This window comes from Kineosphaera limosa NBRC 100340, from assembly GCF_000298215.1.
Classification (GTDB): domain Bacteria; phylum Actinomycetota; class Actinomycetes; order Actinomycetales; family Dermatophilaceae; genus Kineosphaera; species Kineosphaera limosa.
This window is the reverse complement of record NZ_BAHD01000024.1, coordinates 1-87,774: the sequence shown is the minus strand read 5'-3', so window position 1 is coordinate 87,774 and position 87,774 is coordinate 1. Positions and strand designations below refer to the sequence as shown.

General features: G+C 70.5%; 74 protein-coding genes, 1 tRNA gene and 1 pseudogene. 37 read left to right on the top strand and 39 right to left on the bottom strand.

Annotated features, from left to right (window positions below; translation table 11 throughout):
• Nucleotides 1-1,179, bottom strand: a 1,179-nt coding sequence (locus KILIM_RS22215; protein ID WP_006592196.1) for a PucR family transcriptional regulator ligand-binding domain-containing protein, incomplete at its 3' end; no start/stop codon positions are given.
• A gap of 237 nt (nt 1,180-1,416) precedes the next feature.
• On the opposite strand from KILIM_RS22215, the gene KILIM_RS08225 reads away from it, so the two are divergent.
• Nucleotides 1,417-2,646, top strand: a complete 1,230-nt coding sequence (locus KILIM_RS08225; RefSeq protein ID WP_006592195.1) for a CaiB/BaiF CoA transferase family protein — start codon at nt 1,417-1,419, stop codon at nt 2,644-2,646.
• Nucleotides 2,647-2,682: 36 nt separating this feature from the next.
• Nucleotides 2,683-3,882 carry an acyl-CoA dehydrogenase family protein gene (locus tag KILIM_RS08220; protein WP_006592194.1) on the top strand — a complete coding sequence of 400 codons (1,200 nt, stop codon included), beginning with the start codon at nt 2,683-2,685 and terminating at the stop codon, nt 3,880-3,882.
• A gap of 18 nt (nt 3,883-3,900) precedes the next feature.
• Here KILIM_RS08220 and KILIM_RS08215 read toward each other — a convergent pair whose 3' ends face one another.
• On the bottom strand, nt 3,901-5,052 hold the full coding sequence (locus tag KILIM_RS08215; protein ID WP_006592193.1) for an acyl-CoA dehydrogenase family protein: 1,152 nt from the start codon (nt 5,050-5,052) through the stop codon (nt 3,901-3,903).
• Nucleotides 5,053-5,178: 126 nt separating this feature from the next.
• On the opposite strand from KILIM_RS08215, the gene KILIM_RS08210 reads away from it, so the two are divergent.
• The 4 genes from KILIM_RS08210 to KILIM_RS08195 are packed head-to-tail and all read left to right on the top strand — an operon-like array spanning nt 5,179 to nt 8,406.
• Entirely contained in the window at nt 5,179-5,580 is a 402-nt protein-coding gene (locus tag KILIM_RS08210; protein ID WP_040562690.1) for a TOBE domain-containing protein, read from the top strand.
• A 17-nt stretch (nt 5,581-5,597) separates the two neighbouring features.
• Nucleotides 5,598-6,419: a molybdate ABC transporter substrate-binding protein gene (gene modA, locus KILIM_RS08205; protein ID WP_006592191.1), complete on the top strand. Its 822-nt coding sequence runs from the start codon at nt 5,598-5,600 to the stop codon at nt 6,417-6,419.
• Between the two features lie 53 nt (nt 6,420-6,472).
• Nucleotides 6,473-7,279 carry an ABC transporter permease gene (locus KILIM_RS08200; RefSeq protein ID WP_006592190.1) on the top strand — a complete coding sequence of 269 codons (807 nt, stop codon included), beginning with the start codon at nt 6,473-6,475 and terminating at the stop codon, nt 7,277-7,279.
• A complete protein-coding gene (locus tag KILIM_RS08195; protein WP_006592189.1) occupies nt 7,276-8,406 on the top strand; it encodes a sulfate/molybdate ABC transporter ATP-binding protein in 1,131 nt (376 codons plus the stop codon). The genes KILIM_RS08200 and KILIM_RS08195 overlap by 4 nt, the downstream gene beginning before the upstream one ends.
• Before the next feature lie 32 nt (nt 8,407-8,438).
• Here KILIM_RS08195 and KILIM_RS08190 read toward each other — a convergent pair whose 3' ends face one another.
• The 3 genes from KILIM_RS08190 to selA all read right to left on the bottom strand — a co-directional run bounded on the left by KILIM_RS08190 (nt 8,439) and on the right by selA (nt 12,168).
• Nucleotides 8,439-8,651, bottom strand: coding sequence for a TOBE domain-containing protein (locus tag KILIM_RS08190; RefSeq protein ID WP_006592188.1), 213 nt, complete (start codon nt 8,649-8,651; stop codon nt 8,439-8,441).
• Nucleotides 8,652-8,899: 248 nt separating this feature from the next.
• The gene (locus tag KILIM_RS08185) at nt 8,900-10,699 is read right to left on the bottom strand and encodes a selenocysteine-specific translation elongation factor (protein WP_006592187.1); all 1,800 of its coding nucleotides are present in this window, start codon (nt 10,697-10,699) and stop codon (nt 8,900-8,902) included.
• A gap of 2 nt (nt 10,700-10,701) precedes the next feature.
• Complete coding sequence (selA, locus tag KILIM_RS08180) at nt 10,702-12,168, bottom strand: L-seryl-tRNA(Sec) selenium transferase (protein ID WP_006592186.1); 1,467 nt, start codon at nt 12,166-12,168, stop codon at nt 10,702-10,704.
• Between the two features lie 270 nt (nt 12,169-12,438).
• Between selA and KILIM_RS08175 the strand changes: the two genes are divergently transcribed.
• Nucleotides 12,439-13,545: a hypothetical protein gene (locus KILIM_RS08175; protein ID WP_006592185.1), complete on the top strand. Its 1,107-nt coding sequence runs from the start codon at nt 12,439-12,441 to the stop codon at nt 13,543-13,545.
• A gap of 76 nt (nt 13,546-13,621) precedes the next feature.
• On the opposite strand, the gene KILIM_RS08170 is transcribed toward KILIM_RS08175, so the two are convergent.
• Nucleotides 13,622-13,717 (bottom strand) — tRNA-Sec (locus KILIM_RS08170).
• A 55-nt stretch (nt 13,718-13,772) separates the two neighbouring features.
• Here KILIM_RS08170 and selD point away from each other — a divergent pair.
• Together selD and KILIM_RS08160 are read left to right on the top strand one after the other, a co-directional pair.
• Nucleotides 13,773-14,804 carry a selenide, water dikinase SelD gene (gene selD, locus KILIM_RS08165; protein ID WP_373280989.1) on the top strand — a complete coding sequence of 344 codons (1,032 nt, stop codon included), beginning with the start codon at nt 13,773-13,775 and terminating at the stop codon, nt 14,802-14,804.
• Nucleotides 14,805-14,863: 59 nt separating this feature from the next.
• Complete coding sequence (locus KILIM_RS08160) at nt 14,864-15,856, top strand: asparaginase (RefSeq protein ID WP_006592183.1); 993 nt, start codon at nt 14,864-14,866, stop codon at nt 15,854-15,856.
• Nucleotides 15,857-15,924: 68 nt separating this feature from the next.
• Here KILIM_RS08160 and KILIM_RS08155 read toward each other — a convergent pair whose 3' ends face one another.
• From KILIM_RS08155 to fdnG, 4 genes are read right to left on the bottom strand one after another with little or no spacing between them, the layout of a single operon-like run.
• Nucleotides 15,925-17,235, bottom strand: a complete 1,311-nt coding sequence (locus KILIM_RS08155; protein WP_157551587.1) for an L-lactate MFS transporter — start codon at nt 17,233-17,235, stop codon at nt 15,925-15,927.
• A complete protein-coding gene (nrfD, locus tag KILIM_RS08150; RefSeq protein WP_217997075.1) occupies nt 17,189-18,391 on the bottom strand; it encodes an NrfD/PsrC family molybdoenzyme membrane anchor subunit in 1,203 nt (400 codons plus the stop codon). Before nrfD ends, KILIM_RS08155 begins: the two co-directional genes overlap by 47 nt.
• On the bottom strand, nt 18,388-19,599 hold the full coding sequence (locus tag KILIM_RS08145) for a 4Fe-4S dicluster domain-containing protein (RefSeq protein ID WP_006592180.1): 1,212 nt from the start codon (nt 19,597-19,599) through the stop codon (nt 18,388-18,390). Before KILIM_RS08145 ends, nrfD begins: the two co-directional genes overlap by 4 nt.
• On the bottom strand, nt 19,596-22,841 hold the full coding sequence (fdnG, locus tag KILIM_RS08140; protein ID WP_006592179.1) for a formate dehydrogenase-N subunit alpha: 3,246 nt from the start codon (nt 22,839-22,841) through the stop codon (nt 19,596-19,598). Before fdnG ends, KILIM_RS08145 begins: the two co-directional genes overlap by 4 nt.
• Nucleotides 22,842-23,004: 163 nt before the next feature.
• Between fdnG and KILIM_RS25350 the strand changes: the two genes are divergently transcribed.
• Both KILIM_RS25350 and KILIM_RS08125 read left to right on the top strand, forming a co-directional pair.
• Nucleotides 23,005-25,143, top strand: coding sequence for a DUF6421 family protein (locus KILIM_RS25350; RefSeq protein WP_006592178.1), 2,139 nt, complete (start codon nt 23,005-23,007; stop codon nt 25,141-25,143).
• Nucleotides 25,144-25,257: 114 nt separating this feature from the next.
• Nucleotides 25,258-26,310, top strand: coding sequence for a threonine aldolase family protein (locus KILIM_RS08125; protein ID WP_051988701.1), 1,053 nt, complete (start codon nt 25,258-25,260; stop codon nt 26,308-26,310).
• Between the two features lie 28 nt (nt 26,311-26,338).
• On the opposite strand, the gene KILIM_RS08120 is transcribed toward KILIM_RS08125, so the two are convergent.
• From KILIM_RS08120 to KILIM_RS08085, 8 genes are all read right to left on the bottom strand, one after another.
• Nucleotides 26,339-27,751, bottom strand: a complete 1,413-nt coding sequence (locus tag KILIM_RS08120) for a DUF3422 family protein (protein ID WP_040562657.1) — start codon at nt 27,749-27,751, stop codon at nt 26,339-26,341.
• A gap of 84 nt (nt 27,752-27,835) precedes the next feature.
• Nucleotides 27,836-28,639, bottom strand: a complete 804-nt coding sequence (locus KILIM_RS08115; RefSeq protein ID WP_006592175.1) for an SGNH/GDSL hydrolase family protein — start codon at nt 28,637-28,639, stop codon at nt 27,836-27,838.
• A complete protein-coding gene (locus KILIM_RS08110) occupies nt 28,636-29,328 on the bottom strand; it encodes a uracil-DNA glycosylase (RefSeq protein WP_040562654.1) in 693 nt (230 codons plus the stop codon). The genes KILIM_RS08115 and KILIM_RS08110 overlap by 4 nt, the downstream gene beginning before the upstream one ends.
• A gap of 218 nt (nt 29,329-29,546) precedes the next feature.
• A complete protein-coding gene (locus tag KILIM_RS08105) occupies nt 29,547-29,936 on the bottom strand; it encodes a hypothetical protein (RefSeq protein WP_006592173.1) in 390 nt (129 codons plus the stop codon).
• 91 nt (nt 29,937-30,027) lie between these two features.
• Nucleotides 30,028-31,479, bottom strand: coding sequence for an allantoinase AllB (gene allB / locus KILIM_RS08100; RefSeq protein WP_006592172.1), 1,452 nt, complete (start codon nt 31,477-31,479; stop codon nt 30,028-30,030).
• Between the two features lie 143 nt (nt 31,480-31,622).
• Entirely contained in the window at nt 31,623-33,401 is a 1,779-nt protein-coding gene (gene gcl / locus KILIM_RS08095) for a glyoxylate carboligase (RefSeq protein ID WP_006592171.1), read from the bottom strand.
• Between the two features lie 10 nt (nt 33,402-33,411).
• Complete coding sequence (locus tag KILIM_RS08090) at nt 33,412-34,308, bottom strand: 2-hydroxy-3-oxopropionate reductase (RefSeq protein WP_006592170.1); 897 nt, start codon at nt 34,306-34,308, stop codon at nt 33,412-33,414.
• 45 nt (nt 34,309-34,353) lie between these two features.
• Nucleotides 34,354-35,160, bottom strand: a complete 807-nt coding sequence (locus KILIM_RS08085) for a hydroxypyruvate isomerase family protein (protein WP_006592169.1) — start codon at nt 35,158-35,160, stop codon at nt 34,354-34,356.
• A 229-nt stretch (nt 35,161-35,389) separates the two neighbouring features.
• Between KILIM_RS08085 and KILIM_RS08080 the strand changes: the two genes are divergently transcribed.
• The 3 genes from KILIM_RS08080 (at nt 35,390) to KILIM_RS08070 (ending at nt 38,471) form a co-directional block, all read left to right on the top strand.
• Complete coding sequence (locus KILIM_RS08080) at nt 35,390-36,187, top strand: IclR family transcriptional regulator (RefSeq protein ID WP_006592168.1); 798 nt, start codon at nt 35,390-35,392, stop codon at nt 36,185-36,187.
• 154 nt (nt 36,188-36,341) lie between these two features.
• On the top strand, nt 36,342-37,637 hold the full coding sequence (locus KILIM_RS08075; RefSeq protein ID WP_006592167.1) for a DUF6986 family protein: 1,296 nt from the start codon (nt 36,342-36,344) through the stop codon (nt 37,635-37,637).
• 9 nt (nt 37,638-37,646) lie between these two features.
• Nucleotides 37,647-38,471, top strand: coding sequence for a bifunctional allantoicase/(S)-ureidoglycine aminohydrolase (locus KILIM_RS08070; protein ID WP_006592166.1), 825 nt, complete (start codon nt 37,647-37,649; stop codon nt 38,469-38,471).
• A gap of 78 nt (nt 38,472-38,549) precedes the next feature.
• Here KILIM_RS08070 and aceE read toward each other — a convergent pair whose 3' ends face one another.
• The 5 genes from aceE to uraD form a co-directional block, all read right to left on the bottom strand.
• Complete coding sequence (gene aceE / locus KILIM_RS08065; protein WP_006592165.1) at nt 38,550-41,261, bottom strand: pyruvate dehydrogenase (acetyl-transferring), homodimeric type; 2,712 nt, start codon at nt 41,259-41,261, stop codon at nt 38,550-38,552.
• Between the two features lie 130 nt (nt 41,262-41,391).
• Nucleotides 41,392-42,927 carry a nucleobase:cation symporter-2 family protein gene (locus KILIM_RS08060; RefSeq protein ID WP_006592164.1) on the bottom strand — a complete coding sequence of 512 codons (1,536 nt, stop codon included), beginning with the start codon at nt 42,925-42,927 and terminating at the stop codon, nt 41,392-41,394.
• A gap of 32 nt (nt 42,928-42,959) precedes the next feature.
• Entirely contained in the window at nt 42,960-43,844 is an 885-nt protein-coding gene (pucL, locus tag KILIM_RS08055) for a factor-independent urate hydroxylase (protein WP_006592163.1), read from the bottom strand.
• 89 nt (nt 43,845-43,933) lie between these two features.
• A complete protein-coding gene (gene uraH, locus KILIM_RS08050) occupies nt 43,934-44,269 on the bottom strand; it encodes a hydroxyisourate hydrolase (RefSeq protein WP_006592162.1) in 336 nt (111 codons plus the stop codon).
• A complete protein-coding gene (gene uraD / locus KILIM_RS08045; protein ID WP_006592161.1) occupies nt 44,266-44,769 on the bottom strand; it encodes a 2-oxo-4-hydroxy-4-carboxy-5-ureidoimidazoline decarboxylase in 504 nt (167 codons plus the stop codon). The genes uraH and uraD overlap by 4 nt, the downstream gene beginning before the upstream one ends.
• Before the next feature lie 349 nt (nt 44,770-45,118).
• Here uraD and KILIM_RS08040 point away from each other — a divergent pair, with 349 nt between their 5' ends.
• Together KILIM_RS08040 and groL are read left to right on the top strand one after the other, a co-directional pair.
• A complete protein-coding gene (locus KILIM_RS08040) occupies nt 45,119-45,409 on the top strand; it encodes a DUF3263 domain-containing protein (RefSeq protein WP_006592160.1) in 291 nt (96 codons plus the stop codon).
• Between the two features lie 308 nt (nt 45,410-45,717).
• Complete coding sequence (gene groL / locus KILIM_RS08035) at nt 45,718-47,358, top strand: chaperonin GroEL (RefSeq protein WP_006592159.1); 1,641 nt, start codon at nt 45,718-45,720, stop codon at nt 47,356-47,358.
• A 321-nt stretch (nt 47,359-47,679) separates the two neighbouring features.
• Here the strand turns inward: groL and KILIM_RS08030 are convergent, their stop codons facing one another.
• Both KILIM_RS08030 and KILIM_RS08025 read right to left on the bottom strand, forming a co-directional pair.
• Nucleotides 47,680-48,696, bottom strand: coding sequence for a class I mannose-6-phosphate isomerase (locus KILIM_RS08030; RefSeq protein WP_006592158.1), 1,017 nt, complete (start codon nt 48,694-48,696; stop codon nt 47,680-47,682).
• A 33-nt stretch (nt 48,697-48,729) separates the two neighbouring features.
• Nucleotides 48,730-50,136: a sugar porter family MFS transporter gene (locus KILIM_RS08025; RefSeq protein ID WP_006592157.1), complete on the bottom strand. Its 1,407-nt coding sequence runs from the start codon at nt 50,134-50,136 to the stop codon at nt 48,730-48,732.
• A 148-nt stretch (nt 50,137-50,284) separates the two neighbouring features.
• Here KILIM_RS08025 and KILIM_RS08020 point away from each other — a divergent pair, with 148 nt between their 5' ends.
• Nucleotides 50,285-51,421, top strand: coding sequence for a LacI family DNA-binding transcriptional regulator (locus tag KILIM_RS08020; protein ID WP_006592156.1), 1,137 nt, complete (start codon nt 50,285-50,287; stop codon nt 51,419-51,421).
• Nucleotides 51,418-52,437, top strand: a complete 1,020-nt coding sequence (locus KILIM_RS08015; RefSeq protein WP_051988699.1) for a DUF4432 family protein — start codon at nt 51,418-51,420, stop codon at nt 52,435-52,437. The genes KILIM_RS08020 and KILIM_RS08015 overlap by 4 nt, the downstream gene beginning before the upstream one ends.
• Nucleotides 52,438-52,783: 346 nt before the next feature.
• Here KILIM_RS08015 and KILIM_RS08010 read toward each other — a convergent pair whose 3' ends face one another.
• From KILIM_RS08010 to KILIM_RS08000, 3 genes are read right to left on the bottom strand one after another with little or no spacing between them, the layout of a single operon-like run.
• Nucleotides 52,784-53,653, bottom strand: coding sequence for an ABC transporter ATP-binding protein (locus KILIM_RS08010; protein WP_006592154.1), 870 nt, complete (start codon nt 53,651-53,653; stop codon nt 52,784-52,786).
• Complete coding sequence (locus KILIM_RS08005) at nt 53,650-54,711, bottom strand: FecCD family ABC transporter permease (protein WP_006592153.1); 1,062 nt, start codon at nt 54,709-54,711, stop codon at nt 53,650-53,652. Before KILIM_RS08005 ends, KILIM_RS08010 begins: the two co-directional genes overlap by 4 nt.
• Nucleotides 54,708-55,715 (bottom strand): iron chelate uptake ABC transporter family permease subunit, encoded by a 1,008-nt coding sequence (locus KILIM_RS08000; protein WP_051988698.1) that lies wholly within the window; start codon nt 55,713-55,715, stop codon nt 54,708-54,710. Before KILIM_RS08000 ends, KILIM_RS08005 begins: the two co-directional genes overlap by 4 nt.
• A gap of 25 nt (nt 55,716-55,740) precedes the next feature.
• Here KILIM_RS08000 and KILIM_RS07995 point away from each other — a divergent pair, with 25 nt between their 5' ends.
• From KILIM_RS07995 to KILIM_RS07980, 5 genes and pseudogenes are all read left to right on the top strand, one after another.
• Nucleotides 55,741-56,817, top strand: coding sequence for an ABC transporter substrate-binding protein (locus KILIM_RS07995; RefSeq protein WP_006592151.1), 1,077 nt, complete (start codon nt 55,741-55,743; stop codon nt 56,815-56,817).
• A 144-nt stretch (nt 56,818-56,961) separates the two neighbouring features.
• Nucleotides 56,962-58,173, top strand: coding sequence for an ATP-binding protein (locus KILIM_RS07990; protein WP_040562649.1), 1,212 nt, complete (start codon nt 56,962-56,964; stop codon nt 58,171-58,173).
• 89 nt (nt 58,174-58,262) lie between these two features.
• Nucleotides 58,263-59,264 (top strand): annotated as a pseudogene (locus KILIM_RS07985) (agmatine deiminase family protein); the annotation flags it as partial.
• A complete protein-coding gene (locus KILIM_RS25435; RefSeq protein WP_373280988.1) occupies nt 59,246-59,404 on the top strand; it encodes an agmatine deiminase family protein in 159 nt (52 codons plus the stop codon). The pseudogene KILIM_RS07985 and the gene KILIM_RS25435, both read left to right, overlap by 19 nt.
• Before the next feature lie 17 nt (nt 59,405-59,421).
• Entirely contained in the window at nt 59,422-59,790 is a 369-nt protein-coding gene (locus tag KILIM_RS07980; RefSeq protein ID WP_040562647.1) for a hypothetical protein, read from the top strand.
• Here the strand turns inward: KILIM_RS07980 and KILIM_RS07975 are convergent.
• A complete protein-coding gene (locus tag KILIM_RS07975; protein ID WP_006592147.1) occupies nt 59,783-60,739 on the bottom strand; it encodes an alpha/beta hydrolase in 957 nt (318 codons plus the stop codon). The two genes, KILIM_RS07980 and KILIM_RS07975, sit on opposite strands and share 8 nt — an antisense overlap.
• Before the next feature lie 132 nt (nt 60,740-60,871).
• Nucleotides 60,872-61,315, bottom strand: a complete 444-nt coding sequence (locus KILIM_RS07970; RefSeq protein ID WP_006592146.1) for a MerR family transcriptional regulator — start codon at nt 61,313-61,315, stop codon at nt 60,872-60,874.
• A 69-nt stretch (nt 61,316-61,384) separates the two neighbouring features.
• Here KILIM_RS07970 and KILIM_RS07965 point away from each other — a divergent pair, with 69 nt between their 5' ends.
• Complete coding sequence (locus KILIM_RS07965; protein ID WP_006592145.1) at nt 61,385-61,945, top strand: sugar O-acetyltransferase; 561 nt, start codon at nt 61,385-61,387, stop codon at nt 61,943-61,945.
• A 256-nt stretch (nt 61,946-62,201) separates the two neighbouring features.
• Nucleotides 62,202-63,473 carry an ATP-binding protein gene (locus tag KILIM_RS07960; RefSeq protein WP_006592144.1) on the top strand — a complete coding sequence of 424 codons (1,272 nt, stop codon included), beginning with the start codon at nt 62,202-62,204 and terminating at the stop codon, nt 63,471-63,473.
• Between the two features lie 17 nt (nt 63,474-63,490).
• Here KILIM_RS07960 and KILIM_RS07955 read toward each other — a convergent pair whose 3' ends face one another.
• From KILIM_RS07955 to KILIM_RS07920, 8 genes are all read right to left on the bottom strand, one after another.
• A complete protein-coding gene (locus tag KILIM_RS07955; protein WP_006592143.1) occupies nt 63,491-63,823 on the bottom strand; it encodes a 2TM domain-containing protein in 333 nt (110 codons plus the stop codon).
• Between the two features lie 130 nt (nt 63,824-63,953).
• Nucleotides 63,954-64,889: a DUF3349 domain-containing protein gene (locus KILIM_RS24615; protein WP_051988696.1), complete on the bottom strand. Its 936-nt coding sequence runs from the start codon at nt 64,887-64,889 to the stop codon at nt 63,954-63,956.
• A 140-nt stretch (nt 64,890-65,029) separates the two neighbouring features.
• Nucleotides 65,030-65,308, bottom strand: coding sequence for a hypothetical protein (locus KILIM_RS07945; protein WP_006592141.1), 279 nt, complete (start codon nt 65,306-65,308; stop codon nt 65,030-65,032).
• Between the two features lie 9 nt (nt 65,309-65,317).
• The gene (locus KILIM_RS07940) at nt 65,318-66,565 is read right to left on the bottom strand and encodes an inorganic phosphate transporter (RefSeq protein ID WP_040562646.1); all 1,248 of its coding nucleotides are present in this window, start codon (nt 66,563-66,565) and stop codon (nt 65,318-65,320) included.
• Nucleotides 66,566-66,738: 173 nt separating this feature from the next.
• Nucleotides 66,739-68,226, bottom strand: coding sequence for a S1C family serine protease (locus KILIM_RS22210; protein ID WP_006592139.1), 1,488 nt, complete (start codon nt 68,224-68,226; stop codon nt 66,739-66,741).
• Nucleotides 68,227-68,314: 88 nt separating this feature from the next.
• Entirely contained in the window at nt 68,315-69,937 is a 1,623-nt protein-coding gene (locus KILIM_RS07930) for a sensor histidine kinase (RefSeq protein ID WP_006592138.1), read from the bottom strand.
• Nucleotides 69,934-70,644, bottom strand: a complete 711-nt coding sequence (locus KILIM_RS07925; protein WP_006592137.1) for a response regulator transcription factor — start codon at nt 70,642-70,644, stop codon at nt 69,934-69,936. Before KILIM_RS07925 ends, KILIM_RS07930 begins: the two co-directional genes overlap by 4 nt.
• A 96-nt stretch (nt 70,645-70,740) precedes the next feature.
• The gene (locus tag KILIM_RS07920; protein WP_006592136.1) at nt 70,741-71,478 is read right to left on the bottom strand and encodes a hypothetical protein; all 738 of its coding nucleotides are present in this window, start codon (nt 71,476-71,478) and stop codon (nt 70,741-70,743) included.
• A gap of 113 nt (nt 71,479-71,591) precedes the next feature.
• Here KILIM_RS07920 and KILIM_RS07915 point away from each other — a divergent pair, with 113 nt between their 5' ends.
• From KILIM_RS07915 to KILIM_RS22200, 7 genes are all read left to right on the top strand, one after another.
• Nucleotides 71,592-71,777: a hypothetical protein gene (locus KILIM_RS07915; RefSeq protein ID WP_006592135.1), complete on the top strand. Its 186-nt coding sequence runs from the start codon at nt 71,592-71,594 to the stop codon at nt 71,775-71,777.
• Between the two features lie 143 nt (nt 71,778-71,920).
• Nucleotides 71,921-73,018 carry a hypothetical protein gene (locus KILIM_RS07910; protein ID WP_006592134.1) on the top strand — a complete coding sequence of 366 codons (1,098 nt, stop codon included), beginning with the start codon at nt 71,921-71,923 and terminating at the stop codon, nt 73,016-73,018.
• A 175-nt stretch (nt 73,019-73,193) separates the two neighbouring features.
• Entirely contained in the window at nt 73,194-74,549 is a 1,356-nt protein-coding gene (locus KILIM_RS22205) for a vWA domain-containing protein (protein WP_006592133.1), read from the top strand.
• Between the two features lie 186 nt (nt 74,550-74,735).
• Nucleotides 74,736-76,256 carry a M28 family metallopeptidase gene (locus KILIM_RS07900; RefSeq protein ID WP_006592132.1) on the top strand — a complete coding sequence of 507 codons (1,521 nt, stop codon included), beginning with the start codon at nt 74,736-74,738 and terminating at the stop codon, nt 76,254-76,256.
• 157 nt (nt 76,257-76,413) lie between these two features.
• Complete coding sequence (locus tag KILIM_RS07895; protein WP_006592131.1) at nt 76,414-78,138, top strand: carbon starvation CstA family protein; 1,725 nt, start codon at nt 76,414-76,416, stop codon at nt 78,136-78,138.
• Nucleotides 78,135-78,401, top strand: coding sequence for a cory-CC-star protein (locus tag KILIM_RS07890; protein ID WP_006592130.1), 267 nt, complete (start codon nt 78,135-78,137; stop codon nt 78,399-78,401). Before KILIM_RS07895 ends, KILIM_RS07890 begins: the two co-directional genes overlap by 4 nt.
• Complete coding sequence (locus KILIM_RS22200; RefSeq protein WP_006592129.1) at nt 78,398-79,666, top strand: ArsA family ATPase; 1,269 nt, start codon at nt 78,398-78,400, stop codon at nt 79,664-79,666. The genes KILIM_RS07890 and KILIM_RS22200 overlap by 4 nt, the downstream gene beginning before the upstream one ends.
• Before the next feature lie 255 nt (nt 79,667-79,921).
• Here the strand turns inward: KILIM_RS22200 and KILIM_RS07880 are convergent, their stop codons facing one another.
• A complete protein-coding gene (locus KILIM_RS07880) occupies nt 79,922-81,565 on the bottom strand; it encodes a DNA repair helicase XPB (RefSeq protein ID WP_006592128.1) in 1,644 nt (547 codons plus the stop codon).
• 76 nt (nt 81,566-81,641) lie between these two features.
• Between KILIM_RS07880 and KILIM_RS07875 the strand changes: the two genes are divergently transcribed.
• The 5 genes from KILIM_RS07875 to KILIM_RS07855 all read left to right on the top strand — a co-directional run.
• Entirely contained in the window at nt 81,642-82,925 is a 1,284-nt protein-coding gene (locus KILIM_RS07875; RefSeq protein ID WP_006592127.1) for an AI-2E family transporter, read from the top strand.
• A gap of 109 nt (nt 82,926-83,034) precedes the next feature.
• Nucleotides 83,035-83,970, top strand: a complete 936-nt coding sequence (locus tag KILIM_RS07870; protein ID WP_006592126.1) for a hydroxymethylglutaryl-CoA lyase — start codon at nt 83,035-83,037, stop codon at nt 83,968-83,970.
• Entirely contained in the window at nt 83,967-84,446 is a 480-nt protein-coding gene (locus tag KILIM_RS07865) for a GNAT family N-acetyltransferase (protein WP_006592125.1), read from the top strand. Before KILIM_RS07870 ends, KILIM_RS07865 begins: the two co-directional genes overlap by 4 nt.
• 101 nt (nt 84,447-84,547) lie before the next feature.
• Entirely contained in the window at nt 84,548-86,593 is a 2,046-nt protein-coding gene (locus KILIM_RS07860) for a M13 family metallopeptidase (protein ID WP_006592124.1), read from the top strand.
• 639 nt (nt 86,594-87,232) lie between these two features.
• Nucleotides 87,233-87,774: hypothetical protein (locus KILIM_RS07855; protein WP_006592123.1), on the top strand; the 542-nt coding region annotated here is incomplete at its 3' end.

Genomic DNA, 87,774 nt, shown 5'->3' with positions numbered 1-87,774 from the left:
GGTTGGGGAGGCAGGTCCGGCGGGCTGATGAGGACGAGGCGTTCGGTGGCCGGGCGAGCGTTGCGCTCGGTCGGGGTGCGCCCGGAGCTCACCGGACCGTTCGCGCGCCGGGGCCGCGCCCTGGGCACGACCCGCGCCCCACAACCCCGAGGTCGTCTCGGCGTGCCAGGCGAGCCCGGCGCTCCCGGCCGCCCAGGCCACCAGCGGCGACCCGGGCAGCTCGCGCCCGTTTGCGGTGCGGGGGTGCTCGGCCACGCTGACCCGAACAGCCGCCGGCCACGGTCGTCCCTGGGCCGCCGCAACGTCGCGCGCGGCGCCCGCATGACCCAGCACGACCAGCTGCCCCAGGACCGACGGCAGTGCTTCCTGCAGGGCGACGTGCGGCGCGAGGCGGCTGGCGTGCAGGTCGAGTACCGCGCACGCCGCCAGCGTCAGGTGTCGCATCCGTTGGGGGATGGGCCGGGTGCAACCGCAGGCGAGGTAGCCGCCTTCTGCTCCCGCGATCGGCTGCAGCAGCACATCGTCGTGGTCCAAGGGAAAGGTCGCCCCCGCAACCGCGGCCGACCGCAGCCGCTGCACGTACTCGCCGGCTCGTCGGGCCATCGGCCGCGCGGTCATGGGCCACGCGGTGCCTGCCCGACCGTCGGCGTCGAGGTGCGCGGCCCACCCGCCGACGCCGGTCGCCAGGGCTCGCACCACGCGAGCCCGGGTGCGCCCGCGATCGCCCGGCCCCTGCGTCGCCGCGCGCACCAGGGCATGGGTTGAGCCGAGCGCTCCGTGCAGGTCTTGCCGCTCCGCCTCCCGCTCCCGCTGCCAGAAGGCCGCGACGACCGTCTGAAATCGGCTGCGCGTGGGCACGACGAGCAGCGGCAGACCCGCTCTCTCGCACGCTGCCTGCAGGGGTGGCGGCAGGGCGGCATGCACCGGGCCGACGCCGAAGCCCAGCGCCACCACACCGGCTCCGCGCAGTCGGGTGACGTAGTCGACCAGCCGGGTGAGGTGGGTCGTCAGGCTCAGGCCTGTGGTCAGCAGCAACTCCCCGCCGACGAGAAACGGCGTGGGGTCCAGCAGTTCGCTGACGTGCACGCCGGTGACCCGTGTGACCGCAGTGGGCAGCGGCCCCGTGGGCAGCAGGTCGTCCGGCAGGCCCGCGACGAGATCTTGGAGAGTCGTGGCCATGCCGCCATTATGTGTGCATTGTGCACCGAGATGTTCTCGTTAGTGCAATCCGCACGATGCCGTTCCGCACGCCGACTCCTACGGTTGAGGACAGAGCCGCCGCACTACCCGCCCACCCCGTCGCTGACGACGCCGAAGGAGATCGCTTGTGATCCGCCCTCTGAATCCCGTTCGGTCCGCCCTGTCAGCGACCCGGTCAGCAACCCAGTCAGCTGTGCGGCGTGACGAGGTGGCGGCGTGAGCGCGCCGCTGGCGGGTCTGCTCGTCGCCGACTTCAGCCGGGTACTCGCCGGACCGCTGGCGACGATGACCCTGGCCGACCTCGGCGCCGACGTCATCAAAGTCGAGCGGCCCGGGGTCGGCGACGACACCCGAGCCTGGGGTCCGCCCTGGGCCGATCACGGGTGGGTCGAGGGCGAGGTCGACGTCGCGGAACCGGGTGGCCAGGGGCTCTCCACGTACTACGAGAGCGTCAATCGCTCCAAGCGCAGCCTCACCCTCGACCTCGCGGACCCGCAGGATCGCCGCGCGGCCGTGGAGTTGGCTTCGCGCGCCGACGTGTTCGTCGAGAACTTTCGGCCCGGGGCGTTGTGCCGGCACGAGTTGGACTACGAGTCGGTGGCCGCGCTCAATCCGCGGATCGTCTACGCCTCGATCACCGGCTTCGGGTCGGGAGCCGGAGCCGCGCTGCCCGGGTACGACTTCGTCGTGCAGGCAGTCGGTGGCCTCATGAGCATCACCGGCGAGGCCGGCGGCGAGCCGACCAAAGCCGGAGTCGCCCTCGTCGACGTGCTCACCGGCAAGGACGCGACGATCGGGATTCTGGCCGCACTCGCCGCTCGGGAGCGTTCCGGCAGGGGTTGTCACGTCGAGATCGACCTGCTTTCCAGCCTGCTCGCGGCGCTGGTCAACCAGGCCAGCGGCTACCTGGGCGCCGGTGTGGTCCCGCGACGCATGGGTAATCAGCACCCCTCGATCGCGCCGTACGAGACCTTGCGCTGCGCCGACGGCGTGTTGGCGCTCGCCTGCGGCAACGACGGCCAATTCGGTCGGCTGGCCGCCGAGCTCGGACACCACCAGCTGGCCACGGATCCGCGCTTCGCGCGCAACGCCGACCGGGTGCGGCACCGCGACGCCCTCATCGACGCCCTCGAAGCCGCGCTGGCCACCGACACCGCCGCCAACTGGCAGACCCGGCTGACCGCGGTGGGCGTGCCGGCCGGAACGGTCAACGACCTCGCTGCCGCGTTCGCGCTCGCCGAAGACCTCGGGCTGGCGCCCATCGTCGACCTCGGCGACACCGCCTCGGCGCAAGTGCGCCATCCCGTGATCTATAGCGAACCGATGACCCGCACGCCGGCGCCCCCGCCGCTCCTGGGGCAGGACGCACCGAGCCTCCGCGCCTGGCTGAGCGGACCGCCGCAGGCCCCGCTACCCGCCCGCGATCCCCACGGAACAGCGAACTGACCAGCCAAACCCGACCAGACCCAGGAGGTCACCGGAATGAACCACAAACACGCGCCCCGCACCATCCACCCGCTCGACCTGGCCGACATCGACGACCAGCTCACCGACGAGGAGAAGGCCGTCCGCGAGGCCGTCCGCACCGTGTGCGAGAAGGAGATCGACCCCCACGTCGCGCAGTGGTTCGAGGCCGGTGAGCTGCCGACCGTGCGGGAGCTGGCCAAAACGCTCGGGGAGGTCGGGCTGCTCGGCATGCACCTGGACGGCTACGGCTGCGCCGGGATGAGCGCGGTCGACTACGGCCTGGCCTGCCTGGAGCTGGAGGCCTCCGACTCCGGCATCCGGTCGTTGGTCTCGGTGCAGGGGTCACTGGCGATGTTCGGCATCTGGCGTTGGGGCAGCGAGGAGCAGAAGCAGGAGTGGTTGCCGCAGATGGCCACCGGCGACGCGATCGGCTGCTTCGGCCTGACGGAGCCCGACCATGGTTCGGATCCCGGTTCCATGCGCACCCGCGCCCGCAAGGACGGCGACGACTGGGTGCTCTCGGGTCGCAAGATGTGGATCACCAACGGTTCTGTGGCGGATGTGGCCGTGGTGTGGGCCAATGCGGGGGAGGAGCACGGTGGCATCCGCGGCTTCGTCGTCCCGACGGCTACCCCCGGCTTCTCCGCCCCGGTGATCAAGCACAAGATGTCGCTGCGCGCCTCGGTGACCAGCGAGCTCGTGCTCGACGAGGTGCGGCTGCCCGGCACCGCGATCTTCCCCGAGGTCCGCGGCCTCAAGGGGCCGCTGAGCTGCCTGAACGAGGCTCGGTACGGCATCATCTGGGGCTCCATGGGGGCGGCCCGCTCGGCCTTCGAGTCGGCGCTGAACTACTCCAAGGAGCGCACCCAGTTCGGCCGCCCCATCGGCGGCTTCCAGCTGACCCAGAACAAGCTCGCGCAGATGAGCAACGAGCTGACGCTCGGCACGCTGCTCGCCCTGCACCTGGGGCGCCGCAAGGACGCCGTCGGACTGCGGCCCGATCAGGTGAGCATCGGCAAGCTCAACAACGTCTCCAAGGCCATCGAGATCTGCCGCACGGCGCGGACCATCCTCGGCGCCAATGGAATCTCCTTGGAGTACCCCGTGATTCGGCACGCGAACAACCTGGAGTCGGTGCTCACCTACGAGGGCACGCCGGAGATGCACACGCTGATGATCGGCCAGGCCCTCACCGGTGAGGCCGCCTACCGCTGACCCGCTGCGAGTTGGGGGCTAGCCGAGGCGGCCGAGCAACGCGCGGGAGATGACGAGGCGCTGGATCTGGTTGGTGCCCTCGAAGATCTGGGTGACCTTGGCCTCGCGCATGAACCGCTCGACCGGAAAGTCCTTGGTGTAGCCGTAGCCGCCGAGCACCTGCACGGCATCGGTCGTCACCCGCATGGCGGCGTCGGTGCAGGTGAGCTTGGCGACGCTGGCCTCCTTGCTGTGCGGGCGGCCGGCGTCCTTGAGGCGGGCGGCGTACAGGTAGGTGGCGCGCGCCGAGGTGACGGCAGCCTCCATGTCGGCCAGTAGGAAGGCCAGGCCCTGGAACTCGCCGATCTTGCGGCCGAACTGCTCGCGCTCCTTCGCGTATTCGGTGGCGACGTCCAGCGCCGCTTGTGCCAAGCCGGTAGCGCAAGCGGCGATGCCGAGGCGGCCCGCTTCGAGCGCCGAGAGGGCGATCGACATGCCCTGGCCCTCGGCTCCGATCAGGCGGTCGGCGCTCACGGCGACGTCTTCGAAGAGCACTTGGCCGACCGTGTCGCAGTCCAGGCCCATCTTGCGCTCGGGGGCGGCGAAGTTCAGGTTGGCGGCGTCGGCCGGCACGACGAAGCACGACAGGCCGCGGGGGCCGTCGTCGCTGGTGCGCGCGAACGTCGTGTAGAAGTCCGCGTGCCCGGCGTGGCTGATCCAGGCCTTCGTGCCGTGCAGCACGTAGCCCTCGCCCTCGCGGCGCGCCCGGGTCGTCATGCCGGCGACGTCAGATCCGGCGCCCGGCTCGGAGAGGCAGTAGGCGCCGAGCAGGTCGCCCGAGAGCATCGGGCTCAGCAGGGCCTCCTGCTGTTCCGGCGTGCCGAACGCGAACACCGGGTTGCAGGTCAGCGAGTGCACCGACACCCCGACGGCCACGCTCATCCAGGCCGCTGCGATCTCCTCCAGCGCCTGCAGATAGACCTCGTACGGTTGCCCGCCGCCGCCGACCTCTTCGGGATAGGAGAGGGTCAGCAGGCCCGACTGGCCGAGCAGTGCGAAGACCTCGCGCGGGAACTCCGCCCGCGCCTCGTACTCGTCGGCCTTGGGGCGCAACTGCTCGGCGCAGATCTCGCGTGTCAACTCGATCAGATCGGCGGCTTCTTCGGTGGGCAGCAGGCGTTGCACGGACATGGAGTGACCTTATGGCCAGAGGCGACGTGAGGGCCGGAATCCGGCGCGTGCGAGTCGGCAGATCCGTAGTTGCGGGAATGGGTGGCTAATAGCTCCGCGGATGCGGCTAGGCTGCGCCGTGTGTCGATCAGTCATTTCCGTGTGCGGGACGCGGCCGCGCTGCTCGGTGTCAGCGACGACACCGTGCGCCGGCTCATCGAGCACGACGCCCTACCCGCGACGAAGGACGATGCCGGTCGGATGGTCATCGACGGCGCCGCACTGGCCGCCTACGCCCGCGAGCGGGCCAGCCGTCCGCCCGACGTGCTCTCCGGTGCCACATCCGCCCGCAACCAGTTCGTGGGTCTGGTCACGGCGGTCACCTGCGATCGGGTGATGGCGGAGGTCGTGCTGCAGTGCGGCCCGTTCACGGTCGTCTCGCTCATGAGCACGCGGTCCGTGGAGCGCCTCGATCTGCGCCCCGGGGTGCTGGCCGTCGCCGTCGTCAAGGCCACGACCGTCATCATCGACACCCCGACCACGCCCTAACCCACCGGAGGAATCTCATGAGCATTCGCTATCGCCACGGCGTCATCGGCACGGCCGGCCTCGCCCTCCTCCTGGCGCTGGGCGCCTGCGGTGGCAACGCGGCCCCCGCGACGACGGCCACGGGAGAAGCCTCGCCGACGGCCACCACCGCGGCCGGAGGCACGCTGACCGTTTTCGCGGCAGCCTCGCTGCGACAGACCTTCGGCGAACTCGGCCCCAAGTTCGAGGCCGCTCACCCCGGCGTGAACGTCAGCTTCAACTTCGGCGGATCCTCCGACCTCGTCGCCCAGCTCGACCAGGGCGCTCCCGGAGACGTCTTCGCCTCCGCCGACGAGAACAACATGAAGAAGGCGGTCGACGCCGGCATCGTCACCGGCACCCCGACGCCGTTCGCGACCAACACCCTGACCATCGTCACGGCCCCCGGCAACCCCAAGAACGTCAGCGACCTGAAGGACCTCGCCACCAAGAGCGCCGCCGGCACCACGGTGGTCATCTGCGCGCCGCCGGTGCCGTGCGGCTCGGCGACCAAGAAGGTCGAGCAGGCCTCCGGGGTCACCATCAAGGCGGTCAGCGAGGAGCAGTCGGTCACCGACGTGCTCGGCAAAGTGACCTCCGGACAGGCGGATGCCGGGCTGGTGTACGTCACCGACGCCACGGGCGCCGGCGACAAAGTCGCGACGGTCACTTTTCCCGAGTCCAAGGACGCCGTGAACATCTACCCGATCGCCGCCCTCAAGAACGCCACGGACGCGGCCACGGCGCAAGCCTTCGTCGACTTCGTCACCGGACCCGAAGGCAAGACCGTGCTGTCGGAGGCCGGCTTCGGGGCGCCGTGATCGGTCGCCGCAGGCCACGAAAGGCCCGGCGGGCGGCGGACGTCGCGCTGCCGGTGTGGGTGTGGCCGGCCGCCCTGGTGGGGATCGGGCTCATCGTGCTGCCCCTGGTGGGCATGGCGACGGCCGTCGACTGGAGCAACTTCTGGGAGCTCATCACCGCGCCCTCGTCACTGACCGCCCTGACCCTGAGCCTGCGCACCTCGGCGATGGCCACGGTCGTGGCGGTGCTCCTGGGGACACCGGTGGCGCTCGTGCTGGCGCGCGGCTCGTTCCCCGGCCAGCGCCTCATCCGCGCGCTCGTGTTGTTGCCGCTCGTGTTGCCCCCGGTGGTCGGCGGCATCGCGTTGCTCTACACCTTTGGGCGCCGCGGGCTCATCGGCTCCCACCTGGAGGTGCTCGGTCTGCAGATCGCCTTCTCGACGACGGCGGTCGTGTTGGCGCAGGCGTTCGTCGCCACACCGTTCCTCATCATCGGTTTGGAGGGGGCGTTGCGCTCGGCCGGGCAACGCTACGAGCAGGTGGCCGCGACGCTCGGCGCGCGCCCCAGCATCGTGCTCCTGCGGATCACGCTGCCGTTGGTCGTGCCCGGCGTCGTCTCCGGTTCGGTGCTCGCGTTCGCCCGCTCGCTCGGGGAGTTCGGGGCGACGTTGACCTTCGCGGGCTCCCTCGAGGGGGTGACCCGCACGCTGCCGCTGGAGATCTACCTGCAGCGCGAGATCGACCCCGACGCGGCGGTCGCGCTCTCGATGCTGCTCGTGGCCGTCGCGGCGATCATCGTCATCACGGTGTACGGCGCGGGCGGGGAGTCGGTGCCCGGGCGTCGCCGGTCGCGGCCACCGGCGCAGGGTGCGTCGTCGTGAGCGTCGAGCCCGCCGCAGGCCGCGGCGCACGGACCGGGCGGGCGGCCTCGGCCCCGGACGTGCTGGCGGACGTGACCTTCGACGAACGCGACGTGCAGGTGCGCCTCGACGTGGCCGGCGGCGAGGTCGTGGCGCTGCTCGGGCGCAATGGAGCCGGCAAGTCGACGCTGCTGCAGGCGATCTCCGGGCTCAGCGTGCCCGACGAGGGGCGGGTCGTCGTCGGGGGGCAGACCTTCGTCGACACAGCCGCAGGGATCTTTCGGCCCGCGCACACACGGGGCCTGGGGGTGCTCACCCAGGACCCGCTGCTGTTTCCGCACCTGAGTGTGGCGGCGAACGTCGCCTTCGGTCCGCGCTCGCGCGGCCGGGGCCGACGGGCGGCCCACACAAGCGCCCTGCGCTGGCTCGACGCCCTGGGGGTGGCCGACCTGGCCGCTCGCAGGCCCGGGCAACTTTCCGGGGGGCAGGCCCAGCGGGTGGGCCTGGCCAGGGCGCTCGCAGTTGAGCCGGCGGTGTTGCTGCTCGACGAGCCGCTGGCCGCGCTGGACATCGCGGTCGCCGCGCAGTTGCGTCCGCTGCTGCGGCAGATCTGCCGCGAGCAGGGCCGCACGACCCTCATCGTCACCCACGACCTGCTCGACGTGCTCGCGCTGGCCGATCGCATCGCCGTGATCGAGGGCGGTCGCATCGTCGAGGTGGGGACGACGACCCAGGTGCTGGCGGCACCACGCAGCGCCTTCGCGGCGCGGCTCGCGGGCGTCAACCTCGTCCCCGGGCTGGCCGACGCCGGCCCGGCGGTGCGCACCGCCGACGGCGGCCGGGTCGTGGGGGTCGGCGACGTGCCGGATGGACAGCACGCCGTCGCGGTGTTCGCCCCCTCGGCCGTGTCGGTCTTCCCCGAGCCGCCCACGGGCAGCCCGCGCAACATCTGGCCGGCGGTGGTCACCGAGCTGGCACCCGCGGTGGCCGGGGACGGCGCGGTTCACCTGCGCGCTCGTGTCGAGGGCGTCGGTCTCATCGCCGCCGACGTCACCCCGGCCGCGGCCGCGGAGCTGCGGCTCGAACCCGGCGCCGCCGTCTACCTCGCGGTCAAGGCGCAGGAAGTCGCCATCCACGCCCGCACGTGAGCCGGCCGGCCACTACAGACTCACGCGAGGCATCACTCGATGCCGACCATCACCTCGGTGGACTTGATGAACGCGACGGCCGACTGGCCCTGCTCCAGGCCCAGGTCCTGCACGGCGTCCTTGGTGATGGCGGCCGTGACGACCTGGTCGCTGCCGTCGAGGCGAATGCGAACGGTGGCCATGACGGCACCGAGCTCGACCGACTCGATCGTGCCGCGCAGCTGATTGCGGGTGGAAAGACGCATGGGTGGCTCCTTGGGGTCAGCCTGGTGTTGAACGTGCGGTGTTCGCCACCGTAGGTCCGCCCATGGGTGCTGACCAATCGCTCCGCAGCTTCGGCCACCGGCGGCGGCTACGGCCGGATCTGCCGATCCGGGGCAGGTACGGGCGTCGCCGAGCCCGCACAGCCAAAGACAGTGTTCGCTTTTGCACCGTCCGGGGTGCAAAAGCGAACACTGTCTTTCGGCGGCGGCCCAGGCCGCCGGTTGACTCGTCAGTTACGCACGACTTGTCGGTGTCCGGCGTCGAGGCGGCGGGTCCACCCGCGGGCGTCGAGATGCTCCAGGAGCGGAATCGCGACGCGCCGTGTCGTGCCGAGGGCCTGTCGTGCCTGGCTCGTCGTGAACGGCTGCGGCAGGGCGGCAAGGAGCCGCATCGCGCGGGCCGGCGCGGTCGGCTGCAGGTAGATGCCGTCGCCGAGCCGCAGCAGGCGGGTCATGCCGACTGCGGCTGCCAACTGGCGGGAACCCAACCCCGCGGCCCGCAGCTCGTGCGCCTCCGGCGCCGCGAACGGAGCCTGCGCAAGCCGCTCTTCGATGCCGCGCAGGCCCGCCTCGGCGGCGCCCAGGTCGGGCCGCGTTCCCGGCAACTGCAGGCGACCCTGCGAAACCTCCAACCCGGCGTCAGCGGCTGCCGGGGCTACGAGGCGCAGGTCCGGAATGTCGACTTGCGCCCGGGCCGCCTCCAGGGGCACGAACGGATCCAGCGGATGGGTCGTGGCGCGGGCGGAGGCCAGGTCTCGCAGCGCGGCCCCCCACCGTCGCCACTGGTCGGGGTCGACGAGCCAGCCGTCCCGGCGCACCAGCGAATTCGCGGCGGCGCAGGCGGACGCCAGGTCGACCCCCAGGTCGACTGCGTGCGACTCCCGCATCGCCCCGCGCGCGGCGACCTCGGTCGCCAGGTCCAGCAGATCCGCGGAGCGCCCCGCCAGCTCGTGCCCGCGGCGGGCACCGTCGCCGCGACGAGTCAGCGCGGGCGGATCGGCGTCGACAACCACCACGCCGACGACGCTCTCTCCGGAGGCGTCACCCGGGTCGCGCAGGATCGCCCGGTCGCCGGCCATGACCGGCAGCGGCTCCGGCAGCAGGATGCGCACGACCCCCGTGGACTCGGCGTCCAGGGGGCGGATATGCACGGCGGGGGAGGCGGTCCCCAGATGCAGCGTGACTCGCTGCGGCAGGTCCGGGACGGCCTGCGGGTCGCCGACGAAGCGGGCGTCGAACACCCGCGTCACTCGCCACGACGTGGGCGTCAGCAGCGCGTCGCCGCGGCGGAGTTCATCGGCTCCGACCCCGCGCAGGTTGACCGCCACCCGGGCCGGTGCCTCGACCTGATCGCGGTGCTCTCCCAACGCCTGCAGCCCCCGAACCCGCACCATCCGACCGCCGACCTCAAGTTCGTCGCCGACCGCGATCGCCCCGGCGCCCAGGGTGCCGGTGACGACCGTGCCCGCACCCGCGATCGTGAACGACCGGTCGGCCCACAGCCGCACTCGCTGGGTCGGTTCGGGAGGCGGCATGCCGTCGACGAGGCGGTCCAACGCCGCCCGCAGCTGCGCCAGACCCGCACCGGTGAGCGCACTGACCGCGACCGCCTCGACGTCGGCCAGGCTGCCGCCGGCCAACCGCTCGCCGGCATGCGCCAGGGCCGGAGCCGGATCGGCGAGGTCAGCGCGAGTCACGACGAGGATGCCGCGGTCGATGCCCAGCGCCTCGATCGCGCGCAGATGCTCCTGGCTCTGGGCGCTCCACCCTGCGTCGGCCGCGACGACGAAGACGACGGCCGGCACGGGACCGATCCCGGCGAGCATGTTGCCGATGAAGCGCCGGTGTCCGGGTACGTCGACGAACGCCAGCGTGCGACCCGACGGCAGGGTGGTCCACGCGTAGCCGAGGTCGATGGTCAGCCCGCGACGGCGCTCGGCCTCCCAGCGGTCGGGCTCCATGCCGGTCAGGGCGTGCACGAGTGTCGACTTGCCGTGGTCGACATGCCCTGCGGTGGCCAGCACGTGCATCCTCAGCCCAACCCGTCCGCACCGACAGTCGTTTCGCCCGGATCACCCGCGGCCGGATCGCCCGCTGCTCCGGCGTGGGTCGCGAAGGCTGCGACGGCGACCGCGGCGGCCACGCCGGTCAGGTCGTCGTCGGTCAGGCAGCGGACGTCGAGCAACAGGTGCCCGCCCTCGAGCCGGCCCACGACGCAGGGAATCCGCGGGTCGCTCGGGTCGCCCACCCGAAGCGGAGGTGCCAGCCGCTCGGGGATCGCGACCGCCCAGCCGGGCAGGCAGACCCCGGGCGCGCAGCCGCCGCCGACAGCGCCGTCACTGCGCACGACCTGCGCGGCCAGCGTTGCGGGCAACAGGTCGGCGAGCCGGGCGGCCCGCGTCCGCAGCTCGGTCGACGGGGTGTGCAATGCGACGTGCGTGGGGGCCGCCCCGAGGCGCAGGGTCGCCTCCAGGGCCGCCAAGGTCGTCTTGTCGACTCGCATCGCCCGGGCCAGCGGGTGGCGTCGGACGCGCGCGACGAGGGCGGGGTCGCCGAGCACCAGACCTCCCTGCGGACCGCCGAGCAACTTGTCGCAACTGGCTGTGACAAGGCTGGCGCCGGCCCGCAGCACACTGGTCGCATCCGGCTCGTCCGGCAGCAGAGGATCGGCGGTCAGCAGGCCGCCCCCGATGTCGACGACGAGCGGCAGCCCCCGCTCCCGGCACGGCCCCGCCAGCTCGGCGATGTCGACCTCGCGGGTGAAGCCGGTGATCCGGAAGTTGCTGGGATGCACCTTGAGCACCGCCCCGGTCTGCGGCCCGACCCCGTCGAGGTAGTCGGCCAGGTGTGTGCGGTTGGTCGTGCCGACCTCGCGCAGCGCGGCCCCGGTGGCGGCGAGCAGTTCGGGGATGCGGAAGCCGTCGCCGATCTCGACGAACTCGCCGCGGGAGACGACCACCTCGGGGCGGCCGGGGGCTACGGCGAGCGCCGCAACGACGAGCGCCAGCGCCGCGGCACCGTTGTTGACCACGAGGGCGCCGGTGCCCTCGGGGAGGTGGGCCGTCAGCGCCTGCAACGTCCCCCGGCCGCGGCGCGCGCGCGTGCCGTCGGCGAGGTCGAACTCGACGTCGCAGTAGCCGGAGGCGACGGCCAACGCCTCACGGGCCGATGGCGACAGGGGTGCCCGGCCCAGGTTGGTGTGCAGGATGACGCCGGTCGCGTTGAGGACCGGGCGCAGCGTCGTCGCGTGTCGTTCCCGGGCCCGCAGTTGGGCCAGTGCCGAGGGGCCCACCGAATCGGGTTCCAATTGCCCACGGCGCGCCGACTCCTGCGCGGCGCGGATGGCGGTCTTCACGGCCGCCGTGCCCCACTGCGCGGCGGCAGCGGTGAACTCCGGCGCCGCCAGCAGCGCGTCGGTGCGCGGGATCGCGCGCCGGGGGTCGTCGCGCCGGGGGTCCTCGGGCCGCCGGTCGTTGCGGCGGGGGTCGGCTGGGGACACGTCGCCTCGTCTCGGGGTCGGTGCGGTCGATTGGGGCTCGGGTTCGGGCTCGGAGTCGGGTGTGGTCGGGGTCGGTGCGATCGGGGCCTCGACGGTGATTTCGGCCGGCCAGGTGTGCGGATCGCGGCCGAAACCTCGGCGTGTCGGTGTGATTACCGGCCCAGACAGCCTCAGACGGGCATTCTTACAGGACCGGCACCGCCGGCATCCAGGTGGCAGACCGCTGCGGCAGCCGGCGCCGTGCCGAACGTGCCGGAAGGAGGGCCGCGGATGGGCCAGGGTTCGGACTGGTTCGACGACATCTTCGCGGGCGACCCCCTGCGCGCGGATCCGCCGCAGGGTGCGGACCGCCCGGGGAGCGGATCCGGCGGCGAACCCCCCAGCGTCACCGATGGATTCGAGGATCTGTTCGTCGATTTCGACGAGGACGATCCGCAGGCCGGCGACGCGGGGGCGACCGCAGCCGACGCCCGCGACACCTCCTCGGCGCGGCTTGACGCTGCGCAGACAGCAGCGGCGGGCCCGCGGGTCGAGCCGACCGCCGACGAGCCGCCACCGGCCGAGCCGACCGCCGACGAGCCGCCACCGGCCGAGCCGTCAGCGGAGGTACCGACGGACGAGGCACCGGCACCACCGGCTCCGGACGAGGCCGCCTACGCCGGAGAGGGCTGGGCCGGCGACGAAGGAACGGTGCCGCAAGAGGCCCCCTGGGTCAGCGATATCGACACGAGCCCCGTACCGCATCGGGAGATGACCGGGCTGTGGCTGACGACCGAAAGCGACCGCGAGAGCCCGCTGCGCCTCGACGGGCAACCGATCGAACCCGAGGAGCTCGACCTCGCGCCGGAGATCGTCGACCGCCTGCTCGACTGGTCGGACCAGTGGCGCGCCCAGTGGGACGAGGCACAGGGGTGGCTGCCGCGGGCGCGGATCGGCGACTACGAGGCCCTCGGCCACTGGCTCGCGCGGCGGGTCAAGGACGGTGCGGGCGCGGTCGAGGTGACGCTGCAACTGGCCCACCTGGGCCGCGCCGGAGTCGAGCGGATCGCGGCGGCGGACGTGCGCGCTCCGCTCGTGGTCCAGCTCAGCAACGCCCACGGCCGCCGGTTTCCGGTCGTCGGCGACTTCGTCACCGACTCGGGGGTCGGCAGCTTCACCGCCGAGCTCAACGCCAAGCTGGAGGGGTGGGCCGAGCACTTCGCCGCGCACATGGACCCCGTGCTCGGCTGGGGTGATGCGCGGGCCGCGCGCGACCACGCGACCTTCGCCGGCGAACTCGTCGGCGAGATGACCGACGAACTCGGCCCCGACTACCGGGTGGAATTGGACCTGTGGGAGGTCTTGGGCGTGCTGGAGGCGCAGGGGCCCGCTCGTTGATGTGAGCGGGCCCTTGACTGCCGAAGACACTCCGAGCACGTAACTGCTGGTGAGGTGCCTTCCATGGCAAGAGATTTGGCGGAGACGCACGGGAATCGAACCCGCCCGCGACGGATACCGCCGCACATCGGTGTTGAAGACCGAGGAGCCCACCAGGTGCCCAGGCGCCTCCGAGGTCAGCCTACGTCGGGGTTTAGGCTCGCGCTATGGGACGAGCGGATCAGGAGATTTCGGGCGCACGTCCGCGCCGACGCCTGACCCAGTACGCGGCCGGGGGCGGTTGAGCGTGCAAGATCCCGGCCGGTCGGCTGGAACAGATTCTCGGCACCCTGCCCGGCAGCCGATCCGGCGAACACGACTGTCTCCTCGTCGGATTGGAGTCCGGGGACGACGCTGCGGCGGTGCGCCTGAACGTCGGTGACGGCCAGACGGCGCTCATCTCGACGGCCGACTTCTTCACCCCGGTCGTCGACGACCCCTACGACTGGGGCCGCATCGCCGCGGCCAACGCCCTCTCGGATGTATACGCCATGGGCGGCCGCCCAGTGCTCGCCCTCAACCTCGTCGCCTGGCCGCTGGCCGACCCCGACGACCCCGAGGGCCTGCCCGACGAGCTGCTCGCGCAGGTGCTGCTCGGCGGCGCGGCCATCGGCGCGCAGGCTGGCTGCCCGGTGGCCGGGGGCCACTCGATCACGGGCCCGGAGCCGGTGTACGGGCTGGCCGTCAGCGGTGTCGCCGACGTCGACCGCCTGCTGCGCAACGACGCCGCGCAGCCGGGGCTGCCGATCAGCCTGTCCAAACCCATCGGCTCCGGTGTGTTGGGTAACCGACACAAGGCGACCGGGGAGGTCTTCGAGCAGGCGATCGAGGTGATGACCCAGCTCAACGCCGACGCGTCGGCGGCGGCGCTCGCGGCGGGGATTCGCGCGGCCACCGATGTCACCGGCTTCGGGCTGCTGGGGCACCTGTGGAAGATGCTGCGGGCCTCCGGCGTCGGCGCCGTACTGGATGCCGACGCGGTGCCCCTTATCGAGGGCGCCGCAGAGTCGCTGGCCGCCGGCTACGTGCCGGGCGGCAGCCGCCGCAACCTCGACTGGGTGCGACCCCACCTGAGCGTGGGCCCAGGCGTCGACGAGAACACCCTCGCGCTGCTCGCTGACGCCCAGACCAGCGGCGGCCTGCTCGTCGTCGGTGAGATCCCCGGCTCACCCGTCATCGGGCACACCGTGGCGGGGGAGTCGATGATCGACATCCGCTGAGCAACCTATGAGGGGCGCCTTGTCGACCGCGCCGCGCTCTGGCCAGGCAGGATGGGGTGATGACTGCGCGCGTCCTGCTGCTGACCCTGGGCGGCACCATCGCCTCCGTGCCCTCGGACGCCGGGTCCGGCGGCGGCGCGGTGCCAAGCTTGACCGGCGCGGACCTCGTCGCTGCGGTCCCGGAGCTGTCGCAGGTCGCCGACCTCGACGTGCGCTCCCTGCTGCAGAAGCCGTCGTGCGACCTGACACCCGACGACCTGCGCCAGGTGGCCGCGACCATCGCGCAGGCCGCCGAGCCGTCGCAGGGCCCTGAGTTCGACGGCGCGACCTGCGACGGCGTCGTCGTCGTGCAGGGCACGGACACCATCGAGGAGAGCGCCTACCTACTCGACCTGCTCGCCGACCGCCCGATTGCGGTCGTGGTCACCGGGGCGATGCGCACCCCGTCGAGCCCTGGTGCCGACGGCCCCGCCAACCTGTTGTCGGCGGTGCGGGTCGCCGCCGACCCGGCCGCGCGCGGTCTCGGGGTGCTCGTGGTGCTCGCCGACGAGATCCACGCTGCCGCCCACGTGGCCAAGTCGCACTCAAGCGCCCCGCACGCCTTCACCTCGCCGGGCGTGGGACCGATCGGCCGGGTCGTCGAGGGCCGGGTGCGGATCTGGGCGTACCCGGTGCGTTCCGATCCGCCGATCCCGGTGCCCGCGGATGCGGTGTGGCCATCCGTGCCGATCCTGCGGGTGGCCCAGGGCACGGCGGCGGCGGAGGTCGAGGCGCTGGCCACCATTGCCGACGGCCTGGTCGTCGAGGGGGTCGGCGGCGGGCATGTGCCCTCCCCGCTCGTGCCGATGCTGGCGGCGATCGCCGCGACCAAGCCGGTCGTGCTCGCCTCCCGGACCGGGGCCGGCGGCACGCTGGAGGCGACGTACGGCTATCCGGGCTCCGAACTCGACCTGCTGGGCCGCGCTCTGATCAGCGCCGGCCCACGCAATGCTCTCCAGGCGCGCCTGTGGCTGGCCGCCCACCTGGCCGCCGGGGCCGACCTGCCGAGCTGACCACTCGAACTGACCAGCCGGTCTGCTCATGCCTCTGGCCGGACCATGCCGCCAGGCATGGCCACGCTTCAGGCGTCGGCCGGTCGCTTGGGCGGCTTGGTGATCAGTGGCAGGATCGCGGCGGCCACGCCGATGATGCCGACGGTCGTGAACGCCAAGGTGTAGTTGGCGTCCGCGCCGATGAGCCACGTCGACAGCAGCGGCCCGGCGACGCCGCCGAGGCTCCACGCGATGAGCATGAGGCCGTAGATCGAGCCGGCGTTGGCGACTCCGAAAAAAGCCCCGGCGGTCGAGGGCATCGCCCCGAACGCACCGCCATAGCAGGTGTAGATGATCGCGGCGAGCAGCACGAACAGCCAGCCGGCGCTCGCGTGCGGGATGGCGATGAGGCAGAGGCCCTGGATGGTCAGGATGCCGACGAACGCGGGCATCTTGCCGATCCGGTCCGAGATCCACGCCCACAGGATGCGGCCCGCGCCGTTGAACAGACCGAGAACTCCGACGAGGGTAGCGGCGCCCGCGGCGGTGAAGCCCGCGATCGCGGCGGCTGAGCCCGCGGCCGCCGACACCAACGAGATGCCGGTCATCACCGACAAGGTGAGGATCGCTGTGAGCAGATACCACTGCGGCGTCGCCAGCGCCTCGGCCTGGGTGAAGTCGCGGCGCGACGATGCCTGGCCCGCCTCTGCGGAAGGCTCGGACGCATCGTGTGCTGCGGCCACCGAGTAGCCCGACGGCGGGTTCTTGAAGGCGGCGGCGCCGAGCACTCCGACCACCAGGTAGGCCAGACCCAGCGGCAGAAAGGCCGCGGCAGGAGTCTGCGGGTTGTTGCCGATGAGCACCTGGGCCATCGGCGAGGTGATGACCGCGCCGAGGCCGAAGCCACCGATGGCCAGGCCCGTGATGAGCGCAGGCTTGTCGGGAAACCACTTCTGCAGCAAAGCGATCGGCACGATGTACGCCAGCCCGAGACCGAACCCGGAGAGCACTCCGTAGCCGACAAGCAGAAGCCACAGTTGCCCGGGCTCGCGCGCGAACGAGCTGAGGATGATGCCGAGGGCGTAGATGACGACGCCGGCCAGCGCCACGACGCGGGGGCCGCGGGCGTCCTGGATGCGGCCGCCGATGAAGGTGCCGACGAAGATCATGCCGATGGCGATCTGGAACGGCAGGCTCGCCTGCAGAGCGCTCAGGTGCAGCGTCGACTCATCGGACTTGAACGCCGCGGCGAATGTGCTCCAGGCGTAGACGCCGCCGAGGGCGACCTGCACGAGGATGCCGCCGACGAGCATGAGGCGACGGTCGGGAACACGTCGGCCCCGGCCGGCGCCGTCAACGCCCTGCTGCGCCGCCCCGGCCGTATTGGAATCGCGCGTCATCGTGGGCTCCGAGTTGCTCCTGCTGCTTGTGCTGCTCGTGGGCGAGAGCGGCCTGCTTCTCGGCAAGCCGCTGGCGCTGGGGGATGACCGTGTACTTGGGGTCCTTGGCCGAGGCGATGCCGCCGTAGAAGACCCCGAACCGGGTCAGGGCGGAGCCGACGTTGAGGGCGACCCCCGCCAGCGCGGCCAGCGGTCGGCGGCGGCCGGCGACGACGGTCAGCGCGGCCCCCGCGACGGTCAGTGCCTTGGCGGCGGTCAGCAGCTTTCCGGGCCGACCCTCGTGCAGTGGTTCGGCGAGCATGCCCATCCGGCGCTCCATGATCTGGTGGGCGCTCAACTCCAGCACGGAGCCGACGACAGCGGCGGTGCGGGCCGGCGCGGTCTGATCCGGGTGGGTCGTGATCATCGCGGCGCCGCCCGCCGAGGCCAGGGCCGAACCGACGAAGACGAACGGCAGCTCGCGGTAGGCGGCGTGCCAGGTCGGGGTGGCGGTGTCGGCCAACAGCACCGCCGTGTAGGCGGCCAGCGGCGGGGCGAACATCGCGGCGCCGATGGAGGTCAGCCGGTCGCCGATCGGCCACAGCTGACGCCCCGGAACGTCGGGCGGCAACACCTCGTGCATGACCTCGCTGAAGGCCGCGATGCCGGTGAACGTGCCGAAACCCGCGAGGATCCACGAGCCCACCGACATCGGCGACGTGAGCTTGACCGTCCGCATCATGTTGAGAAAGCGGCTCGGCTTGCCCAGGTCGGAGACGAGCGCCGCGGTACTGCCGCCGAGTGCCCCGAGCGCGATGAGTCGGGCGTTGCGCTGCAGCTCGCGGCGCCCCGTCATCTCCGCACCGGAGGCGACCAGCGCGGACCCCGCCGCCAGGCCGCCGAGGTACAGGTAGGCCGGGATCTCCCACGACCACGGCGCCGGCTTGACGATGGGCCGCCCGTAGTACGAGGAGAACTGCGCCTGCGGCACCATGACGTCGTCGCGCTGCCGCTTGCGCCGGCGACCGCCCCTGCGCCCGTCGCGCCCAGTGCCAGCAGGCCCCTCGCCGACCGGGTCGTCGGCCGGTCCGCGCAATTGCACCTGACCCACGCGCGGAGTGAACGTGACCGCCTCGCCGTAGGCCGTGGTCGAAGCCTGCGAGTTGCCGGTGGTCATCCGCGCCTCCATCCTTGTGCTGCGGCGGTCGCTGCGGCCGTGGCGAACGAGACGATGCCGACCCCGAGCATGGTCAGGCCCGCGTAGCCCGCCTTGCGGAAGATGTCGGGCAGGTCGTGCGTCGTGACGACCGGGTCCGGCGGCAGGCCGTACACCTCGGGTTCGTCGAGCAGCAGGAAGACCGAACCGGTGCCGCCGACCCCATCGTGCTCGTCGTGGCCGTACAGCCGCGCCTCGGTGAAGCCCTTGGCGTGCAGCGTCTCGACGCGCTCCTGAGCCCGCGCCCGCATCTCGTCGAGGTCGCCGAACTGAATGGAGGTCGTGGGGCAGGTTTTTGCGCACGCCGGCTGCTCACCGACGCCGATCCGGTCGTAACACAGCGTGCATTTCTGGGCGATGCCCTCGTTGAGTACCGCGGTGCCGCCGCCCTTGCCGTGCTTGTCACCATGCTTACCGCCGTGCTTGCCACCCGGCCGGTCGCGCCGCTCGATGACGCCGAAGGGGCAGGCGGCCACGCAGTAGCCGCAGCCGTTGCAGATGTCGTCCTGCACGACGACCGTGCCGAACTCCGTGCGGAACAGCGACCCCGTCGGGCACACGTCGAGGCACCCGGCGTGCGTGCAGTGCTTGCACACATCGGAGGCGATGAGCCAGCGGAAGTCCGGGATCGTCCCGGCCGCCTGCGCCGCCAACGCGGCCTCACGAGCCGCCTCCAGTTGCTGCTCGCTGACTCCTGGACCGACCGCCGCGCCGCCCGACCCGGCCGACCCATCGGTCTCCGGGACGCGGGTGCCGGGGCCGCCGAGCGGAAGGCCGGTCGGCGCAGCGCCGGAGACGTCGACGGCCGTGGCCCGCCGCAGCGGCGCCGGGTGCGCGTCTGCGGGTGGCCCGACGGACGGCATCCCCAACTCGACGAGCTTTCGTCCGGATTCGCGCGCGGCGGCGATCCGGTCGGAGGTCTGCTCGATGAACGCGACGTGCCGCCACGTGCTGGCGCCCAACGAACCGGTGTTGTCGTAGCTGGAACCCAACATGCGAAAGCCGTCGTCGGGTACGTGGTTCCACTCCTTGCACGCCACCTCGCAGGCCTTGCAGCCGATGCAGATCGAGGTGTCGGTGAAGAAGCCCTTGCGCGGCGGCGGATCGGGCCAGTTCGCGTCGCGCGACGGGTCGGTAGGACCCGACAACTGGGTCTGCCAGAAGGTCACGAGCCCTCACCGTCCTGTGTTGACTTCTCCCGCGACAACACGACGTCCTGTGGGCGCGGATCACCCTGCGGGTGCGCATCGGCGCTGCGGAGCCGGTTGCCGGTCGCCGTGGTGAGCCCCGCCAGCGACTGGTACTCCTGCACGAGCCGCAGCAGCGCCTCACCCTGGGGGCGCCGCCCGGCACGGATGTCGCACGAGGCGACCTTGCTCTCCTGAATGTGCACATTGGGGTCGAGAGTCACCCCGAGCAGGTCGTTCGCCGCGTCGCCGGAGACGCACGGATCGCCGCCGCCGACGCCCCAGTGATAGGGCAGCCCGACCTGGTGCACGGTGCGACCGTTGATGACCAGCGGCGTCATCCGGTCGGTGACCAGCACTCGGGCCTCGATCGCCGAGCGCGCAGAGATGATCGTCGCCCAGCCACCGTTCTCCAAGCCCCGCTCGGCCGCCAACGCCGGTGAGACCTCGCAGAAGAACTCCGGCTGCAGCTCCGACAGGTACGGCAGCCACCGGCTCATCCCGCCGGCCGTGTGGTGCTCGGTGAGGCGGTAGGTCGTGAAGACGTACGGGTAGATCTGCGCTCCGGCCTCCCCGGCCGAGGGCGCCGAGAGGTTGTCCTTGCGGGGGTAGACGTGCCGCGTGGGGCTGCGCTGCTGGTCGTACAGCGCGTTGGACACCGGCGACTCCTGCGCCTCGTAGTGCGTCGGCATCGGGCCGTCGATCATGCCCTTGGGGGTGAACAGCCACCCCTTGCCGTCGGCCTGCATGATGAACGGGTCGTCGCCCGCCAGGCCGTCGGGGCCGCCGACACCGGGCTCCGGGCGGTAGTGCGGCGACTTGGCGACGGGGAAGTCGGGCACGTCGTGACCGACCCACTTGCTCGCCTCCTCGTCCCACCACACGTAGGCCTTGCGCTCGCTCCACGGCACCCCGTTGGGGTCGGCCGAGGCCCGGTTGTACAGGATGCGCCGGTTGAGCGGCCACACCCAACCCCATTCGGGCGCAACCCAACTCTGGTCGCGACCGGGCGTGCGGCGGGCGGACATGTTGACGCCACCGGCAAAGACGCCGGAGTAGATCCAGCAGCCGCCGCTGGTCGACCCGTCGGCCTTCATCTGCATGAAGCTGTCCAGCGGTGTGCCGGCCTGCTCCCCGCTCAGGTGGAAGCCGTTCACCTCGGCGAGCACCGCCTCCGGGTCGGGGTCGCCGTGCTCGTCGGTGGGGTAGTCCCACGTGAGGTCGAGCAGCGGCCGGTCGCGCGGGTCGTCGGAGCCGGCGAGCTTGGCCCGGATGGCCCGGCCCAGGTCGTGGAAGAACTGCAGCTCGCTGCGGGCGTCGCCCGGCGGCTGCACCGCCTGGTGGCGCCACTGCAGCATCCGCTGGGTCTGGGTGAACGTGCCCGCCTTCTCCACGTGGGTCGCGGCCGGCAGGAAGAACACCTCCGTGCCGATCTCCTGCGTGACCATCTCGCCCGTGGCGATCTCGGGGCCGTCCTTCCAGAACGTGGCCGACTCGATGAGCTGCAGGTCGCGCACGACGAGCCACTTCAGGTGACTCATCCCCATCCGCTGCATCCGCCCGTGGCTGGAGCCGACCGCGGGGTTCTGGCCGAGCAGGAAGTAGCCCTCGACCGTGTCCGCGAGCATGCCCATGACCGTGGCGTAGGTGTTGTGCGAGCCGTTGACCCGCGGCAGGTAGTCGAACGCGAAGTCGTTCTCGGGTTGGGCCGCCTCGCCCCACCAGGCCTTGAGCAGGCTCACGGTGTACGCGTCGGCGTTGGCCCAGAACCCCTTCTGGCTCTTGGGGGCGATGGCCTCGATGTAGGACCGCAGGTCGTTGGTCTTCTCGGCGTTGGGCATCGGCAGGTAGCCGGGCAGCAGGTTGAACAGCGTCGGGATGTCGGTGCTGCCCTGGATGCTGGCGTGCCCGCGCAGCGCCATGATGCCCGCGCCGGGACGTCCGACGTTGCCCATCAGCAACTGCAGGATGCAGGAGGTGCGGATGAACTGGGCACCGAGGGTGTGCTGGGTCCACCCGACGGCGTACGCGAAACACGTCGTGCGCTCGCGGCCGCTGTTGGCGACGAGCGAATCGGCGACGTACTGGAAGTCCGCCAGGCTGATGCCACACATCTGTGTGACGAGTTCGGGGGTGTAGCGGGCGAAGTGCCGTCGCAGCACCTGCAGCACGCACCGCGGGTCCTGCATCGTCTCGTCGCGCTCGCCGTCGGCGTCGTACTGCCAGCTCGTCGGGTCGTACGCGCCGGTGGTCGGGTCGTAGCCGGAGAAGACGCCGTCGAGGTCTTCGGTGTCGAGGAATTGGTCGGAGACGAGCTTCGTGGCGTTGGTGTACGCCCGCACGTACTCGTGGAAGTACAGCTCGTTGGTCAACACGTGGTTGATGAGCGCGCCGAGGAAGACGATGTCGGAGCCGACCCGGATGGGGATGTGCCGGTCAGCGACCGCCGACGTGCGCGTGAACCGCGGATCGATGTGGATGATCCGGGCCCCGCGCGCCTTGGCCTCGGTGACCCACTGGTAGGCGACCGGATGGCATTCGGCCATGTTCGATCCCTGAATGATGATGCAGTCGCTGTTCGCCATGTCTTGCACGAACTGCGTGGCACCGCCACGCCCGAACGAGGACCCCAAACTGGGGACCGTGGCGCTGTGTCAAATACGCGCCTGGTTCTCGATCTGCACTGCTCCCAAGCTGGTGAACAGCTTCTTGATGAGGTAGTTCTCCTCGTTGTCCAGCGTCGCGCCGCCGAGGGAGGCGATGCCCATGGTGCGGCTCAGCTTGCGGCCCGCCTCGTCGGTGTCCTGCCAGGTGCGGCGCCGGGTCTCGATCATCCGGTCGGCGATCATGTCGACGGCTGTGTCGACATCCAGGTCGCTCCAGTCTGTGGCGTAGGGGGCCCGGTAGCGCACCTTTGTGACGCGGGTGGGGGAGTTGACGAGCTGCTCGCTGGCCGCGCCCTTGGGGCACAGCCGACCGCGCGAGACGGGGGAGTCGGGGTCGCCCTCGATGGCGATGACCCGGTTGTTCTTCGCGTAGACCTTCTGCCCGCAGCCGACCGCGCAATAGGGGCAGACGGACTGGGCGACCGTGTCGGCGTCTTGCGTGCGCGGGTGCTTGGCGCGCGTCTTGGCCGAGGTGACCGCCGGGCCGCGCCCGAGAAAGTCGCCCGTGCGCACCTGGCGCAGCACCGGCCACTCGAGGAAGGTCTTCGCTATCGACATGACGCCTCCAGCTCATCGAACCGTCGTTGGGGCTCACCGTAACTCAGGTGGTAAGCGGCACGCGCCCCGAAGACGGGCGCTTTCGTGGCGCTGGCCCCAGGATTTGGTGGGCCCGGCTAGCGTGGAGGGTAACCCCCACTCACACCCCTTGAGGAGGTCCTTCGTGCTTACCGAGCCGGTCCGCATTTTCCCCCGCGTGCTGTTCGACGAATCGCACAGCAACGCGTGGTCGTTGGATGAGGAGGTCGCCGCGCGCATCAACCCCGCGCAGCCGGCGGACGCCTCCTACAGTGCTGCCGCGGCGGCGCTGCGAACGCGCGGATTCGAGGTCGTCGCCCACACGGCGGGCGAGTTCGACGCCGGCTCCTTCGACGGGGACGTGCTGGTCATTGCGCACCCGGCGGCCGCGGAGGCCGAGCGGGCCTCCGGCTCCGGGTCACCGGTGTTCGGGCCCGCCGAGCTGGATGCCGTGGAGGCGTTCGTGCGCGGCGGCGGTGGGCTCGTCGTGCTCGCCGAGTGCGATCAGGACAAGTACGGCACGAACCTCAACGAGCTGCTGGAACGCTTCGGGCTGCGTGTCGCCTCGCTGACCTGCCACGACGGCACGAGCCGGCACAACCGCGTCTCCGCGTGGGTGCTCGCCGACTTCTCCGCCGACGCCGAGCCCGGGCAGGGTCTGCTCGCCGGGGTCGCACAGGCATGCTTCTACCGCGCCGGGGCACTGGAGGTCGATGGCGCCGCCGACGTGCGGGTGCTCGGTCGCACCAGCCCGGCCGCCTACCCGCCCGCCGCGCCGCTCGCCGTGGCCGCGAACGTCGACTCCGGGCGGGTCGTCGTGTTCACCGACTCCGACCTCTTCGGCGACGACTCGATCGACGAGCTGGACCACCGCGCCCTCTGGGTCAACGCCGTGACCTGGGCCGCCGGCGCCGGCGGCGGGCAGGAAGCGCCGGTGCCGGGCGCCGACTTCGCCGCCGACCCGCGGTGGCTCGACCTCAAGGCTGCCGTCGAGGAGCTGCGGCCGCTGCAGGTCAAGGACGGCTCGATCCCCGACGCCGCCCAGCACGACGCCGCCCGCGCCCTCGTCGAGCGGATCGTCGCCGGGATCGCCGCGCTGGCACCGGAGTTCGCGCACGACGCCGAGTATCTGGCGGCGGTGCAGGTCGACTTCCGGCGCTGGGTCGACGCCGGCTTCGGGGTGCCGGACTTTCTCGACAGCCTCGTCGCGTTCCGCCCCGAGCGGCACCGCCGCGACGGGCTGGTGCACCTCGTCGTCTTCCCGATGTACACCCAGAACGGCAACCCGAATCGCAACGTCGAGGCGGTGCTCTGTTCGGTGCTGTGGCCCGACTGGCTGGCCGACGTCGAAGCGGACTTCGACAATCCGGCGTTCCTGTCGATCAACTTCATCGACTTCACCTCCGGCTACGACACCAACTCGGCGGTGCTCTTCCCCGAGACCGTCGCCGTGCGAGAGGTGCCGCAGTTCACGTGGGGCGCGATCTTCTCCGATCGGGAGGCGGCGCGCTTCCGGGCCGTCACCGACGCGGCCGCGCGGCTGCTGAAGCTGGATCTGCCGCCGGACGCCGAGCGGCTGGTGGGTAGCCAGCAGTTGGCGCAGTCGGTCTTCGCGATGTGGGACCTCATCCACGACCGCACGCACAGCCACGGTGACCTGCCGTTCGACCCGTTCATGATCAAGCAGCGGATGCCGTTCTGGATGTACGCCCTCGAGGAGCTGCGCTGCGACCTCAACACGTTCCGGCAGGCCGTGGTGCTGGAGACGCGCGGGCAGCCGTTCGCGCGCGGGGTGCAGCAGGGCATCGTGTTCGACCGCATCTTCCGCTTCACGATCACTGGCGACCGGGTGCGCAACTACGACGGGCTCGGCGGGCAGTTGCTGTTCGCGTACCTGCACAAGCACGACGCGCTGCGGTGGACCGACAACCGGCTGACGTTCGACTGGCGGCGGGTGCCGGAGGTCGTGGTGGCGTTGTGCGACGAGGTGGAGACGCTGTACCGCGACGGCATCGACCGCTCGAAGGTGGGCCACTGGATCGCGGCGTACGAGTTCGTCACCAGCTATGTCGCGCCGCATCCGCGGTCGGTGTGGGCCAAGGGTCCGGATGCGCTGCCGCTGGAGGGCCCGCCGAAGGGCCTGGTCGACCTGGTGCAGCCGGACGAGTTTCCGCTCAACGTGTTCTTCGAGGCGCTGCGCACCAAGCTTGCCCCGGTCATCGCCGGGACGCGCGGGATCACCGGGGCGCCGCGGGCGGAGGCGCTCGCTGCCGTGCCAGTGTGATGGCCGTGCCGGTGTGAGCCGTCCCCACTCGTCGATGAGAAACGGAGTTCTCCTGTGTCCGACCTGACCCAGATTCGCTCGACCGGGGTGCCGCACGCCGCGAGCCCGACGTGGATGGTGCGCAGGCACGATCCGGACTTTCGCGGGTTTCTCAGCGACAACGCGGCGGGGGTGCACCCGCAGGTGCTGGAGGCGCTGATCGTCGCCAACGGCGGGCATCAGACGGCGTACGGTGCCGACGCCTACACGACGGCGTTGCAGGAGGCGGTGCGCTTCCATTTCGGTGAGCGGGCGCAGGCGTACCCCGTGTTCAATGGCACCGGCGCGAACGTCGTTTGTCTCGACCTGTTGGTACAACGGTGGGATGCGGTGGTGTGTGCGCGCAGTGCGCACATCAACATCGACGAGTGCGGGGCGCCGGAGAAGCTGGCGGGCATCAAGCTCCTGCCGGTGGACACGCCGGACGGCAAGCTGACGCCGGAGCTCGTGGACACCGTGGCCTGGGGTTACGGCGATGAGCACCATGCGCAGGCGAGCGTGCTGTCGGTGACACAGAGCACGGAGTTGGGCTCGGTGTACACGGTCGACGAGCTGGCCGCTCTTGTGTCGCATGCGCATGACAAGGGCCTGCGGGTGCACCTGGATGGTGCGCGCTTGGCGAATGCGGCGGTGGCGCTCGGGGTGCCGTTGCGGGCGATCACGACGGATGTCGGGGTCGACGTGGTGTCGTTCGGCGGCACGAAGAACGGCTGCCTGGGCGCGGAGATGGTACTGGTGCTGAATCCGGAGGCGGTGAGCCGGCCGCTGTTCGTGCGCAAGCTGGATGGACAGTTGGCGAGCAAGATGCGGTTCACGTCGGCGCAGCTGTTGGCGTTGTTCGACGACGACTTGTGGCGCACGAACGCAGCGCACGCCAACCTCATGGCGGCGGCGCTGGCCGACGCGGTCCGGACGATCGACGGCGTGCAGCTGACCCGCGAGCCGCAGGCCAATGCGGTGTTCGCGATCATCCCGCCGGACGTCACGCCGCGCCTGCAGGCCCGCTACCCGTTCCACATCTGGGACGAGGCGACCGGCGAGGTGCGCTGGATGTGCTCCTTCGACACCACGCTCGAGGACATCCACGCCTTCGCCGCCGCCCTCCGCGAGGAGCTGGCCCGCACCTGACCCTCGCTTGCCGCCACAGGACCGGCGGTCACTCGTGCCGACGCCCGACGGACCGGTGAATACGGATCCGAATCCACCGCATCCCCAGCCAGGCGATGAGCACGACCAGCGGGGTCGCGGCAGCCATGAGCCAGATCTTCTCGATGCCCAGCGCCTCGGTCAGCGGAGCGAACAGGTAGCCCAGCAGGCCGAGCGCGTAGTAGCTGATGGCGACGACGGACAGGCCCTCGACGGTGTGCTGCAGCCGCAGCTGGGTCTCGGCGCGGGCGTCCATGCCGGTCAGCAGCGCCTGGTTCTGGGCGCGGCGGCTGACGTCGACCTTCGTGCGCAGCAGCTCGGCGGCGCGGCCGGAGCGTTCGAGCAGCCGCCCGAGCCGCCGCTCGGTCGAGGCCACCGTGCGGATCGCGGGTCGGTACCGGCGCGACAGGAACTCCCGAAAGTCCAGGCGCGCGTGAAAGCGGTCGTCACCCAGGGCGGCCAGCCGGTCCTCCACGATGGCGTTGTAGGCGGCCGTCGCCCCGAAACGGAAGTCCGACGCCGTCGCCAGGGACTCGAGCTCGGCGGTCACGGTGAGCAATTCGTGCAACACCTCCTCCGCCGGGCGGTTGCTGTTGTCCAGGTCATCGACCAACTCCAAGAGCCGCGGGTCGAGGCGATTGAGCCGCGCGCTGAGCTCCTGGCTGCGAATCAGGCCGATCATGGCCAGCGAGCGATAGGTCTCCAGGTCGAGAACGTGCTGGATGGTGCGCCCGACGCGGCCGGGGCTCTCGGTGGGGGTGACATAGAGGATGAACCGGGTGAAGCCGTGCGTGTCCTCGCGGAAGTCACCGGCGAGGATGCCCTCTCCGTCGAGCACCGGCATCACGCAGATGCTGCGCGAGTCGAGCAGTTGCGGGAGCCCGGCGATGCAGGCTTCGCGGTCGGCCGGCATCGCGCGTACCTCGACGACCACGGCGGCGATCCGGTCCGCGGCATCGGCGCTCTCCCACTCCGGTGGAAAGACGTCATCGGGGTCGGCCGTGAACGGTGGGCTCTCCGCCTGCGTCTGGACGGCCGTGTAGCCGGCGTACTCGGTGTGGTTGTGCCAAGTGATCGTGTAGCCGCCTCGGTCGAACACGGCCTGCCGCCGTTGTGCCGCCGGGATGGCTGAGAGGCCCGACGTGGGGCCGGGGTCCGAGCTCAACTCCGGGTCGGGGGTCGCCTGCAACGGGGTGGAGTCCTCGGTCGACACCGCGGCCACGGGGGCGGGATTTCGGTCCGGCGAACCCTGAAGGGCGATCAATTGACGCAGGTCGGCGTTTCGGTCGCGACCGGCGGCGTTGGCGGGCTGCTTCAGCGCGAGGTGAATGACGCGCACGGGCGCCTGCACGCGCGGGGCGGTGCGGGCGTGCAACTCCTCCAGCAGCCATTGCCGCTTGGGGTGATCCAGGTTCGCGTTCACACCTACGAGGTTAGGGAGCCCGGGCGGTCCGGCGCGCATCCGCTCGAATGCCGCGCTGGGCGCTGTTGTCCGCGACGCCGGGCGTCAGGGCTGCAAGGTGCCGATCGGAGCGAGCGTGGGGCGTTTGGCGTCTCGGCCGTCGCCGCTCGACCGGCCGGTGAGGCGACGCCGCACCCAGGGGCCGAGGTAGGCGCGGGCCCACTCGCGGTCGGATCGGCGCTGCTCGGAGCGGTTGGGGGAGGGTTTGCCCGGCATCGGCACGCCCCAGGCGCCGTCGGGTTCGCCGTGCCCTAGAGCGGCCAGCGCGGACGCGGCGACCCGCTCGTGACCGGCCGTCGACAGGTGGATGCGGTCCGGGCCCCACATGCGCCAGTCGCGCAGCGCGTCGTTGCCCCACAGGTCGACGACCCCGCAGCGGTGGCGGCGCGCGATGGCCCAGATGTGCGCGGTGAAGATCGCATTGCGGCCGCGGATGTGCTTGAGCAGCGGTGCCTCGCGCGGATCGGTCGGAGTCGCCAGCAGCACGTCGGCGCCGGTCGCGCGGATGGCCGCGACGGCCTGCTCCAGCCGGGCGGCGAGCGCCTCGATGTCGGCCCGCGGGCGCAGGATGTCGTTGCCGCCGCCCACGATGCTCACCAGGTCGGGCCGTAGCTCGAGCGCCAGCGGGAGCTGGCGGTCGGTGATATCGGCGAGCTTGCGGCCCCGGATGGCCAGGTTCGCGTAGCTGAACTCCCGGCCGTGTTCGGCGGCGTCGACCGCCAGCGCGCCCGCCAGCCGGTCGGCCCACCCGATGTAGGTGCCCGGCCGCGCAGGGTCGGGATCGGACATGCCTTCGGAGAAGGAGTCGCCGATGGCGACGTAACTGCCCCAGTCGCGGGTGGTGATCACGGCAGCCTCCAGTCGACGGGGTTGGCGCCCTGACGGGCGAGCAACTCGTTGGCGCGGCTGAAGGGCCGCGACCCGAAGAAGCCGGAGCGCGCCGACAGCGGCGAGGGATGCGCGCTCTCGATCCGCGGCACGTCCGCGAGCAGCGGAGCCAGGTCGCGGGCATCGCGACCCCACAGGATCGCGACGAGCGGCTGCCCGTCGGTGCCGGCCTGCGCGAGCGCCTCGATGGCGCGCTGGGTCACGGCCTCCCACCCTTTCTTGCGGTGACTGGCCGGAGCGCCGGGCCGCACGGTGAGCACCCGGTTGAGCAGCATGACCCCCTGATCGGCCCACGGCGACAGATCCCCGTTGCTCGGTGCAGCGACGTCGAGGTCGTTCATCAGCTCCTGGTAGATGTTCACCAGGCTGCGGGGGATGGGCCGTACGTCGGGCGCCACGGAGAACGACAGCCCGACCGCGTGCCCCGGCGTCGGATACGGGTCCTGCCCGACGATGAGCACCCGCACGTCGGGCAGCGGCCGCTCGAACGCCCGCAGCACGTGCTGACCACCCGGCAGGTACCCGCGCCCGGCCGCGAGCTCCTCCCGCAGAAACGCCCCCAGCCTGGTCACCTCGTCGGCCACCGGCTCCAACGCGTCCGCCCATGTCGGATGGACGAGCTCGCGCAGCGGCTTGGCAGATGTCGACACGCCCGCGACGTTACCCAACCGCCGCCCTGCGGATCAGCGAGCCCGTGGGGCGCAGCCCCGGGGCGCCGGGGACGTAGCGGATTCTCGACGTACTCGCGATGTGGCCGATTTTCATAACCGCAGGTCAGGGACTTGCGCCCTGCGCCGGAAGTCGCCCCAGTACGTCAAGAAGTCGCTACGTCGGCGCAGACCTCTCGCTCGGGCCCAGGGCAGAGGGGCTAGCGCCCGCGCCGGCGGTCGGCGATGCCGACCGTGATGCCGACAACCAGCGCCAGGCCCAGGCCAACACCGACGACCAGGAAGAGCAGGCCGACGAGCCACAGGCCCGTCTCGTCGGAGGTGGCGGCTCGCCAGGCCCACGGCACGGCCACCCCGATGGTGCCGCCCAGCGGAACGGTGAGCAGCGCCCCGTGGGTGGAGCGCAGGGCGAGCCCGACGGCAACGGCGGCGCAGGTCCCCGCGCAGGCGAGAACCTGCGCCGGGTGGTAGTCCGTGCCGGCGGTCGGCCAGCTCAGCCACGCGGCCCAGGCCAGCGCCCCGCCCGCCGCGGCCAATGCCCCCGCTACCAGCGACGAAAGCCGCCGTTTGCCGTTCGGGGTGTCGTTCATGAGCCCGCCCTTCCTGTGGGGAACTGCTCCCATAGTGGGGCCAACGGCGGTGCCTTCGCCTAGGTCACGGCGAAATGGGGTTCGCCGGTGGTCAGGCGCGGCGCAGCAGCCGGCCGGCGGGGGTCTCGAAGTCGACTTCGGTGCCGCGCAGGTAGGTGCTGCGGACCCGGCCGAACAGCTGCTTGCCGTCGTAGGGCGACAGGGGGTTTCGGTGGTGCAGCTCGGCGACCTTGACGGTGAACGACTCCTCCGGCGCGAACACGGCCAGGTCGCCATCGCGGCCCACCTCGATGCTGCCCTTGTCACTCAGGCCGACGCGCTGCGCGGGGGCGGCCGCCATCCAGTGGGCCACCCGCGCGAGGTCGATGCCGCGCTCGCGGGCGGCGGTCCAGATGACCGGCAGGGTCAGCTGCACCGACGCGATGCCGCCCCACGCGGCGCCGAAGTCGCCGGACTCCAACTCCTTGAGGTCCAGCGTGGAGGGGGAGTGGTCGGAGGCGATGTAGTCGATCGTGCCGTCGAGCAGCCCCTCCCACAGCGCGTCGCTGTTGTGGCCCTCGCGGATCGGGGGGCAGCACTTGTACGCGGTCGCCCCGTCGGGGATGCCCTCGGCGGCCAGAGTCAGGTAGTGCGGGCACGTCTCGACCGACAGATCGATGCCGTCGGCCTTCGCCGATCGGATCATCGGCAAGGCGTCCGAGCTGCTCAGGTGCAGAATGTGCACCTTCGCGCCGGTCCAGCGGGCCCGCTCGATGACCGTCGCGATCGCCAGGTTCTCCGCACCCCGGGGCCGCGAGGCCAAGAACCGCGAGTACGCCGCGCCCCCGGCCTGCGGGGCTCGGTCGATGGACAGGTTATCTTCGGCGTGCACGATCATCATGCCGCCGACCTCGGCGAGCCCGGTCAGGTAGTCCTCCAGCTCGTCGGCGTCCAGCGGCGGAAACTCATCGACGCCCGAGTGCAGCAGGAAGCACTTGAACCCGAACACCCCAGCCTCGTGCAGTTCACGCAAATCTGTGCGGTTGCCCGGCACGGCGCCGCCCCAGAAGCCGACATCCACGAACGCCTGCGGCGCCGCGACCAGCTGCTTGAACTCCAGCGCCTGCGCGTTGACCGTCGAGGGGATGGAGTTCAGCGGCATGTCGAGGATCGTCGTCACCCCGCCGGCCGCGGCCGCCCGGGTCGCCGTCGCGAAACCCTCCCACTGCGTGCGGCCCGGCTCGTTGACGTGCACGTGCGCGTCGACCAGCCCGGGCAGCAACACCTCGTCGTCGGCCAGCTCGCGGACGGTGTCACCGACCAGCCCCGCGCCCAGCGGCTCCACCGCGACGATCCGGCCGTCGCGCACCCCGACCTCGAACGCGCCGACACCCGCCGGCGTCAAGACCTGCGCACCCCGCACCACCAGGTCGAGCCCGTCATCGGCCCGCGCGGGCGAATCGGCAGCCGGCTCCGGGCGCCCGTGCTGCGCCACGTACTCCGCGATCTGCTCCCGGACGCGGCCGGGGGAGTTGAGGGGGGAAAGGCGTGGGTCCTGCGTCATCCCAGGATCCCTCCGATCGGTCTCGTCGGGTCGTGTCGCTGGTTTGCGTGAAGAAACGCTAGCTGCGCCCTTCGGGTGGCGGTGCGGCAAGAGACCCGCACCGCCCCCGACGGGCGCAGATATATCGAGGAGCCGAGGGCGCGTCACTCCATGACGGAGATGGCGGTCGGCGCGTCGAGACCGGACTCGGCGAGCGCCTCGAACTCCATCACGGTGTCGATGCCGACGCCGCCCATCGAGATGTTCGTGACCTTCTCCAGGATGATCTCCACGACGACCGGCACCCGGTGCTGCGCGGCCAGCACCTTCGCCTCCTCCAGCGCGGCCCCGAGGTCGGCCGGGTCGGTCACGCGGATCGCCCGGCACCCCAGCCCCTCGACGACCTTGACGTGGTCGACGCCGTAGCCCGCCGTCTCCGGGGAGTTGATGTTGTCGAAGCCGAGTTGCACGTGATAGTCCATCTCGAACCCGCGCTGCGACTGCCGGATCAACCCCAGGTAGGAGTTGTTGACCAGCACGTGCACGTACGGGATGTTGAACTGCGCACCGACCGCGAGCTCCTCGATGAGGAACTGGAAGTCGTAGTCGCCGGAGAGGGCGACGACCTGGGCGTCGGGCCGCGCGGTGGCCACCCCGAGCGCCGCCGGCATCGTCCAGCCGAGCGGGCCGGCCTGGCCGCAGTTAATCCAGTGCCGCGGCCGGAAGACGTGCAGCAGTTGCGCGCCGGCAATCTGGCTCAACCCGATCGTCGAGACGTACACGGTGTCGGCGTCGAACGCGCGGTTCATCTCCTCGTACACGCGCTGCGGCTTGATCGGGATGTCGTCGAAGTGCGTCTTGCGCTGCAGGGTCGCCTTGCGCTGCGCGACGTCCTTGACCCACACGCCGTAGTCGGGCACCTCCTGGCGCTGCGCACGCTCGCGCGCCTGGGCCAGCAACGCGTCCAGCGCCAACCCCGCGTCGGAGACCACGCCGTAGTCGGGGGCGAACACTCGCCCGATCTGCGTCGGCTCGATGTCGACGTGCACGAACGTGCGGCCCTTGGTGTACACGTCGAGCGCGCCGGTGTGCCGGTTGGCCCAGCGGTTGCCGATGCCGAGCACGAAGTCGGCCTCGAGCATCGTCGCGTTGCCGTAGCGGTGGGAGGTCTGCAGACCCACCATGCCGGCGTGCAGCGGGTGGTTGTCGGGGATGATCCCCCAGCCCATGAGGGTGGGGATGACCGGGATCTGCAGCAGCTCGGCCAGCTCCACGAGCTTGTCGGCCGCGTCGGCGTTGATGATCCCGCCGCCGGCGACGAGCACCGGGCGCTGGCTCGCGGTGAGCAGGTCGAGCACCTTGTTGGCCTGCGCCGGTGTCATCGCGGGCTTGGCCACGGGCAGCGGCTCGTAGGTGTCGATGTCGAAGTCGATCTCGGTGAGTTGCACGTCCAGCGGCAGGTCGATGAGCACCGGGCCGCGGCGGCCCTCGCGCATCAGCCAGAAGGCCCGCTGGAACGTACCGGGCACCTGCGCGCCCTCCTTGACCGTCACGGCCCACTTGCTGACGGGACCGGCGATGGCGGCGATGTCGACGGCCTGAAAGTCCTCTTTGTCGAGCTTGGCGATCGGCGCCTGCCCGGTGATGCACAGAATCGGGATCGAGTCGGCCGAGGCCGAGTAGAGACCGGTGATCATGTCGGTGCCGGCGGGCCCGGAGGTGCCCGTGCAGACACCGATGTTGCCCGGCGCCGCGCGGGTGTACCCCTCGGCCATGTGGGAGGCGGCCTCGACGTGGCGGGCCAGCACGTGCTTGATCCCGCCGTGGGACCGCATGGCGGAGTAGAGGGGGTTGATGGCGGCGCCCGGCAGTCCGAAGACCTGGGTCGCGCCCTCCTTCTCCATGATGAGCACGGCGGCGTCGACGGCTCTCATCTTGGGCATGGTCGTGCTCCTACTTCTGTTCGCGGCCCGAGAGCTGCTGCACCAGCAACATGAGGGCGGAGTGGTCGAGGTGGCCGTAGCCGAGTTGGCGGGCGTAGGCCATCAGCTGGGCGGTGTGCGCGCCGAGGGGGATCGCGACGCCGGCCTCGCGGGCGGCGGCGATGATGATGCCCATGTCCTTGTGGTGCAGGTCGATGCGGAAGCCGGGGTTGAACTCACCGGCGGTCATCGAGGCGGCCTTGCGGTCGAGGATGCGGTTGCCCGCCAGCCCCCCGGCCAGCACCTCGATCGCCGCCTCGGTGTCGACGCCGTAGGCCTGGAGGAAGACGAGCGCCTCGGCGACGAGTTCGATCGTGCCGGCGACGATGAGCTGGTTGGCGGCCTTGACCGTCTGGCCCGACCCGCTCGGGCCGACGTAGACGATGGTCTTGCCGACCGCCTCGAGTACGGGCTTGGCCTCGTCGAAGACGCCCTTGTCGCCACCGACCATGATCGACAGCGCGGCGTCGATTGCGCCCTGCTCGCCGCCGGAGACCGGGGCGTCGAGGCAGCGCAGGCCCTTCTCGGAGGCGGCCTTCGCGACGGCCACGGCGACGTCGGGTCGGATGGTGCTCGCGTCGATCCAGATGGCACCGGCCTTGGCGTTGGCGGCGATGCCGTCGTCGCCGAGTGCGACCTCCTCGACGTCGGGGGAGTCGGGGACCATCGTGATGATGACGTCGGCGTCGCGGACGGCCTCGGCGACACTGCCGGCTCCGCGGCCGCCCTTCTCGACCAGGGCCTGGACCTTCTCCGGGCTGCGGTTGTAGCCGACTACGTCGTAACCGGCCGTCGCGAGGTTGGCGGCCATCGGGCCGCCCATGATGCCCAGGCCGATGACGGCGACGGTCTGCTTGTTTTCAGTCACGTTTGCTCCTTGGTCAGGCGGGAGGTCGGGAGGGGGAGGGCCTGGTCAGGCGGGCTGGTCGCGCTGGTCGCGCGGCAGCCAGGCGAAGGGGTCGGCGGCGGCGGTCTTGTACTCCAGGCCGATCCAGCCGTCGTAGCCGCCGGTGCGGGAGTCGGCGATCCACTGGGCCAGCGGCAGGTCGCCGGTGCCGGGTTCGCCGCGACCGGGGGCGTCGGCGATCTGGATGTGGCCGAAGTCCGCCGCGTGGTCGGCGACGACGGCGGCGACGTCGTCTCCATTGACCGCCAGGTGGTAGAAGTCCGCGAGGAAGCGCACGTTGTCGACGCCGGCGCCTCGAACGCGGTCGATGATCGCGAACGTCTCGGCGGCCGTCTTCAGCGGGTACTGCTCGGCGCCGGAGACGGGCTCGAGGAGCACGATGCCGCCGATGCGCTGCACGGCCCGGCCGGCGGCGGCGAGGTTCTCGACGCCCAACTCGTCGGCCTCCTGGGGCGAGCATTCGTCGTTGCGCAGCCCGTAGAGGGCGTTGAAGGCGCGGCAGCGGAGGCGCTCGCCGATACCGACGACGACGTCGATGTTGTCGGTGAACTCGCTGGCACGGCTCTGCCACGAAACGAGGCCGCGGTCGCCGGCCGGCATGTCGCCGGCGAAGAAGTTGAGCCCGGTCAGCTGCACGCCGGCGTCCTCGATCGATCGGACGAACTCGTCGACCTGCGCATCGGAGGGGACCGCGGTGGCGAAGGGCCACCAGAACTCCACTCCCGTGAAGCCCGCCTGTGCGGCGGCGGCCGGGCGCTGGAGCAACGGCACGGAGTCCAGCAGGATCGAGCAGTTGACGGTGTAGCTGGCCACGAGGCCCTCCTCGGGTAGGTTCTGCAGATTCCATAATATGGAAAATAAATACTGTTATGTGGAAACGCTAGAAGCGCCGGATACTGCTTGTCAACCCTGCGCCCTTCAGCGTGGGCGACTGAGTCGGACCGGCCTGACCGGTTGGGGTCGCCGCGGCTCGACTCGACTCTGCGCTACGCGACCCGATGATGCTGCTCACAGCGGTAGCTGAAGGAAATATGCTGGGGCCATGCCAGTGAACGACGATGCCGCTGCTGTCTCGGAGGCCCCCGCCGCGGCTCGGGGTGGCGGTGTCCAGTCTGTGGAGCGCGTTTTCGACCTGATGGAAATCATCGCGGACGCCGGCGGTGAGATCTCGCTCAGCGACCTCGCGGCGTCATCGCAACTGCCGTTGCCGACGATCCACCGGCTGCTGCGCACGCTCGTCGCCCTGGGCTACGCGCGGCAGCTGCCGTCGCGCCACTACGCCCTCGGCGCGCGCCTCATCCGCCTGGGGGAGCAAGCCGGCAAGCAGCTCGGCACCCTCGCGGGGCCCCAGCTCAAGCGACTCGTCGACGAGCTCGGCGAGACCGCCAACCTCGCGATGCTCGACGGCGACGGCGCCGTCTATGTCGCGCAACGCCCCTCGCCGCACGCCATGCGCATGTTCACGGAGGTGGGTCGCCGCGTGCCGCTGCACAACACGGGCGTCGGCAAGGCCTTGCTCAGCACGATGGGCGACGCTGAGGTGGCTCGGATTATCAGCCGCACGGGCCTGGCGCCCCAGCGCACCCCCAAGAGTCATGCCACGCCCGAGGAGCTGCTCGCCGACCTGGCGACGATCCGCGAGCAGGGCTACGCCGTCGACGATGAGGAGCAGGAGCTCGGTGTGCGCTGCTACGCGCTGACCGTGCCGGGCGCCCCGGTCCCCATCGCGCTGAGCGTGTCCGGGCCGCTCGCCCGCGTCGACCTGCGCTTCGCGGCGCGCGCACTGCCGGTGCTGCGCGATGCCGCGGAGGTGCTCGGGCGGGAGCTGGCCCGCAACTGACGGGGTCGTCGGCGTGTCGGCGCCGGTGCTGGTGTCACCGTTGGATGCCGGCGGCGGTCGGGGATATATCCACGACCATGGATTGAAGGTATCGCTTGGTGGATACTAAAGTCCATCTAGCGGAAAAATGTTTGCTCCTGACGGAAGGTCACCGATGTCGTCCAGCCCGCCCCAGAGCCTGAGTCAGACCGTGCTCGACGAGATCGACGCGCAGCTGGCATCGACCGACGCCTTCCTCGAGCGCACCTATCCCGGCGAGACCGGCCGCCGCCAGCCTGTGCACACCGTCTACGTGCCCGCCGATCGCTTCGACGCCGACCTGCCGGCCCGTTGGGGCCAGGAAGCGATCGCGGCCGTCGAGGAGTTCGGCGGCATCGACGCGCTGTGTCGCGAGGTCGGCCTGAGCGACGAGCTCACGGAGCAGGTCGCCCCTCGCGTCGTCGCGAAACTGCAGAGCGAGCCGATCGAAGACCTGCGGATCGACCTCGAAGACGGCTACGGCAACCGCGGCGACGACGCCGAAGACGCCGACCTGGCCCGCGCCACCGACCAGCTCAAGACCGCCATCGGCGACGGCCGCGCCACGCCGTTCTACGGCATCCGGTTCAAGTGCTTCGAGGCTCCCACCCGCCGCCGCGGGCTACGCACCCTCGACCGCTTTCTCTCCGCCGTCGCCGACGGAGGCGACGTGCCCGACGGACTCGTCCTCACTCTCCCCAAGGTCAGCACGGTCAGCCAGGTCGAGGCGATGGTCACCGCCTGCGCCGCCCTGGAGTCGGCGCTGCGGCTGAGCCCGGGGCGCATCGGTTTCGAAATCCAGGTCGAGACACCGCAGCTCATCCTCGGCGCCGACGGCACCATCCCCGTCGTCGCGGCTCTGCACGCCGGAGCCGGGCGGGTCACTTCCCTGCACTACGGCACCTACGACTACTCCGCCTCCCTGGGCGTCAGCGCCGAGTACCAGTCGATGGAGCACCCGGTGGCCGACCAGGCCAAAGCGCTCATGCAGCTGGCCGTCGCCGGCACCGGGGTGCACCTGTCCGACGGTTCGACCAACGTGCTGCCGATCGGCGGGCGCGAGCAGACCGCCGCCGCCTGGCGGTTGCACCATCGGCTCGTCACCCGCTCGCTGACGGGCGCCATCTACCAGGGCTGGGACATGCACCCCGGCCACCTGCCGACCCGCTATATCGCCAACTACGCGTTCTACCGCGAGGGCATGGCCCGAGCGACCGGGCGCCTGCACGCCTACCTGCACAAGACCGCCGGCGCCGTCATGGACGAGCCCGCCACCGCGCGCGCCCTGGCCCGCTACCTCTACCGTGGCTATTCCTGCGGGGCCATCGACGAGGCGGAACTGCGCGCGGGCACCGGGCTCGACGCCGCCCGCCTCGAGCTGCTGGCCCGACCCAAGTCCGATACCGAGAACGTCCTGACAGCAACCGAATGAGGCCCGGCCATGCCCTACTACACCCCTCGCGGCGGCCTGCCCCCGCAAACCGACCTGACGACCGACCGCGCGACGTTCACGCAGGCCTATGCCGTGCTGCCGGCCCGCACGATGAGCGACATCACGACGAGCTACCTGCCGCACTGGCGGGAGACCCGGCTGTGGATCATCGCTCGCCCGCTGACGGGCTTCGCCGAGACGTTCAGCCAGTACATCGTCGAGGTGTCGCCGGGCGGCGGCAGCGACCGACCGGAGACCGATCGCAGCGCCGAGGCGGTGCTCTTCGTCGTCGACGGGGCGCTGACGCTGACGCTCGAGGGTCAGCAGCACGCCCTGGAGGCGGGCGGCTACGCCTTTCTGACGCCCGGGTCCGACTGGGAGCTGCGCAACGACTCCGACGCCACCGCGACATTCCATTGGGTGCGTAAGAGCTACGAGGAGGTCGAGGGCATCGACCGCCCAGAGTCCTTTGTGACCAGTGACGCCGCGGTCGAGCCGACGCCGATGCCCGACACCGGCGGTGTGTGGGCCACGACCCGCTTCGTCGACCCCGCCGACCTGCGGCACGACATGCACGTCAACATCGTGACGTTCCAGCCCGGCGGCGCCATCACGTTCCCCGAGACGCACGTCATGGAGCACGGGCTGTACGTGCTGCAGGGCAAGGCCGTCTATCTGCTGAATACCGATTGGGTCGAGGTGCAGGCCGGCGACTACATGTGGCTGCGCGCCTACTGCCCGCAGGCCTGCTACGCCGGCGGCCCCGAACCGTTCCGGTACCTGCTGTACAAGGACGTCAACCGGCACCCCGGCCTACGTCCGCCGTTCCGCTGACCAGGCCTGCCGAAATGGCCGCGGCCCCGACTCCGGTGGGAGTCGGGGCCGCAGCTTTGGCGGGGTTTGCCGGGTGCCTCAGGCGTCGCCGCCGGCGTTGCCAGACTTGCCGGCCTTGACGTTGAGCAGCTCGTACTTGTCCGCGGCCTGGCGGGGCACGTCGGCGTCGACCTTGCCCTCCTGGGCCAGCAGCTGCAGCGCGCGCACGACGACGCTGTGGCTGTCGATGTGGAAGTACCGGCGAGCCGCGGCCCGAGTGTCGGAGAACCCGTGGTCGTCGGCGCCCAACGATGCGAACGGCTTGTCGACGTACTGGCGGATGAGGTCCGGCAGGTCCGAGACGTAGTCACTCGTGGCGACGACCGGCCCCTGCGTGGCACCGAGAGTGGCCGTCACGTACGGCACGCGCGCCTCCTCCTCCGGGTGCAGGAAGGCGTGCTTCTCGGCGGCCAGAGCGTCGCGGCGCAGCTCGTTCCACGAGGTGACCGACCAGATGTCGGCCGACACGCCCCAGTCCTGCTCGAGGATCTGCTGCGCGTCGATGATCCACGGCACGGCCACGCCGGAGGCGAGCAGCTGCACCTTGGGGCCGTCGCCGGAGCCCTCGGCGAGCCGGTACATCCCCTTGACGATGCCGTCGACGTCGATGCCCTCGGGCTCCTTGGGCTGCAGGATCGGCTCGTTGTACACCGTGATGTAGTACATGACGTTCTTGGCCTGCGGGCCGTACATCTCTTCCATGCCGGCCCGCACGATGTGCGCGATCTCGTACCCGTACGCCGGGTCGTAGCTCTTGATGGCCGGGTTGGTGGAGGCCAGCAGCGGTGAGTGGCCGTCGGCGTGCTGCAGGCCCTCGCCGGTCAGCGTGGTGCGCCCGGCGGTGGCGCCGATGACGAACCCGCGGGCCATCTGGTCCATCGCCGCCCAGAACGAGTCGCCGGTGCGCTGGAAGCCGAACATCGAGTAGAAGATGTAGATCGGCACCATCGGCTCGCCGTGCGTGGAGTACGAGGTGCCGACCGCTGTGAACGCCGCCGTCGAGCCCGCCTCGTTGATACCTGTGTGCAGCAGCTGCCCCGACTCCGACTCCTTGTAGGCCAGCAGCTGGGCGCGGTCGACCGCCTTGTAGGTCTGCCCCCGCGGGTTGTAGATCTTGGCGGTCGGGAAGAAGCTGTCCATGCCGAAGGTACGCGCTTCGTCGGGAATGATCGGCACGATGCGCTTGCCGAACTCCTTGTCGCGCATGAGGTCGCGCACCAATCGCACGAACGCCATCGTGGTGGCCGCCTGCTGCTTGCCCGAGCCCTTGCGCGGCCCGTCGTAGGTCTTCTCCGGCGGCACGGTCAGCGAGCGCGTCTTCGTGCGGCGCTGCGGCACGCCGCCACCGAGCTCCTTGCGGCGCTGCATCATGTACTTGATCGCGTCGTTGTCGGCCCCCGGGTGGTAGTAGGGCACGTTGTAGGTGTCCTCGAGCTCCTTGTCGCTCAGCGGCACGTCGAGGAAGTCGCGGAACAGCTTCAGGTCGGCGTTGGTCAGCTTCTTCATCTGGTGCGTGGCGTTGCGCGCCTCGAAGTTGCTGCCCAGGCCGTAGCCCTTGACGGTGTGCGCGAGCACGACGGTCGGCTGGCCCTGGTGCGCGGTCGCCGCCGCGTACGCCGCGTACATCTTGTGGTAGTCGTGACCGCCGCGGCGCAGCGACCAGATCTTCTCGTCGCTCCAGTCCTCGACGAGCTTGAGCGCGCCGGCCGAGCGGCCGAAGAACTCCTCGCGCACGTACTTGCCCGACTCGCCCTTGTAGGTCTGGAAGTCGCCGTCGGGGATCTCGTTCATGATCTTGACCAGCGAGCCGTCCACGTCGTTCTCGATCAGCTCGTCCCACTCGCGGCCCCAGAGGACCTTGACGACGTTCCAGCCGGCCCCGCGGAAGAGACCCTCGAGCTCCTGCACGATCTTGCCGTTACCGCGCACCGGGCCGTCGAGGCGCTGCAGGTTGCAGTTGATGACGAACGTGAGGTTGTCGAGGCGCTCGTTGGCGGCCAGCTGCAGGAAGCCGCGGCTCTCCGGCTCGTCCATCTCGCCGTCACCGAGGAAGGCCCACACGTGCTGGTCGCTGGTGTCCTTGATGCCGCGGTTGTGCAGATAGCGGTTGAACTGCGCCTGGTAGACGGCGTTCATCGGGCCCAGGCCCATCGACACCGTCGGGAACTGCCAGAACTCCGGCATGAGCCGTGGGTGCGGATACGAGGGGATGCCGTTGGGGGCGGCCGAGCGGTCCTGACGGAAGCCGTCGAGCTGCTCCTGGCTCAGGCGACCCTCCATGAAGGCGCGGGCGTACATGCCGGGGGAGGCGTGGCCCTGCAAGAACACCTGGTCGCCGCCACCGGGGTGGTCCTGCCCGCGGAAGAAGTGGTTCTGGCCCACCTCGTAGAGGGCCGACGCGCCGGCGTACGTGGAGATGTGGCCGCCGACGGAGAGGTGCGCCCGCTGCGCGCGCTGCACGATCATCGCCGCGTTCCAGCGGATCCAGCGGCTGTACTGGCGCTCGGCCTCCTCGTCGCCGGGGTACTCCGGCTCCTGGGAGATGGGGATCGTGTTGACGTAATCGCTCGTTAGCTTCGGCTCCGGAGCGACACCAAGAGCAGCCGCGCGGGCACCGAGGGAGGCGAGCATCTCGCGGGCGCGCTCGGCGCCGCGCTCGGAGACCAGACCCTCGAACGACTCGATCCACTCGGCAGTCTCTTCGGGGTCCACGTCCGGGCCGTACAGCGGGTTCTTCTCAGGGTTTTCCATACCGGGTGTCCTCCTGTGGTCGGCGGGTGGTCGGAAACGTCAGGTTGGCTCGGCAGGCCAGCGGCCCGACCCGCGCGCGGCGGGTCGGGCCGAGGTCTTACGGCGAGGATGCGGACATCTTCCCGGCAGCCTAGTGGTCGTGGCCAGACTGCTCCGCTCCGAGTCTCACGGGTTTTCCGTCGGCATCGAGCAGCGGCACCTCGGTGCCGTCCTTGTCGACGATCCGCCCGTTCTCGATGCGGTCGCCCTCGCGCAGGTTGCGGATCCACTGGGCCTCGGCGAGGTCGATGTGCCGCCCGGCCTCGACGAACACCGACGATCCCGGCTTCTGCCGGGCGAACCGGATCTCGTTGAACCAGATGTTGAGCAGGATGGCAACGACCGCCGCCGAGCTGATGCCCGAGTGGAAGATCGTGCCCCACCAGGTCGGGAAGCTGTCCCAGAAGGTGGGGGCGGCGATCGGGATGAGGCCGGCCCCGACCGACGTGGCGACGATGACGAGGTTCATGTTGCCGGCGTACTCGACCTTGGCCAGCGTGCGGATACCCGCGGCCGCGACGGTGCCGAAGAGCACGATGCCGGCACCGCCCAGCACCGGCGTGGGGATCGCCGCGACCACGCGGCCCAGGATCGGCAGCAGGCCGAGCACGACGAGGATGGCGCCGCCGGCGGTGACGACGAACCGAGACTTGACGCCGGTGATGGCGACCAGCCCGACGTTCTGCGCGAACGCGCTCTGGGTGAAGCCGTTGAAGAACGGCGCGAGCATCGAGGAGCCCATGTCGGCCCGCAGCCCGTCGCCGATGCGCTTGCGGTCGATGTCGGTTTCGACGATCTCGCCGACGGCGATGATGTCGGCGGCGGTCTCGGTGAGGATGACGAGTACGACGATGAACATCGAGATGATCGCGGCCACCTCGAAGATCGGCGGTCCGAAGGCCAGGGGGGTTGGGACGGCGAACACCGGTCCCGACCCCACTCCGGAAAAGTTGGCCATGCCGATGGCCCACGCACCCAGGGTCCCGACGACGATCGCGAGCAGAATCGAGAGCCGCGAGATCGCCGGCACGTTGGCCCGCGACAGGACCAGCACGACGACCAGCGTGAAGCCGGCCAACAGCACGTTGGACATCGACCCGTAGTCGTCGGCCTGCCGGTTGCCGCCCATGGCCCAGTTGGCGGCCACCGGCATGAGGCTCAGGCCGATGACCGTGATGACCGTGCCGGTGACCACCGGTGGGAAGAACCTGATGATCCGGGCGAAGACCGGGGTGATGAGCAGGCCGAGCGCCGCCGAGGCCAGGACCGCGCCGAAGGCCGCCTGGATGCCGCTGCCGCCGTGCACGATCGCCACCAGCGTGGCGACGCTGGCGAAGGAGGTGCCTTGCACCAGCGGCAACTGGCTACCGAACCACGGCACCCCGACGGACTGCAGGATGGTGGCCAGCCCGCCGACGAACAGGCAGCTGGCCACGAGCAGGCCGATCTGGGTGGTGTCGGCGCCGGCGGCGGCGCCCACGATGAGCGGCGGCGCAATGATGCCGCCGTACATCGTCAGCACGTGCTGGGCACCGTAGGCAAGGCTCTTGCCGATGCCGAGGTATTCGTCCTCGGGCCGTGCGGGTGCCGGACGCGCGGCGGCGTCGGGGGCTTGTGAGGTCGCCATAGACAGCTCTCCTTCGGACGTCGGCGGATCGCTCAGCAGAAGCCGGCGATGCCGACCCAGGCCTCGTCGGCGGACTGGGCGCCCTCGCGGGTGAAGGTCGCCTCGATGAGCCCATACGGGCGGTCGGCGGCGTAGAACACCTCGCCGGGGTTGTCGAGGTCGCAGAACGAGAGGTCGGACAGGAAGTGGTGCTTGTTGGGGCAGCTGAACTTGATTTCGTCCACCTCCGAGTGCTTGGCCAGCACCTGCTGCGCCATCTTGTACAGCGTCTCCTGCAGCGCCCGCGAGTAGTGGTCGGTGAACGCGGTCATGATCGTTGCTTTGATGCTGTCGTAGGAGGCGTTGAAGTCGACATCGGTCGAGTTGTACCGCCACCGGGTGGAGATGTCGGTGGCCATGATGCGATCGTCGGTCTCGGCCAGGGTCGTGTACTGGTCGCGGGGGAAACCGGCGAAGCCGGATTGCGTCGTCTTCATGACCGTCAGGTCGTAGAAGCCGCTGATCAGGGCGTCCTTGTCGCCGTCGCGCACGAGCACGGCGGTGCGGATCTCGGGGGCGCTGCGGTAGAAGCAGTGGTCGTTGTCGTCGATGCGACTCCAGCCGTACTGCTCGGCCTGCCAGCGACCGCCGGTCACCCAGTCGAACTCGCTCGTGAAGTGGTTTGCGAGCTTGAGGAGCAGTTGTTCTGGGGAGTCGATGTGATCGCGGGCGAACGCGAAGATCGTGTTCTTCTGCGTGTCGGTCGCCACGACGTGGCCGTTGTCGCCCTGCAGGTGTGCGCCTGCGAAGTCGCCGCGCAGTTGTGAGGTGACGTTGAGATCGATGATCTCGTGTCGATCCGTGTCACGCGTGACCCGCACTACGCGATTCTCGGCCTTGCCGTACTGGTTCTTGGTGAGGATGACGTTGCTGCTCATGATCAGACTCCTTGCCCGGATATCTCTGCTCTGCAGTGTGTTGTGTGCAATTCAGGCGGTGGGCTGCCGGGAAGGCCCCGGCTCCTGGGTCAGCTACCGCGGTAGGTGGAGAAGGCGAACGGGCTCAGCAGGAGCGGCACGTGATAGTGCTGTTCGGCTGCGTCGACTCTGAAGTCGATCGTCACGCTGGGATAGAACGTGGCCTGGTCGCGGGCGGCGAAGTACTCGCCGGTGGAGAAGGTGATCCGGTAGACGCCGGATTCCAGGGTCGGTGGGCCCAGCTCCGGCACGCGACCGTCGTCGTTCGTGCGGGCTCGGGCGATCGGGGTGCCGTCGGCGGTGGTGAGGTGCACGTCGATGCCGGCGGCTGGGGCGCCGCGGACGGAGTCGAGCACGTGGGCGGTGACGAAGCTGGCGTGGCTCATGCCGACAGGGCTCCCTGGAGTCGAAGAATGGCGATCTGGCGCAGCTGGTCGGCGACTTCGGCCGACTCGGTCTCGTCGTCGTTGCTCAGGCGTCGCGTCAGCTGTTCGAGAATCTCTGCGGTGCTGCGGCCGGCGGCACGGATGAGGAAGACCCGATCGAAGCGCGCCTCGTACTCGGCATTCCCGGCGCGCAGCGCAGCGGTCAACTCCTCGTCGATCGACAGCCCGGACTGCTCGCTGCGCGAGAGCGTGGCCTCCCTCGAGTCGCCGGCCGCGCGCTCTCCGATGCGCGGGTGGTGGGCCAGGGCGGCGTCCACTTCGTCGGGGCGCAGGGGGCTTGCGGCGAGGTGAGCGCTCGCCACGACCGACTCGATGTCGTCGTAGGGTCGGCCGGACACGATCTCCTCGATCCAGCGGTCGATGGGCAGGCAGGGGCGCAGCGTCTGCGCGGCCTCCTGTGGGCTGGCCGCGTTGAACTGCGCCAGCGTCGTGGTCGTCATCGCGACGTCCTCCCTGTTGTCGTGGCGGACCGTGGGCCAGCGAATCTCTTAGATTCCGTCATATGGAAATGTAATTCCATTCCTGACAATCTGGCTGAGCGGCGTCGACGTGTCAAGGGTTCTGGCGAATGCCGGGGCGTCATGGGGCAGATATATCGCTGCGGGCCGACAGGGGCCAGCCCGCCGCCGGGGCAGTGAATCTTGTCGGTGCCCGCCGATACGGTCGGGCCAGCCGCCCCGGCTCGCGGGAGTCGAGGGTGAATGACACCTCTGTCATTACCTGGCACCATGGGCGGCGGACCAGCTGGAGCAGGCCCGCACGTAAGGCGGGGGGAGAGGATGGAGTCCGATGGCGGCCGAAGCGCAGTCGCACGACCTGGTCGACGGGCCGATGGCCCTCAGTGAACAAGCCGTGGCCATCCTGTCGTTCGAGCGGCAGTGGTGGAAGTACCCAGGGGCCAAGGAGCAGTCGATCCGGGAGCTCTTCGGGATCAGTGCCACCCGCTACTACCAGGAGCTCAACGCGCTGATCGACTCCTCGGCCGCTCTGGCGCACGACCCGCTGTTGGTCAAGCGGCTGCGCCGCATGCGCTCCTCCCGGCAGAAGGCCCGCACGGCCCGTCGCCTGGGCATGGGCTGAGCCGCCCACATCCGATGCTGCGCGAGGCCGCCGATCTGTGTGATCGGCGGCCTCGTCGTTTGCACTCTCGGGGGTCGAGTGCTAATCATTGAGTTAGCACTCTCGGGTGCCGAGTGATAACCGCGGCCAGGTCTGGCCTGTCCGCCTCCGTCTCACTACGGCCTCCCGGGATGTGAAGCAAGGTCTCGGATCGGGTCCGATGAGGGCCGGCGTCCCTGCCGCGAAACGGCGCGGGAAGGGCGCGGCTCGTCCGTCGCGGGCATCGCCTGGTCCTGTTAATCCGCAACGTGTGGGAGGAACCACCGCACATGGCCAAGATCATTGCGTTCGACGAAGAGGCCCGGCGCGGTCTTGAGCGGGGCATGAACCAGCTCGCCGACGCCGTCAAGGTAACCCTCGGCCCCAAGGGCCGCAACGTCGTCCTGGAGAAGAAGTGGGGCGCCCCCACGATCACCAACGACGGTGTCTCCATCGCCAAGGAGATCGAGCTCGACGACCCCTACGAGAAGATCGGCGCCGAGCTGGTCAAGGAGGTCGCCAAGAAGACCGACGACGTCGCCGGTGACGGCACGACGACGGCCACCGTGCTCGCCCAGGCCCTCGTCAAGGAGGGCCTGCGCAACGTCGTCGCGGGTGCGAACCCGATGGCGCTCAAGCGCGGCATCGAGAAGGCCACCCAGGCCGTCTCCGACGAGCTGCTCTCGATGGCCAAGGACGTCGAGACCAAGGAGCAGATCGCCGCGACCGCGTCGATCTCCGCCGCTGACCCCCAGATCGGCGAGATGATCGCCGAGGCGATGGACAAGGTCGGCAAGGAAGGCGTCATCACCGTCGAGGAGAGCAACACCTTCGGGCTCGAGCTCGAGCTCACCGAGGGTATGCGCTTCGACAAGGGCTACATCTCCGCTTACTTCGTCACCGACCCCGAGCGCATGGAGGCCGTCCTGGAGGACGCCTACGTGCTCGTCGTCAACTCCAAGATCGGCTCGATCAAGGACCTCATCCCGCTCCTGGACAAGACCAAGCAGGCCGGCAAGCCGCTGCTGATCATTGCCGAGGACGTCGAGGGTGAGGCCCTGGCGACGCTGGTGCTCAACCAGATCCGCCGCATCATCAACGTCTGCGCCGTCAAGGCCCCCGGCTTCGGCGACCGTCGCAAGGCGATGCTCGGCGACATTGCCACCCTCACCGGTGGCCAGGTCATCTCCGAGGAGGTCGGCCTCAAGCTCGAGTCGACGGACCTCGACCAGCTGGGCACCGCCCGCAAGATCGTCGTCACCAAGGACGAGACCACGATCGTCGAGGGCGGCGGCGACGCCGACCAGATCGCCGGTCGCGTCAAGCAGATCCGTAACGAGATCGAGAAGTCGGACTCCGACTACGACCGCGAGAAGCTCCAGGAGCGCCTCGCCAAGCTCGCCGGCGGCGTCGCCGTCATCAAGGCGGGCGCGGCCACCGAGGTCGAGCTCAAGGAGCGCAAGCACCGCATCGAGGACGCGGTGCGCAACGCCAAGGCCGCCGTCGAAGAGGGCATCGTCGCCGGTGGCGGCGTCGCCCTCATCCAGGCCGGTGACACTGCGCTCGGCAAGCTCGAGCACGAGCTCACCGGTGATGAGGCGACCGGCGCGAACATCGTCAAGGTCGCCATCGAGGCTCCGCTCAAGCAGATCGCGGTCAACGCCGGTCTCGAGGGTGGCGTCGTCGCGGAGAAGGTGCGCAACCTTCCCGCGGGTGAGGGCCTCGACGCCGCGACGGGTCAGTACGTCGACCTCATCAAGGCCGGCATCATCGACCCCGCCAAGGTGACGCGCTCCGCACTGCAGAACGCGGCCTCCATCGCCGCGCTCTTCCTGACCACCGAGGCCGTCATCGCCGACAAGCCGGAGAAGGCCGCCGCGCCTGCCGGTGGCGGCGACGACATGGGTGGCATGGGCGGCATGGGCTTCTGAGCCCAGCTTCCTGAACTACGCGGCGGGCCGCACTCCTTCGGGGGTGCGGCCCGTTTCGTGTGGGCTGCCGCATGCTGGACCATGCCGATCCCGGTCGGCTGTCGTGTTCGGGCAGCAGAGCTCGACGCGATCGGCATGGGGGCTGCGACTTGGTGGCGAACGACGTACATGAACGAGATCGGCTGGCCGGAGCGAGGCGCTGACCTGCGACGTTCCGCGTTGGATGAGGCCGCGAGCACGTTGACGTACGCCGTTCGCCACAGGTCACGACCGTGAGCGGTCGTGAGACGCCGCGTCAGGCTCCGGGGCGACGCGAGGTCGTCATGCGCTCGGGAGCGGTGGAGCGCAGCGGATCACCCGCACGTCGCCCTCGATGTCGAGCGCGCCGGCCCCGTGCGGGGTGACGATGGTCGTCCCGCGGGTCAGCTCGAGTTCGCCTGCGCCCCAGCGCAGTCGGCCGGTGCCCTCGAGGACGACAAGGACGGCGAATCCCGGCTCGATCGTGGCGGAGCCGGCGACGGTCAGCCGCTCGGCCCGGAAGAAGCCGTCGGCCTCCGGCGGCAGCAGCGACACGCGCGCACCCTGAGACGGTCGGCGATGCAGCTCGGCGAGGCGCTCGGATGTCACGGCGCCGGTCGGCACGGCGGCAAGTGCCGTGTTGACATCGAGCCCCAGGAGCGCGGTCTCCCGGCTCAAGGCGGGGAAGGGTGCGTACTCCAGGATGATCGACAGATCCGTGGGCTCCTGCACCTCGACGATCGTGATGCCCTCGCCGATCGAGTGGGGCGTGCCGGCGGGGACGTACAGCGAATCGCCTGCCTGAACCGTGATCTCGTGGAGCGCGTCGAGCTGCGCCGTCACGTCCTGGCGCTCGAACCAGTCGGCGAGCTCGTCCTGACCGACGTCGCGCCGCCACCCGAGCCACACGGTGCCGGTCGGTGAATCGCCGGTGTCGGCGATGAGCCAGGCCTCGGTCTTGCCGCGTGACGAGTCGAGGTGGCGCTGGGCGAAGGCGCCGTCCGGATGGACGTGATTGAACAGTCGCTCACCGGTGTGCAGCAGTTTGACGAGCACCCCGGTGTCGGCGCCGAACCGCTCGACGTGCTCGGCACCCAGCCAGGCGACCGGCTCGGCCTGGACCGCGTCACGCAGGGTGCGGCCGTCGGGCAGGACGGTGAGGCCGATGGTGTCGGTGCCGTGGCAGGTCGTCGTCGAGGCGACGAAGTCCTCCGGCGTGTGCCGGTCGAGTGACCCCTCGCCGCGCAGGGCGACGATGCCGGCGCCCCCGCGGTAGGGGCGGTCGGCGGGCTGGTTGGGGCGCAGGCGGATGGGGTTCATGGCGGTCTCCTGAGATCGGGTGGTGAGGGGCGATCAGACGCGGGTGGTGATGGCGCCGTGCTCGAGCTCCTGCTCGATGTCCTCGAGGGTGCGGCCCTTGGTCTCGGGCAGGATGCGCCAGAGCACGGCGGCTCCCGTGACGGCGAAGACGGCGAACGCCCAGAAGAGCACGGTGGCGCTGAGGTGCGTGATGACGGTGAGCACGACGAGGGAGATCACGAGGTCGAGGCCCCAGTGGGTCACGGTGCCGAAGGACGAGGCCTTGCCGCGCACGTGATTGGGGAAGATCTCGCTGTTGACGAGCCAGATCGCGATGCCGAGGCTCGCCGCGAAGAGTCCTTCGTAGACGACGAGGCCGACGACGAGGAGCTGGCCGATGAGTTCGGTCTGCGGGAAGAGGTAGAGCGCGCCGATGGCGACGAGGGCGATCGCGACGAGCAGGGTGCCGCCGATGAGCAGCGGGCGTCGCCCGAGGACGTCGACGAGTAGCAGGCCGATGAGCGTGAAGAGGAGGAACGCGCCACCGATCCCGACCGAGGCGAGAATGGCCGCGGAGTCGCCGAACCCGGCGCGTGTCAGCATCGTCGGCGCGTAGTAGATGATCGCGTTCACACCGGCGAGCTGATTGGTCGCCGCGACGACGACGCCGATCGTGATGCCGCGACGCACGCCGCGTGAGGCGAACAGGCTGCGCCACGAGACGGCGCGCTCCTGCGCGGTGGCCTCGGCGATCTGGCCCAGCTCACCGGCCACCTCCGCGGGGTCGGGGCGCAGGCGGTCGAGGATGCCGCGGGCGCGCTCGACCTGGCCGCGGGCGGCCAACCATCGGGGGCTCTCGGGGAGTCCGAGCATCCCGACGAACATGATGAGCGCCGGCACGGCGGCCAGCCCGATCATCCAGCGCCACGACTGCGTCGGCGCGAGTGCGTAGCCGACGAGGTAGGAGACGAAGATGCCGAGGGCGACGAAGAGCTGGTTGAAGGACACGAGCCGGCCGCGGACCTTCGCCGGGGCGATCTCGGCGATGTACATGGGGACGGCCAGCGACGAGGCGCCGACGCACAGCCCCAGCACGAAGCGGGACGCGAAGATCACCGGGAGCCACGGGACGGCGGAGCTGCCGAGCGCGCCGAGCGTGTAGAGGAGCGCGAGCCCGATGAGCGTCGGCTTGCGACCGAAGCGGTCCGCCACCGTGCCGCCGACGAGGACGCCGACGATGGCTCCGGCGAGGAGCACGGCCACGAAGGCCTGCTGTGCGAACTCTCCGAGCGAGTACTCCGGGGTCACGTAGAGGAGCGCCGCCGAGACGATGCCCGTGTCGTAGCCGAAGAGCAGCCCGCCGAGGCCCGCGACGATGGCGGCCTTCGGCACGGTGCCGCGCCGGTAGGGACTCGGCGGCACCTCGTGCGCCGGAGCGGGCGCCGCGTGGGTTGTGGTCACGTGTTCTCTCCTGACTTCCTGGTCACTTCGTGGTCGGTCCGGACGGACCGGGGCCAGTCGTAGATCGACTGCTGTTGGTAACGTTACCAACGAATTGGTAGCGTTACCATAGGACAGGACAAGAACTTTTTCGACCCGAGGGGGAGCCATGGTGACGCTCAACGACGTGGCGGAGCGTGCGGGCCTATCGCCGATGACGGCCTCGAGGGTCTTCTCCGGGCGGGGCACCGTGTCGGCGCGATCGCGCGAGAGAGTCCTCACGGCGGCCGCCGAACTCGGCTACGTCCCCAACGAAGCCGCCCGAAGCCTGCGCGTCGCGCGGAGCAATCTCGTCTCACTCGTCGTGGCCGATATCGGCAACGCGTTCTTCGCCCAGTTCGCCAAGCACGCCGAGAAGGCTCTGACGCGGGCCGGCTACCGGGTGATGATCGCCTCGAGCGACGAGGACCAGGCGGTCGAGGCCGACCTGCTCCAGGGGGTCGCGCAGATGCGGGCGGACGGGCTCATCATCATCCCGACGCCGCACAACGGCGGAGCGCTCGAGCAGATGCGCCGTGCGGGGATGGCAATGGTGCAGGTCGACCGCGTGGCGCCAGGGCTCGACGCGCCGGCGATCCTGCTCGACAACGAGGGCGCGACAGCCGAGATCGTCGCCCACCTGTGCGACCACGGGTATCGGCGGATCGTGTTCATCAGCGGTCCACAATCCCTGACGACCGGCGCGGAGCGGGTCGCGGGGGCCTTGCGGGCGGCAGCCGACTCGGTCGATTCACCCGGCTCGGCCGGTCGGGGGGACTCCGCCGGTTCGGCTGCGCTCGATCTGCGCGTGGTCGAGGCGGAGTCGTTCCTGCATGAGCCGGCGGTCGCCGTCGTGCGCCGGGCGCTCACGCTGCACCCGGACGCGATCATCGCGGGCAACAACGTTGTGCTCGAGGCGTGCGTCGACGTCCTGGCTTCCGACGGCATCGCCATCCCGGACGATGTCGGGCTCGCCGGCGTCGACGATCTCCCCTGGATGGCTTGGGTCCGCCCCTCGCTCACCGCCGCGCGCCAACCCGTGGAGGAGATGGCGCGGGCGGCGGCCGACGTGTTGCTGGCCCAGCTGTCGGCCGATGCCGGCGACACGCAGGCGCGTCCGCCGGGCGATCGGGGGTCGGTCGTGAGGCTGCCCGCCGAGCTCATGTGTCGCGACTCGACCGCGCAGCGACCCACCGCACCACCCACGATCGACGGTGCCGCCGTCGAGCCGATCGCCGACCACCCCACCGAGAGGACCCAGTCATGACGACGAGCCGCTGGGAGCGCATCACGAGCCGACCCGACCTGCTCGGAAGCCCGGCGCAGCTCGCGCGTCTCGACCACCTCGAGTGGACGGACGGGCCGGAGCGAGGTGCGCGACTGCTGCGGCTGGTCACCGGTGGCGGTCTCGAGGTCGACCTCCTGCCCGACCGTGCCTTCGACGTCGGTCGGATCGTCGTGGGTGGGATCCCGCTGGCGTGGACGTCGCCGACCGGCTTCGCCGCCCCGGGCCTTGCCGAGCGTGATGGCTTCGGCTGGCTGCGGACCTTCGGCGGGGGACTGCTGGCCACATGCGGCATGGACACCTTCGGCGATCCCAGCGTCGGGGCCGACGGCACGCGCTACCCGCAGCACGGACGGTTCGGCACCCAGCCGGGGCGCCTCCTGCGTGCCGACATCGTGGCCACACCGGAGGGTGACGAGATCGTCGTCGAGGCGGAGATCGTCCAGGCCGCGGTCCACGGAGATCACCTCGCGGTACGCCGCACGATCCGGGCGCCGGTCGGGTCACGCGAGCTCTCCCTCGTCGACGTCGTCGAGAACCGGTCCGACCTCCCGCAGCCGCACATGGTCCTCTACCACGTCAACCTCGGCTGGCCGCTGCTCGGGCCGAGCGCTCGGGTCGAGTCACCCGACGCCCGGGTAGCGGCAGCCAACGCCGAGGCCCGCGCTGCCCAGGAAGACTGGAACGCTCTCGCCGAACCGTCGTCCACGGCCGGAAGCCTCGTCTACCTGCACACGCTGCCCGATGGTGCGCAGGTCGAGGTGGCGGCGCACAATCCCGACACCGAGGCCCGGCTGACCCTGCGATTCGACACGGGCGAGCTGCCGTGGATGCACAGCTGGAAGGTGTTGCGCCACCGGCAGTACGTGCTCGGCATCGAGCCGTCGAACTGTCCGACGATGACGGGCCGGGCCGACGCCGACGCGCTCGGCACGCTGCCGGTCCTGGCCCCGGGCGAGCGGCGGCGCTACGCACTGCACTTCTCCATGGAGGCTTGACCCAGCCGCTCAGTTCACGCGGAACTCGTTGCCCTCGGGGTCGGTCTTGACGTGCCGCGTGTGCCGGCCCTCGCTGCCCGACGCCAGGCAGGTGGCGCCGCAGGCGCCGAGGCGGTCGCATGACGTCCCGGTCGTCGAGGTGGAGGTAACCCGTGGTCTTGGCATGCGCTCCCGGAGGGACGTTTCCCGGCCGCGGGCGCCCGCGGAGCGCGACCTGGTGGCGAACGACGTACATGAACGAGATCGGCCGGCGGGGGCGCGGCGCTGACCTGGGACGATCCGGAGCGGATGGTGGTGTGATGCGGTTGATGTACGTCGTTCGCCACCAGGAGGGGGCCGGTCTGCGTCAGGAGAGCCGAGGGATGACGAGCGGGGTGTGCGACTCGGGGTCGTCGATGATGCGGCAGCGCAGGCCGAAGGTGTGTTCGACGAGTTCGGCGGTCAGGATGTCGCTCGGATGGCCGGTGGCTACGACCGAGCCGTCCTTCATGGCGATGAGGTGGTCGGCGTAACGGGCCGCGTGGTTGAGGTCGTGCAGCACCGCGACGAGGGTGCGGCCGGAGTCCCGGTTCAGGCGTCGCAGCAGATCGAGCAGCTCGATCTGGTGGGCAATGTCGAGGTAGGTCGTCGGCTCGTCGAGCAGGATGAGGTCGGTCTCCTGGGCGAGCACCATCGACACCCAGACCCGCTGGCGCTGACCGCCGGAGAGCTCGTCGACGAGGCGATTGGCCAGGTCGGTGACGCCGGTTGCGGCCATCGCGCTCGACACCGCCTCCGCGTCGGCCGGTGACCACTGGCGCAGCAGCGATTGGTGCGGGAAGCGGCCGCGGGCCACCAGGTCGGCGACCGTGATCCCATCGGGCGCCTGGGCCGATTGCGGCAGCAGCCCCAGCCGCCGGGCCACCGACTTGGCGGGATAACTGTTGATGTCGGCGCCGTCGAGCACGACCGATCCGGCGGCGGGTCGCAGTAGCCGGGACATCGCCCGCAAGAGTGTGGATTTGCCGCAGGCGTTGGGTCCGATGATCGCCGTGAACGCCCGGTCGGGCACCGGCACGCTGAGGTCGGTGGAGATCGTGCGCTTGTCGTAGGCGAGGGTCACCCCCTCGACGTGCAGGCGCGGTGTCGTTGCGGGCGAACGACGCTCATTGTTCACGGCATCAGTCACGGCATCGATCCCAGCATCGGTCACGGAGTCGGTCACGGAGTCGGTCATCGGCGGGCCTCTCGGATGAGCAACCAGATCAGGTAGATGCCCCCGGCGCTGACGGTCATCACTCCGACGGGCACCTGGGTCGGCGCGAAGGCGCGCTGTGCCGCGAGGTCGGCCGCGACGAGCAGCGCGGCGCCCATGCAGGCGGCCGGCAGGATCGCCATGCCCGCGCTGCGGGTCAGCCGGATCGCCAACTGGGGGGCGGCGAGCGAGACGAAGGCGATGGGGCCGGCGACCGCTGTGGCTCCGGCCGTCAGCGTCACCGACAGCACGAGCAGAGCCAGCCGGGTGCGCTCGACCCGCACCCCGAGCGCCAGTGCCGCGTCGTCGCCCAGCTCGAGCATCCGCATATGGCCGGCGGCCAGCGCGGTCAGGGCGAGCACCGGGAGCAGCACCGCGATGGCCGGGACGGCTTGCTCCCAGCGGACCCCGTTGAGGGATCCCGCGCCCCACACCGCCGCCGACATCGCGGTCTCGAGGTCGGCGCGCAGGATGATCCAGTGGTTGACCGCGGTCAGGGTCGCCCCCACGCCGATGCCGACGATGATGAGCCGCAGCCCCGCCGCCCCGCCGCCGCGTCCCGCGAGCAGGTAGACGGCCAGGGTCGTGACCAGGCCGCCGACCAGCGCCCCGCCCGCGACGAGCGCGAACGATCCGCCGAGCAGCACGATGACCACGAGCGCTCCCGTGTAGGCGCCGGTGTTGAGCCCGACGATGTCGGGGCTGCCCAGGGGGTTGTTGGTCAGGCTCTGGAAGACCGCGCCGCTCGCGCCGAGCGCGGCGCCGAAGACGATGGCCGTGACGACCCGCGGCAGCCGCCACTGCAACACGACGGTCTGGGCCAGCTCGGTCTCCGTGCCCGTCAGGGCCCCCACGACCTGGCGGATCGTCAGCGGGAACTCGCCGCCCGCCAGCGCGACGACACCCGTGCCGCACGCGATCGCCAGCAGCACCACGCACACCCACGTCGAGCGCCGGTCGACCCGCACCGCGAGACGGCCGAGTCGGGCGACCTGGGGTGAGTAGACGGGGGTGGGCGCGGCCGTCTGCGCGGCGCTCACAGCGCGATCACCCGGCGCCGCCGCGCGATGGCGATGAGGAAGGGTGCGCCGACGAAGGCGGTGACGACGCCGGCCTGCATCTCGCCCGGCACGGCGACGCGCCCCAGGACGTCGGCCGAGAGCAGCAGGATCGGCGCCAGCACGATCGTGAAGACGACGATCCACCGCTGATCCGGCCCGCACAGGCGGCGCGCGACGTGGGGGATCATGAGGCCGACGAAGGCGATGGCACCTGTGGCGGCGGTCGCTGCCCCCGCGAGCAGGGTGATTGCCACGACCGAACACAACCGCGTGGCCAGAACGCTCGAGCCGAGTGCCTGCGCGACATCCTCGCCCATCGCGAGGGCGTCGAGCCCGCGGCTGGCGACTGCCGCGAGCACGAGGCCGGTGAGCACGAACGGCGCGATGGTCATCAACGGCTCCAGGCTGCGGACATCCAGGCTGCCGACGTTCCAGGCGCGCATGTGGGCGAAGGCCTCCGGCCGTAGCAGCGCGATGCCCGAGCCGATGCCGGTCAGGACCGCCCCGAGCGCGACCCCGGCAAGAGTGAGCCGCATCGGGTTGACGTCGCGCCGGCCTCCGGTGCCGATGAGGTACACCGCGACCGAGGAGACGAAAGCACCGGCGAAGGCGAACCACACATAGCCGGAGATGGAGGCGACACCGAGAAAGCCGACGGCGATGACGACGAAGAAGGCGGCGCCGGCGTTGACGCCGAGCACCCCGGGGTCGGCGAGCGGATTGCGTGTCAGGCCCTGGATCAGCGCGCCGGCCACGCCGAGCGCGACGCCCGCGACGATGCCGAGCAGGGTGCGGGGGATGCGCCCGTCCCAGATCGTCGCGTGCTCGGGCGTGGGACGCGGGTCGACCAATGCCTCCCAGACGGTGGCCGGCGGGATCGTCCGCGCCCCGACCGCGAGGCTGAGTACGACGACGATCGCGAGCATGACCAAGCACGCCGCGAGGGTGAGGAGACGGGAACGAGCCCGGGACCGCGAGTGCACGCAGGTTAGGTTAACCTAACCTGCCATGACCTCACTCGGCCGCGTGCCCACCGCCTCCGCTACCTCCGCTCGTGCCTCTTCCCGCGGGCGTTTTCCGCTCGTGTGCGCGAGCGTCGCTCTGGTCGTTGCGGCGGCCGGTTGCGGTGCTCCGTCCGAGCAGGCGGCCGGTGGCGGTAACGCTCCGGGCAACGCCGAGGTTGCCGTCGGCGGGAGCCAGTTCGGCGCCGCGGACGCGGCAACGGCGGCGCTGGGCTCCGACGCGGCCGACGGGGTTTTCCCGCGCACGGTCAAGCACGCGAACGGGTCGACCGAGATCGCGGCCCAGCCCAAGCGCGTCGTCGTGCTCGACACCGGGGAGATGGACGCCGTGATTTCGCTGGGGGTCACCCCGGTCGGCATCCCCACCATGGCGGGGGCCAACAGCGTGCCCTCTTACCTCAAGGACAAGGTTGCGGACGCCAAGCAGGTCGGAGCGGTCTCCGAGCTCAACCTCGAGGCCATCGCCGCACTCAAGCCGGACCTCATCCTCGGTAGCCAGTTGCGCGCCGACAAGGTCTACACGCAGCTCTCGGCGATCGCGCCAACCGTCTTTGCGATCCGTCCCGGCTTTCCGTGGAAGGAGAACTTCGCGCTCGTCGGGGACTCTCTGGGCATGGAGGCACAGGCCAGGCAGGTCATGTCGAGCTACGAGCAGAAGGTCACGGCCCTGAACGAATCCGTGGAGGGTGACCCGACGATCTCCCTGGTGCGCTTCATGCCGGGCAAGCTGCGGCTCTACGCCAACAAGTCGCTCATCGGCGTCATCCTCAAGGATGCGGGGCTCAAGCGGCCGGCGAACCAGGACGTCGACGACCTCGCCGTCGAGATCTCGCCCGAGAACATCTCCCAGGCCGACGCCGACGTCATCTTCTACTCCAGCTACGGCGAGCCCGACGCGACCGGCGAGACGAGCGTCATCAACGGCACCCAGTGGCAGCAGATGTCGGCGGTCAAGGCCGGCAACGCCCACCGCGTCGACGACGACGTGTGGTTCCTCGGCCTCGGGCCGACCGGAGCCGGGATCATCGTCGACCAACTCGGGGGCTTCCTGGCCAAGAAGTAGGTGCCGGGCCGCCACGGCTCGACGGTCCGGCCGCCGCCAGCGTCGGCTACGCATTCATCGCCGTCGACGTGCGGCGGGTGCGACGCATTCGCAAAAACGGTTACTGGCTAGCCGAAAATGCGGCTGGTCAGTAACCTTATCCACATGCCAGAACGCGAGTACCTCCCTCGTCATCTCGACGTGGCGCTCGCTCAGGCTTTGAGTGCGGCACCGGTCGTGATCGTCGACGGACCTCGTGGAGCTGGCAAGACAACCTCCGGGCGACGGCTAGCCGCTTCGGTGGTCATGTTGCCCCGAGACCTCGAGCCGCTGCGCATCGATGCCGACGGCTACCTGCGGTCGTTGCCTGCCCCGGTGCTTCTCGATGAGTGGCAGCTGGCGGGCACGGAGCTGCTGTGGGCGGTCAAGCGCATCGTCGACGACGACCCCGCACCCGGGCGTTTTCTCCTCACCGGAAGTGTCGAACCAGCCCATTACGGACCGACATACCCCCTGACGGGGCGAGCCGTTCGACTCGTCATGCGCCCGATGACGGTGGCCGAACTCGCCGGGCGCGGCGAGCAGCCCACGTTCTTGGCTCGCATCATCGCCGGCGACCTGCCCGCAGCGACCGGCGGGCGAACGACGCAGTTCGAACTGGACGACCTCACCCGCCCTGGCTTTCCGGCCGCTCGTCAGCTGCCCGACGCGGACCTCTTTCTCGATGCCTACGCCTCCCTCGTTGCGCAGCGGGCCGGCGATGAGGGGCGTGATGCCACCCGGCTCCTACGCACGATGCGGGCGTTGGCCGTACTGTCGGCCCAGGCTGTTCCCGACCAGCGCATCTGGGATGCGGCCGACATCAACAAGGCGACCTGGAAGCAGTACGACGACCTGCTGGTGCGGGTGCACCTGTCGGTTCCGAGTGCGGCCTTCGAGAGCAATCGACTCAAGAGGCTCACGAGCTATCCAAAGCGCTACTTGTGCGATACCGCGCTCGCATTGACCCTGGCTGAACTCGACGGGGCGGCTCTGCAATCCGATCTCTCGTTGGCTGGTCGCTTCGTCGAGTCCTTCGTCATGCAACAGCTTCGACCCCAGGTCGACCAGGTCGGCGGCACGATGCTGCATCTGCGCACTGGCGCCGGGGAGCGCGAAGTGGATGCGGTGATAGAGGTGGGTCGCTCGGTGTTGGGGGTCGAGGTGAGGCTCGGCACCCGTCCCACGACCCATGACGCCGGCCAGCTCCGGTGGCTGCGGGATCAGCTGGGCCACCGCTTCGCGCAGGGTCTGGTCGTGCACACGGGTGCCGACACCTATCCCTTGGGTGAGCGCCTCTGGGCCGTACCCCTGGACGTGGTGACGGGGCGCCTGTGACGCGTCGGTGCAGAGTGCTTCAACGGGCGGCGGCAAGCTCGGAGGCTTCCTGGTCAAGAAGTAGCGGCACCCGTCGGCATACTGGCCTGATGCTCCCCGTACAGCGGTTTTCCCGGCGCACCCTGCTCGCTGGAGTCGGTGCGACCGCCGCGCTCAGTGCCTGTTCCACGCCGACGTCCGGCTCGGCCGATGCCGAGTCCGGCGTCGCCACCGCCGGGGGCGGCGCGGTGAGCCCTTTGGTCGGGCTGCGGATGCCCGACGAGGGGGAGAAGCACACCGCGACCTGGATGGCGTTCGCAGCGTCCCCCGAGATCTGGGGGCGCGACCTGAGCGAGCCGGTGCTGGAGTCACTAGCCCTCATCTCCGCGACGATCGTCGACTTCGAGCCGGTCCGGATTCTCGTGCCGTCCCGCTTTCGCTCGCAGGCCGGTCGGCTGCTCGACAAGCGGGTGGAGATCATCTATCACGAGGCCGACGACCTGTGGATGCGGGACACGGGCCCGACCTTCGTGCAGTCGGCACAGGCGCCGGGCCTACGCGGCATCGACTTCAACTTCAACGGATGGGGCGGCAAGCAAGCGCACGACCTCGACGCGAAGGTCGCCGCGGCAGTCTGCGCGGCGGCCAGTGTGCCGCGTGAGCGCACCGAACTCGTCATCGAGGGCGGCGCGCTCGAGGTCGACGGGGCCGGCACCGCGATCATCACGCGCAGCTGCGTGCTCAACGACAATCGCAACCCCGGCTGGACCCAAGAGCAGGTCGAGGCCGAGCTCGCCAAGCTGCTCGGCCTGCGCAAGATCATCTGGCTGCCCGGGATCGCCGGTCGCGATATCACCGACGGGCACACCGACTTCTACGCGCGGTTCGCTGGTCCGGGCGTCGTCGTGGCCGGGCGGGACGACGACCCCGAGTCCTTCGACTACGAGGTGACCCGCACGCATCTGGAGATTCTCAACGAGGCGACCGACGCCGACGGCAAGCCGCTGCGGATCGAGGTGCTCCCGGCGCCCGTCGACATCCGGGAGGAGTACGCCGGCGACGACTTCGCGGCCGGCTACATCAACTTCTACGTGTGCAACGGGGCGGTGATCGCGCCCCAGTTCGGCGACGCCAAGGCCGACGGCAGGGCGCGCGAGCTGCTCACCGAACTCTCTTTCCCGGGCGTGAGGTCGTGCAACTCGATATCGACCCGATCGCCGCGGGTGGGGGCGGCATCCACTGCACCACCTAGCAGCAGCCCGAGCCGGCATGAGCGTGCGGCGCGAGGACGACGCGGAGGCCGAACCCGCAGAGCGGCGGCCGTTCCACGGTGAGGTGAAGGACTACCGGCAGCCGCTGGTCACCTCGCTGGGCATCATCCTCGGCTTCATGCTCAACTTCCTCGCCGGGTGGTCGAACGCGACCGAAGACGGAGTCGTGCTCGAAAGCCGCGCCGATGCCCTGCTGGCCGCGACGATCGCGGTCTCGGGCGGCATGCTGATCGTTGTGCTCTGGCGCATGCTCAGCCCCTACGCCGGCGCCGCGGACGAGCGGGCCCACTACGCGACGACGGCTCGGCTCTACTTGCTGGCCGTCTCCATCTCCCTGGTCGGCTTTCTTCTCTCGATCCTCATCTGAGCTTGTCCGCGAAGAACGACTCGAGGCGGTCGAACGGGATGAGGTCGGTGCGGTCGTAGAGGTCGACGTGCCGCGCGCCCGGCACGACGACGAGCTCAGCGCGGCCACCGCTCTTGGCGTGCACGTCCTCGCTGAGGTAGCGCGAGTGCGCGATGTCGCCGGTGATGAGCAGGATCGGCCGGGGCGCGATGTCCTCGATGTTCGCCAGCGATCCGACATTGATGTGGGAGCCGAAGCTGCTCAGGGTGAAGGCGCCGATCGAGCGGGGGTGCCAGCCGCGGCCCTGGTCCTGCACGTAGTAGTCGAAGAACTCCGAGGTGATCGGGTCGAGCCCCTCGGGCTTGGTCGCCGGGAACGTCGGCTGCAGCACCGGCTCGCCCGCGTCGACGTCGGCCCACCGCTGCGCCGAGTAGTCGGCGAGCGTCGCGCGGCGGCTCTCGTCCGTCGCGCCGTGCTCCCAGCCCTCGCGCATGACGCCCGAGATGTCGTACATCGCGCTCGTCGCGACCGCCTTGATCCGCTGGTCGATCGACGCGGCCGACAGCGCGAAACCGCCGCTGCCGCAGATGCCGATCGCGCCGATCCGCTCGCGGTCGACGAAATCCAGGGCGCCGAGGTGGTCGACACCCGCCGAGAAGTCCTCGGCGAAGATCTCCGGCGACGTCACGTGGCGGGGCTCGCCTCCGGACTCACCGTTGTAGGAGGGGTCGAACGCCAGCGCGACGAGACCACGCTGGGCGAGCTCGCTCGCGTAGACGCCAGGCCCCTGCTCCTTGACGCCGCCGTGCGGAGGACCGATGACGAGCGCCGGATGGCGGACGCTGCGGTCCAGGTCGGCGGCGGTGTAGAGATCGCCGGCCAGCTCGATGCCGTAGCGGTTCCGGTAGCGGACCGGTCGGCGCTCGACGCCGTCGGGGAGGGCGAAGGTGTATCCGTCGGGGTGCAGCATGGTGTTCTTCCTTGTCGTTCGAAGGTCGTTCGAGGGTCGTGTCGAAGGTGTGGGGGGCGTCCGTCGGGCCGACGTCTCGCAGGTGCCTAGAGCCTGCGGGGCTCAGGTGCGTAGGTGCAGAAGGCCGTCGGGTCAGGTGCGTAGCTCGTCGGCCAAGGCCTCGGCCTGCCGTGCGAGGTCGAGCGCGAGGGCTTGGTCGTCGTCGCGCATCGCCTCCCAGAACGCGACCTTGATCGCGAGGTAGCGACGCGTGGCGGCCAGACGCCGCTCCTCGTGCCTCAGGTGCGTGTCCTGCCCGCGCAGGAGCCGGATCTGGGCGTCGGCCGACTCCGCGCCGGCGCGGCCGTTGGCGACATACTCACGCATCTGCTCCAGCGGCATCCCGGTCGCCGAGAGGCAGGCCGTCGCGACGAGCGCGTCGAGGTCGGCCTCGGAGTAGACCCGGTGGCCGCTGGACTCGCCGCGGGCGATCGGCGGCGTGAGGCCGATCGACTCGTAGTAGCGCAGCGTGCTCGCCGGGAGTCCGGTGAGCGCGGCGACCTCCTTGATCGTGTAGGTGCGCGGTGGCGAGCTCATGGAACATGAGGCTAGGGAACTTCGAGTGCTCGAAGTCAACAGCGAGCCGCGGGTTGCCAGGATGAGCCCATGGAACTCACCGACTTCCGCGCCCTCGTCGACAGCCGTACCACCTTGGAGGCCGGGACCGACGCTCACCGGTTCATGTTCGAGTCCTCGCAGCGGGCCCTGGGCATCACCGCCCGACTCAACGCCGCCCACGCGCCGGAGGAGATCCGTTCCCTCCTGAGCGAACTCACGGGCCAGGACCTCCCCGAGTCGGTCAACCTCTTCCCGCCCTTCTACAGCGAGTTCGGGCGCAACACCCACCTCGGCGAGGGCGTCTTCATCAACATGGGTTGCATGTTCCAGGACGCCGGCGGCATCTGGATCGGCGACCGCTCCCTCATCGGCCACAGTGCGGTCCTCACGACGCTCAACCACAGCACCGATCCGCAGCACCGCGGCGACATGATCCCGGCCCCGATCCGCATCGGCGCCGACGTCTGGCTCGGCGCCCGCGTCACCGTCGTGCCCGGCGTGACGATCGGCGACGGCGCGATCGTCGGCGCCGGCTCGGTCGTCACCAAGGACGTCCCGGCGCGGTCCGTCGCCGTGGGCGTGCCGGCGCGGGTCATCCGCGAAGTGTGAGGCTCGTAGCTAGATCGACCCGTATCCGAAGTGATACGAGCGTAGTAGGGGGATGGAGAGCCGGCGCCACTGGTCGACGGCGGTGCATGCGTGCGCCGGGTTGACCGACGCGTTGCTCGCCCTGGTGGAGGAAGAAGACGTGAGCACGTCGATCTGCGACGTCGACGTCGGACCTTGGAGTTCCGGTTGCGGAACGGTGACGTAGGGACTTGCGAAAAGGTATAGTAGAGAACTGCGAAACGGTATAGTTGCGCACGTGGGCTATCTGTCGCGTCTGATCGATCGCGACTTGGACGAGCTTCTCCCAGGATTGCCCGCGATCGCTCTGGATGGCCCCAAGGGCGTGGGCAAGACGGAGACGTCAGCCCGCCGTGCCGGCTCGGTCGTCAGGCTTGATGATCCTGACGTCGCCTTGATCGCCCGCCCCGATCCCACGTTGGTCATCAAGGGTCCGCGCCCGGTGCTCCTTGACGAGTGGCAACACGTTCCTGCCGTGTGGGATGCCGTTCGGCGCGCAGTCGATGCTGGTGCTGGGAGTGGGAGCTTCCTCCTCACAGGCAGCGCCAGTCCGGCTGCGCACGGGCCGGTGCATTCGGCGGCAGGCCGGATAGCGTCCCTGAGAATGCGGCCCATGATCGTGTCGGAGCGAAGCGGGGCTGCGTCGCCGACGGTCAGCCTGAGTGACATGATCGAAGGGCGGGCGGAGCTGGGTGGCGAGAGTCAACTCAGGCTGACCGACTACGTCGAAGAGATTGTCGCTTCCGGGTTCCCCGCAATCCGCGGGTTGCCACCTCGGGCCCGTCGAGTGCAACTCGACGGCTATCTCACCCGACTGTTCGAACGCGATCTGCCCGAGGCGACGGGGGTCACTGCGCGGCGGCCGGCGAGTCTGCGTGCCTGGCTGTCGGCCTACGCCGCCGCTACGTCCACGACCGCAAGCCTCGAAGCGATCAGGGCTGCCGCGACCCCGGGGGCGGCGGACCCGCCATCCAAAGTCACCACCCTGCGCTACCGGGACTGGCTCACATCGATGTGGCTGCTCGATCCGGTGCCCGCTTGGCGACCGCCCGGCGCGCCCCTGCGTCGCCTCATCGCGGCGCCCAAGCACCATGTGGCTGATCCAGCGTTGGCGGCGCGGCTTCTCGGAGTCGGCGCCCGTGACTTGCGCGATGGTCAGGGGCGCACGATCCTCGGCCAGGGGCCTCTCCTCGGGGCGCTCTTCGAGAGTTTGTGTGCGATGTCGGTGCGTGTCATCGCACAGAGCCTCGATGCGCGGGTGTCACATCTGCGCACCCAACGGGGTGAGCGGGAGGTCGACCTGATCGTCGAGGGGGATGGCGGGCGAGTCGTCGGGATCGAGGTCAAACTGACGGCGACGGTCGATGCTGCTGATGTCAAGAACCTGCACTGGCTGCGATCCGAGTTGGGGGCACAGGTCCGCGATCTTGTCGTCCTTACCACCGGCTCTCAGGCGTATCGCCGGGCCGACGGTGTGGCCGTCGTGCCGCTCGCGCTGCTTGGGCCATGAAGCGACGGCCGATCGCCTCAGCGGCGGTCTTGCGGGCCGGGGTGTCCCGCGGGCCCGCAGAGCTTGGCGGCCTCGGCGCTGATCTGGGCTTCGGTGGGCCCACAGTTGCGCAGCGACACGGCGTGCCAGGCCAGGGCGATGCCCCAGCCGAGCATGGGCCACATCGGCCAGAAGTACTCGGCGCCACTGAACAGCCACACCGCGACGAGCATCCCGCTCATCACGACGTAGCTGGACAGGTGCCGCTTGAAGTTCGCCCCGGCCTCCAGCCGCTCCATCGCGCACTTGCGCAGTTGCGGGTCGGCTTCGTCGCGGCCGCGGTAGGGCTGAATCATCGCCTGCTCGGTCATCGCTTGCTCCTTGGTTGTGGTTCCTGACTTGTCCACGAACCTACGGATCACGGCGCCGACTCACCCATGACATCTGCCACGGTCCGCCCGCCACATCCGCCACGGGTCACGGCCGCGAGCCAGAGACGAGCTACGTGGTCGGGTGATAGGTGGCGTAGTCGGCTAGTTCGCGGGCCATGTTGGCCAGGGCCGCGGCTTCCCAGGAGGCCGCGGTGCCGGTGGCGTACAGGGGGCCGCGGCCGATGAAGTAGCGCAGCACCTGCTGGCGGCCGGTGATGAAGTTGGGCCGGGACACGTGGGCGTATTCGCGGCGGATCTGCCGCACGTACTCGCGGTATCGCGGGGGAGGCGCCGAGAGCACCCACAGGTCGGCGTCCATGAGGCAGGCGGCGGTGCGGTCGCCCGGCTCCACAGCGTGCTCGACGGTTGCCTCGACGAGGTGCGCGACGCGCTCGATGAGCTCGGTCGATTCGCCGGCCGCGCGCAGCTCGGCGCGGGCGATGGCGGCGCTGAGCGCCTCGTTGTCGTCGGCCCGCGGATCGTAGACGCTGTCGTGAAACCACAGCGCCAGGCGCGCGGCCTTGGCCTCCGAACCGCCGACCGCCTCGGCCTCGAGCAGCCGCTCCAACGCACCCCACGCCTCCGTCAGGTGCCGCCGGTTGTGATAGGCGCGCTGCGGCTCGTCGTACCTCGCCAGCAGGGCGTCACTGGCCAGCCCAAGATCGCGGCGGACAGCGACGAGCAACTCGTCGCGCGGCGGCAACTCGTCCGCCGGCGTGTCCAGAATCCCGGAGACGTCCCAGCCGGCGTGATACAGCAGCTCGGCGACCCGCTGGATCTCATCCTCCGAGGGCAGCTGGTCGGTCTTCTTCAGGTAGCCGGCGGCGAGGTCGAAGCGGTCCGCCGGCACGAGCCCGTCGACGACCAGCTCCGACCCGAGGTCGCGAGCGTCCTCGTCGGAGAGACGACGGGAGAGCAGAGCGAACAGCGGGAGGAAATCGCGCTCCGGGATTCCTTGCGGGTACCCCACGCGCAACCAGTTGAGGATGCGGCTCAGTCCGGCCATCAGCGGGCTCCTGTCCCCGGTCGGTTCTCCGGGCGCGACGCTGCGGCGGGCCCGGCTGGAGTCGGGCTCCATACCGTCGACTTTGCCATGACCGCGTGCGCGGGTCGCGACACCGAAGCCTCCGACATTCTGCAACCGTCCTATCTCAGGATGGTCGGATATCCGCGCTCCACGCTCACGTGGTAGCCGAGACCGCTGGCCACGATGATCGTGATGCCCAGGGCGATGATCGCCACCACCAGGGCAAAGCACACGGCAGCCGCGGGCTTGCCCAGCCGGTGGTGGGCGCCGTCGGGGCCTTCGCCGTCCGCGTAGGCCAGCGCGCGCATACCGAAGGCGAAGACCGCCGGCACCCCGGCGCCGACCAGGATGCCGGCCAGCAGCACCTGCAGGATGTCCTTACCGAAGAGTTCGAGCATGGTGCTACCTCAATCCCGGGTCGTGGCGGAGTCGACGCTGGCCGCGGGCGCGGGGCTGGTCGCCCCCTCCTGCCATTGGTCGTTGACGTTGTCGGCGTGCACGGGCTTCATGCGGGCGCGCCGCAAGACGTAGCCGGCCGCGAGGAGCAGGAGCGCGAAGATGACGAGGGCGCCGCCCAGCCCGCCGATCGTGTGCCCGACAAGGAACATGAGGCCGCCGACGAGCGCGGCGGTCGGCAGTGTGATGACCCAAGCCACACACATGCGACCGGCGATCCCCCAGCGCACCTGCGCGCCCCTGCGACCGACGCCGGTGCCCAGGATCGAGCCGGTCGCCACGTGCGTGGTCGACAGCGGGAAGCCCAGGTGGCTGGAGGTGAGAATGACCGCTGCGGAGGAGGACTCGGCGGCCATGCCCTGTGGCGGAGCGATCTCGACCAGGCCCTTGCCGAGGGTGCGGATGACGCGCCAGCCGCCGCTATAGGTGCCCAGCGCGATGGCGGCCGCGCACGCGAGTTTCACCCACCACGGGATGCTGCTCGTGTCGCTCCACTCGCCCGCGGCGATGAGCGCGAGGGTGATGACGCCCATCGTCTTCTGGGCGTCGTTCGTGCCGTGAGCCAGCGACACCAGCGAGGCGGTGCCGATCTGGCCCCACCGAAACCCGGAGTCCTTGAATCGCTCGCCGATGCCGGCGGTGATCCGATAGACCAGCCAGGTGCCGCAGGCCGCGACGATCACGGCGATGACCGGCGAGGCCAACGCGGGCAGGATGACTTTGCCGATCACCCCGTCGAGCTGGGTGGCGCTGCCGCCGCCCCAGTTGATGCCGCTCAACCCGAAGGCCGCGATGCCGGAGCCGATGAGGCCGCCGAACAGGGCGTGACTGGAGCTGGAGGGCAGGCCGAGCAGCCACGTCGCAAGGTTCCACAGGATGCCGCCGATGAGGCCGGCGAAGATGACCAGGAGCAGCAGCTCACCGCCGCCGGCCAGCAGGTCCGTGCGGGGGGCGCCGGAGCTGTCCTGCACGTTGATCACGTCATTGGTGACGGTCAGCGCGACCTGCACGGACAGGAAGGCGCCGACGAGGTTGAGCACCGCGGAGAGAATCACGGCGGTCTTGGGCTTGAGGGCACCGGTGGCGATGGACGTGGCCATCGCGTTGGCGGTGTCGTGAAATCCGTTGGTGAAGTCGAAGGCCAGGGCGGTCACGATGACGAGCCCGAGCACGATGAGCGCTGCGTCCACGCAGGCCATCTTGGCCGGGCGGAATGGGTGTCGGCCACCATCGATGGCGGTCGTTCACCTACCCGGGCGAACAGTCGTGCGTGCAGTTCAAGGGCGTTGGGGTGAGCTTCATCGAGTGTTCAACTCACCGGAGCTGACACGTGCCAGTCGCGGGCCCGACTGGAACTGCTGGTTCGCTTCGCTCAGTTCATCGATGCCGGCCGCTGAGCCAGGGTCGCCTGCACATCCTGGCGGGAGCCGTCGCGCACGATGGTCAACTTGACCCCGGCGTTGACGTCCCGCTCCCGCACCTGCGCGACGAGCCCCTCCCAGCTGTCGATCGGCTCGTCGTCGATGGCGACGACGGCATCCCCGTTGCGCAGTCCCGCCTGCTGGGCCGGGCTGCCGGGGGTGATCTGGTCGATGATCGCGGCGGCCCGCTGAGCGTCGCCGTCGCGCACGTAGCCACCGCGGCCGGTGACCCCCAGGTAGGGGTGGCGAACGCTGCCGTTGGTCAGGATCTGGTCGCTGACCGAGCGTGCCTCGTTGACCGGGATGGCGAAGCCGATGCCGATGTTGCCGCCGTCCTGGCTGGTCTGGGCGATCGAAGAGTTGATGCCGACGAGCTGGCCGGAGGCGTTCACTAGGGCGCCGCCGGAGTTGCCGGGGTTGATCGCCGCCGAAGTCTGGATGGCGTTGGTCACGACGAACTCGCCGCCCCCACCCAGCGGGGAGTTACCGGCCGCCTGCTGCGTGGTGACGGGTCGATTGAGGGCGCTGACGATGCCGGTGGTCACCGTGCCGGCCAGCCCCAACGGGTTGCCCACGGCCATTACCGGCGAGCCCACCTTGAGCTGCGTGGCGTCACCCATGGAGATGGGCGTGAGGTCCTTGGGGGCGTCGGTGATGGACAGCACGGCCAGGTCGGTGCTCGGGTCGGTGCCGACGATCGAGGCCTTGTAGGCGCGCTTGTCGGTGAGAGTCACGAGGATGTCGGCGCCGCCGCCGATGCCGGAGGCGACGACGTGGTGGTTGGTGACCACATGGCCCTGGGCATCCAGGATCACGCCCGAGCCTTGCTCGCCACCTTGGCCGCTGCTGTCGGCCACGGTGATCGCGACGACGCTGGGGGCCACCGCGGCGGCCGTGGCAACCCAGTCGGGGGCCGACCCCTCGGCCACACGCACCGGCGGTTCGCTGGCCGGCCAGCGCTGCTCCCCGGAGGCGCTGCCCGCCTGTTGAGCGACCTGCTGACTGTTGGCGGGGCTCAGCAAGTAGGCGCCAACGGCGCCGCCGAGCACCAACAGTGCGGCCAGACTGGCGACGAGCATCGTGGAGGTGGCGGGGCGACGGCGCCGCCGTGCAGGGCCACCGCCGGGCCCGTAGCCAGTTGGGCCGTGGCTACCGGAACCCCCCGGATAAGCGCCGACCGAGGCCTGCGTGCCCGCCCCGCCGGCCGCGGGTTGCGATCCGCCGACCGAGTCGGCCGGCGCGCCCTGCCGCGACCACTGCGAAGGGTCGTCGGGGGTGCCGAAACCGGCGTAGCCCGAGCGCACCCCGTGGTGTGCCGAGGCGTCGCTGCCGCCGTGCCACAGCGGGCCGGTCGGGGGCGTCGGCTCGGTGGTCGGCTCGGGTCGCTCGCCACGCCCGGCCCAGTCGTCGGAGCCCGACTCGGGGCGATTCTCACTCATCGCTGATCCCTCCCGGCCCGGCGGGGCCTGGTGGTCTTGGTGGCGTGGGCGCTGCGCTGCCTAGCCCAGTTCATCACGGTCGCGTCGGTCATAGCTCGATCCCCGCTGGGGGTGTGCTGGGTGCTGGGGCAGCCGGCGCGGAGCGGGGCAGGTCGACCACGAACGTGGCGCCGCCGCCGGGGGTCGGGGCGACGCCGACCCGGCCGCCGTGCGCCTCGACGATGGCGGCGACGATGGCCAGGCCGAGGCCGTGGCCGCCCTGTTGCTGCCGTCCGCGGGCGGGGTCCTTACGGAAGAACCGCTCGAAGACCCGGGGGGCGTCCTGCGTCGGGATGCCCTTGCCGTGGTCGCGCACCTCGATGCGCACGCGCTCGCCAGCCGACCCGACGGCCACCTCGACCGGGCTGCCGGAGGGTGTGTGGGTCAGCGCGTTGGCCAGGAGGTTGGTGACGACCTGCCGCAGCCTGGCCTCGTCGCCGCGCATGACGGCCGGCGCCAGGCCGGTCTTGTCGAGGCCGACGAGGCGGATGGTGCGGTCGGCCTGGCGAGCGCGCGCGTCTTGCACGGCGTCGCCGGCGAGCACCGTGAGGTCGACGCTGGCCAGTTGCATCGGGCGGCGGTTGTCCAGCCGCGCGAGCGTCAGCAGGTCTTCCACGAGCCCGGACATGCGGGTGGCCTCGTCCTCGATCCGCCGCATGGCGCCGGCGGTGGCCTCGGGCGAGGCGGCGGCACCCTGGCGGTACAGCTCGGCGTAGCCGCGGACGGTGGCCAGCGGGGTGCGCAGCTCGTGCGAGGCGTCGGTGACGAACTGGCGCATGCGCGCCTCCGAGGCGGCGCGCATGTGGAACGACGACTCGACCTGGGCGAGCATCGCGTTCAGCGAGCGGGCCAGGCTGGCGACCTCGTCGTTGGCGGCCCGCTGCGGCACGCGGCGGGTCAGGTCTCCGGCGGCGATGGCCGAGGCGGTGTCCTCGATGGCGCGCAGCGGCCGGAACGCCCGCCGGAAGCCGAGCCACCCGATGAGCACGCTGGCGCCGGTGACGCACAGACCGAGCACGGTGGACAGCAGCATCATGCGGCTCACCGTCTGATCGATGCCCGCCAACGAGGTGGCCACGACGTACGTGCCGACCTGCATCCCGGTATTGCGCTCGGTCACCACCCCGGCCTTGGCCAGCCACATCGGCCCGCCGGACTGACTCGAGGGCAGTTGGAAGACCTCGCTGTCGGTGGCGCGCGAATCGGTCAGCGCGATGACCGGCACCTTGGGCTGGAACCGCCCGTCGGAGGGGCCCACCGAATACTGCAGGCCGGAGGTGGGGTCGTAGAAGACGATCGCGTAGGTGCTCGGCGTCGTGTTGCTGTTGCTGTTCGACCCCAGGGAGCGGCTGGCGACCGGGCCGGAGGCGACCTGGAGTTCTTGCGCGGTGCGGTCCATGAGGTAGCGCCGCATCAGCGCGCTGGTGGTGAGGTTGCTCATCGTCAGCGCGGTGATCATGAGCACGAGCAGCACGGCGACGAGTCGCCAGGTCAGCGTCCGCTTGCGCAGCGGCGTGGCGATCCGGTCGCCCAGGCGGCGGCGAACCTTCGGTGCCGAAGGTGGGTCTGTGCTTTCCCCGCTGGGGTCCGCGTTGTCCGCGTTGCCCGCGCCGGTGGCCGCCGACGGTTCTTGCTCGTCCGCGGTGACGCCCGGCGTGCCGGACTGAGTCATACCGTTTCGGGAGGCAGCCGCAGCACGTAGCCGACGCCGCGCCGGGTGTGGATCAGCGGCGGGTCGTCGACGTCGACCTTGCGGCGCAGGTACGAGATGTAGGACTCGACGATGCCGGCCTCGCCGCGGAAGTCGTAGTCCCAGACGTGGTCGAGGATCTGCGTCTTGCTCAGCACCCGGTTGGGGTTGAGCAGCAGGTAACGCAGCAGCTTGAACTCGGTGGGGGAGACGTCGATGACGCGCCTGCCGCGGCGCACCTCGTGGCTGTCCTCGTTGAGCTCGAGGTCGTGGAAGCGCAGGATGGCGTCTTCGGTGATGTCGCCGCGGGTGCGGCGCAGGACCGCCCGGATGCGGGCGATCACCTCTTCGAGGCTGAACGGCTTGGTGACGTAGTCGTCGCCGCCGACGGTCAGGCCCTTGACCTTGTCGTCGACCGAGTCGCGAGCGGTGACGAACACGATCGGCATGAGTCGGCCGTTCTCCCGCAGCCGGCGCGTCACGGCGAAGCCGTCGATGTCGGGCAGCATCACGTCGAGCACTACGAGATCGGGCTGTTCGCGCTCGGCGACCTCGATGGCGGCCGCGCCGTCGGCGGCCGTGTGCACCTCGAACCCGGCGAACCGCAGAGAGGTCGCAAGGAGTTCGCGGATGTTGGGTTCGTCCTCGACGACGAGGAGGCGTGCCTCGGGCTGGGACTGGCTACTCACCTGACCAGTTTGCCGTTTTGTCCTGAGCGTTTGCTGGACGACACGGGATGCGGTGGGGTTGATTTCGGGCGTTCGGGGGCCCGGCGCAGGGCAGCCCTAGTCCGTGCGCACGGCGATCTCGGCGCCGAGGGTGAACGGGGCGGTCAGGCGCAGGCGGTCGCCGGACCAGAAGGCACCGGGATCGTAGGCGATGCTCGGCAGGTCGTCCTCCAGCAGCCCCATCGCCTGATAGGTGACCGCGACGACCTCCGCGCAGTAGGCGGCGGTCGGCGTCATGACCGCAGGCGGTGGGGCGGTGGCGCGGCCCCGGCTCAGTGATTGCGCCCACTGCTGCCGCAGGCGCGCCACACTCTGGCGGGGCTGCGCGAAACGACCCGCGCGGCCGCGTAGCCAGCGGCCGGCGAGGGCGGCGGTACCGGGAAAAGGGGTGCCATCCCAGCGCGCGATGGTGCGCAGCACGGCATCCTCCATGTCGCGGGTGACCTCCGGGCTCAACTGACGGAACCAGCCGTGCTGGCCGTAGCGGCCGGTCCACTGCGTCACGGCCTCCCGCAGGTCGTGCAACTGCACCCCGCGTTGATGTTGACCGGTCCAGACGTCCCGCAGCCCCTTGCCGAGTTCGGCGTGCCAGAGCAGTGGAGGCAGATCGTCGAGGGCCACGGCCATCGCGACGTGGTTGACCGGGGCGTTGGTGACGGCCCGGATCGTGCGGTCGACGCGCGAGTCGCCGCGGAAGATCCAGAGGTCGCCGGTGCGTGCGAGGTCGATCGCCTCGTCCAGACCGACCGTCGTGCCGGGATCGCCGGGGTGGCGCCGGCGGCGGGATACGCGCACGTCGAGAGAGTACCGGGACCCGACCGGGCGCCGTAGGGTTCGGGCAGCGCACCGCGTGGCGTACCCGAGTCGCGGCTTCCCGAGACGCGGCGTACCCGAGATGAGGAGAGCCGATGAAGGTCAACCCGTGGCGGACCGCCGTAGTGCGGGCGGTCGGGCTGGCGGGCGTCGCCGGACTCGTCGCCGGCGGGGTCGTCATCGCCCGCAACGAGCGGCGCCGCCGAGCCATGACCCCCGACGAGATCCACGAGCGGCTTCGGCAGCGCTACGCGCAGGCCCAGCAGCGCGCCCCGCAGTGACCGGAGTGACCCGAGTGAGGTGAGGCGACGCGACAATCCGTCGTCCACAGGCCCCCTGCAGCCCAGAGGCCGAAGGCGAGGTTGTCCCCAGGCGCCGAGGTGAGCCGAGCAGAGCAACCGACCCCCGCCCTACGGTCGGGCCCATGTACGACGTCACCTACCGATCGACTCCTGGCTCAGCCCACGACGGTGCTCTCGAATCAGACGCGGATCTTGCCTCAGGCGCGGGCGACTATCCGCCGTGGGACGTGCCGCCGGCGGACGCCCTGGTCTGGCAGGCCCGGGCCGAGCTCGCCGAGCAGGCCTGGATCGGCGCCGGCGACGAGTCGGCTGCGGTCGCCGTGCTGCTGCAGCTGGCCGATCGTCACGGCAGCGGCGACCTGTTCACCTGGGGCCCGCAGCTGGTGCGGGCCGTGCTCGATCCCGCAGAACACGAGCATCGGAGTCGCCCGCGGGAGGGCCGCGAGCTGCTCGCGGGGGTGTTGCGGCGGGTCATCGTGTACGGCCACCAGCGCCGCAATGTCGACCCCGAGTGGCACGCGCTGACCTTGGCGGCGTTCGACCGGGCGCGGACCGGCTTCCTGCGTGACGCCCCGACCGCGAGCCAGCTGGTGCGCGACGCTCGGGTGGCGCAGATCGCCGCGCTCGTGGGCGGGCGTACCCAGCTGGCGGCCTTGACGGCCGATCCGCGGGCCACCGAGCCGCTGCCGGACGAAGCGCTCGACCTCGACCGCTGTCCGCCGGACGTTCACGAGCGGCTGCGCCACATCGACGCCCTCCTCGCGTCCGCACTGGCGGGCCTGACGACCGGCGACGCGGGCGAGCTGCGGACGATCACCCGGCGGATCCTGGCTCGCGCCGGGCGGCGCGCGCCGGAGTTGTTCCGGCGGCGCTCCCGTGACGAACGCATCGCGGCGGGCATTGCCATCGTCGCCGTCGAGGGCAACGACCACGGGCCGTGCCGCGGCTGGGCTCGCGCCGACATCGCGGCACGCCTCGACGAGGACACCAGCGCCCACCTGCGGGGCCTGGACGTGCTGCGGGCGGCCGGCATCGCGCGCGTCGCCGTCCCGCTGGACTTGCCGACGGGCAGCGAGTGCGCCTGGCTGGGCTACGGCGACGTGCTGGCCGATCCCGCTCTGCAGACGTCGCTGACGCGACGGCTCGTGCTGGCGACTCACGAGGCCCTGCTCGCCGAGACCGCGGACGCCGTTCTGCTACCGCCGCGACGCAGCGCATAAGGCGTCGCGGTCGGCACGGTGGATTGTCCACAGGCCCTGATTCTTGATGCTGAATTCGGACAGGGCTGTGGATGGTCGACAACGCGGATATGCGGATCCGTTCTAGGGTCCCCAGCAGCGGTGAACCTCTCCGCATCCCTCCCGCATAGCCGCCTGCCTCTTACTGGAGAACCCCATGCGCTCCTTTCGACTCCTCGCCGGTGTTGTCGCCTTCGGCGTGCTTGCCGCGTGCTCGGTGCCGACCACCGCTTTTGTCGAGCGTCAGCAAGACTCCGCGCCGACGTCACCGGGAGCCGATAATGCGACGTCGCCTTCCGCGGGCCCCTACCGGCTGACTCCCGGCGGTAATGAAGGTCAGGCCGCACAGGCGGATTTGCAGGCACCGGCAGGGCCGTTCGGCGCGGACTTCGACGCCAATGCGGCGGCAGCGGCGGCTAAGAAGGGCGGCGGAGCGGATGCCGAATCCTGGGCGCACTCAATCGTCGCTGCGGTGCACGGCGACTATCGCGCCGACGTTGCGGCGTTGCTGAACTTCACGGCGAACATCGACAGCGGCCGGGAGGCATCCGTGCCGAAGGGCACGACGGGAGCCGCGGCCGCGCCGCAAGGCAAGCGACATGTTGCCATCCTGCTGGACGCCAGCGGCAGCATGAAGCAGGCTGCGACGCCCGGTTCGCCCGGCACGCGCATGGACGAGGCACGGGCAGCCATCGCCGAGTTTGCCCAGGTCCTGCCCGCCGACGCGGGCGCCTCGCTGCGGGTGCACGGCGACCAGGGCAGCAACTCCGACGCCGACAAGGCGACCTCGTGCGCCTCGACGAGAGTTGTGTACCAAGGGAATCCGGTGGGCCTCGCGGCTGCTGCTCGGGGGGTGAAGCCGGTCGGATGGACGCCCCTGGCGGCCGGTGTCGCGGCCATCGCGCAGGACATTCCCGGCGACGCGGCAAGCGCGGTCGTCTACGTCGTCAGTGACGGTATCGAGACGTGCGGCGGAGACCCGGTGGCCGCCGCGAAGAAGCTCACCGAAGTGGGGTCGGGCACTGTCGTCAATGTCATCGGCTTTCAGGTGGGTGCCGATGCGCGCGGGCAATTGCGCGCCATGGCGACCGCCGGTGGCGGAGAGTACGTCGACGCCCAAAGCCCGGAGGACCTGAAGCGCTACTGGACCGAGGAAGCGGGGGTGCTGGATTGGATTCGCTGGGAGGGCTACACGAATCTCGCCCTGCGCGACCAAATGTTGGCGGAAAGGGCCCGGTTGAACAGTCAGAGCGATGAATTCGAGGCGAAGCTCAGGAGCGAAGGGCAGCGAGGCGAGGAGGTGCTGAAACTCCTCGTTGCGGACGGCTCCATGGATGAAGGTCTACGCTTCGCGATATCCGACCTTCTTGAAAAGCGAAAAGTCGCCCTGATCGAGTGGGTCACCTCGACGCGAAGCTCGAAGTCGGCAGAGCTGGAGGCGCAACTGAGTACCGAGCTGAAGTGGGTCGAAGAACGCGGCGATGCCCAACGCAAGAAGCGGGACTCCAGCTGATGGAGCGTCCTCGTGGTGCAGATCACCTTGCGCGGCTGGGGGCGCTATGCGGTCGTGATGCCAGGTCACAACACGGTGACGATCGGGGGTGTTTTCCTCAAAGGGGGTCGTGCAAGGACTGCGGGATTGCCATAACGTGCCTGGCATCGAGCCGCGACCCTGGCGGCTCCGAACACAGGAGTTCGAGTGAGGACACCCCGCCGCACCGTCACTGTCGCCCTGGCCGTCGCCGGCCTGACCCTGAGTGGACTGTCGGGCCTGCCCGGCGCCGTCGCCGCTCCGGTCGAGACTCCCGTTGTGGTCTCGGCGAATCCGGACCGCCAGGGACCGCCCGATCGCGACCTCAAGAGGTCGGAGAAGCTGCGCAAGAACGTCACGGTCAACGCGGTGATGGCCCACCTGCGGCAGTTCGAGAGCATCGCGAAGGCCAACGACGGTCACCGCGCGGCCGGCACCTCCGGTTACGAGGCGTCGGCGCAGTACGTCGAAAAGGTGCTCAAGGCCGCTGGCTACAAGACCAGCCGCCAGCCGTTCGAGTTCCATTTCGAGCAGATCAAGGCCGCGAGCCTGGAGCAGACCGCCCCGGCGCAGCGGACCATCGAGCACGTCCCCATGTCCTACAGCCCCGGCACCCCGGCGGCCGGAGTCACCGCAGAGCTCGTCGCGCCCACCGCCGTCACCGGGTGCAACGCCGCCGAGTGGGGGGCCGTCAACGCGACCGGCAAGATCGCGCTCGTTGCGCGCGGCGTCTGCCCGTTCGGCGACAAGTCCAAGGCCGCCAAGGCAGCCGGGGCGTCGGCCGTCATCGTCTACAACAACGCCGCCGGCCCGCTCAACGGCACGTTCGGCGGGGTGTTGACCGACGTCGTGCCGGCCACGGGCGTCACGCAGGAGGTCGGTCAGTCGCTGCTGTCCGCCATGGCCGCCAGCCCGGTGACGGTCAAGTTCGTGCTCGACAAGACGATGGAGCAGCGCACCACGTTCAACGTCATCGCCGAGACGCCCTGGGGCGACCCGAACAACGTGGTCATGGCCGGCGCGCACCTCGACTCGGTCGACGAGGGTGCGGGCATCAACGACAACGGCTCCGGCTCTGCCGCGATCCTTGAGGTCGCCGTCCAGCTGAACAAGCAGAGCAACATCCAGGGCAAGCTGCCGAACAAGGTGCGCTTCGCGTGGTGGGGCGCCGAGGAGCTCGGCCTGCTCGGGTCCGACCACTTCGTGGCGGACCTGGTCGCCAACAACCCGGAGGGTCTGAAGAAGATCGCGACCTACCTCAACTTCGACATGGTCGGCTCGCCGAACCACATCATCGGGGTCTACGACGCCGACCAGTCCACGTACCAGGCTCCGGTCACGGTGCCGGAGGGGTCGGTGGCTACGGAGAAGGTGTTCACCGACTACTTCGACGGCATCAAGCAGCCGTGGGTCGACACCGAGTTCTCCGGCCGCAGCGACTACCAGGCGTTCATCACCAACGGGGTGCCGGCCTCCGGGCTGTTCACCGGCGCGGACGGGCGCAAGACCGAGCGGGAGAAGGAGCTCTTCGGCGGCACCGTCGGCGAGCTCTACGACCCGAATTACCACACCCCCAAGGACGACCTGAACAACATCAACAAGGACGCCCTGGAGATCAACTCCAAGGCCATCGCGCACGCCGTGCTGACCCTGGCCACGAGCACCAAGGCGGTCAACGGCAAGAACTGACACTGCGTGCTCGAGGGCGCGGACGCCGAGTAGCACCAGGCGGGGGCGGGACCGAACGTCGGTCCCGCCCCCGCGGTAGTGGTGGCTGGCACCTATTGACCCTCGCGCGCATGCGCAGGACGGTCTAGGGACGCGCATCTATGTGGGAGGTTCACCGGTGAACTCAGTCGTCCTGGCGGTGGTCGGCGTCGCGATCATGACGCTCGGCTACCTCTTCTATTCGCGGTACCTGGCGCAGCGGGTCTACCGGCTGGATCCGGACTACAAGACTCCCGCACACACCCGCACCGACGGGGTCGACTTCGTGCCGACGAACAAGTTCGTGCTCTGGGGCCACCACTTCACGTCTGTCGCCGGCGCGGCGCCCATCGTCGGGCCCGCCATCGCGGTGATCTGGGGCTGGTTGCCGGCGTTCATCTGGGTCACCGTCGGCACGGTCTTCTTCGCCGGCATGCACGACCTGGGCGCCCTCTGGGCCTCGGCCCGCAACAAAGGGCAGTCGATGGGCACGCTCTCCGGGCGTTACATCGGGGCCCGCGGCAGCCGCCTGTTCCTCGTCGTCATCTTCTTCTTGCTGCTCATGGTCAACGCGGCCTTCGCGGTCGTCATCTCCAACCTGCTGGTTTCCACGCCCACCGCGGTGATCCCCACGTGGGGCGCGATCCTCGTGGCCCTCGTCGTCGGCCAGGCGATCTACCGCTGGAAGATGCCGCTGTGGCTCGTCTCGGTCGTTGGCGTCGTCTGCCTGTACGCGCTGATCCTCATCGGCGACTCCAACCCGATCGTGCTGCCGGAGACGATGTTCGGCCTGAGCGCCAACGCCGTGTGGATCCTCGTGCTGTTCATCTACGCCGGCATCGCCTCGATGCTGCCGGTGTGGATGCTGCTGCAGCCGCGTGACTACATCAACGGCCTGCAGCTGTTCATCGGTCTGGGCATCCTCTACGGCTCGGTGCTCATCGCCGCCCCCGCCCTGGTCGCCCCGGCCTGGAACGCCGACGTGCCGGCCGGCACACCGGGCATCGTGCCGCTGCTGTTCGTCACCATCGCGTGCGGGGCGTTGTCCGGCTTCCACGGCATGGTCGCCTCCGGCACCAGCTCCAAGCAGCTGGACAAGGAGACGGACGCCCGCTTCGTCGGTTACTTCGGCGCCGTCGGTGAGGGGCTGCTCGCGCTCGGCGCGATCATCGCGACCACCGCGGGCTTCCAGAGCCTGACCCAGTGGCGCGAGATCTACCACTCGTTCAACCAGGGTGGCGTCACCGCGTTCGTCGAGGGCGGCAGCAACATCATGAACGCCGGCCTGGGCCTGCCGCCGTCGCTGAGCGCGACCGTGCTGGCCACGATGGCCGTGCTCTTCGCCGCCACGACCATGGACACCGGCGTGCGGCTGCAGCGGTTCGTCGTGCAAGAGGCCGGCGAGCTGCTCGGGATGAAGCTGAGCCACGTTCCGGCGACGTTCGTCGTGCTGATCTTCGGCCTGGGCCTGGCCTTCAGCGCTGGCGCCGACGGCTCGGGCGGCATGGTCATCTGGCCGCTGTTCGGCACCACCAACCAGTTGCTCGCCGCGCTGACCCTGTCGGTCATCGCCGTCATGCTGCTGCGCCGCGGCCGCACGATCATCCCAATCGTCATTCCGCTGGTGTTCGTCGGCGTCATGTCGCTGTACGCCCTCGTCGTGCAGCTCGGCACGTTCTACAACGCCGGCGACTGGCTGCTGTTGGTGCTCGACGTCATCATCCTCGTCGCGGCCCTCTGGGTGCTCTTCGAGGCCGGGGTCGCGATGGCGAAGGCGCGGCGTGAGGGGCCGAGCCCCGACGACGATGACGACGTCGTCGCCGAATCCACCTCGAGCTCCCAGCACTCGCAACACCGCGAATGAGCCTGCGGCAACGCCTCGCGCACGCCGGGGAACTGCTCGGTGAGTTCTACACCGGTCCCTACCGGCGCACGCTGGCCCGCGCCCGCCGCGACGAGGACGACCTGGTGCGGGTGCTCGTGCTCGGCCAGGCCCTCGGCGTGCCGGACCCGGCGCAGTTCTACACCCTCGAACTGGTGCCGCTCATGTACGAAGAACTCGGCGACTGGCAGGAGCGGCTGGCCCAGCCCACCAGTCCGTTCGATCACACGAGGTGCTGCTGTTGAGTGCGGCTGGGTGGAGTTCGTCGGACGGGCCGGGCGCCGAGGGGATCGGCGCCCGGCCCGCGGCCGTGCCCCGAGTCGTGTTCGTCGGCGGCAAGGGTGGGGTCGGCAAGACCTCGACGGCCGCCGCCCTTGCGTGGCTGCTCGCCGCGGCGGGACGGCGCGTGCTGCTCGTCTCCACCGATCCCGCGCACAGCCTCGGGCACCTGTTCGGCCGTGCGATCGGAGACGCGCCCGTCGACATCCCCATGCCTGCGGTGGCGACCGCGGAGAGCGTGGCGACGGCCGAGGGCGCGGCCTCGGAGTCGGCTGCGCAACCGACGCTGCGGGCCGCCGACGGTTCGCCGACGCCCGGTGACATCGGGCGGGGACGCCTGCAGGTGCTGGAGATCGATCCTCGGGCCAGCGCGCAGGCGCACGTGCAAGGTGTCGCCGCGTTGACGCGCGACCTCGTGGCGCCGGAGCTGCGGGAGGCGGTGGACCGCCACCTCGCGCTCTCCGCGCAGGCCCCCGGTGCGCTGGAGGCCGCGACACTGGAACGGTTGGCCCGTCTTCTCGTCGATGAGGAGGTGCGGGCGCAGCGGCAGGCCGGACCGCCGCGACGCCGCTGTTGGCAGCGCTCCAGGCCCGTCGACACCACCTCCTTCGAGGCGTCGGCCGGCGGCGCGAACGCTCCCCTGGGCGCCTGGGATCACATCGTCGTCGACACCGCACCGACCGGGCACACCGCGCAACTGCTCGCCGCCCCGGAGGCGATCGGGGCCTGGCTCGACGCGCTGGCCCGCCGACGCGCCAGGGCCCGCCGCCATCAGGAAGCGCAGGACGCCCTCGGCGGGATCGTGCGCACCCGCGCCGCCGGCTCCGAGCCCGACGACGCGACACAGGGGAGCGCGGACGACCTGCGGCAGGAGCGGATCGCGGCGATCCTGGCCGACCGGCAGCGGGTGCTGCACGCTCTCGGTCACGTGCTGCGCGACCCGGCCCGCTGCGCGTTTCTCGTGGTGACGACCCCCGAGCGGCTGCCCGTGCTGGAGTCGGTGGAGCTGCTCGACGAGCTGCGTCGCCTCGGCGTGGGGCTCGCGGGCATCGTCGTCAACCGGGTGCGCAGCGAACCGGAGGCGACGGCCGCCGTCGAGCCGCTGGCCAACCGGCACCCGGGCCGTGAGCTGCTGTTCGTGCCGGAGCAGCCGCACCCGCCGGTCGGCACCGACGCCATCGCGCGCCTCGCGGCCGATCTGGCGCCGGTGCTGCCCTGGGACCTCGGCTGACCTGCCACCCGCGGCGCGCCAGGCGGCGCGGGCAACATGTTGCCCGTTGCACCGAGCGTCGTCGGTTGGGCGGCGGGCCCCACTGGGCGGGCGGCGGGGTGCTAGGCAGGGCGCGCAGCATGTTGCCCGTTGCACCGAGCGTCGTCGGTTGGGCGGCGGGCCCCACTGGGCGGGCGGCAGGGTGCTAGGCAGGGCGCGCAACATGCTGCCCGCTGTGCCTAGCACCGCCGGCCCGTCGGCGGGGGGGAGCGGCGCCTAGCTCGGCTGGGGCAGGTCCTCGGCGTCGACGATGCGGTAGGCGTACCCCTGCTCGGCCAGGAAGCGCTGGCGGTGGGCGGCGAAGTCGGCGTCGACGGTGTCGCGCGTGACGACGGTGTAGAAGTGCGCGGTGCCGGCGTCGCGCTTGGGCCGCAGCACCCGCCCGAGCCGCTGCGCCTCCTCCTGGCGGGAGCCGAAGGTGCCGCTGACCTGCACGGCGACACTCGCCTCCGGTAGGTCGATGGAGAAGTTGGCGACCTTGGAGACGACGAGCAGGCCGATCTCGCCGGTCCGGAACGCGGTGAACAGCTTCTGCCGCTGCGCCACGCTCGTCTCGCCGGTGATCAGGGGCGCGTCGAGCTCATCGGCCAGGATCTGCAGCTGGTCGAGGTATTGGCCGATGACCAGCACCTGCGCGCCCCGGTGCGATTCGACGATCCGGCGCACCACCGCCTCCTTGACGGGGGCGCAGGAGGCGAGCCGGTAGCGGTCCGCGGGATCGGCCGTCGCGTAGGCCATCCGTTCGGCGTCGGGCAGGCTCACGCGGATCTCGACGCAGTCCGCCGGGGCGATATAGCCCTGCGCCTCGATGTCCTTCCACGGGGCGTCGTAGCGCTTGGGGCCGATGAGGCTGAACACGTCGTCCTCGCGGCCGTCCTCGCGCACGAGCGTCGCGGTGAGCCCGAGGCGGCGGCGGGCCTGCAGGTCGGCGGTCATCCGGAAGATCGGGGCGGGCAGCAGGTGCACCTCGTCGTAGACGATGAGCCCCCAGTCGCGGGCGTCGAGCAGGTCCAGGTGCGGATAGACACCCTTGCGTTTGAGCGTGAGCACCTGGTAGGTGGCGATGGTCACCGGGCGGATCTCCTTGCGGGCACCGGAGTACTCGCCGATCTCGTCCTCGGTCAGGCTGGTGCGGGCCAGCAGCTCGTCGCGCCATTGCCGGGCGGCGACCGTGTTGGTTACGAGGATGAGCGTCGTCGTGCTGCTGCGGGCCATGGCACCGGCCCCCACGAGCGTCTTGCCGGCGCCGCACGGCAGCACGACCACCCCGGAGCCGCCGTGCCAGAAGCCCTCGACGGCCTGTTCCTGATAGGGCCGCAGCGCCCAGCCGTCCTCGCGCAGGTCGATCGGGTGCGCCTCACCGTCGACGTACCCGGCGCGGTCTTCCGCGGGCCAGCCGACCTTGAGCAGCTCCTGCTTGAGGTGCCCGCGTTCGCTGGGGTGCACGACCACCGTCAGGTCGTCGACGCGCTCGCCGAGCAGCGGCTTGATCTTCTTGTGCCGCAACACCTCCTCCAGCACCGGGCGGTCGGTGGTGCGCAGCACGAGCCGCTCGCCGTCCTTCTCCAACACGAGCCGCCCGTAGCGATCCATCGTGTCGGCCACGTCCACGAGCAGCGCGTGCGGCACCGGATACCGGCTGTGCGTCACCAGCGCGTCGACGACCTGCTCGGCGTCGTGGCCGGCGGCCCGGGCGTTCCACAACCCCAGCGGGGTGATCCGGTAGGTGTGGATGTGCTCCGGGGCCCGTTCCAGCTCGGCGAAGGGCGCGATCGCGCGCCGGGCCTCTTGAGCTCGCGCGTGGTCTACCTCGAGCAGCACGGTCTTGTCGCTCTGCACGATGAGGGCGGCATCATTCATCCCTCCAGTGTGCAGGGCGGACAAAACGCAAGACCCGGGTGTGCATCGGCGGGCCCGGACGTTCAGACTTGCGTTCATGGCGCAGACCGACACCCGCGCGGCCAGTCCCGCCTCGCCCGCCGAGCTGGCCGAGCCGGACGGCGACCCCACGCCGACGACGTGGCTGCACAGCGAGGCGACGATCGCGCTGCGGCTCATCGTCTTGGGCGTCGCCTTCGTCTTCGCCGCCTGGCTCGTCATGCGGGTCCAACTGGTGGCCGTCGCCGCGTTCGTCGGCTTCGCCCAGGTGGCGCTGCTGTGGCCCATCGTGCGGCCGCTGCGCCGGTTTCTCCCGCGGGTCGTGGCGGCGCTCGTGGTCGTGCTGGTCTATCTGGCCGCCTTCGGCGGGCTGCTGTGGTTCGTCGTCAGCGGGCTGATCAACACCTGGCCCGACCTCGTCGATGCCGTCATCGGCGGCACGACGGCGATGGAGAACGCCGCCCGCGAGGCCGGCTGGCAGATCCCGCCGCAACTGGCCGCCGACCTCACCGCGCAACTACAGGCCCGGGCCGGTCAGATCGCGGGCGGCATCGGGACCGCGACGATGACGACGCTGACCGCGGTCGGCAACCTGACGACCGTCCTGCTCATCTCGCTGTTTCTCACGATCTTCGCCCTGACCAGCGGAGACGACCTGTGGCGACTCATCCTCAGCTCGATCCCGCGGCGGCGCCGCCCGCAGGCCGACGCCTCGTTCCGGCGCGGCCTGCAGACCGCCCGCTGGTGGATGTTCGCCTCGACGGTCACCGGCCTGGTCGACGGCATCTTCATCGGTGCCGGACTCTGGCTGCTGGGGGTGCCGCTGGCCGTGCCGATCGGCGCGCTGACGTTCGTGCTCGGGTACATCCCGATGATCGGTGCGACCCTTGCCGGGGTGCTCGCGATCCTCGTCGCGCTGTTCTTCGGTGGCGTCCAGACCGCGCTGTGGGCCCTGTTGCTCGTGCTCGCCGTGCAGCAGATCGAGGGCAATGTGCTCTCACCGCTGCTGCTGAGCCGGGCCGTCAGCTTCCATCCGGTCATCACCTTGCTGATGTCGACCGCGGGCGGTTTCGCGTTCGGCCTCGTCGGCCTGTTCCTCGCCGTCCCCGTGGCCGGCATCCTCACCGCGTTGGTGGTCACCTGGCGGCGTTACCCCCATCATCACGAGCCGGGTGGCGAGGCGGACCGTGACCCGGAGCCGGACGACGACGTCGAGCACACCGATGCCGATCCGCCAGGCGGGGCCGGCGGGTCGACCGGAGAGGGTGGTCGCCGGGGCGGCGCCGAGGCCGACGACGGCGAGGCGGCCTCAGCGAAGGCCGATCGCTCCGACTCCTCCTGACCAATCCCCGGCGCAGGGCGCCCCTGCCGCGATCGCATCTGATCGGACTCCGGCAGTTCGACGGCGCGTCGAACTAGGCTGGCCCCACCCGACCCACAGGAGTGCCACGATGCGACGCCCCCAGCTTGAGCCGGTGCCCGGACTGCCCAACCGCGTGCGGATCTACGAGGTCGGCGCCCGCGACGGCCTGCAGAACGAGCAACAGGTCGTGCCGGTCGAGGACAAGGCGATGTTCGTGCGGATGCTCGCCGAGACCGGGCTGGAGACGATCGAGGTGACCTCCTTCGTCTCCCCGCAGTGGGTGCCGCAGTTGGCGGATGCGAGCGAACTGCTGGCGATCCTGGGGGAGGAGGGGCTGGGCCGGCACCGCCCGGTGCTCGTGCCGAACGAACGCGGCCTGGATCGGGCGTTGGAGGCCGGGGTCAGCGCGATCGCGATCTTCGGCAGCGCCACCGAGACGTTCGCGCGCAAGAACCTCAACCGCAGCGTCGCGGAGTCGGTGCAGATGTTCGCGCCCGTGGTCTACCGCGCCAAGGAGCAGGATGCGTGGGTCCGCGCGTACCTGTCGATGTGCTTCGGTGACCCGTGGGAGGGCAACGTGCCGATCCCGCAGGTCGTCGACGCGGCCCGCCGCCTCATGGACCTGGGCTGCGACGAGCTCTCGATTGGCGACACGATCGGGGTGGCGACGACCGGGCACACGAAGCGGCTGTTGGAGGCCCTGGTCGAGGCCGGCATCGGCATCGACCGCCTCGCCGTGCACTTCCACGACACCTACGGTCAGGCGCTGGCCAACACCATCGCGGCGCTGCAGTCGGGCGTCACGATCGTCGACTCCTCCGCCGGTGGCCTCGGCGGCTGCCCGTACGCGAAGTCGGCGACCGGCAACCTGGCCACCGAGGACCTGCTGTGGGCCCTCGACGGGCTGGGCGTCGAGACGGGGGTCGACCTCAAGAAGCTCGTGGCCACGAGCGTGTGGATGGCCGGGCAACTCGGCCGTCAGTCGCCGTCGCGGGTCGTCACCGCTCTCGGGGAGAGTGTGTGACCGCCCCGACCCGCGATGACGCGCCGCCGGCGGTGACGGTCCGCGAGGCGCGGATCGAAGACCTCGCCGCGATCGTCGACCTGCTCGCCGACGACCCATTGGGCGCTGGCCGCGAGGGCGGCGACCTGGCCCCGTACGCTGCGGCGTTCGCCCGGATGACGGCCGATCCGGGGCAGACCCAGGCCGTCGCCGAACTCGGCGGACAGGTCGTCGGCACCCTGCAGCTCAGCGTCATCCCGAGCCTGACCCGCCGCGGCACCACCCGCGCCCAGATCGAGGGCGTGCGCACCCTGAGCACCCTGCGCGGGCGCGGCATCGGGGAGGCGCTCTTCGAGTGGGCCCTGCGTCGCTCCCGCGAACGGGGAGCGAGCCTGGTGCAGCTGACCTCCGATGTCACCCGCGGCAACGCCCACCGCTTCTACGAGCACCTGGGGTTCACGCCCTCGCACACCGGCTTCAAACTCGAACTGCCTTGAGCGCTGGGCCCCTGGGCGGCGGCGCGCTACCGGGCGGGCAACCTTGTCGGCGCTCGCGGTTAGGGTGGTCGAAAAGACGAGGCTGAAGGGGGCCGCGAACGATGAACGACCACGCGACCAGGGGCGATGCTCCGACGCAGAACTCGACACCAGGTGCGCACTCGGGCTTGGACACCGCCGGGATGGACCGCGGCGTACGGCCGCAGGACGACCTCTTCGGGTTCGTCAACGGGGCCTGGGTTCGCACGACGCAGATCCCGCAGGACAAGGGCCGGTACGGCACCTTCGATCTGCTGCGCGACGAGGCGCAGGAGCACGTGCGGGCGCTGTTGGAGCAGGCCAGCGCCGAGGTCACCGAGTCCGAGAGCGCCGAGACAGGCGGGGCGGCCGACGAGCGCGAGGCCGAGCTTCGCGCCCTCGTCGGGGCCCTCTACGCCTCGTTCATGGATGTCGACCGGGTCGAAGAGCTGGGCCTGCGACCGGTGCACGACGAGTTGGCCGCCATCGATGCGGCCCCCGACGCGGCGGCGCTGTGGGCAGTGCTCGGAAAGGCGATGCGCGAGGGCGTCGCCAGCCCGGCCGTCGCCTACGTGCACACCGACAAGCGGGCCTCCGACCAGTACGTGACGTACGTGTACCAGGGTGGCCTGGGCCTGCCCGACGAGGCGTACTACCGCGAGGAGCAGTACGAACAGCTGCGCGCGCAGTACCTCGACCACATCGAGGCGATGTTCACGCTGGCCGGTCGTCCCGATCCCGCCGCCGAGGCCCGCACGGTGTTGGATCTGGAGACCCGCCTGGCGGCCTCCCACTGGGACCGGGTCGCCACCCGCGACGCCGTCAAGACCTACACCAAGCTGACGCGCGCCGAGCTGGAAGAGCTGGCTCCGCACGTGCCGTGGGAGGCGTGGCGCGAGGGCCTCGGGGCGCCGGCCGACGCCTTCGACCCGTGCGTCGTCGGCATGCCCGACTACCTGCGCGCCTTGTCGGCGGCGGTGCGCGACGTGCCGCACGCGGCGTGGCAGTCGTGGGCGCGGTGGCACGTGCTGTCGGCGCGCGCCCCCTACCTGTCGAGCGCCTTCGTCGATGAGGACTTCGACTTCTTCGGGCGCACGCTGAGCGGCACGCCGGAGCAGCGGGAGCGGTGGCGTCGCGCGATCGGGCTCGTCGACGCTCTCGCGGGGGAGGCGACCGGGCGGCTGTACGTCCGGGAGCACTTCAGCCCCGCGGCCAAGGAGCGCATGGAGACCCTGGTCGCCAACCTCGTCGAGGCCTACCGCCGCGACATCAGCGAGCTGGAGTGGATGTCGCCGGCCACGCGCGAGAAGGCACTGGAGAAGCTCGCGAAGTTCACCCCGAAGATCGGCTATCCGGCGGTGTGGCGCGACTACAGCGGTTTGGAGTTCGACGCAGCCGACCTGGTCCGCAACGTGCGCGCCGGCTACGCCTTCGAGGCCGACCGGGACTGGGCCAAGCTCGGCGGCCCCGTCGACCGCGACGAGTGGTTCATGAGCCCGCAGACCGTCAACGCCTACTACAACCCGGGCATGAACGAGATCGTGTTTCCCGCCGCGATCCTGCAGCCGCCGTTCTTCGACGCCGCCGCCGACGACGCGGTGAACTACGGGGCGATCGGTTCGGTCATCGGCCACGAGATCGGCCACGGCTTCGACGACCAGGGCTCGCGGTACGACGGCGACGGCGAACTCGTCGACTGGTGGACCGAGGAAGACCGGGAGCGTTTCGACGAGCTCGCCGGGGCGCTCATCGCCCAGTACGACGGGCTCAGCGGGCGCGACCTGCCCGACGAGCAGGTCAACGGCAAGCTGACCGTCGGTGAGAACATCGGCGACCTCGGTGGTGTGACGATCGCGCATCTGGCGTACCGCATCTCCAAGGACGGGCAGGAGGCGCCGGTGATCGACGACCTCACCGGCGACCAACGGTTCTTCGCCGGCTGGGCTCAAGGCTGGCGCGGCAAGGCCCGGCCCGAGGAGGCCAAGCGGCTGCTGTCGCTCGACCCGCACTCGCCGATGGATCTGCGGGCGAACATCGTGCGCAACCTCACCGAGTTCTACGACGCCTACGACGTGCAGCCCGGCGACGCCCTGTGGCTCGAACCGCAGGATCGCGTGCGGATCTGGTGAGGTCCCGCCGGCGCAGGGTTCCTGGCGCCGGCGGCGTCGGCCCAGCGGCGGAGCCGCGAGGCGGTCTAGCGGCGGGGCTGCCGGTCGGTCTAGCGGCGGGGCCGGTCTAGCGACGCGGCGGGCGGTGGTGTAGCGGCGGGGCGACTCACACGTAGGCCTTCACCAGCCAGCCCGAGCGACTCCCATTGGATTGTGCCGCCCGGTTAGGGGGCATCTCCCAGATGGTGCCGCCCGGCTAGGGCGCATCTCGCAATTGTCATCGCCGGCCGGGTCGTCGGGGCCGTCGGCCAGGGCGGCGCGGCCATGGCGTGCCGGTGGTGAGGCCACCGTTCGCGCGGGCACTCCGGCGCCCATCCCGACCCACCACTGTGGTGAGGTGGCTGAGCCCTGCCCCTCGTGGGGAGATGGCCCTTGCGTCGGGCTGCGTCAGGCGCGGACGGGGCCGCTTTGAATGCACCTGACACTCACCTCATCTTGTGATGTAGATCACTCTGGTTCAGTGGTGGGAAGGCTCGCCAGAATGCCTGCGCCCCAACGGAACTCAAGACCCATTGGGCGAATGTGAAAACCTTTGTTCCGCAATGTGGTTCAGCGATTAGTGGCGTTGCTACTACAAATCCTGTTCGATAGTGTTTCCACATGGAACCCACCGCAGCGGACCTCGTGACCTGGCTCGATGCCGGGTCCGACGCGCTGCTGGAGCACGCCGGGGATCTGACCCGGCTGGGCAGCGACGACCTGGCCGGATTGGCCGCCGGCGCCGCGAAGATCGTGAATGCGGCGAAGGCGTTGCAGGCGGCCGTGGTGATGGAGGCGCGGGAGCGTGGGGTCATCGCGGCCTCGGACAACCCCAAGACCGCTGCATGGGTCGAGCAGTCCTGCCGCGACGCCGGAGTGCCGCTCGCGCCCGCGCAGGCCCGCGCGCTCGACGAGGTCTCCCGGACCTGCTCGACCCCGGACGTCGCCCGACTCAAGGACGCCGTTGTGGCCGGAGAGTGCACGGTCGAGTCGGCGGCGATCATCGCCTCGACGTACCGCCGGCTGTCGCCCAAGGTCGACGTCCGCGGCTGGGACACCGTGCTGGACCAGCTGATCGGCTGGCTCGGTGAGGGCGCGACCCGCAAAGAGATCGCGGAGTTCGAGGACGTGCTGCTCTCTCAGTACGGCACCCAGACGACCCT

Excerpts from the sequence above, each read along its gene's own strand:
- KILIM_RS07995 (WP_006592151.1), top strand. The coding sequence starts at position 55,741 with ATGACCTCACTCGGCCGCGTGCCCACCGCCTCCGCTACCTCCGCTCGT.
- KILIM_RS08125 (WP_051988701.1), top strand. The coding sequence starts at position 25,258 with ATGGTGCGCAGGCACGATCCGGACTTTCGCGGGTTTCTCAGCGACAAC.
- KILIM_RS07890 (WP_006592130.1), top strand. The coding sequence starts at position 78,135 with ATGAGCCTGCGGCAACGCCTCGCGCACGCCGGGGAACTGCTCGGTGAG.
- KILIM_RS07870 (WP_006592126.1), top strand. The coding sequence starts at position 83,035 with ATGCGACGCCCCCAGCTTGAGCCGGTGCCCGGACTGCCCAACCGCGTG.
- uraD (WP_006592161.1), bottom strand. The coding sequence starts at position 44,769 with ATGACGACCACGACGCTGGCGCAGTTCAACGCGGCCAGCCCACAGGAG.
- pucL (WP_006592163.1), bottom strand. The coding sequence starts at position 43,844 with ATGAGCAGCAACGTCATCCTCACCAAGAACCAGTACGGCAAGGCCGAG.
- KILIM_RS07975 (WP_006592147.1), bottom strand. The coding sequence starts at position 60,739 with ATGCTGCACCCCGACGGATACACCTTCGCCCTCCCCGACGGCGTCGAG.
- KILIM_RS07965 (WP_006592145.1), top strand. The coding sequence starts at position 61,385 with ATGGAACTCACCGACTTCCGCGCCCTCGTCGACAGCCGTACCACCTTG.
- uraH (WP_006592162.1), bottom strand. The coding sequence starts at position 44,269 with ATGAGCCACGCCAGCTTCGTCACCGCCCACGTGCTCGACTCCGTCCGC.
- KILIM_RS08015 (WP_051988699.1), top strand. The coding sequence starts at position 51,418 with ATGACGACGAGCCGCTGGGAGCGCATCACGAGCCGACCCGACCTGCTC.
- modA (WP_006592191.1), top strand. The coding sequence starts at position 5,598 with ATGAGCATTCGCTATCGCCACGGCGTCATCGGCACGGCCGGCCTCGCC.
- KILIM_RS08175 (WP_006592185.1), top strand. The coding sequence starts at position 12,439 with ATGGGCCAGGGTTCGGACTGGTTCGACGACATCTTCGCGGGCGACCCC.
- KILIM_RS08155 (WP_157551587.1), bottom strand. The coding sequence starts at position 17,235 with ATGACGCGCGATTCCAATACGGCCGGGGCGGCGCAGCAGGGCGTTGAC.
- KILIM_RS07910 (WP_006592134.1), top strand. The coding sequence starts at position 71,921 with ATGTACGACGTCACCTACCGATCGACTCCTGGCTCAGCCCACGACGGT.
- KILIM_RS07970 (WP_006592146.1), bottom strand. The coding sequence starts at position 61,315 with ATGAGCTCGCCACCGCGCACCTACACGATCAAGGAGGTCGCCGCGCTC.
- KILIM_RS07990 (WP_040562649.1), top strand. The coding sequence starts at position 56,962 with ATGCCAGAACGCGAGTACCTCCCTCGTCATCTCGACGTGGCGCTCGCT.
- aceE (WP_006592165.1), bottom strand. The coding sequence starts at position 41,261 with ATGGAAAACCCTGAGAAGAACCCGCTGTACGGCCCGGACGTGGACCCC.
- KILIM_RS24615 (WP_051988696.1), bottom strand. The coding sequence starts at position 64,889 with ATGGCCGGACTGAGCCGCATCCTCAACTGGTTGCGCGTGGGGTACCCG.
- KILIM_RS08040 (WP_006592160.1), top strand. The coding sequence starts at position 45,119 with ATGGCGGCCGAAGCGCAGTCGCACGACCTGGTCGACGGGCCGATGGCC.
- KILIM_RS08070 (WP_006592166.1), top strand. The coding sequence starts at position 37,647 with ATGCCCTACTACACCCCTCGCGGCGGCCTGCCCCCGCAAACCGACCTG.
- KILIM_RS08190 (WP_006592188.1), bottom strand. The coding sequence starts at position 8,651 with ATGCGTCTTTCCACCCGCAATCAGCTGCGCGGCACGATCGAGTCGGTC.
- KILIM_RS07930 (WP_006592138.1), bottom strand. The coding sequence starts at position 69,937 with ATGACTCAGTCCGGCACGCCGGGCGTCACCGCGGACGAGCAAGAACCG.
- KILIM_RS22205 (WP_006592133.1), top strand. The coding sequence starts at position 73,194 with ATGCGCTCCTTTCGACTCCTCGCCGGTGTTGTCGCCTTCGGCGTGCTT.
- KILIM_RS07860 (WP_006592124.1), top strand. The coding sequence starts at position 84,548 with ATGAACGACCACGCGACCAGGGGCGATGCTCCGACGCAGAACTCGACA.
- KILIM_RS08105 (WP_006592173.1), bottom strand. The coding sequence starts at position 29,936 with ATGAACGACACCCCGAACGGCAAACGGCGGCTTTCGTCGCTGGTAGCG.
- KILIM_RS08030 (WP_006592158.1), bottom strand. The coding sequence starts at position 48,696 with ATGAACCCCATCCGCCTGCGCCCCAACCAGCCCGCCGACCGCCCCTAC.
- nrfD (WP_217997075.1), bottom strand. The coding sequence starts at position 18,391 with ATGACCACCGGCAACTCGCAGGCTTCGACCACGGCCTACGGCGAGGCG.
- KILIM_RS07940 (WP_040562646.1), bottom strand. The coding sequence starts at position 66,565 with ATGGCCTGCGTGGACGCAGCGCTCATCGTGCTCGGGCTCGTCATCGTG.
- KILIM_RS08010 (WP_006592154.1), bottom strand. The coding sequence starts at position 53,653 with ATGACCGACTCCGTGACCGACTCCGTGACCGATGCTGGGATCGATGCC.
- KILIM_RS08220 (WP_006592194.1), top strand. The coding sequence starts at position 2,683 with ATGAACCACAAACACGCGCCCCGCACCATCCACCCGCTCGACCTGGCC.
- groL (WP_006592159.1), top strand. The coding sequence starts at position 45,718 with ATGGCCAAGATCATTGCGTTCGACGAAGAGGCCCGGCGCGGTCTTGAG.
- KILIM_RS07980 (WP_040562647.1), top strand. The coding sequence starts at position 59,422 with ATGAGCGTGCGGCGCGAGGACGACGCGGAGGCCGAACCCGCAGAGCGG.
- KILIM_RS08185 (WP_006592187.1), bottom strand. The coding sequence starts at position 10,699 with ATGCACGTGCTGGCCACCGCAGGGCATGTCGACCACGGCAAGTCGACA.
- KILIM_RS22210 (WP_006592139.1), bottom strand. The coding sequence starts at position 68,226 with ATGAGTGAGAATCGCCCCGAGTCGGGCTCCGACGACTGGGCCGGGCGT.
- KILIM_RS08075 (WP_006592167.1), top strand. The coding sequence starts at position 36,342 with ATGTCGTCCAGCCCGCCCCAGAGCCTGAGTCAGACCGTGCTCGACGAG.
- KILIM_RS08020 (WP_006592156.1), top strand. The coding sequence starts at position 50,285 with ATGGTGACGCTCAACGACGTGGCGGAGCGTGCGGGCCTATCGCCGATG.
- KILIM_RS08080 (WP_006592168.1), top strand. The coding sequence starts at position 35,390 with ATGCCAGTGAACGACGATGCCGCTGCTGTCTCGGAGGCCCCCGCCGCG.
- KILIM_RS07955 (WP_006592143.1), bottom strand. The coding sequence starts at position 63,823 with ATGACCGAGCAGGCGATGATTCAGCCCTACCGCGGCCGCGACGAAGCC.
- KILIM_RS08215 (WP_006592193.1), bottom strand. The coding sequence starts at position 5,052 with ATGTCCGTGCAACGCCTGCTGCCCACCGAAGAAGCCGCCGATCTGATC.
- KILIM_RS07875 (WP_006592127.1), top strand. The coding sequence starts at position 81,642 with ATGGCGCAGACCGACACCCGCGCGGCCAGTCCCGCCTCGCCCGCCGAG.
- gcl (WP_006592171.1), bottom strand. The coding sequence starts at position 33,401 with ATGCCCAAGATGAGAGCCGTCGACGCCGCCGTGCTCATCATGGAGAAG.
- KILIM_RS08160 (WP_006592183.1), top strand. The coding sequence starts at position 14,864 with ATGACTGCGCGCGTCCTGCTGCTGACCCTGGGCGGCACCATCGCCTCC.
- allB (WP_006592172.1), bottom strand. The coding sequence starts at position 31,479 with ATGACGCAGGACCCACGCCTTTCCCCCCTCAACTCCCCCGGCCGCGTC.
- KILIM_RS07915 (WP_006592135.1), top strand. The coding sequence starts at position 71,592 with ATGAAGGTCAACCCGTGGCGGACCGCCGTAGTGCGGGCGGTCGGGCTG.
- KILIM_RS07945 (WP_006592141.1), bottom strand. The coding sequence starts at position 65,308 with ATGCTCGAACTCTTCGGTAAGGACATCCTGCAGGTGCTGCTGGCCGGC.
- KILIM_RS07880 (WP_006592128.1), bottom strand. The coding sequence starts at position 81,565 with ATGAATGATGCCGCCCTCATCGTGCAGAGCGACAAGACCGTGCTGCTC.
- KILIM_RS08060 (WP_006592164.1), bottom strand. The coding sequence starts at position 42,927 with ATGGCGACCTCACAAGCCCCCGACGCCGCCGCGCGTCCGGCACCCGCA.